The organism is Candidatus Nitrosopumilus sp. bin_68KS (assembly GCF_054095825.1).
Genome location: NZ_JBSWSP010000010.1, coordinates 1 through 98,192, shown reverse-complemented (window position 1 = coordinate 98,192; position 98,192 = coordinate 1). Strand labels below are relative to the sequence as shown.

Here is a 98,192-nt window from a genome sequence, read left to right as displayed (position 1 = left end):
ACTGAATGTACAGTTCCATTTGTTCCCAGAACTAACAAACCTGTTTACTGTAGTGATTGTTTCAGACAAAACAAACCACAAGATTCAGGAAATGATAGATATTCACGAGATGATAGAGGTTCACGATATTCACGAGATGATAGAGGTTCACGATATTCACGAGATGATAGAGGTTCACGAAATGACAGTAGAGATGAATCTACAACTGTAACTTGTTCTGATTGCGGCACTGAATGTACAGTTCCATTTGTTCCCAGAACTAACAAACCTGTTTACTGTAGTGATTGTTTCAGACAAAACAAACCACAAGATTCAGGAAATGATAGATATTCACGAGATGATAGAGGTTCACGATCTTCATCTAGACGAGAATCTAGTAGAGGAAATAATAGATCTAGAAAACCTCGAAATGATAAATTTTTGAGAAAGCAAGAGAGTTTCTTTTCAAATGGTTCCGACAAATTTTATGAAACTATCAAAGAGAAATTATATGAAATTTTAGGTGGAAAAATCTGTTCCAATTGTGGTTTTAAGGATGAGAGAGCTTTAGGAATCAGTCCAATTTCTGAAAATGTAACTTCTGATAATTCCGGTCGTGGTGGTGATGCTGCATCTTGGGGAAAATATATTTCAGCACCAGATCTTGCTAGAGAAGAATTAAAGGTATTTTGTTTAAATTGTAATCAAATTAGAGAACCTGTACCAAAACGAACAGAAGACAGAACAAGACCAAAATCTAAAAAAAGTAAATACTTTCCTAGATAATCCTAGAATCATTTTTGAGAATTTATTAACACTTTAATTATAATTATTTTAGAATAATATTATGGATGGAGATCAAAAGGCATTGGGAATTGCAATGATCATAATGGTAGGAATAGCTGCTCTGTACACTGCATTTGGTTCCTAGATTATCCCTTTACTATTTCTACATTGACATCATTAACTGTCGTAGAAATAATCTTGTGCTCTTTATCCAGTACTGATTGAATAAAATCTGCAAATTCTTCGACATGCCCTTCTTCTTTAAACATAATGCTGTGGGCTGATTTATCTTTCAATGAAATAACTAACTCATTTTTTATTATGTTAATAATTGCTGTAATGTATGTCTCTTTTCCTTCTTTAATGAAAATTAAACTAGCAAATTTTTGAGCCTCGTAGTTGTCATCAAATGTGGTACTGAATTTCATTTATTCTCCATAAGAAATTCATGTATCTTGTTTTTTGCCTTTTCTCTTTTTTCTTGATGAATTAAAAGAAAATCATTAATTTTTTCAATTAGTATTGCTTTTAATTCACCTGATAGCAATTTCCCTGATTTATAATCTTCGTAAATTGTTTTTAGTTTATTATCATCTGGTTCAAAAAATATTCTCAAATATTGAAATGAAACATCAATGTCTGGATTCCCGCCAATCTTTCTATGCTCCTCAATGTCTGGTTGACCTCCAGAAAATGCATGTTTGTTGATTTTCTTCTTTACAACATTTGGTGAATCAGTTGTGTAAATAGTTCCGTTTTCGTCTGATGCTGACATTTTTCCTCCAGGTCCTTTTAAGGCTGGAATCATAATGTTGTGAATCAATGCGGGTTTTGGTTTACCCATTTTTGGAGCTATGTCTCTTGTTAATCTAAAATGAGGATCTTGATCTACACCCAATGGAATCAAAACTGGTTTATCTTCAATGAAACATGGAGCTGATTGTAATGATGTATAAAAAATCATTCCAATGTTTGTTTCATTTGTAAAACCAAATGTTGCTTTTGTATTAGAAAAATTGATTTTCTTTGCTACTTGAGCTGCAATAGGATAAAGTGTTTGAATGTTTTTTGTGTTGATAATTATTTTTGTTTTATCTGGTTTGAAACCTAATGCAATGAAATCAAGAGCATTTTCAAAAGCAAATTTGTTTGTCTCCTCTAAAGTTAGATTAGGTTTTGAAAAAAATTTTTCATCATCTGTAAGCTGAAAATACATATTAACGTCAAATTTTTCTTGTAACCATTTTGCAAATACCCATGGTACCAAGTGACCAATATGGGTATGTCCTGATGGACCTCGTCCAGTATATAGAAAGAATTTATTCCCTTTTTCATATTCATCAAGAATTCTGCCCATTTCTCTATGAGAGAAGAAAATTCCTCTTCTAAGCATAAAATTGTCTTCTCCTGTAATTTTCTTGATCCTTTCTAGAAGTTCTGATGAGATCTTCTCTGTACCGAATTGCTTAATTAATTTGTCATAATCAATATCACCTTCAACATGCCAAGGAGTTACAATAAAGTCATCAGCTGACATTCATCTTGACTTAGGTTAAGGTTTAAAAAGTCTTTTTCGGATTCTTTGCTGTTGTCGCAAGTTTTTCATGAAATTGAAAAAAAAATTATCACATCTCTCAGAGATGATCCAAAACAATCTCCTGAATCCCTTGAAAAATCTACACAACTTTCACCTGATCAAATCCGAAGAGGGATTGAATGGCTCAGATTAAAAGATCTAGCAATTGTCACTGAATCAAAATCAAGTATTATTAGCTTAGGTAAAAATGGGATTGAATCATTTCAAAAAGGATTACCTGAAAGAAGACTGTTAAATTTACTTAAAACTGGTCCTAAAAAATTATCTGATTTACAAAAAGAATTAGGATTTATTTTTGGACCTTCAATGGGTTTAGCAAGAAAAAATAATTGGGTTGAAGCCTCATCAGATCAAATCTCAATCAAAAACATTCCTTCAGAACTTCCAGGAGAAAAAACCATCAAACTTGTTGGAGAAAATAAAATATCTAAAGATAAAGTTGACATTGAAGATTTATCTACTCTATTAAAAAGACCTGATTTTATAATTGAGGATGTTATAATATCTAAAGAGATTAGTTTATCTGATTCTTCAAAATCTATTACACTTACAGATTCTAGTGGTGAAATTGATGTTGAAGCAAAAGTTCCAGAAACATTTGTTGCTCGAACTCACCCTCTAAAAGATACTATAGATGAAATTCGTGAAATTTTTGTAACATTAGGATTTTCTGAAATTCTTGGTAATATGACTCAGTCCAGCTTTTGGAATTTTGATGCTTTGTTTACTCCACAAGATCATCCAGCAAGAGAATTACAAGATACATTTTATCTGGATAAAATAAATGCTAAAAAAATTGGAACGCCAGATCAAATCAGAAAAGTTTCTGAATCACACAAAAAAAATTGGCGATATCAATGGGATATTAATGAAGCAAGAAAAATGGTTCTGAGAACTCACACTACTTGTGTAACAATCAAGCATCTTGCTGAAAATAAACCTGATGAGGCACGTTTTTTCTCTTTAGGACGTGTGTTCCGAAATGAAAAGGTCAGTTACAAACATCTTGTCGAATTTAATCAAATAGAAGGGGTTGTTATTGGAAAAGACGCATCTTTAAGAAATTTAATGGGAATACAACGAGAGTTTTACAAACGAATTGGTATTACTAAAATAAAATTTTGGCCAACCTTTTTCCCATACACTGAACCCTCTCTTCAAACAATGGTATACAATGAAAAATTAGGTAAATGGATTGAATTATTTGGAATGGGAATTTTTAGACCTGAAGTAACTAAACCATTAGGAATTACTAAACCTGTTTTAGCTTGGGGTGGTGGTATTGAAAGAATTGCTATGTTAAAATATGATTTAGATGATGTTAGAGAATTTTACAATAATAATCTTGGTTGGTTAAGGAGTACGACAAAATGCCAGTAGTAGAATTATCTTATTCACGACTTCAAAAATTAGTTGGTAAAGTTTCAAAAAAACAAATTGCTGATTCTCTACCTTTTCTTGGATTAGATATAGAATCAGAAAATAAAGATCTAGTTAGAATTGAATATAGTCCAAATAGACCTGATTATTCAACAGATTTTGGAATTGCACTAGGACTGCAAGGATTACTTGGAATCAAAACTGGTATGGTGAAACTAAATGTAAAAAAATCTACAAAATATCCAATCCGTGTAAAATCTAGTGTATCTAAAATTAGACCCTTTGTTACTGGTATTGTTGCAAAAAATGGAAAAATTGATGATACAACAATTAAACAACTAATGACCATGCAAGAAGATCTTCATTTTGGAATAGGTAGAAAAAGAAAAAAATCCTCAATTGGCATACATGATTTAGACAAAATTTTATTTCCTTTAGTTTACACAACTACTGACAGAAATTATAAGTTCATTCCACTAAATTCTGATAAGGAAATCACAATAACTGAAATACTTTCTAATACATCTGTTGGAAAAGATTATGGATCATTACTTGGACAATCCTCTCAAGTCCCTCTAATTTTAGATAAAAATCAAAAAACTGTATCTTTTCCTCCAATTATCAATGCTGCAGTCACAACGGTTACTACAAAAACAAAGAATCTCTTTGTTGAGGTAACTGGAATCAATAAAGAGGATGCAGAAGATATGCTTTCAGTAGTGGCAACCATTTTACAAAGTGCAGGATTTTCCTTGGAATCTGTAAAAATATCTGGTCCCAAAAATTCTACTCCGAAATTAGAACAAAAGAAAATCAAAGTCACTTCTTTATTGATTAATCAGATTCTTGGTTTGAATTTAACAACATCAAAAATTATTTCGTCATTGAAAAAATCTCGATTAGATGCATCATCAAAAGGAGTTAACATTACTTGTACTATTCCTGCATACCGCTTTGACATTTTTGGTCCTATGGATTTGGTAGAAGAAGTAGCTTTGGGGTATGGCATTCAAAATCTAGAACCTACAATCTCTCCATCACAAACTATGGGAAAAATAAATCCAGTATCAATCCAACTTAAATCGTTAGATCAAACTATGATTGGACTAGGATTTCTTGAAGCCTTGAATTCCAGTTTGAGTAGTAAACGTGTGTTATATGAAATGACAAATAGAGATTATTCAAAAATTATTTCTGTACTTGATTCAAAAAGTCAGGAGCATACTATACTCCGGGACTCTATTCTTCCTGGATTATTAGAAAATCTTTCAAGAAACATACATGAAACTTATCCTCAAAAAATGTTTGAAACTGGTACTATTTTTACTATTGATAATCCTATAACTGAGAAAATCAATTTTTCAGGAATTAGTGCTCATAAAGATGCAAACTTTACTGAAATTAAATCCATATTACAATCTGCATTAAAAATTGGATTTGGAATTGAAATTGAAACTAAAACTATTACAAACCCTACTTTTGAAGACGGTCATTGTGCATCAGTCGTTATTGATAATACACAAATTGGAATTATTGGAAAAATTAATTCAAAAATTATTGAAAATTATAAGATTCGTGTACCTGTTGTAGGATTTGAAATATCTTTATCTGATTCAATCCTAAAAAATCAAAATTAATTTATTCATATTCCTATTATTCATAAATAATTCCTCAATGGTTTTTAGTAGGAGTAGTTCTATGATTATCGCCCAAGAGCAGGCATGCAGACGGATTAGGATGAGTCGATCGTAATGATACCAGTGATTTCTAATTCACCCAGGTGTGCTACATTATGGGCAACCCCGGTTTCAGAACGCGAGGAGGCGTATGGCTATGTACCAATGATTTTGTGCGAGTCAGAACCGGGGAACATTATTTTTTAAAAAGATAAAACAACCATTGACTCAAACAAATTACATGGTAAACTATTGGTTGGCGAAACAAGAACCTAGCGGTCCTAGAGGATATAATTTTGAACAATTAAAGAAAGAAAAAACTACTATGTGGGATGGAGTTCATAACAATCTTGCATTAAAACATATGAGAGAAATGAAATCTGGTGATCTAGTTTTATTTTACCATACAGGTGATGAGAGACAAGCTGTTGGAATTATGCAAATTACATCAAAACCTTACCCTAACCCAAAAGAGGATAATGAACGTTTTATTGTAGTTGATGTAAAATATAAAAAAACATTGAAACGTCCTGTTACTCTTGATGAAATGAAAAAAGATAAAAAATTCAAAGACTGGGAATTAATTAGAATTTCTAGATTGTCAGTAATGCCTGTTCCAAAGCCACATTGGGATGCTATCTTAAATATTTCTGAAAAGTAACTGTAATCGGTTTATTGATATAGTCGATTTGTTTAATGAAAATATGGCAACAGCTTATGTTTTAATAAACTGTGAACTAGGCTCTGAGGAAGCTATTATTCAGCAACTCAAAGGCTTAGAAGGTGTAAAAGAAGTTCATGGAACTTTTGGTGCATATGATATTTTGGCCAAAATTGAATCTGATACTGTAGAAAAACTAAGAGAAACAATTACTTGGAAGATCAGAAAAATTGAAAAGATTCGTTCAACTCTTACCCTCATGGGTATTGAAGGCCAAACATAAACACCTTTTTTTCTTATTATGATTTTACATTTTATTTTTGTAATAAAAGAAGAAGATCGTGAAAAACGAAAATTCGAATTTGAGTATATTAAAAAAATGGGACAATTTTACAAATTATGGATTAAAGAAAAATTTGGTATTGAGTATGAAATTCAATGCGATGAATTGATTACAAAACCAACAAGTATTCTTCAAAGATTAGATACTCATACATTTGTTAGAGATCATGATCAAAGGGGAAAAGACATCTATCACTTTTATCTCACTCATTTTAAACCACTGTGGACTGATTGCACTTGTGATGGATATCATGCCGAAAATTTTGGATTAGTGTTTTGGCAACCGCCAAAACAAGCTAATGATACTTTGTTTCTTGCAGAAAAAAACTGTACAACTGTATCTCATATTTTATTACATGAGTTTTTACGAAAACGTGGACACAAAAAGTTCATACAAGTTGTTCATGATATTTGGACAAAACACCTCTTTGAACAGTTAGAATTTGAACAATATGGGGAGGATTTTAAAAAAACAAATGCAAAACCTATGTTTTTAACAATTGATACTTCACAAGTAAATTTGTAAAAATTAACACTTTGTAACTGAATATATGTTGTTTTCAAAGTTTGCTGTTTTAAAGTCTAATTTATTTTCAGGATCATTTGTTCTTGATTTACTCAAATTCTCAAGTTCAACTAATGCATCTCCTCTAAATCCTACTGAAGAACCATAAATTGCATCAGCTAGCATTGTTCCATGATCTCCTTTTTTAATATCATCTACCATTTCATAAAACCTAATTGTCTCTTTTTTGTTTACTGGGTTTCCAGTTGCTTTGTTGTATGCTACTGAAATATACATTCCATTATTTTTTACTGCAACAGGAATTTTGTGATTTTTACCAGATTCGCCTGGAATTGTTTCGTTAACTAGAACTTCACATTTGTGATACATACTTGACACATATGCATAGAATCTATATTGTGCATATTTTCCTGCATCATCTTCTTCACAACCTACAAAGACTTTGTGTAGTAATTCTAATGCATCATCATTCATGCTTTGTAATCTATCATCTATTCTACCTCTTTCAAGAAGATCTGATTTACACTCTTTAGCAATTAAAACTAGAATGAAATCTGGTAAATTATAATTCTTCAAAGCTGCAACAAAGGCTCCAGCTTGCGACATTCCAAATTTTGGAAAACCTTTATTGACCATTTTTGAAAATCACCTCAAAAAACATACTACTCCCCAACAATGTAATAAAACATGCTTTTGGCTTATAATTGTTAAGGATTTTGTATGCCTATTTTGCTATTTTTTCTAAATTTTAAATTGTAAATAATAAATTCAGGAGAAATTCAGTGTTCTCTATGGAGATTGATACTACCCCTGAATTAGTTTCAAATGTTTATTCAAAAATTAAAGAGAATATTATAAAATATAGAAACGTAGTTGAAAGACCACTAACTCTTACTGAGAAAATTTTGTCTGGTCATCTTTATGAAATTCCTGATAAAACTCTTAATGGCGGAAAAGATTATGTTTTTCTTAAACCTGATAGAGTTGCACTACAAGATGTAACCGGTCAAATGGTAATGCTTCAATTTATGCAAGCTGGATTAAAACAATCTGCATTGCCAACAACTGTACATTGTGATCATCTGATTAGAGCTGAAGTTCAAGGTGATGTTGACATGAAAGTTTCTCTTGATGAAAACAGTGAGGTTTTCAAATTTTTACAATCTGCATCTGCAAAACATGGATGTGGTTTTTGGAAACCTGGTGCTGGAATCATTCATCAGGTAGTTCTTGAAAATTATGCATTTCCAGGAGGTTTGATGATTGGTACTGATTCTCATACTCCAAATGCTGGTGGTTTAGGAATGATTGCAGTTGGTGTAGGTGGATTAGATGCAGCTGAAACTATGGCTGGACTTCCTTGGGAATTACTTTATCCCAAAAAAATTGGTGTTAAATTAACTGGAGAACTTAATGGATGGACAGCACCTAAAGATATCATACTAAAAGTTGCAGAAGAATTAACAGTCTCTGGTGGAACCAATTCTATTGTTGAATATTTTGGTCCTGGTACAAAATCTATCAGTTGTACTGGTAAAGCAACTATTACCAATATGGGCGCAGAAATTGGTGCAACTTGTTCTATATTTCCATATGATGAGAGAATGGAGACTTATCTAAAATATACAAACAGAGAAAAAATTGCTGAATTAGCAAATCAAAATAAAGAATTACTTGTAGCAGATTCTGAAGTTGAATCAAATCCGGAAATCTTTTTTGATAAAGTTATTGAAATCAATCTCTCTACTTTAGAGCCACATATTGTTGGACCTCATACTCCTGATTTAGCTAGAGCAATTTCCAAATTAGGTGAAGATGTAAAATCAAATGATTATGTTGATCCAATATCTGTTGCATTGATTGGAAGTTGTACAAATTCATCTTATGAAGACATGTCTAGAGTTGCAAGTATTGCTCAACAAGCAAAAGAAAAAGGAATCAAATCTAAAATTCCTTTGTTAATTACTCCAGGTTCTGAACAAATTCGTGGAACAATAGAAAGAGATGGTCAAATGGACTCTCTAAAAGACATTGGTGCAACTGTTCTCGCAAATGCATGTGGACCTTGTATAGGTCAATGGAATAGACCTGAATTACAAAATGACGAGAAAAATACAATCGTTACCACATTTAATAGAAATTTCCCAGGAAGAAATGATGGTCATCGATCTACATTGAATTTTATTGGTAGTCCTGAAATGATTATCGCATTAGCATTAGGAGGCAGATTGTCCTTTAATCCATTAAAAGATGAACTTATTGCTTCGGATGGTACAAAATTTAAACTACAACCACCAAAACCTGCACCTGAAGTTCCTGAGAATGGATTTATGATTCCTGAAGGAATTTACATTGCACCTCCAGAAAATTCAAGCGATGTTGAAGTGATAGTTGATCCTAATAGTAAAAGGCTACAACTTTTAGAACCATTTTCAAAATGGGATGGAAATGATTTTGTTGATTTACCAATTCTAGTTAAAGCTAAAGGAAAATGTACCACTGATCATATCTCTCCTGCTGGAGCATGGTTGTCACTTAGAGGTCACTTAGATAATTTGAGTGATAACATGCTTTTAGGAGCAGTTAATTCATTTAATGATGAAGTAGGAAAAGGAAAGAACATACTCAATAATCAAGTTGAAGGATTATCCCATATTGCCAGACAGTATAAAGAAAAACAGATGAGATGGATTATTGTAGGCGATAATAATTATGGTGAAGGTAGCAGCAGAGAACACGCTGCAATGTCTCCTCGATATTTAGGATGTGCAGCAGTAATAACTAAAAGTCTTGCTAGAATTCACGAAACTAATTTGAAAAAACAAGGAATTCTGGCACTTACTTTTAACAATCCAGATGATTATGAAAAAATTTTAGAAGATGATAAAATGAGTCTTTTGGAATTAAATGAGTTGGAGCCCAATAAACAAGTAAAATGTGTAATAACCCATAAGGATGGAAGTCAAGATGATATTTTACTTAATCACTCATACAATAAAGCTCAGATTGAGTGGTTTAAAGCTGGTTCTGCGCTTAATGTTTTAAGAAATAGATAGTCAAATTTTCGTTGTCAAATTAATCTAATTAGTAAGTGGGCTCGGACGGATTTGAACCGACGACCGATGGTTTTGGAGACCATCGTCCTACCTGGCTAGACTACGAACCCACAAGATTCGAAATATTCTGCTTAAATTTTAAGTTACTTTTAATCAAGATTTATTTGAGATTGATACGAATTTGTATTTGTTCATAAATCATGGTAAAACCAATCTACTTGGCGTTAGGCGCAATTCCTGTAATTGTAGCACTTTTAATTTCGGTTCCACTATTAACAAGAAATGAAATTCCAATGTCTGCAGCAAATTCTGTTGATAAAATTGAAATTGAATATACAAAACACCAGTTAAAGAAAATTTCTTATGGTGTTACAGAAAGAACTGGATCTCAAAAAACTGAAATTCTTTTCATAAAAAATGATGGCGATATTAAATATTCTGTAACTGAACAAGGCTATCTTCAACCTGATATTCGCTCAAAACTAGATCACAAAAAACTAGAAAAATTAAAGGCTTTAATTAAAGAAACTGGTTTTATTGCTATTCCTTCTGAGTCTTTCTCCATTCTAGAAAATGCAACTGATTATCAGAAATCAAATGTAAAAATTACTCTTAATGGTAGAGTAAATCAAATTCACTGGCCTGCACAAAATGCTACTTCAGATTTTATTCCTCCAATTATTACAATGGTAGAAACTGAACTTGATAAGATTATTTCTGAAATAAGTGAATAGGTACAAATAGTCATTAGTGAAAATTAGAATATGCTTCCATTATCTGGTGAACGATTAGATGCTAAAGGAATCATTTCTGATTCGATAAACTCTATTGATACTTTACGTGGTTCATCTACTGTTAAACGAGGCTTTGCCCATATGCTAAAAAATGGAGTTGTTATGGATGTAACAACTGTAGAACAAGCTCAAATTGCTGAAGAGGCTGGTGCAGTCTCTGTAATGGTTTTAGATAAACTTCCATCTGAAGTACGAAAAGCTGGTGGAGTTGCCCGTACTGCTAGTATTAGAATTATTGAAGATATAATGGATAATGTTACTATCCCCGTGATGGCTAAATGTAGAATTGGACATGTCAATGAAGCCCTTGTTCTTCAAGAAACTGATGTTGACATGATAGATGAATCTGAAGTTCTTACACCAGCTGATGAATTTCATCATATTTGGAAATGGGATTTTACAACACCTGTTGTAAATGGTGCTAGATCTCTTGCTGAAGCTTTAAGAAGAATTGAAGAAGGTGCATCGATGATCCGAACAAAAGGTGAACCAGGAACAGGAAATGTTGCAGAAGCAGTAACTCACATAAAAAAACTAAATGATGAATTAAGAACAATAAAAGCAATTTATGATTCTGGTGATAATCAAGATTTAGTTAGAATTGCACGCGAATTCAAAGTATCTTATGATATTGTTAACCAAACTGCAAAACTTGGAAGACTACCTGTTGTAAATTTTGCAGCTGGTGGAATTGCAACACCTGCAGATGCTGCATATCTAATGTCTCTTGGATGTGATGGAATTTTTGTAGGTTCTGGAATCTTTAATGCAGATGATGCAAAAGAAAGAGCAAGAGCAATAGTTTTAGCTACAACTTTTTGGGATGAAATTGACAAAGTAAAAGAAGCACAAAAAATGATTGATGAAAGACAATCGATGATAGGTTTGGATGTGAAAACACTAGAATTACGTATGCAAGATCGTGGAGGCTCATCATGAGCCTCAATGTTGGTGTTTTATCAATTCAAGGAGATGTTCAAGAAAATCTTCTATCTGCTAAAACTGCACTAAATGAATTAGGTTTAGATGGTAAAGTTAGTGATGTTAAAACTCCTGAGGAGATATCTCAGTTAGATGGTTTGATAATTCCCGGCGGTGAAAGTACTACTATAGGACAACTTTCCTTTGTAAATGGATCACTTAAAGTTCTAAAGGAAAAAATTGAAAATGGAATGCCAGTACTAGGAATTTGTGCTGGGATGATTATGCTATCTAATACTGCAAGTGATCGAGTTATGGGTAAAACTGATCAACCTCTTTTGAACATTCTTGATATTAAACTAGAGAGAAATTCATTTGGCAGACAAAAAGAATCCTTTGAATCTGATATTTCTTTAGATCCTATTGATATTCCAAAATTCAATGGAGTGTTTATCCGAGCACCATCTGTATCTGATGTCGGTTCTGATGTTGAAGTATTATCAAAATTCAATGATCGTATTGTTGCAATAAAAAAGGGCAATGTGATTGGAACTGCATTTCATCCTGAATTGACTACCGACACATCAGTTCACAAATATTTCATCAATCTTGTAAAATCTTTTAAAAATTAACTCAAAATGATGATTCGTAAGCAATTCTTTTTAATCATTATCTAATCGAGCTAATAAAATGGACAAAAAATTTGTGTTATTTGGAATTTTGACCGCAATATTGTTAGGTGGTATTTCTGGTCAGTTTTCAATTGACGAATCATTTGCCGATGATAATCTTTCTGTAAGTAGAGAAGATTCTGATGCATATCAAAAACAAATTGCATCCGAAGAAGAAAAACAAAAAGCTGAAGAACGACAACAAAAGCTAGATGCAAAAGAACAAGATAGAAAACAAAAAGCTGAAGAACGACAACAAAAGCTAGATTCTGATAGGAAAAAACTTGAGGAAAGATTATCTAAAAAAATAAACAAATATGAAGAGAAATTAAAAGAGATTAAAGAAAAATATCAAAATAGGATTGAATCTGAATTTTCAGGAGATGTAGAAAATCTTTCAAATGATGTTTCAAAATTAAAAGATAAATTTGCTAAAAAATCAGAAGATATTCGTAAAAAACTAGAGACAAAACAACAAACATTAGATTCTCGAACTCAAAAAATTCTTGAAAAAATTAACAATGGTAATTATTTAGGTGATAAAATTGGAACTTCTACCATAATTGAAACTTATAGTTTAGTGTTTGATTCTGTTAATGCTACTGGAATTCATGATAAAACGCAATTATCTTCTCTTGAAGGTTTTATGAATTTCAATACGTTTGACAAGAGTAAATCAAATCTAAAATTGGAATTACAAGATTGTAAAATTTCTGTGGATGGTATTCCTTACAATTGTGGATTTGGAAAAGCTCGAACAACCTCTTCGGGAAATTCTGAAACAAAAGATTCACTTGTAATTCTTGCATTCCTTGAAGATGATGTTCTTGAAGAGGTTCACTCTACGCTTAAAATTTCATTAAATGCCGATTTTCCTATAGGTGATATTGATGGCACAAGCCAAGTTTCAATTTTAGGACCTCAAAGTAAAATCTCCGGTATGTGGCTTTTAGAAGGAACTGGAACTTTGACTAGAACAGCATCATTAACCGATGATTCAACGGATGCTACCAATAATAATGAAATTACTGTTGAGTTGGAAGAAGACATTGGTGTAAGTGGGAATTAATATTGCTCATGAAAAATTTATTTTTCTCATTAGGATTTATTTTTTCCATTTTTTTAATTTCTTCATCCCCGTTATCTTTTGGTGATGTAGGTTCTGTTTCTGTTGAATCATTTGATGTTGATTATAATATTGAAAATGGGATTCTTGATTCGATTTTCTTAGATCCTGATTTTATTGAATTAATCATTACAATGGATACTGCATCTGATGGAACTATTGAACTCACAATACCGAGAAATTTGTTAGATGCAAAATTTGATACATTCGATGATGTTTTCTTTATCTTAGTTGATGGTTTTGAAACAGATTATGTAGAAATTAATTCCAATTCTGAGTCTAGAACACTTGTAATTCCTTTCTTTTCTGGCGATTCAGTAATTGATATTATAGGAACTGATGCATTAATTCCATTTTCAACAGAATCTGAGATTCCCTCATGGATTAAGAATAATGCTGGTTGGTGGGCTGATGGACAAATAGATGATGTTGCATTCATTCAAGGAATACAATATTTGATTACTGAGAATATTATGTCTATTCCTCAAACAGAACCTGGAGAATCCTCTGGAAGTGGAATTCCCTCATGGATTAAGAATAATGCTGGTTGGTGGGCTGATGGACAAATAGATGATGTTGCATTCATTCAAGGAATACAATATTTGATTACTAATGGGATTTTAGAGGTCTAATAGGCTCAATCTAACAAATTATGCATAGATTTCAAATCTTTTTTGTATGGTTCAAGAATGGAAGGAATTTTAATTTTAATTGGATCTTTTAATGATAATCCTTGATCTTTTTTTTCATTCCAAACTTTAGAATTAAATTCAGTAATCTCTTTAGTGATATTACTTTGGTCTTCAAGATTTTCAGAATCAACTTGTTTTTCTTTATGGATGCTTTCTTCTGAATACAAAATCTTCCAAAGATGTTCAGTAATAAAAGGTGTAATTGGAGCTAAAAGTTTTAAAACTGTTGACAATGTTTTGTGAAGCGTAAATATTGCACCATTCCTTTCTTCATCAGTAAAATTAATTCCATAAGCTCTAGCTTTTACCATTTCAATATAATGTGCTGCAAACAAATTCCAAGTAAATTCCCTAATTGCAATTGCAGGAATAAAAAAGTTGTATTCGTCATATCCTTTTTTGCATTCTTTTACTAAATTATCTAATTCCGATAAAATCCATTTATCTGATACTGTGAGATTTCCTGACTCAATTACGGGAAAACTCGACAAAAATCTTGAAACATTCCATAATTTACTAAGAAATTTTTTACTTGATTCAATTTTTTGCTCACTACATCTAAAATCATAACCGTGATTAATTTCACTTGCACTCCAGAATCTAAAAGTATCAGCTCCTAATTTTTCAATAACTGGTAATGGATCTATTGCGTTTCCTTTACTCTTACTCATCTTCATTCCTTTTTCATCTAAACCATATCCCATAATCCATGCTTCAGACCATGGTTTTTCTCCAGTTAATTGCTCACATCTTAGTAGAGTGTAGTATAACCATGTTCTAACAATATCTTTTGCTTGAGGTCTAATCGAAGCTGGATATACTTTTTTAAAAAATTCTTCATCTCTGTTAAATTTGCTAATGAAGAGTGGGGATACACTTGAATCCATCCATGTATCAAAGGTTCGTTCCTCACCAACAAATTCAGTAGAATTACATTTTGAACAATTACTGATTGGACATTTTTCATTCCAAGGTCTATAGTATTTTCCAGGCTCAGGAACATGAGGTTCTGAGCAGTTTTTACAGTACCAAATTGGGATTTCAGTACCATAATATCTTCTTCTTGAAATTGGCCAATCGATATTGATAGATTCTAACCAATTCATCAAAATCTGTTTATGCATTGATGGATGAAATGTAATTTCTTGTCCTAATTTTTTGATTTTTTCAATTGCATCTTTTTGTTTTAGATAATATTCTTCCATTGGAATAATTTCAATAGGGATTTTACTTCTCTCTGAAATCGGTGTTCTGTGATTAATATCTTCAATTTTTTCTAAAAATCCATTTGTTTCTAAATCTTCAATGACTTTTGTTCTTGCTTGTTTTGGTTTTAATCCAGCATATTCTCCTGCAACCTCAGTCATTCTTCCATCTAATCCAATTGCAACAATCTCTTCTAGTTCTAATTCTCTAAATAATGCTACATCGTTTTGATCACCGTAACTACATACCATAACAGCTCCTGAACCAAATTCTTCTTTTGCAGAATGATGCGTTCTTAATTCTACTTCAACATTAGTTATTGGAACAATTATTTTTTTTCCAATATATTTTGTATATCTCTCATCTTCGGGATTGACAATAATGGTTCTACATGCACAAAGTAATTCTGGTCTTGTACTTGCAATAATTATTTCTTGATCTGTATCTTTGATTTTAAATTTCATGTAAACTAATTTTGTGGGCAAGTCTTCGTATGTAATCTCTGCATCAGCAATAGTTGTACCTGAAACCCAATCATAGTTGTTTGGTCTATTTGCCAGATAGACTTGTCCTTTTTTCCATAACTCGATGAATGTGGATTGTGTAAGACTTCTGTATTCTTCTGAGTCTGTTCTATAGTAATTTGCAAAATCACCACTAATTCCCAAACTTTTCATTATGAGAATCATCTCAGCTTCCAAATCATCTAGGGCATCTCTGCAGAGATTTAGAAATTCACCTCTTTCTGTTTCTCTCATTCTGATATTGTGTTTTTTTTCAGTGTACAGTTCAACTGGTAATCCATTCCTGTCTATCCCTATTGGAAAATACACATTTTTCCCACTCATTCTTGCAGTTCGTGCAATCATGTCTATTTGTGAATAATGAGCAGCTGCTCCAATATGCCATGGCCTACCAGATGGATATGGAGGTGGGGTGTCTATTGTATAATTATCCTCTTGTGGAGTAAAATCATAAATCTTTTCGTCATCCCATTGTTTTAGAATTTCTTTCTCTAATTCTGGATTCCATGCTTTTTCTGAAATTTTAGGTTCCATTTCTTAACTATCTTGAAATATTTGAAATAATATGTGAACCCTTGTTGTAGCCTTCATAGATGTATACTCCAACTGCTTCTACATTTGATGGCATTTTTGGTGCTAATAATTTTATAATTTCACTTGAAAGATTCTCTACTGTCGCTTCCCCTTCTAAAAGATAAGTTGTATTTTTTGGAACTTGTAATTCAAACATACCTTTAGGACCTTCAAAGTTAATTTGAAAATGTGAATTATCTTCTTGTTTAAGATATTTTCTATTAATGAAAAATTTATGATCAAATACGTTTACAACTTCTTTGATAATTTTTTTAGCTTCTCCAAAATCCAATAGCAAATTATCTTTCATTTGTCCTACAAGCTCTACCATTACAGAAGATGTATGTCCATGTAATATGGAGCATTTTTCAACCAAAGGTAGTATATGTGCATAATCAAATGAGAATGATGCATCTTCTAAAAATATTGAACCTGTTTGTGGTGTTTTATCATAAAATACAATATCTTGTAATTCTTTAATTTGTGCAACATATTTTGCATGCCCTATTGCCATTACTTTGTCTTGAGGAAAATCTTCTTTGATTTGTTTATATTTTTCAATATCTTCATCATTATCGATAACTTCGATTAACCCTTTTGATGTTTTAAAATCAACACTTACTTCACTTCCGTTTTTCAATGTGATTTTGTGATTGTATTGATATTCTTGTTCAAGAAATGTCAGCATTTGTGCTACAGTCAATTCTGTTCTTGTTTTGAGTAAATTCCCCTTTTTGTCAATATATCTAAAATCTGAATCTAGAATTGTTGGACTTGTTGCCATTTGAAGTCATCTCACTTTGGATATAATATAAATTCTGTAATGAATATGCCTAATTTTTTATTTACAATTATACTAGAGAATTTAGAATTTTGGCAAGATTAACATCATTTTTTGTAATACCTCCAGCGTCATGAGTTGTCAGTTCTACTGTGATTCTATTGTATACGTTAAACCACTCTGGATGATGATTCATTTTTTCAATCTCCATAGCGGCTCTAGTCATAAAGCCAAAAGCCTGGTTAAAACTTTCAAATTGAAATTCTTTGTGTAGTTTTTCATTCACAACACTCCATCCTGCTAAATTCTTTAGTTCTTCGTCTATATCTGCATCAGATAATCTCATCATATTCATTAAGAATTAATGTTAAATTAAAAGATTGATTAATTACATTTCTATGGGATTTCTGTCGTGAATAATTATGGATGAGTCAAACAAAAAACTACTTGAAAATATTAAAAATTCTATTTCAGATACTGTTCAGGAAAAGAAAATTGGTATTGCTTTTTCTGGAGGTGTAGATAGTACGTTAATTTCAAAAATTTGCTCAGACATGAATTTTGATATTACTTTGCTTACTATTGGATTTCCTGATTCACATGATATTTTATTTGCAAAACAAGTCAATGAATATCTAAAGTATCCTCACCATGTATTGGAGATTGATTCGAAGACTTTTCCTACAATTTCCTCAAAAATTAATCACAAAATCCAAACTGAAAATTTATCATGGAATGAAAACTGTATTGCATTTTATTATGTTTCTAGACTTGCAAGCAACTTAGAACTTGATACAGTAATTACGGCAAATGGGATTGATGAATTATTTTGTGGTTATAATGCCTACAGAGAAGCATTTTCTGGAGGTGAGTCTCAAATTATTGAAGTTATGAAATCTAAATTAGATAATGAATTGAAAATGATGAATGCAGTTAATCTTATTGCATCAGAATTTGGAGTCAAAATTCTACAACCGCTTTTATCTGAAAAATTCATTGAATATGCAAAAACTATTCCAATATCTGAAAAAATTCATGATTCTGAAGATTTGTATCGTAAACACATTATACGTAAATTAGCTAGTGATATTGCTGTCCCAGAACTTTCATGTACAAAAAGAAAAAAAGCATTACAATATGGTTCTAAAATTCACAAGGCTTTACTAAAAACTAGATAAATTTTTTTACTGTATCTTGAACAGATTTTTGTACATTTTTTATTATTGCAGGTGATGCACCAAGGTGTTTTTCTGGTGAAAATATGGAATCAATTTCTTTATCTGTTAATTTTGAAGTAAATGCTGTGTCCTTTTTGATTGCATCTATGTAGAACATTCCTTTATCATTTGCCTCAAATGCTACTCTTTGAACATCTTTGTATGCTACAAATCTTGGTATGCCTTTTTTGATTAGTGCCTCCAACACAAACTCTGCAAAGATTTGTCCTTTTGTAATGTATAGGTTGTCTACAATTCTTTTCTCATTTACCATCAAGTTTGAAACAATTCTAGTCATAGTTTCAAGCATTTCATCTACCAAAATTGATACTGTTGGAATCACAAATCTCTCATTGGCTGAATTTGAAAGATCTCGTTCATGCCATAATGGAATATTCTCAAATGCAACTGCTACTTGACTTCTTACTAATTTAGATAATGATGATACTCGTTCGCTTTTAATTGGATTTCTTTTTACTGGAACTGCACTACTGCCCATCTGTCCTTTTTTGAACTGCTCAGCAACTTCTCCAATTTCTGTTCGTTGCAGATTTCTAATTTCTATCGCTATTTTCTCTAATGTGGATCCAATTAATGCTAATTCAAATACATATTCCGCATATCTCTCTCTTGGAACAATTTGAGTTGTAACTTCTGCTGGGAATAATTTTAATCTCTTAGCAGTTCTTTTTTGAACTTCAAGGGATTTTGCACCCATTAAAGAACCTGTACCTACAACTCCTAATGTTTTACAAATCAAAATTCTTTTCTTAATCTCTTCAATTCTTTCTACATGTTTTGCCATTTCAGCAGCCCAATTTGCAAACTTTAATCCAAATGAAATGATACTTGCATGTTGTCCATGAGTTCTTCCAACCGCTGGAATTTTCCCATATTTTACAGCTTTTTTTGCAAGTATTGATGCCATCTTTGCAACCTTTGGTTCAATAATTTGTAATGTGTCTCGCATTTGCATTGAATTACTTGTATCAACTAAATCATTACTTGTTAATCCATAATGTATCCACGGTCTTGCATTTTTAGAACATTTTTCACTTAGTGATTCTACTAAAGCTGCCGTATCGTGATCACTTTTAGCTTCCAACTGCTTGATTCTTTTTGCAGTAATTTTCCCAGACATTGCTGCTCTGTGAATTTCTTTACCTACACTTTTTGAGATTATTCCTATCTCGCTTTGGGATATTGCCGCAGCTCCTTCGATCTCTAATTGATAATCAACTTTCCTTTGCTCGCTAAAAATATCCATCATTTCTTTGGTACCATAACGACCACTATCAATAGGTAAAATTGCCAACATTCCTACTCTTTTTACACGGAAAATAAATCTACTTGTGAAATTTTAATTCACCCTATCTCGTAATTCATGACAATCACACAGACATCCTTTCTGACAATTCATTCTCTTGCAGTCAGAACAGACTTTTTTGTTCCAATATGGGGCAGTGTTCATGCTAATATCTCTGGGTTACCTTGAATGTACCTTTCTTTATCTGGAGAAGAATTTTGATCAAATACAATGTCCAAAAACCCATCAAGATATAGTATAAAATACTCACGTCAAGTTCTTCTGGAATTCCTTTTGGTTCTACAACTTCGGGTAGTTCAAATGGTGGCATGTAAGCAATTCCGAGAAAAATTGGTATTGCAATTAGAACAATAATTGGAATTACCATGACTTTTTAATTATATGGACTATAATTTGTGTAAATTCTTGCTACAGAATGAAAGTACATATCTCTCATATCCTCTTCTACACTAACTGCCAACAAGTTAACAATGTCTGTTGCAGTAATCATTCCAACTATTTTGTCATCATTTAGAACTGGAAGCTTCCTTACCCCACGTTCAAACATTAAATCAGCTGCATTTCTTATTGATTCATCTGAATTTATTGATAATAATGGAGATGACATTATTTGCTTAATTGGTGATGAAATTTCATATGCATGTGCTGCTACCTTAACAGCAAAATCTCTGTCTGTCACAATTCCTATCGCTGTATTGTTTTCCATGATGATCACTGCTCCAACTTTGGCATCTTCCATCATTTTTGCAGTTTCATTAATTGTCATTGATGCATCTACAGAAATAATTGATTTTGTCATTACATCTTCAATTGTAATAGATTTGGCATTTTTCAATTTACTTTACTATGTTAATTGTATATTTTACAGTCTGTTAGAATATCAAACTTGAAAATCATGCTAGATAATCTAAATCGGCTTTAAATTGAAATTTGATGAATTTTTAATATGGCTCTTAAAATAAAGAAAATCCTTGTTCCACTAGATGGTTCACCTAATTCATTTCGAGGTTTTGATATTGCCATCCAGTTGGCACGAGAATCACATTCAACAATTACTGGTCTATATGTTGTAGGAATTGTTAAACCTAGAACTAGTGATCCTATTACTCCTTTAGAGAAAATTTTATTGGAATATGCCCAAAAAATTATGAAAAAAGCAAAATTACTTGCAGCTAAAAAAGGAATTTTATTTTTTGATAAAATATCTTACGGTGATGATGGAAAAAGAATCGTTGAAGTGGCAGAAAAACAAAATTTTGATCTTATTGTAATTGGTTCTAGGGGAATGGGTGCTGCAAAAGAGCTATTTCTTGGTAGTACCTCTAACTATGTACTCCATAAATCAAAGAAACCTGTATTGATTGTCAAATAAAGAAAAAACATACGATTTCCTTGGATTCTAAACATCTATTCCTGTTGTTACCCATTCTAGTGCCCTGAGGACACCTTGATAATACTTCATTGCATCCATTGATTCAGTTTCTACTAGTCTTGTTTCTATTTCTTTTCTGTAATCTTCTATTTCTTTTTCAGTCTTCATGAATAACTAATCACAAATTAGTATATTCATTAATCTTTAGATAGCATATGTGGAATTCTATCCGATATTGAAATATTTTTTAACTTCTTGTTCTTTTTCGTACAGCTGCTATCTTTTTTGATGATCTGGCTTCTTTTGTTTTTGCATTTGATTTTGCTACTTTGCCTTCAGTTTTCATACTTTTTCCACTTCTTCTAGCAGCTCTAGATGCATCTGCTCTAATTTTCTGCTCTTCTTTTTGTTTTTCTATTTCCTTATCTGTTAACTTTTTTCTTACCATGTTTGATAAAACTATTTTATCATAGATAAATTAGATGATTAATTTCTTGTTTGGTAATATTCTACAAATTTATTTTTCTATTCTTCTGATGATTTAAATTGGATTGAAAGGAATTTTTACTATTACCAATGTCGTCTTCTAACCCAAAAAAAATCGGAGAAAATCAATATCAAATTGATGCAGATTCTAATCTTGGAATGAAAGTACCTGTGAGAATTTACGCTGATGAGCCATTATTACAAAAAATGCTATCTGATAGAACAATTATGCAAGCACGAAATGTTGCATCAATTCCGGGAATAGTTAGTCATAGTGTTGTTTTGCCTGATGGGCATGAGGGTTATGGTTTTCCAGTAGGTGGTGTTGCAGCAATGGATGCTGAAGAAGGAATGATTAGTCCAGGGGGTGTCGGATACGATATCAATTGTGGTGTGAGATTACTTCGTTCAAATTTAGATGAACAAACAGTTCGTTCCAAACTCAAAGAACTCGTCAATGATTTATTTAGCTCAATTCCTTCGGGAGTTGGTTCAAAGGGTGCTGTAAAACTTAGTCATTCAGAACTTGATGAGGTTTTAGTTAACGGTGTAAACTGGGCAATTGATCATGGATATGGTTCATCAAATGATTCCGATGTTTGTGAAGAAAACGGGCAAATTCAAAATGCTGATCCAAACAAAGTTTCTGATAAAGCAAGAAAGAGAGGCGCACCTCAACTTGGAAGTTTGGGTTCCGGAAATCATTTTCTAGAAGTACAAAAGGTTTCAGAAATTCATGATGAAGAAGCTGCAAACAGAATGGGGATTAAAGAAGGAACTATCACTGTTTTAATTCACTGTGGTTCCAGAGGTTTTGGTCATCAAGTATGTAGTGATTATCTTAGAGTTTCTGAACAAGCAATGCAAAAATATGATATTGATTTACCTGATAGAGAACTTGCATGTGTACCAAATAATTCTGAAGAAGGTGAATCTTATAGAAAAGCAATGTTTGCTGCATTAAATTTTGCATGGAGTAATAGACAAATGCTAACTCATTGGACTAGGAATTCTTTTGAACGTGTTTTTAATCAATCAGAATCTGATCTTGATATGAAATTAGTTTATGATGTTGCTCATAATATCGCTAAAGTAGAAAAACACAAAGTTGATGGTGTAGAAAGAAAACTGGTCGTTCATAGAAAAGGAGCTACTAGGGCATTTCCTGCAAATCGTGATGAAATTCCATTAAAATATCGTGATTTAGGTCAACCTGTTTTGGTTCCTGGTTCCATGGGAACTGCAAGCTGGATCTTACTTGGTAAGCCAAATTCAATGAATTTGAGTTTTGGCTCAACTGCTCATGGTGCGGGAAGGACAATGTCTAGATCTAAAGCTAGAAGAAATTATACTGAAAATGATGTAAAACAATCTCTTAATGATAAGGGGATCTTTATCAAGGCATTAACTCGGGATGGTGTTGTTGAAGAAACTCCTCAAGCATACAAAGATGTAGATGCTGTTGTTAATGTGTCTCATAATTTGGGAATAGCCACAAAAGTAGCAAAATTAGTGCCTATTGGTGTGATTAAAGGTTGAGCGAAGAAGATTCTGAACTTCAAAGATTAAAGGCAAAGCGACTAGCTGAAATGCAAAAAAACATTTCCACACGAAAAGAAATCAAAGAATCTACTGAATCACAAAAAGAGAAAATTCCTGAAAACCCCCGTGCTTCCGTTCTAAAGATTCTTGGATTTAGAGGATTAGAAGTTTTAGAAAATGCAGAATCACAGTTTCCAAATGAAACCAAAATGATCATATACAAATTATTTGAATTAATCAAAACTGGTGAAATTAATGAAACTCTTGATGGGGGAAAATTATTGTCTCTGTTTAGATCAGTTGGGATCAATGTTCGAATGAAAACTAAAATTAATGTTGAACAAGATGGAAAATTTGTATCATTAAGTGATAAACTTAGTATGGGTTCATCTGAAAATAGTGATGAAGAATGAGTATTGTGTTGGAAGTTGGAACAAAAAATTATGTTGATGATCTACTATCTATTAAAAAATCACTTTCACATATGGAAAGTCTTCTAGGATGTTATAGTGGATATAGTATCAGTGAACCATCGACAAAATTTGGATGGACTTTTTTTAAGTTATCCTTTAAACCTGAATTACAGGCTGGTATTGAAGAAAAGTTTTCAGACATGATAGAAAAATATCGTTGGAGTGATCAAACACAAAAATTTGTTAAATTTATCACAGATTATTTTCTTTCTAGAGGATGTAATGTTAAAATAAAATTGTCTGATTAGACTCTTCTTCCTCTTTTTCCACCTTTCTTTCTAGTGGTATCATGAGGAATAGGTGTAACATCATCAATTCTTCCAATCTTAAATCCACCTCTTGCCAAAGCTCTGATTGCAGCTTGTGCTCCAGGACCTGGAACTCTAGAACCAACTCCTCCTACTGCACGAACTCTGATGTGAAATCCTGTGAATCCTTTTGTTCTTGCAGATTCTACAACTGCATTTGCAGCTTTCATTGCAGCAAATGGTGATGATTCATATCTGTCAGCATTAACGTGGATTCCACCTGAACTGATTGATACAGTTTCTGCACCAGTAAGATCAGTCATATGGATAATTGTATTATTGTAACTGCTGTAAATGTGGGCAATTCCCCATTTGTCAGGCCCTTCTTTCTTTGCCTCAGGTTGAGCCTTGGTTTCTACTTTAGCCTCAGTTTCTACTTCTTCAACTGGTGTTTCTACCACTTCTTCTGAAACTTCTTCAACTTGGGCTTCAATTTCTGACAATGTCTACTCACACCTTAAAGGGTTTAAAAAACATTGATTTTCTAATTTTGCCTAAATTTGGTCACTTGAGTTCAAAATGCTGATTATTCATATACTATTTTAGACTAGATTCTTTTAATGACCTCCATTCTTTTGTTGGCAATTGGAATTGCAGTAGTTGTTGCTTTAGTGGGATCTGTTGCATTTCAATCTCTATCCTCTACCAACGCTGATGTTTTATCTCCGCTTGAAAAAAAATGTCAAGAAATTGCTAATGAAGGATATAGAATTCATTCACTTTATCCTGATTCAAATCCTGAAGATCTTCTAGAAGATGATATGAATAGACTGCTGTATCTTGATAATTTATGGATCAAAGACTGTGTTTCTGTACTTCCTGCAGATTCTGTTTTTAGTATTGTAAATAATGTGGAACGTAATTTTTCTTATGGTGAATAATCATCTAAAATGTTTCCATCCTGAGTCTCTTATTTTGATATAGTTTTCCTCCTCTTTAACGAACACGCCATTACCTGATTCTACTTGCCCTATTTCAATAATAGGCGTTTTAAGACGACTTGCATTTTTTTTAATTATTTCTTTATATTTTGGCGGTACTGTAAAAACAAATTCATACTCTTCCCCTCCATGAAAAACCATAGAAATCAAATCTAGTTTATGAGATTTTACATATTTCTCTACATCATTTCTAACAGGTATGTTGTTTATGACGAATTTCTTCTTACTTTGTTTAGACATTTCATTTAGAGTAGTAGATAATCCGTCACTAGAATCCATTGATGATGAAAAATATTTTTTATTTTTTAATCCAAAACTAACCTTTGGTTTAGGATTTGTAACTGATTTGATTGATTTTTCAACAAATTTCCCTTTCTCTTTTCGTTTCCCAAGAAGTAAATCTAATCCGATTTTTGTATAGCCAAATGGACCTGTTACAAATATGATGTCTCCTATTTTAGAATCTTTTCTTGTTACTATCTTCTTTGAATTGCCGAAAATACTTACGTTAAACACTATCTCTTTACCTGCATTAGTATCTCCACCTAAAATTGTAATTCCATACTCAGTAGCAGCTTTTTTGAATCCTTTTGCAATGGATATGATTTTTGAGTATGAAATATTTTTTGGTAGATTTACTGATATGATTCCAAATTCGGGTCTTATCCCTTTTGCAGCAAAGTCACTTACACAAGCAACAACACTTTTTCTTGCAGCATCTTCTAATCCCATTTTCTTCGGAATATCTGTACTTTCTACTAGTGTATCTGTTTTAACAATAATTTTGATCTTTCCTAAATCGAATGTCTCCACATCTTCAGAAACAAATTTTTTATTTCCAAATTCCTTTTGAAAAATTTTGATTATGGTAGATTCATCTAACTTTGTCATAACTTTGTTTCACTACTTCTAATGTATCCTTTGTAATTTTTTTACATTTTTCTATATTGTTTGATTCTGCTGAAACCCTTATGATGTCTTCAGTGTTTGACTTCCTAATCAAAACCCAGCTATTATCATCAATGATTCCTTTAATTCCGTCTTGTGAATCAACCTCTGAATATTCTTTTGAAAATTTATTTTTTACCTCTTCTATTACTTTGTCATGAAAATTAGAATCAACTTTAGTTTTCTCTCTTATTTGGAAAAAACTTTTCATATAATTTAAAATCTCATCAAATTTTGATGTTCCTAACATGGATGCAATTAACCCACTACTAAGAATACCTTCTCTACAATAATTAAACTCAGGCAAAATAAAACCCCCACTACTTCCTTCTCCACCTGCTTGAGCATTTGTTTGAAGCATAAGTTCTATTACGTTTGCTTCTCCTACCTTTGATCTTTTAATAGTGCCTCCTTTTTCTTTGATGTATTTTTCAATTGATATGCTTGTATCTGTGCTTAAGACAAATTTTTTGTAACCTAATTCCAAAGATTTTGCAACCCCTAATCCCAATGTTACATCTGGAGTTTGTTTTTCTCCTTTTCTTACCACTACTAAGCGATCTCCATCTAAATCAAATGCAAATCCAATTTCTTTTTTAATTGATGCCGTTTTTAATTCAGATAATTCATCCGATGTAGGATCTGGGCCTCTAGAACATTGTGAAAGATCTTCATTTAATACTTCTACCTGACATCCTGATTCCCTCAACAATTCTGGTGCAAATCCCTTTGCAGCTCCTCCACCAATATCTACTATTATGTTTGGATTATTTTGAATATCTCCTATGATTTTTTTTGCATCTTCGATGTATGTTGATGTAATATTGCTTTCAGAACCAATTTTTGATTTTATATTTTCTTGATGTTCAGTAATTTTAGGTAATTCTTGTTCATTAATTCCTCTACCTTCAATTATGAATTTCATCCCATTCCACTCTATTGGGTTATGTGATGAAGAAATTACTAATCCTGCCCCATATTTTCTAGCTTCTCTAAAAACTATAGGGGTTGGTACTGTTCCTAAATCAAATACATCTATACCATTTTTCATCAATTCTGCAATTGCGACATTTTTTATCATGTCTCCTGATGGTCTAGTGTCTTTACCGATTACACATTTTTTTGATTTGATTAAACTTGAAAAATTATTACAAAACTCTAATACGTCTTTTAGGTTGAGATCTTCTCCAAATACTCCTCTAACTCCTGAAATAGTTTTCTTCAATTAATCCAACTCGGAAAGGCTTTTTATTAACTCTGATGGATTTATCCAAAAGTGCCTTGGTAGCTCAGCCTGGTAGAGCGAACGCCTCGTAAGCGTTAGGTCGTGGGTTCGTACCCCATCCAGGGCTTTGATTTGTAAAAATTTTAAAATTATTTAGATTTTTTATTCATTGAAGGTTTCGATATCCATCTCTAATTCTTTTCCTAAACCTTCCCACCACTCTTTTGTTTGATCTGCCATACTCCCCTCACAAATTACCTTGAATAGTCCTTTATAGATCTGTCGGTTGAATGATGATTGATCATTTCATAACAATTTCTAAAATATCTTTACTCTTCTTTTTCCTCTTGCTTTCTTTTCATTTTTCTGTAAATAACTATCAGCAATGTACCTCCTGCACAACCCCAAAATAATTCTGATGTGCCATTTCTTATCCCATATGGTTCGAATAGACCAACAAATCCTAGAGTCATAATTGCTACAAGAACTAAACCTATCATCTCAAGTATTTTTGCCATGATTCTCTATTGTCATCATGTGATTTCAAAAAGATATATGGTTTTGTAAATAAGTCCATTTGTGGATAAATATCTTTTAATAATTTTGATCTTTATGGTTGTGACAATACCTATAGCATTTGTTGAACCCTCATCAGGTGAATTTAGAGATCCTCCACTAATTCCATTATTTTATGCTGCAATTGCAGGAATAATCATCATTTTAGTTTACAGCTCATACAAAGAAAAGAAAGAACGACAAAAAGCTAATGCTAAAAGAAGATCTAGAAAATAGATTTTAAAGTTCTAATCCAAATGATTCTGCAATACTAGAAAAGTTTGCATAAGATTCCAAATATTGTCTTCCTTTTGGTGTAATTACAAAAGTGTTCTTTCCATCAAATTCAATTTTGTTGATTAGTCCTGCACCTGTTAAATTCTGCAAGAATTTTGATAGTCTTGAATGTGATAAATTAGCCTTTGTTAGAAGTGAAGTTGTTTTGATACCTTCCTGTCCAGACTGTTCAGTAGCAGTAAGCAAGTCTGCAACTATCTGCATACTAGTTCTATAGGAAACCATATGTATGATAATTTCAAACTCAGATATAAGGGTATTACCATTCATTCAGATCAGATAAATATGCTCTAGGCTGATCTGTCTGCATTGCCTACTCCATCTTCAATTCCTTGGTTTGATGACTTTGTAGGCGTTGCCTATAGATATTACGATCTCAGAATGAATGTAGTTCCATTGTTTACTGATCAAAAAGAATCAGCTGGTATTTGGCATGATACTATTCATTGGTGGGTAGATCCGTCTATCAAAATAAGATTTGTAGAGATTGATGATAGTTATTGGTTCATCATGGGTTCGGACTCGCAAAAACCTGACACCAACTTGTCATTTTTCAAAGTATTGCCAAAATCTGAAAATTATGAACGATTTAAGAAAGGACATGGTGGAGAAGCATATGTAAGATTGGGAGTATATACCAAAAAATCACTTAATGATGTAAAAAAAGATGCTTTGTGTGATTGCACTCATGAAGCACAAGATCATGATGAGAATGATAATGATGTATGTCTCTTTAATAGTTGTAGTTGCAAACGATTCTCTAGTTTTCAAATAAATTTATTGAAAAGAAAAAAAACTACTACTGACATAAAATTTTTACAAGAAAAAGACGTAAAAGATGATCCGTTTACATGGAATTGTCTCAATGCTAACAAGTATTCAAAATCAGAAAAAATCTAGTCCAAATGTTTGTTTACTCTTACATGTTCTCCTGGATAATGTTCATTGATTTTTTTTGAATAGCAATCTCCACAAATTGAACCTTCTATTCCCCATTCATCCATTGGATTGTAATGAAGTTGGATTTTTTCACTACAAATAGCACATTTTTCTTTTGAAACCAAACTGCTTTTGGTCTTTTTAATCAATATAAAAAACATTCTCGTAGAAAATCAAAATCATAATAATTATGTTAAATATCACTGGGTTTTACTAAATTTAGGCAAGATAGTCTGACCAATGTAAACCTCCTGCAAGATTTTTACTTGGTTGGACTTCTGCCTTTAAAATTAAAATAAACTACTTGCCAGTTTTTTTAAGGATACAATTTCCTCATCTTCCTGTCTGATTTTTTTATCGATTACACGTAGCATTGTATCATTCCAAACATGCTGAGAGAAGAAATTGTGCTTGGTATTTGCCAACTCAATTTCATCATCTACTACGGTGTCTTCAAGAAATTTTGTTACAATGATGTCTGTTATCTTTAAAATTCTGGAATTTAATTTAAAACTACGGAAAATAGGCTCTAGTTTTCTAATATCTCCTTTGTAGTCTCCTTTTGATTCAAGAATTTTCTTATGGAGTATTCTAAAGTATACTGCAACAAAAAATAATGTTGCATATCTTTTTGTTTTATGACCTCCTTGTTTTCCATACTTCAATGATTTTTTGGCAAATTCTTTGACAAGATAAGGATATAGTAAAAGTCGGTAATCGTCTTTTAGATTGTCATTGAAAATATCGTCATATTTACTTCCTCTTGGAAGAAACTGAGCTGGTGAACTATAGGCTTCTGTTGGTCTTTGTTCAATTCCCGCAACTAGTGATTGAATTGCATCTTTGGCAACAATAACTTTTTTATGATTATCTGGAAGATAATTATTATAAATTAAATCACCTTCATATTCACATTGTTTGGATTTTGATTTACTATCGAAAGAACCTGCTTGAATTTCATAAAAATAACCGCAATTCCTCAATTGTGATTTAATTGATTTATGAAAATCCATTAAAGAAACAAGATCTTTTCCTCTAACTGAATTTTGAGAATTTCTATATTTTGTAATGTTATTTTGTTCTTGCTCATCATCTGCTTTGATAATGGTGACTGTCATGGATCCGTCCATATTTTTTGTTCTCTTTGAATGATCAAGAATTGAATTTGATGTCTGAGCTCCATTAACTATTTGAGGCGCATGAAGTTCAATCAGATTATCTCCTAATTCTGTAAAATCACTGACGACAATCGTAATTCCATTATTATAAAAAAAGAATTTGTTTGGATTACTTTGTAATGTTTCTCTTAATCCTTTGTTAACTGTAGTCTTAAATTGCATCCATTGTCTAATGTTTGATTCAAAAACATAATCTCTGCTTTTACTTACAAATTCCGTTAATTCTCGTAATTTTAGAATTCCTAGAATGGTATTTTCATGCCTAAGCATTCTTTCTAGTTTTATTGATGATTTTTTTCCTGCTGCTGGTTTTTTGATTCGATCCCATAATTTTTGAATAATTTTTTCTTCATCAATAATTTCAATTATTTCATCTTTATAGTCTACTTTCTGATCAGTTACATAGCAGCACTTTATCTTTAGATTTTTTTCTTTAATTTTTGTAACAAGCTGAGCTAATTCTGGCCGCATTTTTGTAACGTCTTTTGCTAGTAATCTTTTTGCATCTTCTTTGAATTTTGCAATTGCTTCTAATGAGTGAGATGTTCCATATTTTGATTGAAATAATCTAATTGTGTTATCTGAAAAATCTACTGGTAGGTATGCATCTATTCCTAGATCGTTTGCTCCATCCACAATTGCATCAGCTGCATCATCTTCTGTAGCCTCAAAAACTCTTGTTAAAACCCATTGAAGAAAATTATTTCCTTTTTCAACATCGCTTTTAGAATTTTCAGCATACTCGTGAATACTACCTCTGATATTTTCAGAAAATCCTTCTAGGGGAGGACTAGAATTCTTTTGTACTAATAGTGTGTGAGAGCCTGGAATATATTCCAACAATCCATTTTCGTTTTGAGCCAATCGAAATATCTGGAATGTTATATATTTAGAGAATTAGGTAATTATGTAATAACTCTGTTTTGGATGTGATGTGTTTTGATAAAAAAAATTATTACTTTGAGCACAATTGGTACGGCATTGTTTATTATTCTGGCGCTATCCTTAACAAATAATTCTGAAAATAAAACAACAGAAACAGATGATTTGATTATTCAAGGTGATATTATAATGCCTACAAAAGTTTCCCGTCCAGGATGTGAAGTACAAGATATCTGTTACATTCCATCTTCAATTGTTACTCAAAAAGGGAAACCAGTTACATGGGTAAATCAAGATTCTGCATTTCATAGTGTAACTTCTGGCTTTTATGAAGAGCCTACAGATCTTTTTGATAGTGGTCATTTAGATCCATTTGAATCCTATTCTGTCACATTTGATGAATCAGGAACATATGATTATTTTTGCACTCTTCATCCTTGGATGAAGGGTCAAGTGATTGTAGAATAAGGTACCCGAGGGAGTCGAACCCCCTTGTATAAGCTTTGCAGGCTCACGCATAACCGTTCTGCCAGAGTACCGTTTTAAAAAACACAAAATGAATAATTAAACTCTTTAGATTAGAATTTGTTAAATGGTTTAGACGCCAACTTTACATCTTCACCTTTTACTGTTTTTCTACCTGCATGAGAAGCCATATCTACTGCACTTTTTGCAATACTGTCTGCAACCTCTTCAATCACTCTTCTCAATTCATCAGCTGATTCATCACTAACTCTTTCAGCACCAGCTTTTTTCAAAATTCTATACATTGCAGATAATCCAAGTTCTGATGATCTCATGAAATCTGTTTTAATTTTTTCCGAAAAAAGATAATGAGTGAAAAAATATCACCAAGGAATCGATTTATACAGACTATTTTAAGAATTGATAAAGAAATGACATGGTATATTGATTCCCACATACATTTGTCTGATCCTGCATATGCCTCTGATATGGAATTTATTTTAAAGGAAATGGAGTATTTACAAATTAAAGCATGTTGTGTATCTATGGATGGTAAAAATTCATTACAAACTCTCAAATTAGCAAAAGAAAGTGATCTTGTTTTACCTTTTATTGGAATTCATCCAGAATGTGCCAATGACAATCTTGAAAATATGGTTGCTTTGATAGAAGATAACCATACGCATCTTTCAGGAATTGGAGAAATTGGATTAGATCCAACATATGTACAAAATCCTGATGATTCTAAAAGACAACAACATGTTTTTGAAACATTATTGTCTTATGGGGAAAAATTTAACAAACCAGTTTCGATCCATTCAAGAAAAAGCCTTGATGATATTTTTGAAATTATGACATCATACAGTACTAAACATGCATTACTTCACTGGTTTGATGGTAGTAAAAAACAGCTACAAAAAGCAATGGATATGGGATTTTTTGTATCTTATGGTCCAGTGATGGTTTACGCAAATGATAAACAAACTTTAGTTTCCGTTACAGATGAATCAAAAATTCTTGTTGAAACTGATGGGCCTGTAAAATTTTCTAGATGTTTTGAAATGAAATCTGGACAAATCACCTTTATCCCTAGTGTGATCTTTTGTGCCTCAAAAATTCTAGGAAAAACGTTTGACGAAATGGCTTTTTCACTAGAAAAAAATACAAATTCATTCCTTGGAATATAGGTATAAAATACCCCCATTCATAAATTGAATATTGGATAGAATCAAGCGTCTTTCATACGAGGTTTTAGTAGATCATAAATCCAAATTTGGTGAAGACTTTGCTAATAACAAAAAAGCCCTTGATCAAATTTCTATTATTCGTTCTAAAGGGTTGAAAAACGAAATTGCTGGATATATTACAAAATTCATTAAAAAAGAAATTCGCGAAGAAAAATTCAAACAGTCTAGAATCGAATCTTCACGAATTGAAGAACAACGAAATGAAGAAAATCAAGTAAATATACCTGAAACTGTTACCGAAGCAACCCCTGAAACTGTTACCGAAGCAACCCCTGAAACTGTTACCGAAGCAACCCCTGAAACTGTTACCGAAGCAACCCCTGAAACTGTTACCGAAGCAACACCTGTTGAAGAGAAAACAGAATAGAAAATTAAATATTATTTTTATATTTTCAATTAGATTAGAATGATTACTGTAAAACTAGTAGGTGGTGCAAAAAAATCTTTTTTGACAGAAAACTTACAAATTGATAAATCTGATATTTCTATTAAAGAATTATTGAAACTATTGTTAGAACTCAAACCTGTTGATTCTCCAAAATTGGATATTGAAAATATCTTAATTGCGATAAATGGTGTGGATTCATCTGCCATGGATGGTGCATCTACAATAATAAAAAATAATGATCTAGTAAGTATAATCCCAGTTATTCACGGAGGTGCATCGAAAAAAATAACTTTTAAAATATCTTCAAAACAAATTCAAATAATTGAAATAAAAGGTCAATCATCAATAGATGTAAAATTTATTGATGATTTAAGAAAAAAGTATCCAAAAATTCAGCTTCAAGCTGTTTCAAGTATTTTTATTATGAATTTATATCATTTGAAAAAAATCCTATCATTATCTTTTGAATCTAAAAAAAATAATATTTTGCTTTCAAATAAACTTGAAATAGATATTTTGATGCGTTTTGCATTGACAAAACAAATATCTGATGCAATATTATCCGTTGGAATAAAACCTAAATCAAATTTTATCCTGATAGCTATTGGAAATAAAAAATTTCTGAATTCTTTGTATGGTGATTTGATGCCTATATCTGTAAATTTATTTGTTAAGAAAAATGATTCTTTTCTCAAAAAATATTTTAAAATTTCTCAAAAACAATTAGATATTGTTTATTCTAAAAATCCTTTAGAAGATATTTTAATAGAAAAAGCTGCAATTCTAGTCTGACATACTACGCTTAGTTTTTTCAACACTTAGTATATCTGATTTTTTTAATATAGACACTCCTGTCTTATTTCCTAGTATCTCAATTAAAATAATTTTATCTGGAAATTCAAGTGATACTTTATTTTTTATTTTATCTGCAATTTTTGAAATAATTTCTTGACTGGATATGTCTGAATTTCTTTTTTCTATTGAAATTCTATATGTTTCATTATCCAAAATCTGATTTGAATTTTCAGAGACTATTTTTTCAATTTCCTCAATTTTAGTGTCAACAATATTCTGAATAGGGATAATTCTTAAGCAATATCTAATACTCCAAGGCTCATCTAGAAGCATTTCTTTCATTTTTTTTACTACATCAACAGGATCTAGCTTTGTTTCGGCAGTCAAAATCCCTGACATATTAGTAATTATGATATCTGCCTCTGAGTCTCCAAATTCGTCTAAAATATCTCTTAATTCATCTTCAGTTTCTGGTTCGAGATGTCTAGCACATGTAATTATCAAATTCATACTTCTAAAATTTCCTCTCTAGTCAAAGAACCTTCTCTAAGAATTTTGAATTCTTCATTTTCTATTTCAATTATAGTTGATTCTGCTTTACTTGTAATTGTTCCTCCATCAACAAAAATATCATAATTTTTTATATTTCTAAAACATTCATCAGGATTTGTAAATGATGTATGCCCTGAAATATTTGCACTTGTACCTATTAGAAAATTACATTCTCTTAATATTTCTAAAGTACATTTATGATTTGGTACTCTGATAGCAATTTTTTCATTTAAGAATAATGATTTTTTTAAATCATCATCGATTAATTTTAAAATTACTGTAAGTGGTCCTGGCCAAAATTTTTTAACAATTTTTTTTGTATATTCATCAATAGATACAATTTTTTCTGCAATCTCTGTTGAGTAGGTTAAAACAGGTAATGGTTTAGAAATATCTCTAGATTTTATGTCATAAATTTTTTTTACTCCTTCATTACTGTATGGATTACATCCTATTCCATAAACAGTATCGGTTGGATAAACTACAATTCCTCCATTATTGATAATTTCTAAAGCTTTTTGAATTCCTTCTTTATCACATGTTACTTTCATATTTGATTCTATTTTTTTTGTTTAATTATCATTACTTTTGCATATATTTTTAATAGTATGGTGATTTTTTTTGAGATATGTCTACTCCTTCTGATTACGAAGACACAGAATTTGAAGATGACTTTGATGATGAATTTGATGAAGTATAAGACTAGATATTTAACCCAAAATTATCTGCAAAATTTGTAAATGTGTTATATGCTTGGAGAAATTCTCTACCTGTTGGACTAATCCTGTATTTGTTTGAACCTTGTGTATCTACTTGTTCTAAAAGTCCTTGCGATACTAGGGTTTTTAGAATTCTTGAAATTCTTGAATGTGAAATATTTGCTTTTCTAATAAGATATGTTACTGTTGCTCCATCCTCATCTTGTAAATCATCTCTAGTTGTTGATAAAATATCGCCAATAATTTTCATATGTGTTCTATACTCTGCCATTTCCTCAATAGAATATTTTTCTAATTTCTATGAGAGTGCGTTGATATTTTCCAGTATACTAAAAAGACAAAAGAATTTGACAATTTTTTAATTCGTGATTTTTTGAGCCTATATTCAAATTATTCAAAATCATCATCAAATTTTATCTTAGTTAATGGCACTTTACTCACTGGAATGAATAGTGCTATTAATCCTCCAATTTTGATTGTCATCGACGCTGTGTATAATATTGATTCTGGAAATACAAAAGAATACCATCCTAAAAATTCCCCCAATGCTAAAAGCCCCAAACCGACAGCAACAGAAATAGCTCCCTTATTCTTATTTTCAAAATATGATAGCATTGTTTCAATCGCACCATATGCTAACAAAATAAATGAAACAGATCTGAAAATATGTTCTAATTGAACTGAGGATACTAAGAATAATGGTAAAATTCCAACTGATCTAAAATAACTTGATTTTGGAAAAAATGATTTTATGCTATGGGAAAATGCAATGAAAAAATAACCTACTGTTTGAATTGCAATTCCTAATGTTTGCACCCATCTTTCTATGCTTCCAGATTGTATCACAAAGTCTTCTATTATGTATCCCATCCATATGACAAAAAATCCTAAACTAATTGATAAAAATGCAATTGATAATCTAAATAGAGTTGGACTTCCAGTATTTCTAAATCCTATAATGGACATTACTCCGATTGCTAATCCTACCAAAAATCCTACAAGATTAAGTATATTTTCTAATAAAAATTCCAATGATGTTTAGAAACTCTTAGAACTAATTATTTTAATCTGATGAATGATTTCACCATGTTGTTAATCCCATTCATCCAATGAACCTGCAGTGTGACCTTCTGTACTTCCTGTATAATCTCCAAGAATATCTGAATATTTTGATTCGTTATGTGCCACAAATTTAACATATTCTCCATAACTCATATCAAAATCACATGAACCACATTTTACCTCAGAAAAATCCATTGCCAATTCTGCATCTTCTTTACATTTAGGGCATTTTATCTTCATAATGCCATATCGTCTTTGTTAACTATTATTACTTTAGATTCGAAAAAAGATAAAAGGAGTTCAATATTGATAATTTCTATGAGTCGTATCTGTACTAAATGTAAAAATTCCATTCCTGATACTGAACAACTAGGTGTTGTAGCTGAGAAATATCCCACATGTAACAAATGTTGGGCTGAATGGAAAGAATATCAAATTATGGTAATGAATGAAATGAAATTAGATATGTCCATGCTTGATCATAGGAAATTATTGAAAAAACATGAGAAGATCTTTGTAGGTGTATTATCTCCTGAAGGGGAAGTTATAGATTACACAAATGAAGATAATAGAAAACCTGATGAGCCTGCAGGCATCTAAAATTTCAAGTGTTTTTTAGCATTATCTGGTATAATTAACAAAACCCTTCTTTTTGAATCCTCATCCAAATCGTTAATTATTTTTTTTATGGTATTTGCAAGAATTATTTTTTCGTTTTCTTCTAATGTTAAAAATACTTCTAAAATACCATCTAAATTAAACTCAATTAATTTTTGAGGCGATTTTGAAACTTCTATGATATAAGCTGAAAATAACCCTTCTCTTTGTTCTTCTGAAAGTGTGGTTAAAATTTTAAGCCATGTTCGAAAAAGCTTTGAAAAATTAGGAAATGGAATTGTTGGACCTGCTTCTAATGCATTGTTTATCACTTCTTTTTGCTCTGATTCTGGTAAAGTAAAAAATTCCATCATTCTTTTTTTAAGAATTGGATTTCTTAGAAAATCTGGAAGATTAGCTAAATTGATTATGATGTTTCCCGCAAAATTTTCTCCAACCATCGATCTAAACCATCTATTGCGGAATATAAAATCATGTGATAATACTTTAGCTTAAATAAACGAAATAGAAATTGCATAATATGACATCAACTGTAGTTGTTGGAGGATTTTTTGGTGATGAAGGTAAGGGGAAAATTATTTCATATTTGGCAATAAAAGATAATCCTACAATAATAGTTCGTGGTGGAGCTGGTCCAAATGCTGGTCATACAATTCGAGATGGTGATAAAGTGTATAAAGTAAGAATGCTTCCAAGTGGTTTTTTGAATAAAAATGCAAGAGTGATGATTGGGCCTGGAGTTGTAATTAACCCTGAAGTTCTCAAAAAAGAAATTAATGATTTTGAAGTTTCCGGACGTGCATTTATTGATAAACATTGTGGAATTATTGAGGAAACTCATCTGTTAAGGGATTCTAAAGGAGAATTAAAAGAAAAAATTGGTAGTACTGGTTCTGGTACAGGCCCTGCTAATGCTGATAGAGCAATGAGAATTTTAAAACTTGCAAAAGATTTTGATTCACTATCTTCTCTCATCACTGATGTACCTCTAGAAATTAACAATGCATTATCTAAAAATGAACATGTTTTAGTAGAGGGCACTCAGGGAACTTTCCTTTCTTTATGGCATGGAACTTATCCATTTGTAACATCAAAGGATGTAACTGCTTCTGGAATTTGTGCTGATATTGGCCTTGGACCTACAAAGGTAGATGAAGTAATTGTTGTTTTCAAATCATATGTTACTCGTGTAGGTACAGGTCCTCTTGAAAAAGAATTATCTCTTGAAGAAGCAGAAAAAAAAGGATGGTCTGAGTTTGGTACTGTTACAGGTCGACAAAGACGAGCTGCAGATTTTGATTTTGATTTAGCTAGGCGTGCAATCATGCTTAATGGTGCAACACAAATTTCTATCACAAAATTAGATGTTCTCTTTTCAGATTGTGCAGGAAAAACTTCCTATGATGAATTGTCTGATGATGCAAAATTATTCATAAAAAATATTGAGACTGAATTAAACACGCCTGTTACAATTATTGGTACAGGTCCGGCTGTTAATGATGTGATTGATAGAAGAAGCTAGGCTCCAAAATTTAGGATAAGTTTAATTTGATAATCTACAACAAACATCTGTGGATAAATTACAAACAACTACAATTGATAAATTACCACGTTACATTCAAGTATATTCCACTTTAGAATTTACCAGGCTCGTTTGTGCACTTGAGCGTGCACCACGTGTATCATTTTTACATGATCATTTTGGAAAAAAAATACTATCTGTACAAATGGATATTCTAAAAGATAAACCAATTGTATATTATACTCCATTAGAACATAATGGACATTATCTTTGTTATGGGCTTAAAGGTGGGAAGGAAGAATCTGAAATTGTAGATACAACTTCTGATGCAAGTAAACTTTATTCTCCAATTGTGAGAATTAAATCACTTCCAAAATCTTTACAGCCTGGAAATGGTACTCTTGATAGATATCAGCCCATTGAATTAGAAGATATGTCTAGTCTTGCAAAACTTACTTGGGGTTTTGAAGAGACACCGTTTCCTCTATTCTTATTTCCATGTAATGATAAGTGGCTGATTGGAGTTTTTATGAATTTCAATGATGAAGGCACCTCTTATTTCTGTCATGTGGTGTTGGATTCTGATCCTCAAAAACCATTTCTAAAATTTTCAACTAGTAATGGAATATTGCCTACCTTTGTAGAAAATCCTTCTGAACACGGTTACTCATATATCAAAATTATAAAATTAAAAGACACACATCCGTTAGTTGATTATGGCCACCTTCAAAACTAGACTTTCCAAGATCGCAAAAACCAATGGAAAAGTAATTCTTGCAAATGATTATGATTATTCTATAAAAAATTTAGAATCTAAAACCATTCAAAATATACAAAAACTACACCCATATCTATGTGGAATCAAGTTGAATTTTCATTTGCTTTTACCTCTTGGTTCTAAAGAGATTCTCAAAATCAATAAAACAGCTCATAGATATGGTTTACAAACAATTGCTGATATCAAACTAAACGATATTGGCAATACAAACCGTGTTACAACCGAACATCTTTGGAATCTGGGATTTGATGCTGTAATTGCCAACCCCATAATGGGTCTTGATAGCTTAAAAAATCTAGTAAAATCATCACACAAAAATGAAAAAGGTGTTATTACTTTATGTCATATGAGTGCCCCTGAAGCAAAATTATCTTATGATATGGAGATCAAAATGGGAAAGAAACAACAACTTTACCAATTATTTTTGAATTGGGCTTTAACTGCAAAGGTTGATGGAATTGTTGTTGGTGCTACTTTTCCAAAAATTATACAATATTGCTCTAAAAAAGCTGGAAAAAATTTAAACATATTTTCTCCTGGAGTGGGTACTCAAGGAGGTAGTGCAAGTCAAGTAATTTCTTCTGGAACTGATTATTTGATTGTAGGTAGAACTATCCTGAATTCTAAAAACCCTGTAAATGTTGCAAAAGAATTACAACTACAAAGTTTTGGAAAGTAACATTTGAGCTCTTGTTAAAACTGTTTTAGCGTTTTCAAATGTTGTTTTTTCCATGGCTGTGTTATAATCCATCCATGTAAAGTTTTGATGTTCGTGAGAAATTTCAACCTCTTTAGTTTTTGTTTCACCCAAGAAAAATACAACTTTTTTATGAATTAATTCTCCTTGATATTGAAAATTATATTCAATCCATTCTTCAAAGTTTTCTACAAATGAAATATCTGTTATTCCTGTTTCTTCTTTTGTTTCTCTAATTGCAGTTTGATGCGTTGTTTCATCTTTTTCCATTTTGCCTTTGACAAAATCCCAATGCCCTGATGGATAATGTAATAATAAAAATAAATTTTTTGAATCTTCTTTTCTAAATATTACAATTCCTGCTGATGTTTCTTCAATCATTTTCCTAATCTCCTTTTTCTTTCTTGATAAGTTCTAATGGCCCTCATCAAATCAATTTTTCTAAACTCTGGCCAAAAAATATCCATAAACACTAATTCACTATATGCACTTTGCCACATAAGAAACCCACTTAATCTTTGTTCTCCTGATGTTCTTAATATCATGTCTGGAGATGATTGTGGTAAATGTGATGTATATAGATTTGATTCAATTTCTTTTTTATTAATGTCCTGTACTTTCAATGATCCATCTTTAATTTTTTCTCCTATTTTTTTAACTGCATCTAATAATTCGTATTGTCCTCCATAAGCTAATGCAATATTTAGAAAATGTTTATCATAGTTTTTTGTAGCATCATCTAATTTTTTTAGAATTTCTTTAATAGATTCTGGAAGTAGTTCAATTCTACCAATTCCCTTAACTCTCATTTTACATCTATGAATTCTAGGATCATTGTATAATTTTTCTAGTCTCATACGAATTAATTCATAAAGGTATTCTAATTCATCGTCCTTTCTATTCAAATTCTCTGCTGATAATGCATATAGTGTTACAATCTTAATGTTAAATTCTTCACACCAGTCAAGAAGATTTTCAACTGCATCTGCTCCTTTCCAATGACCTTTTTTTGGCATTGTTAGATGCCTTTTAGCCCACCTTCGATTACCATCTAAAATTAATGCAACGTGATTTGGAATATCTCCATTCTGGATTTCTTTTTCCAATCTTTTACCATAAATCTTGTATAGTCCCGATAATTGAAAAACCACTTCTTTTATTTTACTAATGTCTGACCACCTCCATTTTTCAAGCGATTGAAGATATCAGTGTTATTCAGAAATTTGACTTTAAAGATACTAGATATGTAAATTTAGTCTGAAATCATCTCTTGATCTTTATGTTTTCTATATTTTTTAAAGAGAATAGTGGCTGATACCAAAGTAGCTGCCAATCCACCCAACAAAGGTGGAATCAAGGTAAATGAATTTTCATCATAAATCATTATGTTGGTAAATTGTGCTACTGTGGGATACAGTGCAATTAGAACAATTATTCTCAAACTATCACTAATTTGTCTTGGAATTCCACCAATCCAATTACTAAGTAAAGTTCCAGCAAAAATTGCTCCAAGGCCAATCCATAAAATTGGAAGTGCCCCTGCAACAAATTGTCCAATAATCATTTTGTCTGTAATCTTTGAAATTATTTGTGTATCTGCTTCAATTAACTCTAAATCAACTGCACTTATCCCTGCAGGAATTGATGAAAGTATCAGTAGTATTCCAGCAACCATTGTAAACATTCTGATAAAACCCATTGGAGTTGGTTTAGACCAATTTGATAATGCTCTATCAATATCAAATGCTCTGATTAAAAATGCTCCTCCCAAAATACTTACAAGAACTGCAAATATCTCTGCAGTATATCCAAACGCAGTTGCAATCCCGCCAATTAACAAAAGAATTCCAGGAACTCCTAAAAAGAATTTTGAATATTTTGAATCATATGCCAGCATTTTTAGATATTTTCCAAAAACTGCATAAGAATACTCTACACTTCTACTTACTTTCATAACAACACGTTGGACAGATACAACCGGTAGAACATTTTGAATTACAGGAATTACACTCTCATCATCTTCACCATCAGAAACAATTACTGCGCCATTAGCAGCAAAATTTTCTAAAACCTTTCTTGTCTCAGATAGAATTTTTTCATCTGCTTGAACTCCTCTATCTTTTACTCCTGCAACAGTAATTACTTCAACTTGATATCCTTTACTGATTAAATCTTCATATGTTTTGATAGCTGCGAAAATTGAATTTGAATCTGCATCTTCAGGATCTTCCAATGCTAATCTTTGGGCTGCTTCTATGCATGCATCTCTACCTATAACTGGCGTAGAAATCCCTGCTTTTTCTCCTACATCGTTATCTCTGTCAATACAAATTACTAGTAATCTATTTGCTGAAGATGCATTAACATCTTTTTCAACTTTATCTGACTGCTGAGACATTCATTTTCTATTACAGAATTACTTTTTAACGATTTCCAACTACTATGAATAGTAAAACTGGGTTTTGAGCCTAGTTGGGTCTTTGCATTTCAGAATTTTTTACATGTTCTAAAGATTCATTTTTCATTAAATCGATTTTTTCTATGACTTTATCCAATTCTGCATCTGTATTTCCTTTTTCAATTAAATTTGCTAATACCTTTGTTTCGCCAATATACGAATTAAATTTCTTCAATGCCTCCATATAGCTAATGTAGCTATTTTGCCATGCTTCTGGAGGTTTTGATGTAACAAATTCACTTATTTGAGAAGTTACCTGTGATGATGTTACATCAGCTATTACAATATAGTCTTGTGGGGAGATCTCACCATTGCGAAGATTTTGATACTCTATTTCCATTGATTCTTGTAATATTTCATGGATATTTTTTACCCCATCAAGATAGTTTTTGTAATCTGACACTATGAAAGTTGTTTCGTCTTCTTGTGGAACCAACCAAAACAAAAAACTTGCACCTGTAATTGCCGCTAAAATTATGGCAGTTGTAACAATTCCTTTTTTTGATGCCATTTCGTACTTTTATCTTCAAGGTGTTTATAATTGGTAATATTTTAAATAATTCTGATTTACATCCAAACGTTTGAAAAAAAATGATATTTCGATAAATTTAACATAATTTTTTTATAAATTTGTTACATTCTATCAATTTTTCAATAATTTTCTCTTTTTGATGCCTAAAAAAATTTACGCGTATCTAGTCTATAGTTAAATAAATTTCACAGCCTCTTCCTAAATACCCGGAAGATTGACAAATTTTAGAATGGTTCAAGCATATTGCGTAAAATGCAGAGCAAAAAGGGATATCAAAGATCCCAAAGAAACTAAACTAAAGAATGGACGTCCTGCTGTAAAAGGTACATGTCCTACTTGTGGAACTAATGTATTCCGTATTGGTGCAATGCCAAAAGAATAACTTCTAACAAAAGTCCACACGATTTCTCTTTTTCAAAACCCATATAGGGTCCAGCATTCATAATTTTTTAGTGACTAAAGCAGAATATGAGGGTCTACTGAAACGTATTCAGGATAAACTGGGAGATAACAATGAAGATTCCTCAACTAGATTTGAACTTCCTATTGTTGATGTTATGTGGGAAGGACAAAAAACTTTTCTGCGTAATTTTTCAGAATTCCCAAAAGTTCTTCGAAGAGATCCTGATAAAGTTCTTCAATATCTATCCAAAGAATTTGCTGTTCCTGCAGAAAGGTTAGGTGATAAAGCAATGTTTGTAGGAAGACGAGCTCCTGATGATTTCACAAGATTATTTCAAATTTATGTAAAAGATTATCTTGAATGTCCAACATGTAAAAGTCCTGATACTAAAATCCTTAAAGAAAATCGTATCTCATTTTTAATTTGTGAAGCATGTGGTGCAAAATCTACTTTGAAGGGTAAATATGCGTAATGCAGTTTTCAGTACGTGTAACTGAATATCAAAAAAATATGATGCTAAATATCTGTGATGCTGAATTATTAGGTAAAAAAATCACTCAAGATGAATTAAACATCAACATAAGTGAGAGCTATTATGGTGAAAGATTTGTTGAGAAAGAAGAAGCAACAGATTTGCTGAAACAAGCATCCATCATTAACATGGTGGGAACAGAAACTATTTCTCTATCTATTAAACTTGGAGTAGGTTCTGAAAATGGAGTTAAAACAATTTCTGGAATTCCATTTCTAATTGTTTTTAACATGTAATATCTTGATTAATTTGATTTTTAATTCTAATGTTGTTTATGATAAAAGAAATCCATTTTATCTAGTATCTTCCACAAAACATATTGCCAAATGATATAAATTCTGATGATATAATGTCTGATGATTTACTTTTTGATGATTTGAGTCGAAAGATAGAATCTAAAATTGATAATAAATTAATTTTCAAATCAAAACGGGGAGGTTTGAAGGATGGTTTTAAAAAAGGTAAAGTCATCAATGAGGTTTTGGATAAACCTACTGTGATGACTTTATACAAAATGATCACAGATCATATCATTTCATATGTTAATGGCGCAATCAGTGCTGGAAAAGAATCTGTAGTCTTTTGGGGAGTTGAAAACGATGATGTTGATGTTGCTCTAAAAATTTACCTAGTTAGTACTTCGAATTTCAAAAAGCGGGAACCATACATTTTAGGTGATCCTAGATTCTCTCATATCAAAAAAGGTACAAAAAACCTGGTTCATCTATGGGCTAGAAAGGAATTTCGTAACTTAACTCAATGCTATGAGGCTGGAATTCCAGTTCCTAGACCTCTTCATCTTACAAAAAATGTTCTTGTTATGGAGTTTATTGGTCAAGGTGGGGCTCCTGCAAAATCATTATTGACATCAGAAGTAGATGAAGGTGATTATATTCAAGCAATTTCTATCATAAAGGATCTTTACAATAAAGCAAAATTAGTACATGGAGATTTTTCTGAATATAATATTTTTAAAACAGACAAAGGATTAGTTGTTTTTGATCTAGGATCTGGAGTTGATCTACGACATCCTAATTCTCAAGAATTTCTTAAAAGAGATATTAATAACATTACAAAATTCTTTCATAAAAGAGGAATTTCTGTTGAAGATCCAGATGAATTGTTTGAGGAAATAACAAAATGAGTTTTGAAAAATTAATTCGTATTCCAAATGATCGAATCGCGGTTCTTATTGGAAAATCAGGTAGTGTAAAAACAAAAATTGAAACGATTTGTCATGTGTCTTTAGACATTGATGGTGAAACTGGTGAGGTTTTCATAAAAACTCAAGGCGATGTTGAAAAAATTCAACCTTTCAAAGCAATGGAAATTGTTACAGCTATTGGTAGGGGATTCTCACCTGAAAATGCATTGACTTTACTACAAGGTGAAAATGCATTACATGTAATTGATCTAAGAGAATTTGCAGGAAAGTCTAACGCAAATGTTGAAAGGATAAAAGGGAGGATCATTGGAGAAGGTGGTAGAGCTAGACGAAATATGGAAAATCTTAGTGGTACTCATATCTCAGTTTATGGAAAAACTGTTTCAATTATTGGTGATTCAAGTAAATTACGGTTAGCAGTTGATGCAATATCTTCTATTTCAAGTGGAAGTATGCATGGAGCTGTATATACTAAATTAGAAGCTGCAAATCGTAGAGACAAACAAGAAAAAATGAAATTATGGGAAGATCAAGATGTCTTTGATTAAGGAAAAATTCAATCAAATATCACCTAGTGAATTCTTTTATAGCAATCGTGACTTGGCAGGATTCAGTAATCCTACACGTTCACTCTATACAGCTGTTAGAGAATTTGTTGAAAATGCATTGGATGCCTGTGATCAAAAAGGAATTCTTCCTGATGTTCATTTAACAATAAAGGCTGTTGATCCTGAGAAGTCAGATCCTAAACCCTATATCTTAACTGTAAAAGATAACGGACCTGGAATAGATCCTGAGCATATCCCACTTGCGTTTGGAACTGTTTTGTATGGCTCTAAATTTGGATTAAAACAAGCTAGAGGTATGTTTGGACTAGGGGCAACCATGGCAATTTTGTATGGACAAATAACAACTAACAAACCTGTTACAGTGAAGAGTTCTGTAGATGGACAAACTCAAGATGAATTTGAATTATTACTTGACATTCAAAAAAATAAACCCGTAATTGTAAAACACAATACTAAACAAGTTTCCAAAAAAGGTCTTTCAGTAAGTATCTGTTTGGAAGGTGATTATTCAAAAGCAGGAAATAAAATTAGAGATTATGTTTATGAGACTTCTTTGATTACTCCATATGCTTCCATAACTTTCGATGATCCTAAAGGGGAAAAGTTCTCGCATCCGCGCTTTGTAAAAGACATTCCTCCACCCCCAACCATAATTCGACCTCATCCTCATGGAATTGATGTAGAACGAATTCGAAGAATGATAGTTGAATCACAATTTGAAATTCCCAATATTGATGATGCAATGATTGAAAAAGTTAGAAAAGATTTGGGTTTATCCGTAAAAAATCTAAGTTTTACTGCAATAATGGATAAAGCAAAGAAAAAATGGAAAACTCTTTCACGCCAAGTTAGAGTGGTGATTGCTTTGATGTCGTTTTTAAAAATGGATTTTGAAAAACTAAACAAAATAAAAATTGAAGATATTGATATGCCTAACAAAAAATTATTTTATTGGGATTTTGGAGATTCTCAATCAAAATCTGTAGATATGGATCCTGAAAGTCAGTATTTCAAACAATTAACTAATACTGTTCAAGGTGAACCTCTTACAACATTTTTGACTAAACGATTTCAAAGAATAGGACCAACTACTGCACTCAAATTTGCAGAATTTTCAGGATTTAAACCTGAAAAACGAATGGGAACAATGACCAATCAGGAGTTAGTAAATCTTAGTGATTCACTTCAAAAATTTGAAGATTTCCTTGCACCTGATCCTAGTTGTCTTGCACCTTTAGGTGAAGGGCCTCTAGAGAAAGGAATTCAAAAATTCTTTAATCCTGATTTTGCTGCTGTTGTTCAGCGCCCTGCATCTGCATATTCTGGATTTCCTTTCATTATTGAGATGGGAATTGCATATGGTGGTGATATTAAGACTGGCGGACCACATGTATACCGATATGCAAATAGAATTCCTTTACTTTATGATGAAGGAAGTGATGTAGTTCTAAAAGTTGTAAATGATACTGATTGGGGTAGATACAAGATTAAAGGTGATCCTCCTTTCATTATTGTATCACATATTTGTTCCACTAGAATTCCGTATAAAACTGCTGGAAAAGAAAATGTTGCAGATAGACCTGAAATAGAAAGAGAATTAAGATTGGGATTGCAATACTTGTCTAGAAAATTAGCAGCCTACATGTCTAAAAGAGGTCAAGCCGATATGGCAAAAAAGAGAGCAAACCTATATGCAAAATACATCCCATTGATTGCAGAGTTTTGTACAGAACTGGCTGGTAAGAAAAAAGAACCTGATTATAAGAAAGTATTAGAAATTGAAAGTATGGATGAAATTAAAAAACCAGTAGAGGAGGAAAATAATGTCGAAAACAAATAAAGAAAAAACAAAGATCAAAGAGCGAAGCAAGAAAGCTGATGCAAAACAAAAGAATATTCTTGAGATGCTCAAAAGCCATGGTGCAAAAATATATGATGAATTAGATAATGGTCAATTTCCAAAATTCTCTATTCCAAGTAGGTCTGTGAGTAATATTGTATATGACAAAAAATTAAGACAATACATTCTAGGAAGCAACGCAGCTATTAGGAGTTCTAGGAACTCTTCTCAATTAAGATCTTTCACACAATTGATGTGGCTTGCATTCTTTGCAAATAGACTTACCCAAGAAAAAAAATCATCTACATTAAGAGATGTCTATTATTCATCTCAAGCTTTCGCCATTGAATTTGAAGATCAATCCGAATCTGATAACATTATTGTTGATTTAGAAGCAGTTACTTCAAAACCACGAGAAGATTTTCACATATTCCCTGAGGAAAGAAGCTCCATCTTTGGTGATTTGAATATTGAATATACTATTCCTGGGTATGAAGGAAAAACTATGAATTTATCAAATCATCCAGATGGGTATTCTATTGGTCCTAGTTTGACTACTGCAGAATTAGTGGATACTAGTGCCGAAATTGTGATTGCTATTGAAAAAGGTGGTCTTTTTACTAGATTTGTTGAAGAACAGGTTGATAAAAAATTCAAATCAATTATAATCAATACTGGTGGTCAAGCCCCTCGTTCAACTAGAACTTTACTAAAAAGACTTCATGAAGAAATGAAGTTACCTGTAATTGTACTTACAGATGGTGATGTGTACGGAGAACATATTGCAATGGTCATAAAATCTGGTTCTGCAAATGCCGCACATCTCAGAGAACTAACTGTTCCTGATGCCAAATGGGTTGGTGTTTGGGCTACTGATATTGAAAAATACAAACTACCAACCATTCCAATGACTGAATCTGACATTAAGCGATGTTATGATTTACAAAAAGATCCTAGGTATGAAGATGGAATTTGGAAAAAAGAACTTGATGTCTTTTTAAGACTAAAAAGAAAAGCAGAATTGGAAGCTTTCTCAAAATATGGTCTTACAAATATTACTGAAAAATATCTACCACAAAAATTAGAATTAGCAAAAAGTCTTTAATTATTTTATTCTAAGTGTTAACACGCCATTTCTATATTTGAAATCAAATATTTGCATGTCATTTGCCCCTTCAATTGGAACTTCTTTAGAAAATCCTGCAGTTCCACGAATGTATAAAATTCCATCTACTAATCTCACTGCAATTTTATCTTCAGGACCTGGTACTTCTGCAACAAAAACAAATTCTCCCTCTCCTTTTATCAAATCATAAACCCAATTCTTTGTTTCTTGTTCTCTAGCTTGAGTGTATAGTGGTTTTTGATCCTTTGTCATTTTCTTCAAAACTTTAACCCAATAGAACATGGTTAATGCAGCAGCTCCAATTAAGATAAAACTCACAAAACCTGAATCAGCTCTTTGTGTCATAATATAGATAATTCCTAAAAACAGAATTACGATAATTGGAATAACAAAATTCAATGATTGTTCATTTGAATATGCTCCCTTATAACTAGCCAAACAGTAAAAATTTCACTTTACCAAATATAAAGTATCTTTGGTATTTGCGACAATACCTTCTAAAGAATTAACATATGTTAGAGCATGAATTAAAACAGCAAAACCCTTTTGACGATCTAATTATACTCCAAAATAGGTTCAAATTCTTCATGGAATTGAATTCTTTAGAATCAAGTTACATGCTTATTCTATAAAGTATTGGAGTTTAGAATTAATCATTCATCATGTTTTTATCCTCGAATATTAACTCACATTTGCTATGAGTTACTCTCAAAGAGTTCAAGAAGATGGTGTTAAAAACATCATTTCCAAGTCAGACTATAATTTTGAGGATTAAACATGAAGTGTAATTGTAACATCGATAAATCATGTTTGTTTCATTATATTGTAAACAATCCTAATTCCATAAAGCCAAAAAATTGAATGTGATAAAACTATGACAAATAACAGTTCTGAGTATAATGAAGATTCGATTGAGCAAAGATTTGAGAATCTGTATCCTAATTATGATTATTCATTAGAATCATCACATAATGAAAAAGATACAAGAAAAAGAAAACGAATGAAAACGATGTATTGATTTTATCAATTCAAGAGTTGTGAACAAAACCCTGGATTTTTGTTATAATGTTTGTAGATAAAATCCAATTGAGACATTATTACGGAAAGAAAACTATCATTTTTCTTATTCATTATGTTAAAATATGTGTGAAAACAATTGTCTTTGGAAATTCAAGAGGGAATTTATACGCTGAAAAAACAATTAATTTTTAAGAATATTAAAAACACACGTCATGTTTTTGATCAAGTTCTTTTAAATGACTATAAATGAAGATATGATTAACATTCCAACTCACACACGTCATAGTCATGTAATTATACGTACAATGACTAAAGATGATATTCCGAAAATTGTTGAATTACAAAAGATTGCTTTTCCATTAATGGCTGCAGAAGGTGTGTATTGGAAACCTGAACAACTAATATCTCATCTCAAAGTTTTTCCTCAAGGTCAGATTGTTGCAGAATATCATGGAAAAATAGTTGGTTCTTGCAGCAGTTTGATTATAAAACTAAAACATGACTATGAAGAACACACTTGGAAAGATGCATGTGGTGATAGTTTTTTTAAAAACCACGATCCAAATGGAGATTCATTGTATGGAGCTGATGTTTCATCACATCCAGATCATAGGAAATTAGGAGTTGGCACAAAACTTTATGATGCAAGAAAAGAATTAGCGATAAAACTGAATTTACGTAGAATAATTGCAGGAGCTAGATTGATCAATTACTGTGAACATGCAAAAGGTTTGACTCCATTAGAATATGTTCGTAAAGCAAAGCGTCATGAAATCAAAGAACCAGTACTGTCATTTCAACTACGCAATGGTTTCAAATTTATCAAAATTTTACCAAATTACATGAAGGATCCTAGATCATTAAACAATGCCACTTTTATTGAATGGAAAAATCCCCATTTCATAGAAAAATCATGATTATTGATTGCCATGTTCATGTGAACCAATATGAATTGACCAAAAATATCCCATTGTTGGAAGATAGGTTGGAATTACTTCAAACCGAAATGACTAGTAACAATGTTGACTATGCAATTATTTTATCCTCGTACAAAATAAACTCCGAAAGACCTTCAACTGAACAAATCATTGATGCAATTCAAAAATATGATAATCTAGGGGTTGCTGCTGGATTTACAATTGATTATCATACAGATGAAGATCTTAGAAATTATAGACAATGGATTAAAGATGGAAAAATTAAAGCCATGAAAATTTACTCTGGCTATGAGCACTATTACCCTTATGACCAAAGATATCAAAAAGTCTATGATACTTGTATCGAATTTGGTATTCCTGTAATGTTTCATACTGGTGATACATATTCTGAGAAGGGAAAACTGCGATATGCAAGACCTCTTAATCTTGATGATGTTGCAGTTGACAATCCGGAATTAAAAATTGTGATGTGTCATTTAGGAAATCCTTGGATTCAGGATGCTCAAGAAGTAATTTATAAAAACAAAAATGTCTATGCTGATGTATCTGGACTTGTTGTTGGTTCATTTGATCATTTCTTTGAAAAGATGATGAAAGAAAAAATGGCAGAGCTAATCAGCTATGCTGGTGAGCCAAGATATCTTTTGTATGGAACCGATTGGCCAATTAGTAGTATGGATTCATATCTTAATTTTGTGGCAAAACTAAACATCAAAAAAGAGTTTAGAGATAATTTTATGTATAAAAATGCCAAAGAATTATTTAAAATCTGATTTTATTTTATAACTTTTCTTTCTTTGTGGATAATGCATTTTTTGACTACCTCGCCATTATGATTCTTTATTTTACATCCACAGGAGATGATTATGTGCATTCTGATTCAACTAATTAAAAATATGATAAAATATTCATTGATCTAACTTATAATGATGTATCAGAATTCGTTTAATTTCTATTTGCTATATGGGAAAACACAAGATCATAGAACTTTGTAGTAAATAAAAATAGAACAATATTTTACAAATAATATTAAAGTTCTTAGGTGTAGGATTGAATAGAATTGGAATTTAAGACCGACAACGATAGCTGTATGGTGACAATTCCAATTGAACTGTATTTTCTAGAATAGTATTTAGGGTCTACTGATGATTTGTATGGATGATTTGTTCATTAGTGTTTTAAGTAAATTCTGTTATTACATATCATGTCAATAATAATTCAATACAAATATGACAAAAATCTCGATCAATCATTTTCTCAGGAAGAACATGAGGTCAAAAATTCAGTTTCAACTGATGTTTCTGCAATGGATATGATAGGCTTAACTTGGATCTTTCAAGATGATGATTGGTCATAGATTTTTGTAAATTCTTACATAGTCATATTTGATAGTCAAAAACCAATTCCTGATGATCAATTTCTATTGGATTGAAAAAATTTACCACTAGATTTTTTTGAAATTAAGTAAAAAACATGAAATTCATTTAGATTAATAATGGATCTTAAAATATGATAAATAGAAAGTAGTGAGTATTTTGTTTGAAAATTATTATCTAGTATTGATATCCTTTGTTATTTCCACAGTATTGTTTTTCATAACAAGAAATGTGATTAATAAAAAAATAAACAACCAAAGTGGTGCTCAAAAACTCTTGGGTATAGCTTCACTTCTTATCATAATATCTGAAATTATCTATTTGGGAGCATCTCTAGGATTGTTTGAATATGCATTAGAAATAATCACTTCAGTAGGTGTGGGTATGGTGATCTTTGGAATTGCATTACAACATCAGCTAAAGAATATTGCCGCAGGAATTGGGGTTTTTTTCAATTCTGATATTAACATAGGAGATTCAATAACAATTAAAGACCTTCATGGAGTCATCATAGAAATTCACCTCACAAAAATTGTCGCATTATCTGAAGATGGTGGCAGAATGATTATTCCAACTCAACAACTTGCTGAAGAAGTGGTAAAAGTATACAATAAACAAAGAAAATCCTCTTAAAACTATGTTTTGTTCAAAGCAATTATGAAATTACTTTGTCTAGAATGCGCCTCTTACCTAAGAAAAATAAATTCAAGTGAAAGGTAGATTTGTACTGTTAATTGTAGTGTGCATATATTTTATCACTAATTTACTATGTGACTTTAGTTATTCCAAATATTAAGGCGTAAATGAGTTGATTTAATTCGAAACCAAATCATCTATCTCTTGTCTTAATAATCTTATATTGTATACACTGTATATGAGTCAAATTATACAAATTACAAAGGAAACAATTCTGAATAACCCAATTGCATTGAGAACTGGTTATATTAAAAATCCTTTTTCAACTATTACAGCAATGGATGTGATTGGTCTTGCATGGATCTTCAAAGATGAAGACATACTTGAGGATCTAAAGTAATCATACTTAATCAAATAGGAGGAGGTGCAAAAATATGAGTAAAATAGAAAATTCAAGTAATCACAAAGATATCTATTCTGTATGGAAAGATGGTATGGATACGTTCTATTCTAATATAGAAAAGTCAATTCCACAGTTCCATCAAGCAACTACTAATCTATTTCAGGAATATGTAAAATCAATGAGTAATGTAGCATCATCTACACTTGATATTCAGAGAGAATTTGTAACTAAAGTAGGAATCAAATCAAATCTCCCAGAATCATCAATTAACATAATACATGATTCAGCAGAAAAGATAAACCATTCATTGAGTGTTCAAAATAAAATGTCTGTTGCTTCAATAGATGCAACAAAACAAAATATCAAAACATGGAATGAAAATTCAAGTGCTTTTGTAAATATTCACAAAAGCATGATTGATTCATTGATTTCACCATTTAATCCAAAAATATAGTGGAGATAATCTCCTTTTTTATTTTTTTTATGATGTGATTTTTCCTCAAAAGCCATAAAAATAATCTGGAAAGTTAAATTGATAATCACTATCTAATCTTTGGTTTTTATTACCATTTTTCAAATTTTCATCATTGACTGGTAACGAGTCTACAAAACTATCAATTCGTGAGATTGCATTAAAAGGAACAATAATTGCATTGATTGTTACTGTTCCATCACTTTTTACATTTGTAATTGTGTGGATAATTCTTGATGATTTGTTTTTAGGAGTGATATTGGGTGCTTTTGTTCATTTTTTTGCTATGGGATTCTCTTTAAAAATTTCTAAGAAATTATTAGTCAAAAAATAGATCATTTATTTCACTGGTACTTATTTTCAAAATAATGGATCTTTCAAAAATTGAAAATGATTTGATCTCTGAAATAAAATTGCAACCTATTCAAGCCAAAGTCTATTTGCTAATCACATGTCATGGAAAAATGTCTTCAAAAGCAATCGCTGAAAAATTAAAAATATCTGAAGAAGATGCTAAAAAAGCATCTAGGGATTTGATGACTTTGGGTGCTTTTATTGATATTTCTGAAACTGAATTTGAAGCAATGCATCCTAGGTTTACTGCTGTAAACATGTATAGAAGATTATGTGAGCGAGAAAATCGATCTTTTGGACGAAATAAAATTGTTGATAATATGGGAGTAATTTTAGAAAAGCCTTATGATGATGCAAGAACTAAATAACGCTAAAGATGGATGACCCTCATTGAGTGTTGATACTGAAACCTGTAAGCATCAGCCAGTTTACTTTGGAGTAGTAAACATCAACGTAGATGAACGAACTATAGGTTCTGTTGATGTCTGGAGATGTGGTGTTTGCAAGAAAAGATTCTGTGAAGAAAAACAATTAGGCATTGAAGAAATTGCAGATCTAGTTGGAATGCCGAAAATTGACGCTGATGCAAAATGGGCAGTATCTATATGCAAATTACAACAAGGGAAATACAAATGGAAATTAGTCCGACTCAAAGAAAATGGGGAAATTAAGCATGAATGCATAGATGAGCAAATTATTCCACTCAAAATTAATAATTTTAAAATTGAAGATGAAAAGCATTGGAGCTTTTTAATTGATGATAATATTAACAAGGCAGTAGAAATTTAATTCCTATAATGGATCTCAAAGTTCACATTAACAATATTCATGGAAGCCAGATGGCTGCAAAAATTACTGGAAATTTTACTATAGATAATAATGAATTTCGTTTTACTGCTATTGCATTTGGCCGGATTGGGGGACAAAATGTTGGTGCAAAACTTTCTGACGCTACTGAAAAAGAATTAAAAAAATTAGGATATGATGTTGATGAAGTTATAGATTTACTTCAAAGGAATTTACTTCAAGGGGATCTTACTCTTCCTGAAGGTCTTAAAAAAGAATCATTTGTTGATGACTAAAATTCTGCTTCTTCTAAAGCCTTAGCACAAGAACAACTTCTTGTTTTAGGAATTTGATCAATTAACTCTGTTAGGATTTTTTTTGTTTTTTCTACATTTTTTGATAGGGTCTCTAAAACTTCTTTGGCAGTAACAGGTTTTTCAGCCCATACATCATAATCTGTTACAGTGGAAATTGATGCATAACACATCTGTGCTTCTCGTGCTAGCTGGCATTCTGGCACTAGTGTCATTCCAATAATATCTGCACCTGTGGTTCTGTAAAATTTTGATTCTGATTTAGTGGAAAATCTTGGACCTTCAATACAGACATAGGTGCAATCTTTATGCATTTTCAAATCTTGTTTTTCTGTTACTTTGATAATGGATGACTGTAATTCCGGACAAAATGGATCTGCAACTGAAATGTGAATTACTCTTCCTTCTTCTGAAAATGATCCTTTTCTTGATTTTGTAAAATCTATAAACTGTGATGGTAATACAAAATGACCTGGCTCTAATTCTTCTTTAAGACTTCCAACTGCAGATGGTGCTATGATTCTTGTAACTCCTAATTCCTTAAATGCCCAAATATTTGCCCTGAAATTTATCATATGGGGAGGAATTGTATGTTTTTTTCCATGTCTTGGAAGAAAAGCAATTTTTCGTCCATTAAAAATTCCTACAGTTATAGTGTCTGATGGCTTTCCATATGGTGTATCTATATCAATTTCTTGTGCATTTTCAAGTAACCCTGAATCATAAATTCCGGTTCCTCCAAAAATTCCAATCTCTACATCTTTCTCCATCAATATTTCACCAGTGATTTACAATTATAATTGCTAATTCCTTTCATTCCATTAAGCTCTGTTAACTCTATGATGAATGCAAAACCTGTAATTTCACCACCTACTTTTTCAATTAATTTTGCAGCAGCTTTTGCTGTTCCTCCTGTGGCAAGTAGATCATCACAAATCAATACCTTTTGTCCTTTCTCAATAATGTCTTTTTGAATTTCAATTGTGTCTTTTCCATATTCAATTGTATATGACAATTTTACAGTCTTTCCGGGTAATTTCCCTGCTTTTCTAATCATCATCATTCCTTTTTTGTATCTTGAAGCTAATATGCAAGCAAGAATGAATCCACGTGATTCAATTCCTGCAAATACATCTATATCTTTAGTATGAAAATACTTTGAAAACTCATCTGCAATTTCAGATAATGCTGATGGATCCTTCAAAATTGGACTAAAATCTCTAAATAAAATTCCTTTTTTAGGGAAATTTGGATATTCTGCTATTTTGTCTTTTAAGTTCATGACTATTTTCTTTCTTAGGTGGAATAAAATTGTTTGATACTAGTTTATTTCAAAAGTAGTTTCAGCAGCATTGAATGCATCAGAAGCTTTGATTGTGTATGTTCCAGGTTCTGTATCTTTAGGAACAAACCATGGAAGATTTATTTCACCTGCTTTTGATGCAGGGATTGACAATTTATCAATAACTACCCCTTCAGATGAAACAATTTCTATTGCAACAGTTTGTGCTGCTCCAAAAATCTGAATATTTTTTGATTTACCTAAATAAGTATCTGGGTTATCCACCACTGATACTATCATTCCTTCTTGTAATACTGCAATGACATCAAGTTCTACAATATCAAAGTTTGACCCACTTTTTGCATGGATCTTCCATGTCCCTGTTTTGGCATCAGATGGAATTCTAAATGATTCTTCAGAAATTTTACCATTCTTATCGGAGAATGATTCTCTTTCTTTGATCTGTTTTTCATCTGGATTCCACATACTGATGGTAAGGATAACATTTGGACTGGTGTTGCCTAAAATCAAAATTGAATCTCCTGGATGATATTCTGTTTTTGTAGTATTGATATCAACCTCACCTGATCCAACTTGTAACCCCACTGCAAAGATCTCTGTACTTTTAGCACTTCCTTTACTAACAACTGCTGAGTATACCCCTGATGCGTATCCCTTTAGATCCAAGGTATGAGAACCTCTTCCGTCTGGTTGCAGCTGAATAGATACCGTGTCTCCTTTTGGTTTATCTGCAGGATCAATAATTAACAATGAAACAATTTCGGATGCTTTGCCTGTAACTGTAATTATTGCAGTTTCAGTAGATTTGTAACTTAATTTATCAAATTCAATATTTACTGGAATTGTAGGTAATTGCCCTAGTCCTACAAAAATAAATTCTTTAGTCTTTTCTTGAGTAGCAATTAATGTGTATGTTCCTTCTGCTGTACTTTGAAGAGTTGGATATTCAAATTCTACTAAACCTGACTCATCAATTTCAAAAATATCTGAAAATACTTCTTTTCCAAGAGGATCTTCTAATGTTAACTCGATTGCTTTGTTTGGTAATGCTGTCCCATTAAATGTTATAGTTTCTCCTGGTTCAAATTTCAAACTAGTAGGAGTGATGATGATTACTTTGTCTGACTCTACCGTCCAGCTAATTGATTTGTTTGTTTTACCATCTGTTAGAACTCCGGTGTATTTGCCAAATGGTCTATCTAATGGAACAATAAGTGGTTCTATCTCCCAGTTCCCTTTATTGTCAATCTCTGCAGTTCTTGTCCTGATAACTTCTCCATCGGGTGAATTAATAGTCAATGAAACTCCTTTACCTGGAGTCCCAGTTCCAAAAATTTCTAGCAAATCTCCTCTATGTACAATATTTGGAATTCCTTGAATTGTTAGTTTGATATTTTCATCAGGAATTCTATTGTCTATCTCTCCTATTCTGATGCTGATTTTTTTCTCTTCACCTTCTTTATCCTTTATAATAAAATCTGCTCTATCTGATTTTTGATCTTCTGGAATTTTCATTGAAGTCATAAAGTGACCATCTTTATCTGTCACAAAACTTCCAATCTTTTTTGTATTGATATAGAAATCAAATTCTTGTGATGCGCCAAATTTATCTCCTGTGACTCTAATTGATGATCCTACGTTTGGCTTTTCTGGAACTATTCTAAATATTGATTCTGTAGAAATGCTGAGACCTGTATTATCTACAGCTTGAACATTTTCTGGGTTTTTAACCACTTTTGATAATTCTTTTGGTAATACTTTGCCTGTATCGATCTGTTCGTCTTTATCATCTAATGCTTTCCAATTAATTCCGGAGATTACTTTATCTGTTTTAACACCAAATTTGACAGATTCTCCTTTTTTGATTGGTTCAGATGATGTGAAAACAATTACTCCTTGAGGTGTTTTCTCTCCTACCCATCCTTTTTCAGTTTTAAAAGATTTGAAACTAAAATCACTACCAACCCAAATCCTAAACGTATTGACGTCCTGATTTTGCTCGTTTGTTAATTCAATTATTGTAGTCTCTTCCAGAGCTATGCTTGAAACATCAATTTCTTCAGCATAAGATGGAATCACTGTAAATGTAATTGAAAGTAAAATTGTAATTGAAAGGATGATTCCTCTCATTGAGGATTTGTTCATTATCTCCAAATTATCCATCTCTCTCTTAAACCTTAAACCCTTTTTCCTACATTGCTATTTTTTGATTCAGAATCTTTCATAAGCAAACTTCTTAAATCTTAAGCCTTGGCCTTTTGAAATTTAGTTGGGTCTGGCTTGGCAGCAATATTTTGGTATTGTCTAATTCTTTCAGCAATTAGTCTATACAATGATCTAAACTGATCCTTTGTTTTGTCTGTAAGAAAACCAGTATCTTCAAGGGCAATTTTTTCACAAATGTATCTAGTAATCTCTTCGTTATCAAATTCTCCCCAATCATCTTCTCTGTGGTCTTGCCAAATTTTTTTCAACTTTTCTAAAGCCCCTTTACCTTCTTTAGATATGACTTCTTCAGGAGTTAGATTGGAAAATCCTTCTCGTCTTAACTTTATCTCATAAGTCTGATTAACTGGATGCAAATAATCTTCAAGCGCAATATAGTCTTCGATTGATTCTAGTTTCTTTCCTTCTCTTTCAAAGAAAATGGTCTGAATAGATGAAAATTCATTTGATACTAGTTGGGCAGAAATCTGTTTGGATTCTTCAGAATTATCTAATAGAACAAATGTTCTGTATCCGTGATTTCTGTAAAAAATTGCTAATGGTAAAACGGAATTTTTGTTATAAGCTGCTACAACATTTAGAGGATTCATTGAAATATTTGGATCCTGTAAGAATTTATCAAAAGCATTTAGATACATGGCATCTGACATTGTCTCCACAATAATTATTGGCCTGGAATTTGTTCCTATTTCTCTATCTACGATAGATTCCACTTGACCTCTGGACAGTCCGTACAAAATTGGTGTTAATGTTTTATCATCAGCATTCCAATAATCGTAAAATATTCTACTCAGATGTTTTCTTTTATCTAATTCTACTACTAACAAATTGCCTGGCGTATAATCAAATATCATAAATGGAGAATGTGTTGCATACAAAACTTGGTTTGATCCAGCTAAGTTTTTCAACAAGTCAGAAATTCCCATTTGCTGAGTTGGATGAAGGTTTCTAGCAGGTTCATCCAAAAGTAACAATGCTTCTTTTAATTCTGCTCTCTGAGTTTCAGCTGCAAAGTTTACAATAAATGAAAATGTCCATTTGAATCCTTCTGCCCTTCTATTTAGTAATCCTGTGTTTGTGATTGTCCCATCTTTATGGACATCTGAAATTACCACACTCATGATATTCCCTGGATTATATCTCAAATCTACATGGATTGGATCCCCCTTCCATGCTGGATTTAGTTTTTTGGTCAATCTATTACTTGCAGCATTCAAAAGTTTGATGCATTTTGAAGGACTTTCTTTTACCTCGTCTAGTTCTTTCATATCAAGTTCAGCAAGATAAAATAGATTTCTTACTGTCTCTGCTTTGTCAAATTCTTCGATATATTCAATTGAATCTGCTCTTTCTCCTCTCTCTTCTCTGAGAAATTCATTAAGGTTGATGTTGCCGTAGATTTTTTTATAATCTGAAAAATAAACAAATCTTGGATGCAAATCCGATGCAATGAAATTTTCCAAGGCTGTTTTTATGCTTTCACCACTAAGTAAATTTGAAAATTGGTTTTCTGGATTTTCATAGATTTTTTCCCATTCTTCAATAACTTTTGGTTCTTGAATGGCAATTACATGAAATTGATTACTAAATTCTGCCATTCCACTATCAAAAGTTTCTTGGTTCTTTGGAACTGGTCCTTCAAAGAATTTTGTATCGATTTGTATTCTTAGATGGTTTGGAATTGTATCAAAAAATCCTAGTATTTGTCTAGAGAAATTTTCCCATGAGTTGATTCCTTGACTTTCATCCTCACTTAGTTCAATGTCTTCGAATTCATACTGGACATTTGGTCTTCTGTTTGTTCTGACTAGTTTAATTTTTTTAATTTCAGGTAGACTTGGAAATTTCTCCTTTATCAAATCTTTTTCATGTTGATTTAGAACAAATTCTCCTTCTGCAAGTCTTATCTCATTTTTTAATTCTTCATCCATTTCATCACAAAGATCTAACTCTGAGACTAATTCGTCTCTATTTAACAAGGTTAATGCCTGAAGAATTGTGGTTTTCCCACTTTCATTTCTACCTACAAAGGCAGCCAAGTCCCCAACTGTGATCTCACCAGAATCATGAATACAACGATATGCTCTAACTCTGAATTTTCTAAGCCGCATCTAGCGATATTTAGTTGTCTACGATTTAACTCATTCGTCAAATTGATCTCAAGTTTCAAATTTTGCTAAATAGATATAAGGGATTTACAGATCTTAAAACAAAATGGTGTCTAAAAGAATTTTTCTAGTATTTGTCTTACCTACAATATTCTCAATAGTATTTGGATCTGCTGTCATGAATGATATTTTAGAAAAACCTGGCAGGGAATTAAACATGTGGCCAATGTCTTATTCTGAAGGATTCTCATCCCATACATCTCCAATTGAAATTATTGGTCTTGCAAAACAATATTCTACAACAGCACCTGTAGAGATTCAAATTAAAATCGGTGATGTTTCTTTTGATTGTGGGGATCTCTATGTCACAATTTACTCTTCAACAAATGATGTGATTACACAGGGTGGTTATTTTGAGCAATGCTTTGGTATGGGAAATGGAATAATTCCAATTAATGATGAATTCTCTAAAACCATTGATTCTCCAGGCTCATATGAGATTGTAGCCGAAATGGTTTCAAAACAGTTACAGAGTATTTCAACTAGGGGAACATTTACTGTTAAATAGGCATGAATTTTTCTATGATAAATAAGAACTTGAATATGGTGATTTAATGGCAAAGAAAAAAGATACTTTAACTGATGAGGCTGCAAAAATTAAAGCAGAACTAGATGAATTAAAAAAGAAAAAGAAAGTTCTAGATTCATCACCTAAGAAAAAAGCTGAAGCAAAACCTGCAAAGAAAAAAGCTGAAGCAAAACCTGCAAAGAAAAAAGCTGAAGCAAAACCTGCAAAGAAAAAAGCTGAAGCAAAACCTGCAAAGAAAAAAGCTGAAGCAAAGCCACCAAAAGTGAAAAAATTAACTAAAAAAGAATTAGAAGAAGCTAAAAGAGAAGCAGAAAAAACTATAGAAGAAGAATTAGAAGAACAACTCACTGATGAAGAAATTGAAAATTTTCAAATTGAAAAAGTTGACATGGAAAGACTCACAAACAAAGTCTGCGATATTCTTGCAGAACGTGAATCTGAAGGAATGTTTCAAAGTGAACTCTGGAAAAAACTCAAACTCACAAGTCGTGATGGTTCTCGTTTATCCTTAAAGCTTGAAAGAATGGGGACAATTTATAGAGAAAAACTTTTAGAGAAAGGGCGTTGGACATACAAATTAATTTTAAAGAAAACTCCAATCAGTACTCAATCAATTGAAAACGCTCCATGTTTAGTTTGTCCTGTTGAACAGAAATGCTCACTTGAAGGTGAAATCAGTCCTAGAAACTGTCAATTCATTGAAGATTGGGTAATTGCTGAGATGAAAAAACCTGCGAAGGCCAAATGAAATTAATTGATGCTCGAAAAGATCATTATCGAAGATTAGCTCATGAACAAGGTTACCGAAGTAGAGCTGCATTCAAACTCCAAGAACTAAACAAATCTTATCGTCTTATTGGTCCTGGATTCTACGTACTTGATCTTGGTTGTGCTCCTGGAGGTTGGACTCAGATGGCTGTAAAATTGGCTGGAAACCAAGGTAAAGTAATGGGTGTTGATTTATCTTATGTCGAAGAAATTCCCGGAGCTCATATTATTCGAGAAAATATTGAAGATGAACATGTAATTGATGAGGTGATGACTTATTTTGGGCGTAAAGTCAATGCGGTAATTTGTGATCTTTCTCCTCAAGTTAGTGGAAATTGGACAGTTGATCATGCAAAGCAAATTTCATTAAATTATGATTGTACCAAAATAATGGACAAGGTTTTAGCTAACAAAGGTAATGCTGTTTTCAAAGTTTTTGACGGTGAGTATTCTATGGAATTCAGAGATTATGTAAAGAAAAAATTTTCTAGAATAAATCTTACAAAACCTAGTGCGAGTAGAAAACAAAGTAGTGAATTATATCTTGTTTGTTTAGGATTTATTGGATAGTCTGAAATATATTAATTATTTCATTAATGTTAGCATTTGTTCTAAACCCTGTTGGGCTAAATGATGTAATACTTGCTTGAAAGTTATTTTTTTGTAAATTTAAAATTGCATTTTCAAGTTTAGGTGGTGATGATTTCATTTTTGATGCAATCTCATCTAGTGTAAAATAAGTTGCTGGCAATTCTGATTCTGCAAGACATTTTCCAAGCATCTTCTCACAATTTTTATCTATTTGCAAATTTGGAATTTCAAGAATCATGTTTTGAATAAATTCTTTGTCAAAAATTTCTCCTATCCATAAAGGACCTGCAATACTAATTTTCTGATTACACAAATTACATTCTTTTTCTTGCTCTAATGATATTTTTCTATGACCACAATTTTTACAGTGCAAAATATATCCTAAATTTTCTTTTTGATCTGGTCTGTTTAGGACTTTGACATAAGTTCGATAGTAGTGCATTTCACTTTCCACAAATAATGGGATGATTTCTACTCCTAATCTCCCTGCAACTACTCTGAGACAACCTAAAATCAGCCTAATTGCTATTTCATTTCCATATTCTGTTCTTACTGGAATTCCACCATATTTTCTCTTACAGGCACTTTGAAAAAGCCCGTTGAGAACTTGAAGATCCGTAGCTGCAGTTGATAAAATTCCCCCATGCATGGTTGCTCTAATCCCACAGTCAAAAAATGCTGCAGGAGAGCCAAAGGGATCAATATCTACAATTGAGCCTCTTTTGCCCTTTTTTGAATATTTACTCAAAAATCTACAAACTTCTTTTTCAGAAAATTCAATATTTTTTAAATCATTTAGATTGGCAGAATATTCTGCCATTTCTAGGGCACTGGGGTTTAGATCATTTATTACAATTTTTTCTACTTGTAACTCTTTTCCAACTCTTAATCCTCTTGCACCAATTCCAGATAGTCCTTCTAAGAAAATTTTTGGTCCTTGAAATTTTTTTAGAAAAGCTGCATACGCAATAATTGAAAAATCTCTATTCACTTTAGCTTTTGGATTAAAGAATGCAGGTTTTTTTGGTGGAACTTTATCTGTTAGTGATTTTTTTGGTACAAGTAACTTTGTCTTACCTTCAATAATTTCTTGAAAAGAATCATTTGGAATTTCCAATTAACTTTCAGTTTTTTCTAAACGTATAACGGTTTAATACTTGTGCTTTACGACAAAATTCATGCAAATTTGTGGTATTGATGATGCTGGACGCGGTCCTATGTTAGGTCCATTAGTAATAGCCGGGGTATCAATAGATAAAAAAAATATGAAAAAATTAAGTGCATTAGGTGTAAAAGATTCAAAAAAACTTACTCCTAAATTACGTGAACATCTATACAAAAAAATTATTGAAATTGTAGATGATTATTACATTGCAAAAATTTCTCCTAGGTTGATTGATGCTAGTGTAAAGAAACATTGTCTAAATGGTTTAGAGGCAAAATATATGGCAAAAGTAGTTTCAAAATTAAATCCAGATATTTCATATGTGGATTCATGTGATGTAAATCCTACTAGATTTGGTAAAGAAATTTCTAAACTATCTGAAAATCATAAAATTAAATCATATCATAGGGCTGATAGTAGATTTGTAGTAGTCTCTGCTGCATCTATTCTTGCCAAAGTTTCACGGGATAAAGCAATTGCAAAGTTAAGAAAAACTCATGATTTGGGTAGTGGCTACCCTTCAGACTCTGTTACCGTAAAATTTGTGACTAAATATTATAAAAATAATCAAACTATGCCTAATTTTGTGCGTAAAAGTTGGAAACCTGTTCTAAAAATAATTGAAAATAATTAGTTTTTATATTTTGCAATTACCATTGCATGATCTTTGTCGTATGGATGCAAATCAATAGATTGTAAAATATCAAAATTCTTTTTTAACTTCTCTGTTTCCTCTTCAATAATCCTTCTAGGTGATTTTGTAACATCAATACTACGTGTTTTAATTACTAAAAAGAAATAACCTCCTTTTTTTAGATACATCTCACAATTATCTAATGCAATTTGCGTTTGATCTGGTTGTGCTATGTCTACATATACAATGTCAACTTTTCCAAATACTGAAAAGTATTCTTTTGGTTTTCTTGCATCTTGTAATATTGGAATGATGTTTTTTCTATATGATGCAACTCTATCCAGAAAATCTCTTGCAACTCTACTGGCATGTTCAACTCCAAAAACTATTCCGCTTGGGCCAACAATATCTGAGATGTGACTTACCGTCGTTCCAGTTGATGCTCCTAAATACAGAACTATGCTTTTATTTTCAAATGGAAAATATTCAAGATCATTCATTAAAGCTGCTGCTAATTTACTCCTAAACGCATCCCATAATCTGTATTCAACTCCTTTTTTGATAATTAATTTTTCTTTATACACTTGATTTCCAGGAACTAAATTTTCAGTAGCTAGTTTTCTTTCGCCTTCTGATTTTATCCAAAAATATGATTGGTTATCTTCTTCCAAACTTCTTTCTCTTTTTATTTGAACCTGGTCTTTCATTTCTTGAACTGCCTTCTTCTCTTCTTCTATCTCCACCTTCTCTTCTTCTATCTCCACCTTCTCTTCTTCTATCTCCACCTTCTCTTCTTCTATCTCCACCTTCTCTTCTTCTATCTCCACCTTCTCTTCTTCTATCTCCACCTTCTCTTCTTCTATCTCCACCTTCTCTTCTTCTATCTCTAAAGTTTCCTCCATCACGCCTAAACTCTTGAGGTTTTCTCAAATCTTTTTCAGTTGGATTTTCATATTTTTTACCAATCTCATCTACTCTGATGTTGAGTTTCTCAAGGAGTGTTTGGTTTAGTCCTTCTCCATAGACATCTACTCTTGCAGCAATTACTGCCTTGGCAGCAACTGCTCTGGCAATTTTCCCTCTTTGCCATCTAGGAGCTGCGTGAACCATGGCATGTTGGAATAACAATCCATGCTTTGGTGGTTGAGAACCTGTCTTCAATGATCTAAACAATGCTTTTTCAGCTCCTAACACTTGGATTGTACTAGCAGGTAGAGATGCTAACCTCTTGAGACTTCCAGCTCTTCCTAAAATTCTTGCACCTACTGCACTTCCAAGAATTGCTGTAAGGTTTGGTGCAATTTCTTGCATAGCAGTCTCAACATGCTCTTCCAGTTTTTTTCGTAATTCGTGAAAGTCTAAAATTTGTTTTGCAATTGATTGAACTATTGCTAAATTGACATCAGAAATATCTCCACCTCTACTTTTTGAAGAGATTAATGATAGCATCTCTACTTTTGATTCTGGAAAACCTGCTTCTTCAAAAACTTGTTTTGTTAATGATTCTCGCTTTCCAGCAAGTACAATTTGTGCATATCCGTTAATACTGTCAATAATATTATCTAGTTCTGGAAAGTGTAATCCATACCATTCTCGAAGTCTTGAACTTAGACCGTTTGCAATCTTGTCAATCTCATCTAACGAATTAATTGCTTGAATGATGTGAAGATCTGGACTTTCAGAAACCTCTGTAACTTTAGATGAAGATATTCCTAGGGCAAATTCTCTTAGTTTTCCTAATGTGTCCTGTAAATTAGAAGCATAGCCAGAATCTACAATTATCTGTGGTTTTGTTGCTTGAACATTATCTAATTGTGCAGCATCCATCAAGTAACAATCAATAGAATATTTTTTTAAAATCGCAAGCAATGATTCATCACTTACAGAAACTCCTCTTTGTATTGAAGCTAAATAATTGATTAATTCATTTAATTTTGATTCTTTATTTTTTACTAAAAGATACTCTTTAACTGGATTTGAGAAAGGAAATGCTTTTTCAATCTTATCATCATTGAAAACTGAGATTCCCAATTCTGTTAATATCACAGAATACATGACTAGTTGATTCTAAATCACCTTTAAAAAAGGTACCAGAATCGTGAATCAACTATTATATTCGAAACTAAGTTCATTATTCAAAGTGGAACCCAGTCTTGCAACTTCCATAGGCCAAATTCAATTAGATAGGCCTCTGATACTGGCATCTGGAATCTTGGGTATATCCTTGGATGTTTTTAATCGATTATATCGTTCTGGTGCAGGTGCAGTTGTAACAAAATCTCTTAGTACAGAGCCATGGGAGGGCTATCCAAATCCAACAATCTTTAGCGTAAAAGGTGGCGGTTGGATAAATGCCGTAGGTCTTTCAAATCCTGGAGCTCCGAATTTTGCTAAAATGATTGAGCCAAACCAAGATGTTCCGATAGTAGTTAGTTTAGTTGGTTCAATTCCTGAAGATTTTGAGTTTATGATAAAACAATTTGAAAATTGTAAAGTTACAGCATATGAACTAAATTTATCCTGTCCTCATGTTGCTAAAGTTGGTTTAGAAGTTGGCGATGATCCAGAACTAGTCAGAAAAATTGTGTCTACATCTAAAAAGTCAACTGATATCCCTATAATTGCTAAAGTAGGTTTAGGCACTACTCATTATCTTAACACTGTACGTACTGCAATAGATTCTGGAATTGATGCCATTACTGCAATTAACACCGTTCGAGCTATGGCCATAGATGTTGAAACACAGCGACCTATTCTTAGTAATAAATTTGGAGGATTGTCTGGCACTCCAATCAAACCAATTGCATTAAGATGTGTATATGAGATTTCTTCAAAACATGATATTCCAATAATTGGTTGTGGTGGTGTTTCTACATGGGAAGATGCAGTAGAGTTTTTCTTGGCAGGCGCATCTGCAATCCAACTTGGTAGTGCAGTTGGCGATAATTGGATTGATGTATTTGGTGAAATCAATAATGGAATTTTAGAATACATGAAAAGAAAAAATTACTCTTCAATAAAGGATATGGTGGGTCTTGCAAAGAAATCATAATCATACAACAATTGTTACAATTGAAAAAGTAATTGATGAAACTCCTACTGTTAGAACTCTGGTTTTTTCAGATGACGTAATGTCAAATGTCCTTCCAGGGCAATTTGCAATGGTTTGGATTCCGGGAATTAACGAATTACCAATGAGTGTAATGATCTCAAAAGAACCTGGTAAAGCAGCATTTACTGTAAGAAAACACGGCCCAGCTTCTACTGGATTATTTAATATCAAAGAAGGACAACAAATTGGAATTCGTGGCCCTTATGGAAATTCATTTGATCTAAAAGAAGGAAAACTTTTGTTAGTTGGCGGTGGAACTGGTCTTGTTCCAATGATGCGATTACTTTCTTTTGTAAAATCTACAGATAACGTTACTGTTCTGATAGGTGCAAAATCCAAAGATGAAGTTTTCTTTGAAGACCTAGCAAATAATATGTTGGAGAATAATTCTCACAAAGTACTAGTTTCAACTGATGATGGAAGTTATGGTGAAAAAGGCTTTGTCACTGATTTAGTTGAAAAATTAGTAAATGAATCTCATTTTGATGGCGTCTATGTATGCGGACCTGAAATAATGATGTACAAAACTGTTCAATCTGCACATTCTAGGAATATGTTTGTTCAAGCAAGTCTTGAGAGAATGATGAAATGTGGTGTTGGGATTTGTGGTAGCTGTTGTGTTGGAGAAGACCTCGTATGCAGGGATGGAACTGTCTTTGACGGTGAGCATCTTTCTTCAAACAAGGAATTTGGTCATTTTTACAGGAATAAGGCTGGAATTTTAGAAAAATATTGAGTTTCACTAGCAAGGTTTAAAATAAATCACAAAATTATTTTCATGAAGGAAATGGGAACTCCAAAAATTGTTTTAACTGCAGACAGAACTTTGATGTCGCCATATCGAGGACTTTCATTGGCAACCTTTTTTGGATGTGCACCTGCACTTGACCCTAATCGAGATAAAAGCAGTTTTTGGTACAAAATACTTGGAAATCAAGTAACTCCAAAAATTCTATTTGATTTTATTTGCAATTATATTCCTCACACAAATGGTGTTGCAAACTATGCACCATACGGCTTGAGAAAATTAGAAGCCGGTTTACTCCGAGATGGATTTAGCAGACAAGATGTAGTTGTAGCTCATCCTGATCATATAGAACAATTCATTGGTCCTCAAACTGAAGTTATTGGAACATATGAGATGGATCCTCTTGGCATGGGTCCTGTTACTATGACATTTACTTATGGTAGAAAACAAACATCTTATGATGAATTTTATAATGCTGAATTACATCATAGAATCAAAGCTGCTAAATTAAAAACTGGTAGTAAGGCAAAAGTAATTTCTGGTGCATCAGGAACTTGGCAATACAATTATGATCCAGAAAAAATTGAAGAGTTTGGCATCTATGCAATTTTAGAAGGAGAATTAGGTGGAATTGCACCTGAAATTGATGGACATGCTGGAAGATTTTTCAACTATTTGATTAATGGTGACTTTGAAAATATGGATCCTTTCAGAAAGAGAAGTGACTTTAAAGTTAACATTAAAGAGTTTGAAAGAAATGGTAAAAAAATTCATGGGCGATTTGTTAATTTCTGGGATAGACCTGAACTTGAAGAAATTCCTGACATTGTAGAACCAAGTATGCATGGAATGGTAGAAGTAATGCGTGGTTGTGGAAGAGGTTGTAAATTCTGTGACGTTACATTAAGATCATTGAGATACTATTCTCCTGAAAAAGTCAAAAGAGAAATTGAAGTTAACATAAAGAAAGGTGGTTCCAAGTCTGCATGGATTCACAGTGATGATATTTTTGTTTATGGAATGGATCCTAGAACTGCAAAAGGTATGGAGCCAAACAGAGAAGCACTAGAAGAATTATTCACCGCAATCATGTCAACTGGTGTTGAGCATACCAATCCAACACATGGTACATTGGCAGGTGCAATCGCTGACGAGAAATTAATTCCTAACCTTTCTAAAATTATTAAATCCAGCCCTGATAACATGATTGGTATTCAAGCTGGATTTGAAACTGGAAGTCTTAGATTAATTGGTAAATATGCTGATAGAAAACTTGCACCTTATGATCCATCTGAATGGCATTGGGTTGTTAAAGAAGGTGTCAAGACATTAAATCAAGACTATTGGATCCCTGCATTCACATTAATCATGGGTCTTGATAATGATGAAACTCCTGAAGACTCTTGGGAAACAATTCGTTTGCTCAGTGAATTAGAACACGAACAACCTGATTCTATGTTTACAGCTACTGCACTAACCTTTGTTCCAATCGGATTGCTTGAAAAATCTGATTTCTTTAACATTGGAAATGAAATGACTCCTGCTCAACTAGGTGTTCTTTACAAGACTTGGCAGCACAATTTCAAATATGGTATTCAAAAATTCATGACTAAGACCGGTTCTAAAGGACCTCAAAGATACTTCTTTAACGCTATTGCAAGATCTCTTGGTGGTGTTCCACTTGGTGCAATGGAAAGATATGCCCGTAGAAAGAGTAAGGAACACGAAAAAGTAATTGAGACTGTAAAGGCAAAATACTGGTAGTTATACAAATACATAAATTCACTAATTCCTATTCACAATTATGGCAACACACGGTTCACTTACCAAAGCAGGTAAAGTAAGAGGACAAACTCCTAAAGTAGAAGGAAGAAAGATCGTAGGCGATAGTTCTAGCGTTGCAAACAAAGGCAATTTCAAAAAACGATTTGTCCTCGGTAGATTCCCTGGTCAGAACAAACCAGGACAAAGAAGAAAGAGACGTTAGTCAATTTTTCTTAAAAATTATTATTTTACGATCAATTCTTAAAACAGGTTCTGTCAAGCCTACGGTTGGTATTTTAGGCGTAAAAAGTCGGTTGATGAGAATTTAGGCGGTACCGCACTAGGCGTGAGTGCGATCAAGAGATAAAACCTAGATGCTGTTCATTTGGACAAACATTTTCTGAAACGCTTCCGTTTCAAATTACGTGCTTTTTACATACTATACGTCGGCGGCGGGGATAGACTGTAGCGGCATGGATAACGGCGGTATTTGTACCGTACGAATTACCGTACAGATTTCCACTCCACGTACGATTTTTAGAATGTTAAACGTTTAACATTTGAATTCTTTTTAAAAATTAATGATTGACTTCATTCTGAATATTGATAATTATTATGTCATTTTTATACAAAAAATGCGTAGTGATCACATGAAACAAACGAAATCTTTAAACAATTATAAGATATCAAAAAGTCGAGCTAATATGAAACAAGATAGTAAAACAGAATGGTCAGAAAAACACAATGCTTTATTGAAAAAAGTAATGATGACCTCCGGTAAACCAATGGGTTTTAAATCCCCCGACAGTATCTTAAAACATCTTGAATCACTGGGAAATAGATCTTAAAGACGACGAACACCCATTTTATACCGATTTTTCTAATTTATCTGATGAATCTCAAGAATATGTAAAAGATTCCATACAAGAAATTGTCAAATACAAAAATCTTGCAGATTATGAATATACAATAACTTGTCCATCTATTCCAGTTGGTATTGTTTTATTACGATTCCCAAATAACTGTGAAGTAATAATACAAACTAGTCATGGTGTTTTGTATTATTTACGTGCATATGATAACATTGATGATGCTTTAAAATCTTAACCAGTTTTCAATTTTGCATTTTGAATTAACGTAATCCATTTGTTATCTCCATTGATTGTAATTCCGCATTTCTCACTTGGTGTCATGTTACCTAATGCTGAATGTGGACGAAAATAATTATGGAAGATTTCAAAACCTTTCAAAATTGGTGTATCTTTTTTCTTAACTCCTCTCATTACTTTTTCTCTGTCTCTAAATTCTCCATTCCATCTTTCCATCTTGTTGTTATTCATGTCGCCTTGTAAGTGAATGTGTTTGATATGTAATGTTCTATGCTGTCTTTTCAATGTCCAAAATTCTTTTTTGTATGCTTGATGATATGATTCTAAACCATCTGTAATGAACACTTTGGGTTTTGTCTGTGTAACCTGTTTTGATTTTTGTAATAATGAACTAGCATCGTGACCTTCTTTTCTGTCTGCTACTTCATGTGCAATAAGGTATCGAGTCTCATCATCTAACATTGCAAAAACATATTTCAAATCTCCACGAATTTTGACATATACCTCATCTGCACGCCATGCATCACCTACTTGCGGAGTGATTTTATCAATGTAAGATTCCATTAGTTTTGTGTATTTTTGAATCCAGTTGTAAATTGTCTGATGAGTTACATCCATTCCTAAGAATCTAAGTGATTTAGCCACGTTTCTTAATGACTCGCCTGAAAAGTATAGTTGCATGGCAGTAGTGATTCCCTTTGGGTTGTGCTTCATCTTCTCAAAGCCTAGATTCATTGAGAATGTTCTATGGCAGTCTGAACATGAGAATCTCTGGATTGCTGTATGCTTGTTTCGTCTGATACCGTATTTCTTGATGTTCTTGCCCTTGCAGAATCTACATGAATCCACACTAACAGGTTGGATAGTTACCTTGTTTCTCTCTCGTACCTCTTCTCTGATTTTAAGGGAAAATTCAATGGCGTGAATGTGCTTGCAACATACCTTTCTGAATCTGTGGTCTGGGCAGTCACAATGCCAAATTCCATCTGATTTGATAACATCATAATCTCTGTTAGTGGTTTGTGAATGAACATGATAATGATAGTCTGACACTCTGATTAAATCTGATTTTAGTGCTATCTGTTTTCCTTTTTCTTGACGGGGGTTTGTTTCTATCATGTTATACACATATGTGTATAACTATACTCTATTTAACATTTGTGTATATGTGTAAATCCTTATATCTGATTACTTTTTATTTGTTGTATTGGGAAGATTAGACTTTAATTTAGAAGATAAATTTGAAGAAAAATTTCGAAAAGAAGTTTACAGAAGAAAAGGTATGAAAAAAGGAAACATCACAGAAGCTTTACAAGAAGCGATTGAGTATTGGATTAAAGAGGGCGACAAATGAGTGAATCAGGGGATCAAGAATTCCCAACTGATGTTTATGGATACTATATCGTTCGTTCGAATCTGTTAATCAGTATGAATCAACTACGTGATGAAATACGACTATTGTGGAAAGATGGGAAAAAATGGAATGATAAAAAATTTGATGCAAATATGCAAACATTAGCAACTAGAAAACAAGAGTTGTTAGATATTGCACATGGGATCATGACTTCAGAAGATTATGAACAATATCTGGATATCGTTGAACTCACATTACCATTAAAATATCATAAATTTGATTTTAGAAAATTAAAGAAAGTAAACAAAGACTTTTCTCCCAAAAAATTAACTTAATATTTTTAATTTTTTATTCTTGTTTTTTCTGTATTTTCCTATAATGATTCCATACTTATCAACAAAAACCGTCATAAAACCACCTCCTTGAATATGCGATCAACCGATTTTTTACAGGTCAAAGTTTCCACCGTAGATTTGACAGAACCTTAAAACAATACTCTTATAAAGTACTGGTACCGTACCATACGGTATGGTAGAAGATTTAAGATTAGATAGTTTAGAGGGCGTAGGTCCTGTAACTACAAGAAAATTATCCGATGCAGGTGTCCACAACGTCATGGACCTCATCGTCAGAGGTCCTGTTGAAATTGCAGACATAACTGGAATGGAAAAGGATACTGCTGAAAAAATTGTCAATAAAGCCCGACAACATCTAGTTGACGGTGGAATAATTGCCAGTCACTTTACAAGTGCAACTGAAATTTACAAACATCGACAAAGTATTGGTAAAATTACAACTGGTACTAATTGTCTAGATACATTATTTGATGGCGGTATTGAAACTCAGGCTTTAACGGAAGTTTATGGTGAGTTTGGTTGTGGTAAAACACAATTTGCACATACAATGTCTGTAATGGTTCAAAAAAGCAAAGAAGAAGGTGGCCTTGAAGGAAGTGTTTTGTATATTGATACTGAAAACACTTTCAGACCTGAAAGAATTGTATCTATTGCCAAAGCTCATGATATGGATCCAGAAAAAGTTCTGGATAACATCATAGTAGCTCGTGCATATAACAGCTCACACCAAATACTGATTTTAGAAGAAGCCGGACCTATAATTGAAGAAAACAATGTTAAACTAATTGTTGCAGATTCTGCAGTTGGACTATTCCGTGCAGAATATCTTGGAAGAGGAACATTGTCAGTTAGACAACAAAAACTAAATCACTTTGTTCATTTACTATCAAGAATTGCAGAAACATACAACTGTGCTGCAATTGCAACCAACCAAGTTATGGCATCACCTGATGTCTTCTTTGGAGATCCAACACGACCTATTGGTGGAAATGTAGTTGCACATACAAGTACCTACAGAATCTACTTTAAGAAATCAGGTAAGAAACGAATCGCCAGAATGGTGGATAGTCCTCACCACCCTGAAGAGGAAGTAATCTTTGCTCTAGGTGAAGCAGGAGTAATCGATCCTGAAGAAGCTGAGAAAAAGACGAAAAAGACTACCAAAAAAGCAAAAGCAGCAAAAGAGCCTGAAGTGGAAACTACAGTGGAAACACCTGAAGTAGAAACTACAGTGGAAACACCTGAAGTAGAAACTACAGTGGAAACACCTGAAGTAGAAACTACAGTGGAAACACCTGAAACCGATGCTGTTGTGAAGTCTACAGTAGACCCTGAATTAGATGATTCAGAACCAATTGAAGAGTAATTCTTCTCCTTTCTCTTCAATTCTTTTTGAATTTTCTTTTATTTTCAATACTATTGATTAAATTATAATATCATTTGAGACAGTCAATACATAATGACTGATCTATATCGATTACTTCCAGAAGAGATGGAGCAATTAGTAATTGATATGGGTTATCCTAGATATCGTGCAGATCAAATTTTACTTCCATTATATTACAAATTTCCTAAAGACATCAACGACATCCCACAACTCCCAAAAAAATTAAGAGACGAACTTGTTGAAGCTGGATATACTATTGGTTCTGCCAAAGAAACTCATAGAGTTGTAAGTGAAGATGGTGAGACAACAAAACTTTTGCTTGATCTAAATAATGATAATGCAGTAGAAACTGTTCTAATGCAATACCCTTCATCAAAACTTGGAGGACATCCAAGATCAACTATTTGTGTTTCTACTCAAATTGGTTGCGCAATGGGATGTGTATTTTGTGCAACAGGACAGATGGGTTTCAAAACAAATCTTGCTGCAGAACATATTGTATCTCAAGTAATTCATTTTGCAGAAATTCTGGAACAACGAGGAGAACATGTGACAAACCTGGTGTTTATGGGAATGGGAGAACCGATGGCAAACTATGATGAGATGATCAGAGCAATACGAATTCTAACTCATGATAGAGGCTTTGGACTTGGGCAACGACACATAACAATTTCTACAATAGGTATTGTATCTGGAATCGATAAACTAGCAGAAGAAAATTTACAAATTGGTCTTGCAATATCCCTGCATTCCCCAAACAACAAATTAAGAAAAGAACTTGTTCCAACTGCGGGGCCAAATTCTGTTGAGGAAATTATTGAAGCAGGAAGACGTTATTTCAAAAAAACTGGAAGACGTGTGACATTTGAATATGCCCTAATGGATGGAATCAATGATTCCCCTGAAATAGCAGAAGAATTATCTAGACTTTTGAAAGGAAACGGCTCCCATGTCAATCTGATTCCGATTAATCCTACTGCAGGTGATTTTAGACGCCCATCAAAAAATAGAGTCCATGAATTTGAACGAATTTTATCTAATGCAGGAGTAAACTGTACAATAAGGGTGGAAAAAGGAACTGAGATCTCAGCTGCATGTGGGCAACTCAGAACTGACATTATAGGGTAATTTTTCCCAAATCCTGTTCTAAGTCTTAAAATAGGGCTTTCGGAGATTTGACACTTAATGGCAACTAAGAAATCTCATGGTCGTTCACATGGATTTAAACACAAATCAAGATCTGTTATGAAAAAAGACTCTCCAAGAGGAGTTTCATTCTTGTTACGTGAATACCAAGAAGGTCAGCAAGCACTTGTCATTATTGATCCTAGACAGCACAAAGGACTGCCACACAGAAGATATCACGGCAAAGTGGGCCGTATTACTAATGTTGGTAGACGAGCAATCACACTTGATGTAAAATTAGGTGATAAAACGAAAACCTTAATCACTAGATTGGATCACATTAAACCATTCGGTGTATGATATGGAAGAAGTACAAAAGAAACAAGCCATTTCTCTTTCAGAAGTTAAAGAAATTTTAGGTAAAGTTGATCCTGAAGAAATGGATCAAATTCAGCGATGGACCTATGATTATGTTTCAAAATTTGCATCAATTGAATCAAAAGATGCAAAGGAAATGAAAAAACAACTTATCAAAGAATGTGAACTAACAGAAGATGAAGCTGTTGAAATAGTTAACATTAGACCAACAAGTTTAGCTGAACTACGTTCATTTACATTCGGCTGGAAAAAACTAATTCTTGCTGAAACTCTAGAAAAAATGCTCAATATAATCAAGGGGCACTCCTAAGTTTTTCGGAGAATTTTATTTTGTATAGGGCACAATCCCCACCTAGAAAATATGAGGAACATGCATATGTTTTAGATTTTAATTCTAGAGGGAAATCATCAACTGTAAGAGGACGGGAAGGAATCATTGTTACTGCAATAGGAGAAGACCGTCTTACTCTTTTAGAAGTTCTAGGAATTCCAAATTCTACTTTTGAAATAGGTGAGAAAATCTATATCGGAAAAGATGGGAGAACCAAAGTTCTATCCGTATTGGGAAAAATGGAATACGAGAAAATCTCGTCATCTGCACAAAGCGAACTACCAACAGTTGTAGAAAACATTGTAACAAATAATGAATCTAAATTTGTAGAATACCTAAACAAAGCACAACCATTAACACCAAGAATTCATGCTTTGGAATTAATTCCTGGAATTGGAAAGACCTACATGAAAACAATGCTTGAAGAACGAGAAAAGAAAAAATTTGAAAGCTATGCTGATTTACAAGAAAGAGTCGGATTCAAAGAACCAGTTAAACATATTTCAGAACGAATCTTGGATGAAATTACTGGTGAAAGCCGAATGAATCTCTTTGTCAAGAGATGATAAAACGAAAACGATTTGGACAACACTTTCTCAACTCAAATTCAATAGCACAATCCATTGTTTCTGAGGCTAAAATCACAAAAAATGATGTTGTTTTTGAACTAGGAACTGGATTGGGCATCCTAACTCCATTACTTTGTAAAAACGCAAACAAGGTAATTTCAGTAGATGTGGATGTACGTCTAACTCAAGATGCAAAATCAAAGTTTTCAAACATTGATAATTTAGTTTTAAAATCTGGTGATGGCTTTAAGACAAAAGATAATTTTACAATTTTTGTCTCAAATCTTCCATATTCAAAAAGTAAAGAAGCAGTAGAATGGCTTGCAGAATCTTCTTTTTCTCATGGAGTTATAATGGTTCAAAAAGAATTTGCCGAGAAACTACTTGCAAAATCATCAAAAAAACGCAAGGCCGTAAGCGTTATAGCTAATTATTCTTTTGAAATAAAAATTCTCTCAAATGTGGGCAAAAACAATTTCTCACCGCCACCAAAAGTTGATTCTGTGATTTTAAAAATAATTAAAAAAAATGATATTAGCAAGGATCTAATCCAAACAATAAACAAAATTTTTTCATATAGGAGGAAGACTGTAAAAAATATTCTAAAACAATTCAATAAAGAGAGTGAAATAGATAAAAGAGTCGATGATCTTTCTGGAGATGAAATAATTAATCTTGCAAACCAAATTCTTAAAAAATGAAGAATACCCCCCTTCTGAGGATACTTTCTTCATTGTCAAAAATATTGAAGATGAAAAAGGAAATTATGCCTTGGATATTGGTAGTGGTTCTGGATATCTGACCAAACTACTGTCTGAGAATTTTTCTTTTGTAGTTGGAACTGACATTAATTATCCAGTACTACAGGGTCAAACCTACAAAACACAAAATCTTGTTTGCTGTAGTGGCTCTGATGCACTAAAAATAAAATTTGATTTTATTGTATGTAATTTACCTTATCTTGCAACTGATGAAATATTAGATATTGCAACAGATGGTGGTGCAGAAGGATTTGAGATTCCAAAAAAAATCTTTGATTCTGTGATTAACAATATTGCAGATAATGGAAAATTTGTATTTGTGACCTCATCATTATCTAACTATCAAAAATTAATTGATTATGCTCAAAAATTAGGCTTGAAAACACGAATCATGGCAAAAAAGAAACTGTTCTTTGAAGAATTAATTTTGGTAGAGGCTACTAACTAACTATTTTCTTAGATTTTCTTTTGCATATGTGATAATTGCATCAGTCATTTGTGTAGTTGATGCATTACCTCCAATATCCCATGTGACTGTTTTGCCTTCATTAATCACTTGGTATGTTGCATCAAATATTGCATCTCTGATATGTTTTTCACCTAGATATTCTGCCATCCAAGCTCCTGATAGAACAGTAGCAGTAGGATTTACTTTATTTTGCCCTGCAAATTGTGGTGCACTCCCATGTGCTGCTTCAAACATTGCAAAATTATCTCCCATGTTTGCAGAATAAATTAATCCAATAGATCCTACCAAACCTGAAGCTAACTCTGAAATAATATCCATAAACAAATTGGTACTTACAAGAACTGCTCCATTAAACTGCTCAGGAGCTACTACCATTTGTTGTGCCATATTGTCAATGTAAATCTCTGATAATTCTACATCCGATCCTTCAACTGCTTTTTGGGCACAATTCCAAAAAATTCCATCTGTCTCTTTTAGAATATTTCTTTTTGTAATTGCAACCATTTTTTTCATATTGTTTTCTTTTGCCCATTTCATTGCAGAATTTAGGAATCTGTCACAGCTTTGCCTTGTAATTTTTCTAATTGCAATTGCTGCATCATCATTAATTTTTACCTCAACACCAGTGTACAATCCTTCAGTTGCCTCTCTAAAACATACACAATCTAGTTTTCTGTTTGGTGTCAATCTATCATAAGTTTTAGTTGGTCTGATGTTGGAATATAATTCAAATTTTTGACGCAAAGTAACGGCTACACTTCTTGGGGCTCCTGGAACTGGTATAGTTGTTGTTGGTCCCTTAAAACAGGCATCAGATTCTTCTAAAATTCTGATTGTCTCATCAGGAATGTATGATTTGTCTTTTCTTCCATTTTTATCCCATTGCTCAGAGCCTGCTTCACACAGAATAATCTCTGATTGTGAATTGCATTCTTTTAGAACTTTGAGCATTGCCTCTACCACTTCAGGACCGATACCGTCTCCTTTCATTACTGCTGCTTTTTTACTCAAAACTGAATATTTTTGAAAAGTTTATTATTTAATTCTACCTTGCAACTTAATTCACATCTACATATTTTCTATAGTGATGATTTAATACCCAATTTATCAAAGTAATTTCAAATGCAGATAGTTCAAATCTCTGATCTACATGTTGGCTCTCAATTTTTACAAGATAAATTTGACACTCTAGTTACTGAGGTAAATGAACTAAATCCTGAAGTGATTGTACTTACTGGAGATTTGACAAATGAAGGTTTGATGAAGGAATATGAAGAGTGTAAATCAATGCTGAAAAAATTTAACACAAAAAAAATTATTGCAATTAGTGGAAATCATGATTATCGAAATACTGGTTATCTGTTATTCAAAAAATTTTTTCCATTTGAAGCTGTAAATGAACTCAGTGATGATGTTGTTTTAGTTACAGTTGGAACTGCTAGACCTGATAGAAATGAAGGTGAAGTAGGTTACAGACAGAATTTGTGGTTGGAGAGAACTATGAAAAAATACAAAGACAAAGTAAAGATTGTCGCAATGCATCATCATTTAATTGCGATTCCTGATACTGGCTCTGATCAACTAACTGTTGTTGATGCAGGAGATGTTCTAAGAACAGTTTTGGATACCAAAGTTGACATTGTTTTATGTGGACATAAGCATCGACCTTGGGCTTGGAATTTTAGAACTCTTACAGTAGTAAATGCTGGAACTGCTACTTCAGAGCGCGTTCGTGGTTTCTTTGAAAACACCTACAACATTCTCACAATAAATGACAAAAAAGTTCATGTAGATCTCAAAATAGTTGGCGGAAAAAGACTGCCAATTGATGAAATCGTTAATAATTACAGCCAATTTACCGACGAGTGAATTTATTTACAGATTAATTCTAGGCATATTTGTGCGGGGGTCGCCTAGCCTGGTAGGGCGTAGGATTGCTAATCCTATGTTCGCAAGAACTCGTGGGTTCAAATCCCTCTCCCCGCGCCATTAAAACTTAATAGACCGATTTGGCAAGTTTTGGTCATGGGACGAAGAAAAACACAAAAAATTATTCGCACTGGTCCAAAAAACGCAACTACTGGAATGTGTCCTGTTTGTAAAACAATTGGCAAAGTATTCCTTCTAGGTCCTCCTGGTCAAGAGAGAGGAAAATGTGAAAAATGTCGCCAAGAATTTGAATTATAGTTATTAAATATTATTTTAGGCGTCTGTAAATTTCTTTAAACTCTACTGAAAGATTGTATGAAATATTCAATATGTGAGTTAGATGATTCATCGATGTCATATTATTTCCTACTTGTCTTAGGATGGTTAGAGCTTTCTGTGGTGAAGTTGTTGATGGTTCCTCTTTACCACTCCAGGTTTTAAAAGAATCCTCTACATCTAAACAGAAATTCAAAACAAACTCTCTCCAGTTTGGCATTTCACTTAGTTTCTTTTTTCCTAGAAATACTTGTGACAATTCACGAAATTCATTTTTTCTATCAATGTATAGTAATTCTAAAGATTCATGAATTTTTTCTTCAGTGTATTGAGATGTATTGAGCATATACATTCCTTGGATACTCATAACTCTACAACCTCTAAATCTTTGAGTAACTTGTTCTCTAAACTAGACATTTTCTTGTGATAAATTCTGTTTTTTGCCCTCACTCGTAGTTTAGTATTACAACAAGAACATCGAATAAGATTTGTTTGAATAAATCTGGAACATGTGGTACACCATTTCAACCCATTTTGATATTTCAAACCCCCTTCGTATCTTTTTGTTATAAAACCAATACAATGTCCTTTACATCTTGGTGCCAATGAAATACAGGAAAATCCCTGTTAGATAAGATCACAGTATACTGTTGTTTGCAACTGTTTGCAAAATAAACTCCCTAGTTAATAGTAAAATTGTTTCATTCGTTTCGTGGACAGAACTATTGTCATGTTAATAGGGGTTATCTCCCTTGGAGTAACGCTTGGTATTTTCTTTTTAGATGCCGAATTACCTTTACAGTCATTTGCAGAAAACAACTCTGTCCACAATTCCCCCACAACACGTACCTACACTGTAATTGCTGAGGACACAACACTTGAGATTGCACCTGGAACTAGAGTTGAATCTTGGACTTACAATGGAACCATACCTGGTCCAACATTGAGGGCAACTGAGGGTGATCGAGTGATTATTAATTTTATCAATAATGGAAAACTTCCACATACAATGCATTTTCACGGGGATCATAATGAGAAAAATGATGGAGTATTCCAAGAAGTTCTTCCAGGTGAATCATACACCTATGATTTCACTGCAGAGCCTGCAGGATTATTCATGTATCATTGTCATGTGATGCCTGTATCTGAGCATATTCGAAATGGATTGTATGGTGCTTTCATTGTAGATCCAAAGGAAGGATTAGAGCCTGCCAGAGAATACGTTCTTGTAAAAGGCGAATATGATTTAGAAGACCAAGAGACTTGGACTCCAGATTATGTTTTCTTTAATGGATATGCTGATCAATACTGGAATAATCCATTACCTGTAAAGACTGGAGAAAAAGTAAGATTATACTATGTTGACATGGGTGCAATTGCTGCATTTGGATTTCATATTCATGGAACAATATTTGATACAATAATATCTGGAATTTGGGAAAACGAACCAATCAAAACACAAACTTGGGAAGTAAGTCCAGGAAATGCAGCTATCTTCGAGGCAACATGGAAAGAACCAGGAAGGTATCTTTTCCACTTGCATGGTATACCTGAAGAGAAAGGCACCATGGCTTACTTTGATGTAAGGGATGTTTCTTCTGATGTAGTCGACGGAGTAGATATTGCAAGAACCCAGTCTATTGACATGTGGGAGTGGCAAAAGCAGATTGCGATTAATTTACAACAACCAGATACGAATGGCAAAATTACAAAAATATCTGCTAGTTCGTCAGGACATGAGCAACATGGTGTTCCAGTATCTGCTGAAATTGATGAATCTCACATAGTTGAAACTAATCTTTGTGATGTAGAAACAGGTTCTGCTGTACCATCATCAAACAAATCATTCTATCCAAAATTCAATCAGGCAAATGTTGGAGATACCGTAACATGGACTAACAAAGATGTTTCTGTACATACTATAACTAGCAATGATGATCTATTTGACTCTGGAATGATGATGCCTGGTGATACATTTGAGCAAACCTTTGAAGATGTAGGTTTGTATGAATACTATTGCATGCTTCATCCTTGGATGACTGGAACAGTGAAAATAAAATAATTATTTTTCAAATGACAATTCCATCATTCTATCTTTAATGATGACATCAATTTTTTTTTCAAATACATCATTGAAAATTAATTCTAATACTGTTTTGTGATATAATGACCAATTATATCCTAAATCATGTTTAATTATGTAATTGTTAGTTGAGTTTTTTACTGTGTGATTCATTTCAAAATCTGATATTTTCATTCTTGTGACAAACCATGATACAAAAGAATCAACATCCGTAGAACCTTTCATGAATGTGGATATGTCTGATACAATACTTTGACCAATCTGTTTTGCAAGATCAATTGTTTCTTGCTCTGATAGCTTTCCAAATAATGCACTAACTATTGGCTTTGCTACTGGAATCATGCCTACTTTGGGCTCAAACATGTCCCAGTCAACATATCTTGTAAATATTTTATTTGCCAATACGTTCAAGCTGACCCCCTCGGATTCTGATTCTGATCTTAGCTTATCTAAAACGTGACTATCTAGTCTAAATGACATTGTTTCTGTTTTCTTTTTTTGTTCTTCTGACAAGTATTATGCCGTATTTGTTGTATGTTAATAATGTATTTTGTTTTTCAATTATTCTTTATGTTTTTGATTATTTCTTCTACAATGGCTATCTTACTCTTTATCATTTTAGAAATATTTTCTCTTTCTTCGAAATTCATGTCTCTTCCTAATTTACATTGAGCTGTAGCAAAGGCAATCCCTTGAAGATCTCCCATAAAATACCCATACATAAAATCATACGGATTTTCAACATTTCCAAACTGTTTGACAAATTTTTTTAATACTTTTTCTGATGGCTTTATTTCATTATATGCTTCAATTGATGCGTTAAGACTATCTTCTATAGATTGTTTGAATTCTGAATCATTCATTTTTATCTTTTTGAACAACATTCGCCCATTGGAATTTCATGACCATGAGGGCATTTTCTCGGATGTTTTAGCATTATACATAAAGCATCTGTAAATTGTTTTTTCATATGATGCTCAATTCCACAAACCATTTCCTCGTCAATTTCTACTTTTAATGCACTATCCATGAGAACTTCAAGTAATCGACTATTTCTCATCATGCTTGCTCCTATTTTTTCACCCTCGTCAGTTAGTTTCACTCCTGACTTGTTATAATTTACAAGATTTTTACTGTTTAATTTTTTGAGCATTTGAACAACACTTGGCTGTCTGATGTTGAGCATTTTTGCAATTGTGTTAATTTTTACCGCTTCATCCCTTTCTTTAAGATGCCAAACTGCTTTGAGATACATCTCTATGTGTTCTGCTTCTGCTGTTCCAACAAATAATGCTTCATCAGTCATTTTACACTCTCAAAAATTATATTTTTCATTTTTTCTACTCACACTATTTTCAATGCTCCAATTCATTTGAGCATTCTGTAGAACAAACATCATCGCACCAATGCTCAAATTTTCTTCCACACACAATACAAGTTTTCATGATCTACAAAATACCTCTTTTAGATTTATAATGTTTTTAGAATTATCTTTCATGATTTCTATCTCATCCTTATTTTATGTACTCCACTAATGATAAAGTAGATTCCACCCCTTCCATCTTTCTGAGTTTCCATTGGATGGCATCACGTAAATGGTCCAAACCAGTAGATTGTAATTTTACAACGATCCTCCATGGGCCATCTACTAATGTGGATTCTTTCACAACATCGATCTCATTTAATTGATTTATTATAAAATTCATTGATTCATGTTTACACATTATAAAAACAAATACAACACTAGAAGTATCCTTCATTTATCAAATCTCCAAAATTGATCTAATTTATTATGGAAAAAAGAAATGATAATATTTTCCTCCTTTTTAATTTTAGTTTTTTTCCTAATTTCGTGATTAGAATTTCTCAAAATTTGTATTTCTAATGAGGGTGTTTTGTAATTATAATGTGGATGAATTTGTTCACAATATGTTCTAATCATAATCTAGGTACATTTTCAATGAATATAATGACTGAGTATACATTGTGGTAAAATGTCATACAATCGTTAAACAAGTGTAAAAAGATATTTTCATATCTAGATTAAAATCAGTGGGTTTTTGAATATAATTGTGAAAAATGAGAATAAAAAGCCAGAAACTGAACATGCAAGTTTTAGAATTAACAAAAAGATTCTTGAATCATTAAAGACTATTTCGAGAGAAGATCATCTGAGCCTCAATACGTATGTTAATCGTATTTTTGACTCTCACATAAACTGGAATCTGTTGGCACCTGAAGTTGGATGGGTTGTCATGTTAAAATCTGCAATGAAGGAAATTATTAAAACTCTAGATAATGAAACTATAATTCAAATTGCAAGAAATTCTGCAGAAGGTGGAGCCAAAGAAATTGCATTATCTATGCGTGGAAAATATGGTATTGATGAATGGATTTCCATATTGAAAAATAGGGCAAAATCATCTGATTTTACTTTGAAAGAATATCGAGAAAAGGATACAATCCGATTGGTATTATATCATGATATGGGAGAGCGATGGTCTTTATTTTTTGAAACTTATTACAACACTATCTTCTTTGAGTTGGGTGCTAACATCCAATCCGAATATACTGAAAATTCAATCATGTTAGAAATAAAATCAAAATCTCTAAAATAAACTGATTTCAAATTTGCCAAATTAGTTCAAAGTCTGATTGACGATTTGGCTATATGCTTTTTATTCTCTCTTGGGAGTTGAATTTAAAAAAATAATATTGCTAGCCTAAGATACCGCTAGCAACAAGATAGGCACCTGCACCAATTCCAATTACTACACCTATTCCAATGCAGATGAGATCGAATTTTACAACCTTTTTGAAAGGGGCATGAACCATTTTGTCCCAGTTTGAGATTTGTTGTGATTTCATGATTATAGTTGACAATAGTTGAAGATAGACTATGGTAAGCTCTTTAGCTTACCCTTGTTAATCATCAAGAGTATTGTATCTATTTCATGCGCGAACAATATTTCCCTAGACAAGAAAATAACCGCATATTTTTTACACAATGTTCTCGATTTACACTAATGGAGATTATGTGATGACATTTACACTAAAACAAAAAGTAAAACGTGTAATACCTCGCCACAAAAAGGCATTTTATGGATTCTACGTTATTGCAATTGTTTCTATAGTGGTACTATCATTAGTGTTATAGGAGAATAATCTGATGAAACAAAATACAACAATGTTTGTTATAGTGGGAGTTATAATCGGATTCAGTGTTGCATTTGTTGCATTTATTCAATCTCCAGAAATTCAAACAACTACTGCTGAATCATCTGATGTATGTCCTAAATTTACAAATCCCAACCCTAAGACATTATCTTATACGTTAATTGCTCAAGATGCTGAAATTGAAGTGTCACCTGGCGTCAAAGCCAAAGTCTGGACGTACAATGGAACAGTTCCTGCACCAACCTTAAGTTTCAAATAATAATTTCAATATCACTATGCAATCCATCTATGAAAAAAAACAAAAATTTGTTCTCAAATGTTAGTCTTCTCTAGGAAATTTTCCATTCTCATCAAACATATCTTGGACATCTAATGTAGAATTTCCATATTTCACGCTCAGATTCTTATTGACATCCATGATTTCTTTTTGCGTTACAGCAGCTTCTTGCTGAAAGATTTTCATGGCTTCAAATGATGATTTTCCATCTTTGAGTGCTTCTTCTTTGGCATCCTGTGCATGTTGAGAAATTTTTTCTGTAAACAAAAATTGTTGCCAGAATATTGCTCTAACAGAACTATCTACCTCCTGTATGAATCTGTAGAAAACATTTCTGGGACTATTGGATTCATTTCTCTTTTCAGATTCTTTCAAGTCGTTCTGCAGATCCTCTTTGGCAAGTTGCCTCTTCTTATCAATTTCTTGTTTCTCTTTGATGCTTGTTTCTCTTTTTACTTCATCATTTTTTTGTTTTTCAATCTCTTGTATCATTTTTGAAAAAGGATCCAACTCAATTTTTTTATCAGTTATTATTGGAGTTTTTATCACTGGTTCTTGAATTTTTTTTGTTTTACTTTCAATTACTTGGTATGTGATTTCTGCACTTGTGTATCTGTTATCTTTTTTTGCATAGACTGTGATGTTATCTTCTCCAATTTCTACAGGAACAGGAGATGTCACTGAAAACTGACCTGTTGAATTAGTTGAGGTTTTGATGATTCCAGAAGGAAAGTACACGCTAATCAAAACTTTGGAAACAGGTTCGTCATCCAAAGTAATTGTTTCCCCATATATCGTTGAATGCTGACCTTTTTCATACTCTGACAAACTACTGACAGTAAGCATGAAATCTTCTACTGCCCATGCAGGGTTTGCAAGAAAAAGCCCCATCATGCATGATAGTAGTACTATAGAAGTTATTTTGTACATGCGTTTGATTTGAAAAAATAAAGTTAATCCACAGTATTCAAAAAAATGATCAATGGATTTGAAATTTCTAGAGTCGGATCGAGGATTGTATTAGGAAAAAAAGAGATTAGTTAATCATACCTTGGAAGTTTTCCATACTTGTCAAAAGTAGATTGAACTGAACCATCTGCCAATCCATGCTTGATGTTGAGGTCTTTGGTAATGTCAATTAGTTGCACTCTTTTGATGGCACCTGCATTGTGATATGCCTCTCTTGCTTCTTGAAGTGAACCACCATCATCTAGAACTAATTTCATTGCTTTTCGTGCCTCCGATACCTTTTGCTGCTGAAAATTGAACATATCCCAGTACACTAACTGAGTTTCAGCAGGTTTTGAAGACACAAAACTGGTAAAGGATGCCTTTGGCGTATGATCTTTGTATTTTTCAGTCATTCTGTCAAGTTCTTTGTTCAATTCTTGTTTTGCAACGGCTCTTTGTTGATCAATGAATTTTTGGTGTTCTTGTTGTTTTTTCTTTTCATCTTTGATTTGGGCCATTTGCTTTTTCATCATCTCTATCTTTTCCAGTATTGACTTTGCAACAGGATCTTTGTTAATTTGTTCGTCATTTCTTACTGTAAAATCATTGTCTTGCATTGTTTGTGCAAATGCTTGAACCGATTCATTTACTGAAACAGTTGATAATAACAAGATTCCAAATATCGTGCTATAGATTACATGTTTTGAATTATTTCTAGTCATTGAATATTATTTTTCATTTTTTCTTTTAGTGATTATTAACAATAAAATAGCAATCTTAATCTACAATAAAATTAATTACGTACAGTTCAAATTCAATCTTGTATCATAAAGTTCTAAATGCAAACTATAATAAAAAAAACATTGCAAACTAGAACTGATAAGTTTGGATTATTAGCTATTGTGATTGGTATTGTTTCTAGTGTGTGGATTTTTGGATTTGCAGATAATGTTTTTAGTGCGTTACAAGCTGGGTCTGATGAAATTTCTGATGTATTGTTTAATGAAAACTCTCTTGAACAAAGAGAACTCTCTATTATTGAAGAAATTCTTCAAGAAAATATTGCGCCTCCACCTTCTCAACCTGTCTTAAGTGAACCTACACTATCAAATTCTAAAAAGAAATCTGAATCAATTCAATCAATACCTGAAGAACCAATAATTCAACATGTTGAGAATGAGATAAAACACGTTGAACCCAAAGTATCTCTTGAGAAAAAAATAATACAATTAGAAAAGCAAACTTTCATTCTTTCTGGTGATGGTAGTGGCTATGAGGGTGCAGCACATTTGTCTGAGCATGCACGACTGAATTTTGAATTAAATCCAGTTTCAGGTACAAAACTAGATGAATTTAAAATTAAAAGTGGAACTCTCAATGTTGGTGGTCATACTTTTGTAATTGGAGGCGGCTCTGTAATTTTGGATAAAGGCATAATTTCAATTAGTATCAAACATGATGATCATAGAGATCCATATCTTGATATGACTGGAACTGTACAGGGTTCAATCATAAATAATGAAGATCCTGTCATTTCTTTTGAGAATCAATTACTTGGATTGACAAAAGAAGACAAAACCCCAATACATCTATCTCTTGAGTTAACGATGAAAATTAAGGATTAGATGGATATTCACAGTGTAAAGATTGGTGTTTCTGTGTAATAACAAATGTGACAATTTCAAACTTGATGGGATTTCCAATAAACTAAGTTATGGAAATGGTTTCAAATGGTATTCGTGCTGTCGTAGATTTTTAAGAATTAATAAATTTCGATGTCCTTGCTGTAATGTTATTCTCAGATCTAGTCCTAACAATAAGATTAATGGACGATTAGGGTTTCTCTAGATGGTTTTTCTTTTTCCTCATTATTCCAAAAAAGAAACTGATTAGAATACTCAGCATAATTACGGATAAAACCAAATCAAATGAATCATCATCAAATGGTAATAGTTCTTGGAGTGCTTCAATTCCTAGATATATTGTAAATAATGAAAAAGCAGCTGCAACAAATTTTAGTTGAGGAATTCGTGTCTTTTTGTAGGCTGATATTGCCATTATTGTTAAAAGTATGGAAAAACATGCAATAGCAACAGAAACAGAACCTGCAATCAAATCATCTTGAGTGACAACATCTATTGGATCATCAAACGGATTCAAGTAATCAAATTGTAATGACATTTTTGATAGAAACGATAACTGAGAGTTAAACATTCTATCTAGTACCTATAATTATTTTTCATCAAATGCTGAAAATAAATCTGTCATGTTACCTACCATAGTGTTCCATACAGTTGATTTACATTTGTTAATGTTGCTTAGTACATTATTTCTGTCTATAAGACGGTATACTGTATATTTTCCAGAATATTCTGTTTGAACAACTTGTAATTCTATCAGTCTTTTCATGTGCCAACTTATTGTGGAAGATGATAATCCAACACCATTAGCTATTTCTTGATGCGTGGATGGCTCATGCTGAATCAAAAATATTACAATATTTCGTGGAGAATCCAAATTTAATACTGAAAGTATTTTATCGTCAGACTCATTGATATGGTAATAGTTTTTGTAAAATTTTGTTTTAGTTGATTTGATTTTCCCTTCCCTTTCAAGCATATTAAGATAGTATTGTACAGTCCCCATGGAAAACCCTAGATTGTTTTTGATCTTTCTGAGATGAGAGCTAGGATTATTCATAATAAAGTCTAAAATCTTACCTTTGGGGGATTCTAAAATTTCATCCATGCATTTTATTCATTAAATCACAGATTTAACCTATTCTACAAATAATTACAGTTTTTTGATAAATTTTGTTTTCTCAGATCTAGACTTGTATCATATAATGTTTAAACTATATTTGCTAGTTGAGATTGGTAGGAAATACGCATATTTTTAGAACGACCTCTTATGACTTCATCATTCCTACCTTAAATTCAATCTTGTATCATAAAGAAAGTATATCAAAATTTGTCAAGAAATTATAATTGCTAGAAAATTTTCATAAATTTGTCATTTTTGCTGTGATGGTAATTTTCATCCTAGTGGGTTTGATGGCTTTGGGGGTATTTTCAGATGTTATGTTGTTTGATATTGATAATGATGATGATCAAATTGCAGATAAATTAGATAACTGTATAGAGATTAGCAACAATGACCAGTCAGATTTTGACAATGACTCTATAGGAGATCCTTGTGATATAGACGATGACAATGACGGTATTGTTGATGAATTAGATGTTTTTGATGATGATCCCACAGAATGGGCCGATTTTGATTTTGATGGAATAGGCTCAACAGCAGATGAAGACGACGATAATGATGGTATATTGGATATAATGGATGATGTTCCTACTTTATCTTCAGAGGTTTTAGCAACAAAATATCTCCAAAACATAAAAGATTGTGCTGAAATGGATGATGGTTCTTCACGTCTGTTATGTTATTCTAATTTCTTTGGGGTTTTAGCTGAACATGAGGACAATAATTCAGATGCTTTGGAGTTATCCATTGCATTATCTAAACTGGGTGCAATAGATGATTGCCACTTTGTTTCTCATGAAGTAGGACATGTTGCATTTAATAAAAAACCAAATGTCGCTGAAAATCTAATTGGAATGGATGGAACTATGTGTAGAGGCGGCTATTTTCATGGTGTGCTGTCTGCTTATTTTCATGATGAGCAAGAAAAAAACAAATCACTTCCATCTGATTATAACGTAATTTGTAATGAATTGATAGGAACTTCAAACTATCAAGACTGTGTTCACGGATTGGGACATGGATTAGTACATTATTTTGGTGAATATTTGAACTCTTCATTAGAAAAATGTCATGAAATGTCATTTTATCAAAATAGATTATGTATGAAAGGAGTGATGATGCAATACACTGACAATGTTCTCACTAGACAAGGGATAACTTCTGATACTGTTTCTAATCTTTGCAATGAATCTGAACTAGATAGTATTGATTTTGTTGAATGCAGTATGTCTATTGGAACTACATTGGCATTTTTCACCAATCATGATGTTGAGGAAGGCTCAAAGTCATGTAAACTAATTGAACATCAACAAGGACAAAATTATTGTCTTGAAGGTTTGCGATTAGAAATTCAAGATTCTGAAAAATATGATATCGAACCACTTACTGAAGATGTGAGGAAAAAATTTCAACCGCAATTTATTGAAGGAACATCAAAAATTATCGATATAGATACTTCTGCAATAGTTTCTGATTTCCAGTTTATTCCAGAAGCTGGCATGATCTCATTTTCTATTGACAGCCCACACCATGTTGTAATGTACATTCCAAACGAATTTGTCACATCCAAAATGACAGTAACTGTAAATGGTCAGATTCCAAATGAGTTGAGTGCAAAAAATAATGTCTTAGGAGAAGACATAGCCGTGATAAGATTTACTCCAAATGATGCTGGTTTGGTATTGATTACTCCGTTTTCCTAAGTATTTATTCAGAATAACCAACTCATTAAATGAACTAGTCAGTACTTCCTAGTCTAAATTATAGTCCAAAAAGCTAACCTGTCCATCAAAATAATTACCCATAACTTTTTAAGACATTTTTTTCATAATAATAAAATATGAATTCAGAAGCCGAAACAATCTATGAGCGTGTAGCAAAACTAGAAGATGAAAATGCATTGCTTAGAACAGAAATTGATATTCTCAAAAAAGCATTTAGAAATAAAATTGCTCGTTATGAAATATGTATGATTAAGAAAGGCAATGATATAGATTCAATCATTGATTAATTTTTTGATTTTATACTTCTAATTAATTCTAAAATAAAATCCACATCTTCTGCGTTTGGGTTGATCTCCAAATATTTATTCAAATATTTCAACGCAACTTCATAATTTAACATTCGATCTTCCAAAATTCCTTTATCTCTAATGTCTTCAGGGGATTCTGGTTCTATTGCTAAAACCATGTTGACACATCTTAATGCCTTGTCATATACAAATGATTGAACATAAGAATTTTTTAGATTGCGAGTCATTCTAACTAGAATTTGTTCTGGTTTTACTTCATCTAAATATTCTGGCTGAAATTCTAGTTCTCCTCCAAAATTAACATCTAAAATTTCTTGCAAGTCATCAATATCTACTAGTCTGCCATCATAGAACGGATCTAAAATCATCTCTTCGTTGTATTTTACCAGTATGTGGCCAGGAAATCCTGCAATCTTTAGTTCCAACCCAATAAACTTTGCAACTTCTACATAAAGAATTGATAAAGTAATTGGAATCCCTGATTTTTTATCAATAACTTCGTTTAGGAAATTGTTTTTTGGATTGTAATAATCATCATCATCTCCGCTGAATCCTAGATTTTCAAAGAGATGCTCATTTAACATTGAAATAAGATATGTTGGATTTTTTACATCATTAATTGACTCTTTGAGTGACATTCCTATCTTACTAATTTTCTTGATGTAATCATCTACATTTAGATCCGGATATTCAAGAATTTGTGCAAACTTGAGACATTTTTCTACCAAATTAAAATTTGGATTTTTTACAAATGCAAACCATTCTGCTACAAGTGGATCAAATTTTTCTTCCAATTGATTAACTCAGTTTTTTTAGGTATAATTGAGGATCTTTTAGTTCTCTTGTGTTTGGTGGAATTTCGATCATTTTTTTGAATGTATCCTTGCCTAATTTCTCATATACTGCTTTAGTGAAATCCTTACCCATACTCTTTCTTACCTGGTATGATGAAAAGTCAGTTCCCATAAATGTCATAAGATAATTCTGAAAGTCCTTGTCTTCTTTTAGAATATTTTCAATTGCAAATCCTGCCATTCCCTCCATTGCAGTAAATGCTGCATGGTGCTGCTGAATCGGAACTAGCCATCTTTTGTAAATGTCTAGTAACTGTGGAATTGATTCACCAATCTTTGGATCAATTTCCACATGTGTGAAAGTCATCACATCTGGCCCTATCTGTTCAATTAAGAAATGATCTGGGTTCAAAAAGAAAAACAGATTTGCTTTTTTTGCAAACGGAAAATCATCAGGTACTGCCTGCAACTGACAATACTCTGAGAGCCTGTTTACTGTCTCATTATCTAGTGATAGGATAATTCCTGCAAGTTCTTCGTTTATTCTGTTTACCTCCATTGCAGCATTTTTGTTAATTTGGTGAAGATTTCCTTGAGTAGAGTGAATCAATTCTTCTAGAACTGTCATCTTTACTGCCCCAAGATAACCTGAATTGACATTTTCAAATCTCGACTCATATGGTTCTCCCTGCTTGTGGAGAATAATTTGTGGATATCTTGACAAAATGAATTTGTTCAGATAAATCACTGAATCAAGATAATCTCCATATGTTGTTGTAATTTTAGAAATGTATTGAATTGCATATGTAGAATATACCAAGTATTTTGCAGTATTTTCTTTCATTAGTTCTGCAATACTTTTCAAGTCTTCTTTTGCAACTGCGTTGAATAGTTTCTTTACAAATTCTTTTGATTCAGAATCTGCAAATACCTTATCCCCTTTGAGTCTCTTCAAATCTTCTAGTTCTGGAAATTTTAATTGCAAATCATCTGCAACTTTAATCCCTAGAAAATCTTGAACCTTTTCTTTGAAATCCGGAAATATCTCTTTTGCAATCTCTTCTAATCCTTTGAATTCCACCTTTCTTGCAATGTCTTCTCGGGCATTGATTGCAAGCTGCATAATCTCCTTTTCTTCATCAATTTCAACTGATAATTGGCCAAATAGGGCTTCGGCAAACTCTTCAAATTCTCCCAATTTGCATAAAATCGAAAAATACTACATTTAACATTATCTTGATCATTTCATCAAAGAAATTATTAGTTAATTCATCTCTGAGCAAACAGAAATGCTAGAATCTACTATTGAATTCTTGAGATGTGTTAGATGTGGCTCTAAACTTGAACTGGAATCCTTTGAAATTAAAAAAGAAATCGAAGAAGGGATTTTGGAATGTAAAAAATGCAAACTTGAATTTCCAATTATTGCAAAAATTCCGATTCTTTGGGATGACTTTGTAAATTATCTGTCATCTCGTAAGCTTCTGAGTGGTAAACTCTACCAACTGGCAATTAATCAAAAAATGAAAAATTTCTTGAAAACATCAATGTCGAAAATTGTTTTTGAAGATGATAGAACTGCACTGGAGGAGAGGTGGTCAAAAATATACCAAAATAGCAAGCATTCGAAATTTTACTCTGTTATAAAAAATCAACTTGATTCATTACCCAAATCTGATTTTGTATTGGAGCATGGCTGCTCTATTGGAATTACTAGTCTATCTATGGCAGATACTCACAAAATGGTTTTTGGAATTGATAGATCATTTAGTGCTTTACTAATTGCCAAAAAGACTTACAAAGATAATCTTGACTATGTTGTATCTGATTCCCTATCTTCTGTATTTACAAAATTACAATTTAATCTCGTAATTGCATTAAATATTTTAGAACTAGTCGAACCTACTGATTTACTAAAACACATCTCAAAACAAATTACTTCGGGATATATTGTAATTTCTGACCCCTATGACTTTGATAGGGGAATTAATTCTGTCAAAAAACCACTTGATGGATCTCAATTACGCATACAATTGGAGAAATTTGGGTTCAAAATAACTCCCAAAACAAAAAGTCCCTCCCACATTCCATGGAATCTAAAACTAAATTCGCGTGCAACACTAAACTATAAAGTAGATTTGATTATTTGCAAAAAATAAAATTTCTAAATCAAATCTCTCCATATTCCCTGAAACTCGTCACTTGCTACTACTGAAACAATTTTTATTTTTCCTAATGGGATTAGATTCTGTCTTTTGTCATAGTATGCATATTCCCCTTCCTTATCTGGATAAATCGTGAGAATATCTTGTTGTCCTGGTTCAAGAAGATCTGTTTGAACATTAAATCCATCGATGTAAAGTCTGTGATTTGTTGTTCCACTATTAATTACAGTTAGTACGTATGCAAAAGATGTACGTGAAAGTAATGTGGGGTTGACTTCACCTGCAACTCCTTTTATTCCTCTAATCTGAGTTTTTCCATCAATATCTTCAAAGATTACAGTATGTTCTACTTTCTCTTGCCAGAAAATTTGTACATGTCTTACATTTCCTTGTCCGATAAATCCTACAATGATTGCTAATGCAATCATTCCACCTATCACTGCTGCAATTACCAAAATTTTATCATTTGACTGCATTACTTTACTTTGTTTTTTCTCCTTAAAGAAACCACATGCTAATTCTCAAAAAATCGTACTTATTTGTTCTAACTTAACTAAGTGTAATTGTAACTGTATCTGATTTTGTCTTTGGTATAGTGTCTGAAACTGAAAGTTCAAAAACAACCACGTCTGCCAAACAATTTCCTAAAAATGTAGTAGTCTCTGCAGAATCGTCAGCAATAGATAATACAGTTCCAGATAAAACATTCCAAGAATATGTTAATGAATCCCCTTCAGGATCATAACTTCCAGAACCATCTAATGGGTGATTACAGGCTGAAGATAATGCACTTTCTGTATAGTCGTCTCCTGCATCAGCTATTGGATATTGATTTGGCTTGTAAAATGAATGAATTGCAACTCCGTTATCTGTAACAAAGTTTACAATCAATGTACCACTTGACATGTTCTTTGACAATCCTGCCCGAACATATCCTGTTTCCCCTTCATTGATTATTTTGGGATCTCGTGTGTCATTTAGAATACTAATATCCCAATCCCCAATTGGTGGGCAGCAAGCCACATCACCAGTATCGGTGAAATTCATTTTGTCTGTAACTAGTGTTTCTGCATCATTAATGGTTGCATTATAAATTACAAACAAATCAAACTTTTCGAAATCCCAAAATTTGTTTGTACCCGTACTGTTGAATTTGAATGAAATTGTATCATTTCCAGTATCTGCAGTTAGATTTGAAATTTTCAGTGACGTGTATTTTATAATATTCTCATTGTTCATTGCTTTGTCTATGTTTTCCATAAATTCAATATGCACATCCATTATAGAAACCAGATAAAATATGAGCAACATAGTTCCAAACATGATAATTCCCCAACTAACATTATTACTTAGAGCCATGTCTGTTTTACCTTGATAATTGCTGGATTGTAATCATTAATTGAAGTTTGATATTCTATGATAAAGCCATTTTTGAAGATGAATAACAATTACTTTAAGAATTACTATAGAGTAAATTTTCTAGATTGGTTCATTATTTCATAAATAAAATTAAACGAGTATCATCTATGCCTTCAAAATGTGTCCAATGCAATGGTCTGGATATGAAAAATGATGCAGTATTGGCTACAATTGGACCCTCTGAATTAAATGCTGACTATGTTCCATCAGTTCTTTGCCTTTCTTGTGAAACTTTGATGGTAATAACTACACATTCAGAATTAGTTGTTGGTATACACCATACTGTTGGAAATCAAGTTTCCATGCGTGGATCTTGAATTATTTATTTGAATAAACTTTTAGATAAAAAAATGAGGTCTCAAATGACTATTTCTTTTTTGAAACCTTTGTTTTTGTTGTTTTAGCTGCTGCTTTTTTCTTGGCTGCCATGTGATACTTGTAACTTTAGTAGAATTTCTACCGGATAAATTAAAAAAATTATACAAAAAGAGTATTCTTTGGAATACAATTTCCTAGTGAAATTTTCTATAAAAGAACAAACAATGAAATAGTAAAATCAACTATCCATAGTATGGCATCAATTATTATCATTCCAATCATTATTGTTGCAATTGTCGGGTTATCCGGATATCTTGCTTATCGATTTTTAATTTATGACTTGTATTGTAAAAGATCTGTTAATCAGTCTCTTCAAAAGTACAATATCAAGAAAACCCCTTCGCAAATCATTAAAGAATATTATGATAACAAGGGTGAAAAAATAACTCACAAGGAAATTCAAAACCTAGAAAAAAATTATAGGCAAAATGAACCTGAACAATTTCTTGCAATGTATGATGCAATCCGAGATGCTCAAAAAAGCAAAGAATAGCTTTGTCTAACTAACTTAAGGTTTTACTGGAATTTGAATAAATGGAGTTCCGCCTTCACCAACTACAAGTGGTAATTTCCCATCCCATGCTTGTGTCTTTAACCAATCCAAATAGTTTGGATTCTCAGCTAAGGCTCTATTGATAATTGCAATGGCTTCAGCCTCACCTTTGGCTTCGGCAATGTTTGCATTGGCTAAACCTACGGCATTTGCCTCTGCTTGTCTAGCTTCGACTTCGATTCTTTTCAAGTCATTTTCTGCTCTAAGTGCATTTTGCTCTGCCTCCACTTTGGATTCAATTGCAGATGCAAATAATGCAGAGAATTCAAAATCTGTAATTGAGATTACTTCTGTTACAACATTGAATTGATTTAATCTCTCTCTAATGGAGAATTCGATATCTTGTTTGACCAGTGGTCTTTTTGTAATTAATTCTTCAGCATTGTAATTTGCAGTTACCTGTTTTACTGTCTCTTCAATTGCTGGTTGAATTACTCTATTTTCATAATCAAGTCCTAAATTTTTGTATAGTGTATGAACTTGTTCTTTATCAGGATAATAATTGACAGTGACAGTTGTTTCTACTGTTTGCAAATCTCTTGATGCGCTTCTAGCTTCACTTGCATATTTGAGAGTACGAACTTCAATATTTACAACTTCATCTTGGAATGGAACTACAAAATGTATTCCTTCTTCAAGTGGTGGTTTTGTAAGATCAACTGCATTCCAGTGTAATAGAACTCCCCTGTGTCCTGCATCTACTATTTTTACAGAAGCTGATACTACTACTCCGATAATTATTAAAAGAAGAATTGCTACTGCAACACCTTTTGCTGCACTCATATTCACATTAACTTTAGGTGATTGATACTTTGACAATGAATCTAGTATGCCCTAGCCTCTATTATATCAATCATATTTACATAAAGTCTTAGCACTAGAGTTCTCAACAGATTTAAGACATCTAATCATATTGTAATTTATGGCAGATCCTAATTTTTCATGGATTTATTTGGTAATTTTCTTAGCAATTCCCCTATCAAGAATTATTCCTAGATTATTGGCAAAAAGAGGAATTGGATTCAAGCCATCTCAAACAATCAAAGAAAATCAATTTTCTCCAGGTTTTGATGATAATACTCAAAAATCTTCAATGGGGTCTGCAAAACCTGAAATTAATACCTCAAAACCTCAAACAAAATCGATGTTGGTATTGGGTGAATTGAACCGAGGCACAAAATTCTTTGAAAATATCCAAAAAAATACTGGAATTGATAATCAAGAACTCGAATCTATCTTGGAATCTTTGGAAAAGGATGGCATGCTAAAAGTACATCAAAAACAAGGATTGTTTGGCCTCAAAACCGAATTACTCCCTACTGATAAGGGATTTAAGGAATATTATTCATAAAATGCGCATCATACTCGGTTTAAATTAGCGTGCGGTGGTAACTCTACATGATTCACATGGGTGGAAAAACAGGTGAGTTTGTTTGGTAAGTTCAAATCAAAATGCTAGTTGCATGCGATGTGGAAAAAATTCTATGTTAACTGATGATACTACCGGTGAACAATTTTGCTCTAAATGTGGTTATGTTGTTTCTGAAAAAACTCAAGAGTCAGGTCCTGAATGGAGATCGTTTCAAAAAGATGGCGGTGCAGATCCCGCAAGAACTGGTGCTCCATCATCACTTTTAATGCATGATATGGGATTGTCTACTGTAATTAATCCCTTAAACAAAGACGCATCTGGAAAACCACTTTCAACATCAATGAAAAGTACAATTGAGAGATTAAGAACTTGGGATAATAGAAGTCAAGTCCATGAACCAGTTGATAGAAACTTGAGACAAGCTCTTG

Annotated in this window: 130 protein-coding genes, 3 tRNA genes and 2 pseudogenes; 80 read left to right on the top strand and 55 right to left on the bottom strand. The window is 32.4% G+C overall.

The window, feature by feature from the left end; translation table 11 throughout:
* Positions 1 to 765: CxxC-x17-CxxC domain-containing protein (locus ACW9W3_RS05445; protein WP_457765136.1), on the top strand; the 765-nt coding region annotated here is incomplete at its 5' end.
* A gap of 146 nt (positions 766 to 911) precedes the next feature.
* On the opposite strand, the gene ACW9W3_RS05440 is transcribed toward ACW9W3_RS05445, so the two are convergent.
* Complete coding sequence (locus tag ACW9W3_RS05440) at positions 912 to 1,193, bottom strand: hypothetical protein (protein ID WP_457765135.1); 282 nt, start codon at positions 1,191 to 1,193, stop codon at positions 912 to 914.
* A complete protein-coding gene (locus tag ACW9W3_RS05435) occupies positions 1,190 to 2,302 on the bottom strand; it encodes a tryptophan--tRNA ligase (protein WP_457765134.1) in 1,113 nt (370 codons plus the stop codon). Before ACW9W3_RS05435 ends, ACW9W3_RS05440 begins: the two co-directional genes overlap by 4 nt.
* Positions 2,303 to 2,353: 51 nt before the next feature.
* Between ACW9W3_RS05435 and pheS the strand changes: the two genes are divergently transcribed.
* The 5 genes from pheS (at position 2,354) to ACW9W3_RS05410 (ending at position 6,947) form a co-directional block, all read left to right on the top strand.
* A complete protein-coding gene (gene pheS, locus ACW9W3_RS05430) occupies positions 2,354 to 3,742 on the top strand; it encodes a phenylalanine--tRNA ligase subunit alpha (RefSeq protein WP_457765133.1) in 1,389 nt (462 codons plus the stop codon).
* Positions 3,733 to 5,379, top strand: a complete 1,647-nt coding sequence (gene pheT / locus ACW9W3_RS05425) for a phenylalanine--tRNA ligase subunit beta (RefSeq protein WP_457765132.1) — start codon at positions 3,733 to 3,735, stop codon at positions 5,377 to 5,379. The genes pheS and pheT overlap by 10 nt, the downstream gene beginning before the upstream one ends.
* A gap of 280 nt (positions 5,380 to 5,659) precedes the next feature.
* Positions 5,660 to 6,079, top strand: a complete 420-nt coding sequence (locus ACW9W3_RS05420) for an EVE domain-containing protein (protein WP_457765142.1) — start codon at positions 5,660 to 5,662, stop codon at positions 6,077 to 6,079.
* 43 nt (positions 6,080 to 6,122) lie between these two features.
* Positions 6,123 to 6,362 carry an Lrp/AsnC ligand binding domain-containing protein gene (locus tag ACW9W3_RS05415; RefSeq protein ID WP_014963852.1) on the top strand — a complete coding sequence of 80 codons (240 nt, stop codon included), beginning with the start codon at positions 6,123 to 6,125 and terminating at the stop codon, positions 6,360 to 6,362.
* Between the two features lie 18 nt (positions 6,363 to 6,380).
* Positions 6,381 to 6,947 carry a hypothetical protein gene (locus ACW9W3_RS05410; protein WP_457765131.1) on the top strand — a complete coding sequence of 189 codons (567 nt, stop codon included), beginning with the start codon at positions 6,381 to 6,383 and terminating at the stop codon, positions 6,945 to 6,947.
* 3 nt (positions 6,948 to 6,950) lie between these two features.
* On the opposite strand, the gene ACW9W3_RS05405 is transcribed toward ACW9W3_RS05410, so the two are convergent.
* A complete protein-coding gene (locus tag ACW9W3_RS05405) occupies positions 6,951 to 7,583 on the bottom strand; it encodes a hypothetical protein (RefSeq protein WP_457765130.1) in 633 nt (210 codons plus the stop codon).
* 155 nt (positions 7,584 to 7,738) lie between these two features.
* Between ACW9W3_RS05405 and ACW9W3_RS05400 the strand changes: the two genes are divergently transcribed.
* A complete protein-coding gene (locus ACW9W3_RS05400) occupies positions 7,739 to 10,003 on the top strand; it encodes an aconitate hydratase (protein WP_457765129.1) in 2,265 nt (754 codons plus the stop codon).
* A gap of 36 nt (positions 10,004 to 10,039) precedes the next feature.
* Here the strand turns inward: ACW9W3_RS05400 and ACW9W3_RS05395 are convergent.
* A tRNA-Trp gene (locus ACW9W3_RS05395) sits at positions 10,040 to 10,113 on the bottom strand.
* Positions 10,114 to 10,203: 90 nt separating this feature from the next.
* Between ACW9W3_RS05395 and ACW9W3_RS05390 the strand changes: the two genes are divergently transcribed.
* The 5 genes and pseudogenes from ACW9W3_RS05390 to ACW9W3_RS05370 all read left to right on the top strand — a co-directional run.
* Positions 10,204 to 10,737, top strand: coding sequence for a hypothetical protein (locus tag ACW9W3_RS05390; protein ID WP_457765128.1), 534 nt, complete (start codon positions 10,204 to 10,206; stop codon positions 10,735 to 10,737).
* 30 nt (positions 10,738 to 10,767) lie between these two features.
* Positions 10,768 to 11,736, top strand: coding sequence for a pyridoxal 5'-phosphate synthase lyase subunit PdxS (gene pdxS / locus ACW9W3_RS05385; protein ID WP_457765127.1), 969 nt, complete (start codon positions 10,768 to 10,770; stop codon positions 11,734 to 11,736).
* Positions 11,733 to 12,350, top strand: coding sequence for a pyridoxal 5'-phosphate synthase glutaminase subunit PdxT (gene pdxT / locus ACW9W3_RS05380; protein WP_457765126.1), 618 nt, complete (start codon positions 11,733 to 11,735; stop codon positions 12,348 to 12,350). The genes pdxS and pdxT overlap by 4 nt, the downstream gene beginning before the upstream one ends.
* Before the next feature lie 58 nt (positions 12,351 to 12,408).
* Entirely contained in the window at positions 12,409 to 13,458 is a 1,050-nt protein-coding gene (locus ACW9W3_RS05375; RefSeq protein ID WP_457765125.1) for a hypothetical protein, read from the top strand.
* Between the two features lie 422 nt (positions 13,459 to 13,880).
* A pseudogene (locus ACW9W3_RS05370) lies at positions 13,881 to 14,147 on the top strand (peptidase); the annotation flags it as partial.
* Positions 14,148 to 14,152: 5 nt separating this feature from the next.
* Here ACW9W3_RS05370 and ACW9W3_RS05365 read toward each other — a convergent pair.
* From ACW9W3_RS05365 to ACW9W3_RS05355, 3 genes are all read right to left on the bottom strand, one after another.
* Positions 14,153 to 16,471, bottom strand: coding sequence for a valine--tRNA ligase (locus ACW9W3_RS05365; protein WP_457765124.1), 2,319 nt, complete (start codon positions 16,469 to 16,471; stop codon positions 14,153 to 14,155).
* Positions 16,472 to 16,478: 7 nt separating this feature from the next.
* Positions 16,479 to 17,294: a 6-pyruvoyl trahydropterin synthase family protein gene (locus tag ACW9W3_RS05360; RefSeq protein WP_457765123.1), complete on the bottom strand. Its 816-nt coding sequence runs from the start codon at positions 17,292 to 17,294 to the stop codon at positions 16,479 to 16,481.
* A 67-nt stretch (positions 17,295 to 17,361) separates the two neighbouring features.
* Positions 17,362 to 17,640 carry a 4a-hydroxytetrahydrobiopterin dehydratase gene (locus tag ACW9W3_RS05355; RefSeq protein WP_457765122.1) on the bottom strand — a complete coding sequence of 93 codons (279 nt, stop codon included), beginning with the start codon at positions 17,638 to 17,640 and terminating at the stop codon, positions 17,362 to 17,364.
* 73 nt (positions 17,641 to 17,713) lie between these two features.
* On the opposite strand from ACW9W3_RS05355, the gene ACW9W3_RS05350 reads away from it, so the two are divergent.
* Positions 17,714 to 18,469, top strand: a complete 756-nt coding sequence (locus ACW9W3_RS05350; RefSeq protein ID WP_457765121.1) for an asparagine synthase C-terminal domain-containing protein — start codon at positions 17,714 to 17,716, stop codon at positions 18,467 to 18,469.
* Here ACW9W3_RS05350 and purB read toward each other — a convergent pair.
* From purB to ACW9W3_RS05335, 3 genes are all read right to left on the bottom strand, one after another.
* Positions 18,462 to 19,823, bottom strand: a complete 1,362-nt coding sequence (gene purB, locus ACW9W3_RS05345; protein WP_457765141.1) for an adenylosuccinate lyase — start codon at positions 19,821 to 19,823, stop codon at positions 18,462 to 18,464. The two genes, ACW9W3_RS05350 and purB, sit on opposite strands and share 8 nt — an antisense overlap.
* A gap of 157 nt (positions 19,824 to 19,980) precedes the next feature.
* Positions 19,981 to 20,202, bottom strand: a complete 222-nt coding sequence (locus ACW9W3_RS05340; RefSeq protein ID WP_457765120.1) for a hypothetical protein — start codon at positions 20,200 to 20,202, stop codon at positions 19,981 to 19,983.
* 6 nt (positions 20,203 to 20,208) lie between these two features.
* Positions 20,209 to 20,670 (bottom strand): CBS domain-containing protein, encoded by a 462-nt coding sequence (locus ACW9W3_RS05335; protein ID WP_457765119.1) that lies wholly within the window; start codon positions 20,668 to 20,670, stop codon positions 20,209 to 20,211.
* Positions 20,671 to 20,781: 111 nt separating this feature from the next.
* Here ACW9W3_RS05335 and ACW9W3_RS05330 point away from each other — a divergent pair, with 111 nt between their 5' ends.
* Positions 20,782 to 21,207, top strand: a complete 426-nt coding sequence (locus ACW9W3_RS05330) for a universal stress protein (protein WP_457765118.1) — start codon at positions 20,782 to 20,784, stop codon at positions 21,205 to 21,207.
* A 27-nt stretch (positions 21,208 to 21,234) separates the two neighbouring features.
* Here the strand turns inward: ACW9W3_RS05330 and ACW9W3_RS05325 are convergent, their stop codons facing one another.
* The gene (locus tag ACW9W3_RS05325) at positions 21,235 to 21,375 is read right to left on the bottom strand and encodes a hypothetical protein (protein WP_457765117.1); all 141 of its coding nucleotides are present in this window, start codon (positions 21,373 to 21,375) and stop codon (positions 21,235 to 21,237) included.
* Between the two features lie 79 nt (positions 21,376 to 21,454).
* The gene (locus ACW9W3_RS05320; protein ID WP_457765116.1) at positions 21,455 to 21,655 is read right to left on the bottom strand and encodes a hypothetical protein; all 201 of its coding nucleotides are present in this window, start codon (positions 21,653 to 21,655) and stop codon (positions 21,455 to 21,457) included.
* Positions 21,656 to 21,783: 128 nt separating this feature from the next.
* Here ACW9W3_RS05320 and ACW9W3_RS05315 point away from each other — a divergent pair, with 128 nt between their 5' ends.
* Genes ACW9W3_RS05315 through ACW9W3_RS05305 form a run of 3 tightly spaced genes read left to right on the top strand, consistent with a single transcriptional unit; the run spans position 21,784 to position 23,956 of the window.
* Complete coding sequence (locus ACW9W3_RS05315) at positions 21,784 to 23,232, top strand: RtcB family protein (protein ID WP_457765115.1); 1,449 nt, start codon at positions 21,784 to 21,786, stop codon at positions 23,230 to 23,232.
* Positions 23,229 to 23,648 (top strand): DNA-binding protein, encoded by a 420-nt coding sequence (locus ACW9W3_RS05310; RefSeq protein ID WP_457765114.1) that lies wholly within the window; start codon positions 23,229 to 23,231, stop codon positions 23,646 to 23,648. Before ACW9W3_RS05315 ends, ACW9W3_RS05310 begins: the two co-directional genes overlap by 4 nt.
* Positions 23,645 to 23,956 carry a hypothetical protein gene (locus ACW9W3_RS05305; protein WP_457765113.1) on the top strand — a complete coding sequence of 104 codons (312 nt, stop codon included), beginning with the start codon at positions 23,645 to 23,647 and terminating at the stop codon, positions 23,954 to 23,956. The genes ACW9W3_RS05310 and ACW9W3_RS05305 overlap by 4 nt, the downstream gene beginning before the upstream one ends.
* On the opposite strand, the gene ACW9W3_RS05300 is transcribed toward ACW9W3_RS05305, so the two are convergent.
* On the bottom strand, positions 23,953 to 24,459 hold the full coding sequence (locus ACW9W3_RS05300) for a 30S ribosomal protein S11 (RefSeq protein ID WP_457765112.1): 507 nt from the start codon (positions 24,457 to 24,459) through the stop codon (positions 23,953 to 23,955). The two genes, ACW9W3_RS05305 and ACW9W3_RS05300, sit on opposite strands and share 4 nt — an antisense overlap.
* A gap of 117 nt (positions 24,460 to 24,576) precedes the next feature.
* On the opposite strand from ACW9W3_RS05300, the gene ACW9W3_RS05295 reads away from it, so the two are divergent.
* On the top strand, positions 24,577 to 24,897 hold the full coding sequence (locus ACW9W3_RS05295; protein WP_457765111.1) for a hypothetical protein: 321 nt from the start codon (positions 24,577 to 24,579) through the stop codon (positions 24,895 to 24,897).
* On the opposite strand, the gene thiL is transcribed toward ACW9W3_RS05295, so the two are convergent.
* Both thiL and ACW9W3_RS05285 read right to left on the bottom strand, forming a co-directional pair.
* Positions 24,898 to 25,848, bottom strand: coding sequence for a thiamine-phosphate kinase (gene thiL / locus ACW9W3_RS05290; RefSeq protein WP_457765110.1), 951 nt, complete (start codon positions 25,846 to 25,848; stop codon positions 24,898 to 24,900).
* A complete protein-coding gene (locus ACW9W3_RS05285) occupies positions 25,832 to 27,130 on the bottom strand; it encodes a phosphomannomutase (protein WP_457765109.1) in 1,299 nt (432 codons plus the stop codon). The genes thiL and ACW9W3_RS05285 overlap by 17 nt, the downstream gene beginning before the upstream one ends.
* 53 nt (positions 27,131 to 27,183) lie before the next feature.
* Here ACW9W3_RS05285 and ACW9W3_RS05280 point away from each other — a divergent pair.
* Positions 27,184 to 27,257 (top strand) — tRNA-Thr (locus ACW9W3_RS05280).
* A gap of 202 nt (positions 27,258 to 27,459) precedes the next feature.
* Here the strand turns inward: ACW9W3_RS05280 and ACW9W3_RS05275 are convergent.
* Positions 27,460 to 27,648 (bottom strand): hypothetical protein, encoded by a 189-nt coding sequence (locus ACW9W3_RS05275; protein ID WP_457765108.1) that lies wholly within the window; start codon positions 27,646 to 27,648, stop codon positions 27,460 to 27,462.
* A 61-nt stretch (positions 27,649 to 27,709) separates the two neighbouring features.
* Here ACW9W3_RS05275 and ACW9W3_RS05270 point away from each other — a divergent pair, with 61 nt between their 5' ends.
* A complete protein-coding gene (locus ACW9W3_RS05270; protein WP_048115211.1) occupies positions 27,710 to 27,922 on the top strand; it encodes a hypothetical protein in 213 nt (70 codons plus the stop codon).
* 3 nt (positions 27,923 to 27,925) lie between these two features.
* On the opposite strand, the gene ACW9W3_RS05265 is transcribed toward ACW9W3_RS05270, so the two are convergent.
* Positions 27,926 to 28,186, bottom strand: a complete 261-nt coding sequence (locus tag ACW9W3_RS05265; RefSeq protein ID WP_048115213.1) for a winged helix-turn-helix domain-containing protein — start codon at positions 28,184 to 28,186, stop codon at positions 27,926 to 27,928.
* 105 nt (positions 28,187 to 28,291) lie between these two features.
* Between ACW9W3_RS05265 and ACW9W3_RS05260 the strand changes: the two genes are divergently transcribed.
* Positions 28,292 to 28,882 carry a hypothetical protein gene (locus ACW9W3_RS05260; RefSeq protein WP_457765107.1) on the top strand — a complete coding sequence of 197 codons (591 nt, stop codon included), beginning with the start codon at positions 28,292 to 28,294 and terminating at the stop codon, positions 28,880 to 28,882.
* Here the strand turns inward: ACW9W3_RS05260 and ACW9W3_RS05255 are convergent.
* Together ACW9W3_RS05255 and ACW9W3_RS05250 are read right to left on the bottom strand one after the other, a co-directional pair.
* Complete coding sequence (locus ACW9W3_RS05255) at positions 28,879 to 29,046, bottom strand: hypothetical protein (RefSeq protein WP_457765106.1); 168 nt, start codon at positions 29,044 to 29,046, stop codon at positions 28,879 to 28,881. The genes ACW9W3_RS05260 and ACW9W3_RS05255 overlap by 4 nt on opposite strands.
* 165 nt (positions 29,047 to 29,211) lie before the next feature.
* Positions 29,212 to 30,963, bottom strand: a complete 1,752-nt coding sequence (locus ACW9W3_RS05250) for an AIPR family protein (RefSeq protein WP_457765105.1) — start codon at positions 30,961 to 30,963, stop codon at positions 29,212 to 29,214.
* Positions 30,964 to 31,038: 75 nt separating this feature from the next.
* Here ACW9W3_RS05250 and ACW9W3_RS05245 point away from each other — a divergent pair, with 75 nt between their 5' ends.
* A complete protein-coding gene (locus ACW9W3_RS05245) occupies positions 31,039 to 31,449 on the top strand; it encodes a cupredoxin domain-containing protein (protein WP_457765104.1) in 411 nt (136 codons plus the stop codon).
* A gap of 110 nt (positions 31,450 to 31,559) precedes the next feature.
* Here ACW9W3_RS05245 and ACW9W3_RS05240 read toward each other — a convergent pair whose 3' ends face one another.
* The gene (locus ACW9W3_RS05240; protein ID WP_048115227.1) at positions 31,560 to 31,781 is read right to left on the bottom strand and encodes a histone family protein; all 222 of its coding nucleotides are present in this window, start codon (positions 31,779 to 31,781) and stop codon (positions 31,560 to 31,562) included.
* A gap of 96 nt (positions 31,782 to 31,877) precedes the next feature.
* Between ACW9W3_RS05240 and ACW9W3_RS05235 the strand changes: the two genes are divergently transcribed.
* Genes ACW9W3_RS05235 through cgi121 form a run of 3 tightly spaced genes read left to right on the top strand, consistent with a single transcriptional unit; the run spans position 31,878 to position 33,873 of the window.
* A complete protein-coding gene (locus ACW9W3_RS05235; RefSeq protein ID WP_457765140.1) occupies positions 31,878 to 32,633 on the top strand; it encodes a TatD family hydrolase in 756 nt (251 codons plus the stop codon).
* A 31-nt stretch (positions 32,634 to 32,664) separates the two neighbouring features.
* Positions 32,665 to 33,060, top strand: coding sequence for a hypothetical protein (locus tag ACW9W3_RS05230; protein ID WP_457765103.1), 396 nt, complete (start codon positions 32,665 to 32,667; stop codon positions 33,058 to 33,060).
* 39 nt (positions 33,061 to 33,099) lie between these two features.
* Positions 33,100 to 33,873: a KEOPS complex subunit Cgi121 gene (gene cgi121 / locus ACW9W3_RS05225; RefSeq protein ID WP_457765102.1), complete on the top strand. Its 774-nt coding sequence runs from the start codon at positions 33,100 to 33,102 to the stop codon at positions 33,871 to 33,873.
* On the opposite strand, the gene ACW9W3_RS05220 is transcribed toward cgi121, so the two are convergent.
* The 5 genes from ACW9W3_RS05220 to ACW9W3_RS05200 all read right to left on the bottom strand — a co-directional run bounded on the left by ACW9W3_RS05220 (position 33,865) and on the right by ACW9W3_RS05200 (position 36,449).
* Positions 33,865 to 34,386 (bottom strand): THUMP domain-containing protein, encoded by a 522-nt coding sequence (locus tag ACW9W3_RS05220; protein WP_457765101.1) that lies wholly within the window; start codon positions 34,384 to 34,386, stop codon positions 33,865 to 33,867. The two genes, cgi121 and ACW9W3_RS05220, sit on opposite strands and share 9 nt — an antisense overlap.
* Positions 34,383 to 34,979, bottom strand: a complete 597-nt coding sequence (locus tag ACW9W3_RS05215; protein ID WP_457765100.1) for an L-threonylcarbamoyladenylate synthase — start codon at positions 34,977 to 34,979, stop codon at positions 34,383 to 34,385. The genes ACW9W3_RS05220 and ACW9W3_RS05215 overlap by 4 nt, the downstream gene beginning before the upstream one ends.
* 151 nt (positions 34,980 to 35,130) lie before the next feature.
* Positions 35,131 to 35,418: a winged helix-turn-helix domain-containing protein gene (locus ACW9W3_RS05210; RefSeq protein WP_048115240.1), complete on the bottom strand. Its 288-nt coding sequence runs from the start codon at positions 35,416 to 35,418 to the stop codon at positions 35,131 to 35,133.
* Positions 35,419 to 35,537: 119 nt separating this feature from the next.
* Entirely contained in the window at positions 35,538 to 36,179 is a 642-nt protein-coding gene (locus ACW9W3_RS05205) for a hypothetical protein (protein ID WP_457765099.1), read from the bottom strand.
* Between the two features lie 60 nt (positions 36,180 to 36,239).
* Complete coding sequence (locus tag ACW9W3_RS05200; RefSeq protein ID WP_457765098.1) at positions 36,240 to 36,449, bottom strand: hypothetical protein; 210 nt, start codon at positions 36,447 to 36,449, stop codon at positions 36,240 to 36,242.
* Between the two features lie 78 nt (positions 36,450 to 36,527).
* Here ACW9W3_RS05200 and ACW9W3_RS05195 point away from each other — a divergent pair, with 78 nt between their 5' ends.
* On the top strand, positions 36,528 to 36,809 hold the full coding sequence (locus tag ACW9W3_RS05195) for a Fe(2+)-trafficking protein (protein ID WP_457765097.1): 282 nt from the start codon (positions 36,528 to 36,530) through the stop codon (positions 36,807 to 36,809).
* Here ACW9W3_RS05195 and ACW9W3_RS05190 read toward each other — a convergent pair.
* The gene (locus ACW9W3_RS05190; protein ID WP_457765096.1) at positions 36,806 to 37,267 is read right to left on the bottom strand and encodes a hypothetical protein; all 462 of its coding nucleotides are present in this window, start codon (positions 37,265 to 37,267) and stop codon (positions 36,806 to 36,808) included. The two genes, ACW9W3_RS05195 and ACW9W3_RS05190, sit on opposite strands and share 4 nt — an antisense overlap.
* A gap of 80 nt (positions 37,268 to 37,347) precedes the next feature.
* Between ACW9W3_RS05190 and ACW9W3_RS05185 the strand changes: the two genes are divergently transcribed.
* Genes ACW9W3_RS05185 through pyrF form a run of 3 tightly spaced genes read left to right on the top strand, consistent with a single transcriptional unit; the run spans position 37,348 to position 39,806 of the window.
* Complete coding sequence (locus tag ACW9W3_RS05185; RefSeq protein ID WP_457765095.1) at positions 37,348 to 38,349, top strand: adenylosuccinate synthetase; 1,002 nt, start codon at positions 37,348 to 37,350, stop codon at positions 38,347 to 38,349.
* A 49-nt stretch (positions 38,350 to 38,398) separates the two neighbouring features.
* Entirely contained in the window at positions 38,399 to 39,085 is a 687-nt protein-coding gene (locus ACW9W3_RS05180; RefSeq protein WP_457765094.1) for a hypothetical protein, read from the top strand.
* On the top strand, positions 39,066 to 39,806 hold the full coding sequence (pyrF, locus tag ACW9W3_RS05175) for an orotidine-5'-phosphate decarboxylase (RefSeq protein WP_457765093.1): 741 nt from the start codon (positions 39,066 to 39,068) through the stop codon (positions 39,804 to 39,806). Before ACW9W3_RS05180 ends, pyrF begins: the two co-directional genes overlap by 20 nt.
* Here the strand turns inward: pyrF and ACW9W3_RS05170 are convergent.
* The 4 genes from ACW9W3_RS05170 to ACW9W3_RS05155 form a co-directional block, all read right to left on the bottom strand.
* Positions 39,786 to 40,205, bottom strand: a complete 420-nt coding sequence (locus ACW9W3_RS05170; protein ID WP_457765092.1) for a bis(5'-nucleosyl)-tetraphosphatase — start codon at positions 40,203 to 40,205, stop codon at positions 39,786 to 39,788. The two genes, pyrF and ACW9W3_RS05170, sit on opposite strands and share 21 nt — an antisense overlap.
* Positions 40,202 to 40,930: a polyprenyl diphosphate synthase gene (uppS, locus tag ACW9W3_RS05165; RefSeq protein ID WP_457765091.1), complete on the bottom strand. Its 729-nt coding sequence runs from the start codon at positions 40,928 to 40,930 to the stop codon at positions 40,202 to 40,204. The genes ACW9W3_RS05170 and uppS overlap by 4 nt, the downstream gene beginning before the upstream one ends.
* Positions 40,931 to 41,076: 146 nt before the next feature.
* A complete protein-coding gene (locus ACW9W3_RS05160; protein ID WP_457765090.1) occupies positions 41,077 to 42,222 on the bottom strand; it encodes a DUF373 family protein in 1,146 nt (381 codons plus the stop codon).
* A gap of 70 nt (positions 42,223 to 42,292) precedes the next feature.
* Entirely contained in the window at positions 42,293 to 42,793 is a 501-nt protein-coding gene (locus tag ACW9W3_RS05155; protein WP_457765089.1) for a hypothetical protein, read from the bottom strand.
* 250 nt (positions 42,794 to 43,043) lie between these two features.
* Between ACW9W3_RS05155 and ACW9W3_RS05150 the strand changes: the two genes are divergently transcribed.
* The 7 genes from ACW9W3_RS05150 to ACW9W3_RS05120 all read left to right on the top strand — a co-directional run bounded on the left by ACW9W3_RS05150 (position 43,044) and on the right by ACW9W3_RS05120 (position 48,428).
* Positions 43,044 to 43,196, top strand: coding sequence for a DUF5679 domain-containing protein (locus tag ACW9W3_RS05150; protein WP_048115260.1), 153 nt, complete (start codon positions 43,044 to 43,046; stop codon positions 43,194 to 43,196).
* A gap of 70 nt (positions 43,197 to 43,266) precedes the next feature.
* On the top strand, positions 43,267 to 43,689 hold the full coding sequence (locus tag ACW9W3_RS05145; RefSeq protein WP_457765088.1) for a translation initiation factor IF-2: 423 nt from the start codon (positions 43,267 to 43,269) through the stop codon (positions 43,687 to 43,689).
* Positions 43,689 to 43,985, top strand: a complete 297-nt coding sequence (locus ACW9W3_RS05140; protein WP_457765087.1) for a DUF424 domain-containing protein — start codon at positions 43,689 to 43,691, stop codon at positions 43,983 to 43,985. The genes ACW9W3_RS05145 and ACW9W3_RS05140 overlap by 1 nt, the downstream gene beginning before the upstream one ends.
* Positions 43,986 to 44,098: 113 nt before the next feature.
* The gene (locus ACW9W3_RS05135; RefSeq protein WP_457765139.1) at positions 44,099 to 44,893 is read left to right on the top strand and encodes a serine protein kinase RIO; all 795 of its coding nucleotides are present in this window, start codon (positions 44,099 to 44,101) and stop codon (positions 44,891 to 44,893) included.
* Positions 44,890 to 45,462 (top strand): KH domain-containing protein, encoded by a 573-nt coding sequence (locus tag ACW9W3_RS05130; protein ID WP_457765086.1) that lies wholly within the window; start codon positions 44,890 to 44,892, stop codon positions 45,460 to 45,462. The genes ACW9W3_RS05135 and ACW9W3_RS05130 overlap by 4 nt, the downstream gene beginning before the upstream one ends.
* Positions 45,449 to 47,323: a DNA topoisomerase VI subunit B gene (locus tag ACW9W3_RS05125; RefSeq protein ID WP_457765085.1), complete on the top strand. Its 1,875-nt coding sequence runs from the start codon at positions 45,449 to 45,451 to the stop codon at positions 47,321 to 47,323. Before ACW9W3_RS05130 ends, ACW9W3_RS05125 begins: the two co-directional genes overlap by 14 nt.
* Entirely contained in the window at positions 47,307 to 48,428 is a 1,122-nt protein-coding gene (locus ACW9W3_RS05120; RefSeq protein ID WP_457765084.1) for a DNA topoisomerase IV subunit A, read from the top strand. The genes ACW9W3_RS05125 and ACW9W3_RS05120 overlap by 17 nt, the downstream gene beginning before the upstream one ends.
* Here the strand turns inward: ACW9W3_RS05120 and ACW9W3_RS05115 are convergent, their stop codons facing one another.
* Positions 48,429 to 48,887, bottom strand: a complete 459-nt coding sequence (locus ACW9W3_RS05115) for an Hsp20/alpha crystallin family protein (RefSeq protein WP_179371360.1) — start codon at positions 48,885 to 48,887, stop codon at positions 48,429 to 48,431.
* Between the two features lie 436 nt (positions 48,888 to 49,323).
* Here ACW9W3_RS05115 and ACW9W3_RS05110 point away from each other — a divergent pair, with 436 nt between their 5' ends.
* From ACW9W3_RS05110 to ACW9W3_RS05060, 11 genes are all read left to right on the top strand, one after another.
* Positions 49,324 to 49,467: a hypothetical protein gene (locus ACW9W3_RS05110; RefSeq protein ID WP_457765083.1), complete on the top strand. Its 144-nt coding sequence runs from the start codon at positions 49,324 to 49,326 to the stop codon at positions 49,465 to 49,467.
* A 307-nt stretch (positions 49,468 to 49,774) separates the two neighbouring features.
* Positions 49,775 to 50,386: a GNAT family N-acetyltransferase gene (locus ACW9W3_RS05105; RefSeq protein WP_457765138.1), complete on the top strand. Its 612-nt coding sequence runs from the start codon at positions 49,775 to 49,777 to the stop codon at positions 50,384 to 50,386.
* Positions 50,383 to 51,180, top strand: coding sequence for an amidohydrolase family protein (locus tag ACW9W3_RS05100; protein ID WP_457765082.1), 798 nt, complete (start codon positions 50,383 to 50,385; stop codon positions 51,178 to 51,180). The genes ACW9W3_RS05105 and ACW9W3_RS05100 overlap by 4 nt, the downstream gene beginning before the upstream one ends.
* A gap of 431 nt (positions 51,181 to 51,611) precedes the next feature.
* A complete protein-coding gene (locus ACW9W3_RS05095; protein WP_457765081.1) occupies positions 51,612 to 51,764 on the top strand; it encodes a hypothetical protein in 153 nt (50 codons plus the stop codon).
* Positions 51,765 to 52,059: 295 nt separating this feature from the next.
* Positions 52,060 to 52,416 (top strand): mechanosensitive ion channel domain-containing protein, encoded by a 357-nt coding sequence (locus ACW9W3_RS05090; protein ID WP_457765080.1) that lies wholly within the window; start codon positions 52,060 to 52,062, stop codon positions 52,414 to 52,416.
* A 241-nt stretch (positions 52,417 to 52,657) separates the two neighbouring features.
* Entirely contained in the window at positions 52,658 to 52,819 is a 162-nt protein-coding gene (locus ACW9W3_RS05085) for a hypothetical protein (RefSeq protein ID WP_457765079.1), read from the top strand.
* 34 nt (positions 52,820 to 52,853) lie between these two features.
* Positions 52,854 to 53,276 carry a hypothetical protein gene (locus ACW9W3_RS05080; RefSeq protein WP_457765078.1) on the top strand — a complete coding sequence of 141 codons (423 nt, stop codon included), beginning with the start codon at positions 52,854 to 52,856 and terminating at the stop codon, positions 53,274 to 53,276.
* A gap of 133 nt (positions 53,277 to 53,409) precedes the next feature.
* Complete coding sequence (locus tag ACW9W3_RS05075) at positions 53,410 to 53,628, top strand: hypothetical protein (protein ID WP_457765077.1); 219 nt, start codon at positions 53,410 to 53,412, stop codon at positions 53,626 to 53,628.
* 34 nt (positions 53,629 to 53,662) lie between these two features.
* Positions 53,663 to 54,016 (top strand): hypothetical protein, encoded by a 354-nt coding sequence (locus ACW9W3_RS05070; protein ID WP_457765076.1) that lies wholly within the window; start codon positions 53,663 to 53,665, stop codon positions 54,014 to 54,016.
* Positions 54,017 to 54,038: 22 nt separating this feature from the next.
* Positions 54,039 to 54,437 (top strand): hypothetical protein, encoded by a 399-nt coding sequence (locus tag ACW9W3_RS05065; RefSeq protein ID WP_457765075.1) that lies wholly within the window; start codon positions 54,039 to 54,041, stop codon positions 54,435 to 54,437.
* A gap of 8 nt (positions 54,438 to 54,445) precedes the next feature.
* Positions 54,446 to 54,730 carry a hypothetical protein gene (locus ACW9W3_RS05060; protein WP_457765074.1) on the top strand — a complete coding sequence of 95 codons (285 nt, stop codon included), beginning with the start codon at positions 54,446 to 54,448 and terminating at the stop codon, positions 54,728 to 54,730.
* On the opposite strand, the gene ACW9W3_RS05055 is transcribed toward ACW9W3_RS05060, so the two are convergent.
* From ACW9W3_RS05055 to ACW9W3_RS05040, 4 genes are all read right to left on the bottom strand, one after another.
* A complete protein-coding gene (locus ACW9W3_RS05055) occupies positions 54,727 to 55,518 on the bottom strand; it encodes an S-methyl-5'-thioadenosine phosphorylase (RefSeq protein ID WP_457765073.1) in 792 nt (263 codons plus the stop codon). The two genes, ACW9W3_RS05060 and ACW9W3_RS05055, sit on opposite strands and share 4 nt — an antisense overlap.
* The gene (locus ACW9W3_RS05050; RefSeq protein ID WP_457765072.1) at positions 55,518 to 56,030 is read right to left on the bottom strand and encodes an adenine phosphoribosyltransferase; all 513 of its coding nucleotides are present in this window, start codon (positions 56,028 to 56,030) and stop codon (positions 55,518 to 55,520) included. The genes ACW9W3_RS05055 and ACW9W3_RS05050 overlap by 1 nt, the downstream gene beginning before the upstream one ends.
* Positions 56,031 to 56,069: 39 nt before the next feature.
* Positions 56,070 to 58,196 (bottom strand): biofilm-associated protein, encoded by a 2,127-nt coding sequence (locus ACW9W3_RS05045; protein ID WP_457765071.1) that lies wholly within the window; start codon positions 58,194 to 58,196, stop codon positions 56,070 to 56,072.
* 98 nt (positions 58,197 to 58,294) lie between these two features.
* Positions 58,295 to 60,388: an AAA family ATPase gene (locus tag ACW9W3_RS05040; protein ID WP_457765070.1), complete on the bottom strand. Its 2,094-nt coding sequence runs from the start codon at positions 60,386 to 60,388 to the stop codon at positions 58,295 to 58,297.
* Positions 60,389 to 60,491: 103 nt separating this feature from the next.
* Here ACW9W3_RS05040 and ACW9W3_RS05035 point away from each other — a divergent pair, with 103 nt between their 5' ends.
* From ACW9W3_RS05035 to ACW9W3_RS05025, 3 genes are read left to right on the top strand one after another with little or no spacing between them, the layout of a single operon-like run.
* The gene (locus ACW9W3_RS05035) at positions 60,492 to 60,953 is read left to right on the top strand and encodes a hypothetical protein (RefSeq protein ID WP_457765069.1); all 462 of its coding nucleotides are present in this window, start codon (positions 60,492 to 60,494) and stop codon (positions 60,951 to 60,953) included.
* 46 nt (positions 60,954 to 60,999) lie between these two features.
* Complete coding sequence (locus tag ACW9W3_RS05030) at positions 61,000 to 61,722, top strand: transcriptional regulator (RefSeq protein ID WP_457765068.1); 723 nt, start codon at positions 61,000 to 61,002, stop codon at positions 61,720 to 61,722.
* Positions 61,719 to 62,312 (top strand): RlmE family RNA methyltransferase, encoded by a 594-nt coding sequence (locus ACW9W3_RS05025; protein WP_457765067.1) that lies wholly within the window; start codon positions 61,719 to 61,721, stop codon positions 62,310 to 62,312. Before ACW9W3_RS05030 ends, ACW9W3_RS05025 begins: the two co-directional genes overlap by 4 nt.
* On the opposite strand, the gene ACW9W3_RS05020 is transcribed toward ACW9W3_RS05025, so the two are convergent.
* Positions 62,302 to 63,450, bottom strand: coding sequence for a tRNA (guanine-N1)-methyltransferase (locus tag ACW9W3_RS05020; RefSeq protein WP_457765066.1), 1,149 nt, complete (start codon positions 63,448 to 63,450; stop codon positions 62,302 to 62,304). The genes ACW9W3_RS05025 and ACW9W3_RS05020 overlap by 11 nt on opposite strands.
* Positions 63,451 to 63,511: 61 nt before the next feature.
* Between ACW9W3_RS05020 and rnhB the strand changes: the two genes are divergently transcribed.
* The gene (rnhB, locus tag ACW9W3_RS05015) at positions 63,512 to 64,132 is read left to right on the top strand and encodes a ribonuclease HII (RefSeq protein ID WP_457765065.1); all 621 of its coding nucleotides are present in this window, start codon (positions 63,512 to 63,514) and stop codon (positions 64,130 to 64,132) included.
* On the opposite strand, the gene ACW9W3_RS05010 is transcribed toward rnhB, so the two are convergent.
* Both ACW9W3_RS05010 and ACW9W3_RS05005 read right to left on the bottom strand, forming a co-directional pair.
* Positions 64,129 to 64,803 (bottom strand): fibrillarin-like rRNA/tRNA 2'-O-methyltransferase, encoded by a 675-nt coding sequence (locus ACW9W3_RS05010; RefSeq protein ID WP_457765064.1) that lies wholly within the window; start codon positions 64,801 to 64,803, stop codon positions 64,129 to 64,131. The genes rnhB and ACW9W3_RS05010 overlap by 4 nt on opposite strands.
* On the bottom strand, positions 64,790 to 66,187 hold the full coding sequence (locus tag ACW9W3_RS05005) for an NOP5/NOP56 family protein (protein WP_457765063.1): 1,398 nt from the start codon (positions 66,185 to 66,187) through the stop codon (positions 64,790 to 64,792). The genes ACW9W3_RS05010 and ACW9W3_RS05005 overlap by 14 nt, the downstream gene beginning before the upstream one ends.
* A 43-nt stretch (positions 66,188 to 66,230) precedes the next feature.
* Here ACW9W3_RS05005 and ACW9W3_RS05000 point away from each other — a divergent pair, with 43 nt between their 5' ends.
* The 6 genes from ACW9W3_RS05000 to ACW9W3_RS04975 all read left to right on the top strand — a co-directional run bounded on the left by ACW9W3_RS05000 (position 66,231) and on the right by ACW9W3_RS04975 (position 70,863).
* The gene (locus tag ACW9W3_RS05000) at positions 66,231 to 67,184 is read left to right on the top strand and encodes a dihydroorotate dehydrogenase (protein ID WP_457765062.1); all 954 of its coding nucleotides are present in this window, start codon (positions 66,231 to 66,233) and stop codon (positions 67,182 to 67,184) included.
* Positions 67,168 to 67,980: a dihydroorotate dehydrogenase electron transfer subunit gene (locus ACW9W3_RS04995; RefSeq protein ID WP_457765061.1), complete on the top strand. Its 813-nt coding sequence runs from the start codon at positions 67,168 to 67,170 to the stop codon at positions 67,978 to 67,980. Before ACW9W3_RS05000 ends, ACW9W3_RS04995 begins: the two co-directional genes overlap by 17 nt.
* Before the next feature lie 51 nt (positions 67,981 to 68,031).
* Positions 68,032 to 69,756 (top strand): B12-binding domain-containing radical SAM protein, encoded by a 1,725-nt coding sequence (locus ACW9W3_RS04990; RefSeq protein WP_457765060.1) that lies wholly within the window; start codon positions 68,032 to 68,034, stop codon positions 69,754 to 69,756.
* 40 nt (positions 69,757 to 69,796) lie between these two features.
* The gene (locus tag ACW9W3_RS04985) at positions 69,797 to 69,979 is read left to right on the top strand and encodes a 30S ribosomal protein S30e (RefSeq protein WP_457765059.1); all 183 of its coding nucleotides are present in this window, start codon (positions 69,797 to 69,799) and stop codon (positions 69,977 to 69,979) included.
* A 481-nt stretch (positions 69,980 to 70,460) separates the two neighbouring features.
* Complete coding sequence (locus ACW9W3_RS04980; protein WP_457765058.1) at positions 70,461 to 70,604, top strand: hypothetical protein; 144 nt, start codon at positions 70,461 to 70,463, stop codon at positions 70,602 to 70,604.
* On the top strand, positions 70,579 to 70,863 hold the full coding sequence (locus tag ACW9W3_RS04975; RefSeq protein WP_457765057.1) for a hypothetical protein: 285 nt from the start codon (positions 70,579 to 70,581) through the stop codon (positions 70,861 to 70,863). Before ACW9W3_RS04980 ends, ACW9W3_RS04975 begins: the two co-directional genes overlap by 26 nt.
* Here the strand turns inward: ACW9W3_RS04975 and ACW9W3_RS04970 are convergent.
* Entirely contained in the window at positions 70,860 to 71,984 is a 1,125-nt protein-coding gene (locus tag ACW9W3_RS04970; protein WP_457765056.1) for an IS6 family transposase, read from the bottom strand. The genes ACW9W3_RS04975 and ACW9W3_RS04970 overlap by 4 nt on opposite strands.
* An 88-nt stretch (positions 71,985 to 72,072) precedes the next feature.
* Here ACW9W3_RS04970 and ACW9W3_RS04965 point away from each other — a divergent pair, with 88 nt between their 5' ends.
* From ACW9W3_RS04965 to ACW9W3_RS04925, 9 genes are all read left to right on the top strand, one after another.
* On the top strand, positions 72,073 to 72,219 hold the full coding sequence (locus ACW9W3_RS04965; RefSeq protein WP_457765055.1) for a hypothetical protein: 147 nt from the start codon (positions 72,073 to 72,075) through the stop codon (positions 72,217 to 72,219).
* Entirely contained in the window at positions 72,216 to 72,554 is a 339-nt protein-coding gene (locus ACW9W3_RS04960; protein WP_457765054.1) for a hypothetical protein, read from the top strand. The genes ACW9W3_RS04965 and ACW9W3_RS04960 overlap by 4 nt, the downstream gene beginning before the upstream one ends.
* Positions 72,555 to 72,747: 193 nt before the next feature.
* Positions 72,748 to 73,941, top strand: coding sequence for a DNA repair and recombination protein RadA (gene radA, locus ACW9W3_RS04955; protein ID WP_457765053.1), 1,194 nt, complete (start codon positions 72,748 to 72,750; stop codon positions 73,939 to 73,941).
* 93 nt (positions 73,942 to 74,034) lie between these two features.
* Positions 74,035 to 75,090, top strand: coding sequence for a 23S rRNA (adenine(2503)-C(2))-methyltransferase RlmN (gene rlmN / locus ACW9W3_RS04950; RefSeq protein WP_457765052.1), 1,056 nt, complete (start codon positions 74,035 to 74,037; stop codon positions 75,088 to 75,090).
* Positions 75,091 to 75,147: 57 nt separating this feature from the next.
* A complete protein-coding gene (locus ACW9W3_RS04945; protein WP_048115331.1) occupies positions 75,148 to 75,447 on the top strand; it encodes a 50S ribosomal protein L21 in 300 nt (99 codons plus the stop codon).
* Between the two features lies 1 nt (position 75,448).
* Positions 75,449 to 75,775: an RNA polymerase Rpb4 gene (locus tag ACW9W3_RS04940; RefSeq protein WP_457765051.1), complete on the top strand. Its 327-nt coding sequence runs from the start codon at positions 75,449 to 75,451 to the stop codon at positions 75,773 to 75,775.
* Positions 75,776 to 75,795: 20 nt separating this feature from the next.
* Positions 75,796 to 76,362 (top strand): DUF655 domain-containing protein, encoded by a 567-nt coding sequence (locus ACW9W3_RS04935; RefSeq protein ID WP_457765050.1) that lies wholly within the window; start codon positions 75,796 to 75,798, stop codon positions 76,360 to 76,362.
* Positions 76,359 to 77,066, top strand: a complete 708-nt coding sequence (rsmA, locus tag ACW9W3_RS04930; RefSeq protein ID WP_457765049.1) for a 16S rRNA (adenine(1518)-N(6)/adenine(1519)-N(6))-dimethyltransferase RsmA — start codon at positions 76,359 to 76,361, stop codon at positions 77,064 to 77,066. Before ACW9W3_RS04935 ends, rsmA begins: the two co-directional genes overlap by 4 nt.
* The gene (locus ACW9W3_RS04925) at positions 77,041 to 77,574 is read left to right on the top strand and encodes a HemK2/MTQ2 family protein methyltransferase (protein WP_457765048.1); all 534 of its coding nucleotides are present in this window, start codon (positions 77,041 to 77,043) and stop codon (positions 77,572 to 77,574) included. Before rsmA ends, ACW9W3_RS04925 begins: the two co-directional genes overlap by 26 nt.
* Here the strand turns inward: ACW9W3_RS04925 and ACW9W3_RS04920 are convergent, their stop codons facing one another.
* Positions 77,575 to 78,606, bottom strand: coding sequence for an isocitrate/isopropylmalate dehydrogenase family protein (locus ACW9W3_RS04920; RefSeq protein ID WP_457765047.1), 1,032 nt, complete (start codon positions 78,604 to 78,606; stop codon positions 77,575 to 77,577).
* A gap of 111 nt (positions 78,607 to 78,717) precedes the next feature.
* Here ACW9W3_RS04920 and ACW9W3_RS04915 point away from each other — a divergent pair, with 111 nt between their 5' ends.
* The 3 genes from ACW9W3_RS04915 (at position 78,718) to ACW9W3_RS04905 (ending at position 79,782) form a co-directional block, all read left to right on the top strand.
* Positions 78,718 to 79,464 carry a metallophosphoesterase family protein gene (locus ACW9W3_RS04915; protein WP_457765046.1) on the top strand — a complete coding sequence of 249 codons (747 nt, stop codon included), beginning with the start codon at positions 78,718 to 78,720 and terminating at the stop codon, positions 79,462 to 79,464.
* Between the two features lie 33 nt (positions 79,465 to 79,497).
* Positions 79,498 to 79,584 (top strand) — tRNA-Ser (locus ACW9W3_RS04910).
* Positions 79,585 to 79,620: 36 nt separating this feature from the next.
* Positions 79,621 to 79,782, top strand: a complete 162-nt coding sequence (locus ACW9W3_RS04905; protein WP_179371275.1) for a hypothetical protein — start codon at positions 79,621 to 79,623, stop codon at positions 79,780 to 79,782.
* 10 nt (positions 79,783 to 79,792) lie between these two features.
* Here the strand turns inward: ACW9W3_RS04905 and ACW9W3_RS04900 are convergent, their stop codons facing one another.
* Positions 79,793 to 80,167, bottom strand: a complete 375-nt coding sequence (locus ACW9W3_RS04900; RefSeq protein WP_457765045.1) for a hypothetical protein — start codon at positions 80,165 to 80,167, stop codon at positions 79,793 to 79,795.
* Positions 80,168 to 80,512: 345 nt separating this feature from the next.
* Here ACW9W3_RS04900 and ACW9W3_RS04895 point away from each other — a divergent pair, with 345 nt between their 5' ends.
* Positions 80,513 to 81,862, top strand: coding sequence for a multicopper oxidase domain-containing protein (locus ACW9W3_RS04895; protein ID WP_457765044.1), 1,350 nt, complete (start codon positions 80,513 to 80,515; stop codon positions 81,860 to 81,862).
* Here ACW9W3_RS04895 and ACW9W3_RS04890 read toward each other — a convergent pair whose 3' ends face one another.
* The 4 genes from ACW9W3_RS04890 to ACW9W3_RS04875 all read right to left on the bottom strand — a co-directional run bounded on the left by ACW9W3_RS04890 (position 81,863) and on the right by ACW9W3_RS04875 (position 83,643).
* Complete coding sequence (locus ACW9W3_RS04890) at positions 81,863 to 82,396, bottom strand: hypothetical protein (protein WP_457765043.1); 534 nt, start codon at positions 82,394 to 82,396, stop codon at positions 81,863 to 81,865. It abuts the gene before it with no gap.
* A gap of 44 nt (positions 82,397 to 82,440) precedes the next feature.
* Positions 82,441 to 82,746, bottom strand: a complete 306-nt coding sequence (locus ACW9W3_RS04885; RefSeq protein WP_457765042.1) for a hypothetical protein — start codon at positions 82,744 to 82,746, stop codon at positions 82,441 to 82,443.
* Between the two features lie 2 nt (positions 82,747 to 82,748).
* The gene (locus ACW9W3_RS04880) at positions 82,749 to 83,189 is read right to left on the bottom strand and encodes a metal-dependent transcriptional regulator (RefSeq protein ID WP_457765041.1); all 441 of its coding nucleotides are present in this window, start codon (positions 83,187 to 83,189) and stop codon (positions 82,749 to 82,751) included.
* 208 nt (positions 83,190 to 83,397) lie between these two features.
* The gene (locus tag ACW9W3_RS04875) at positions 83,398 to 83,643 is read right to left on the bottom strand and encodes an Lrp/AsnC ligand binding domain-containing protein (protein ID WP_457765040.1); all 246 of its coding nucleotides are present in this window, start codon (positions 83,641 to 83,643) and stop codon (positions 83,398 to 83,400) included.
* 312 nt (positions 83,644 to 83,955) lie between these two features.
* Here ACW9W3_RS04875 and ACW9W3_RS04870 point away from each other — a divergent pair, with 312 nt between their 5' ends.
* Positions 83,956 to 84,501 (top strand): hypothetical protein, encoded by a 546-nt coding sequence (locus ACW9W3_RS04870; protein WP_457765039.1) that lies wholly within the window; start codon positions 83,956 to 83,958, stop codon positions 84,499 to 84,501.
* 100 nt (positions 84,502 to 84,601) lie between these two features.
* Here the strand turns inward: ACW9W3_RS04870 and ACW9W3_RS04865 are convergent, their stop codons facing one another.
* The gene (locus ACW9W3_RS04865) at positions 84,602 to 84,751 is read right to left on the bottom strand and encodes a hypothetical protein (protein ID WP_457765038.1); all 150 of its coding nucleotides are present in this window, start codon (positions 84,749 to 84,751) and stop codon (positions 84,602 to 84,604) included.
* 301 nt (positions 84,752 to 85,052) lie between these two features.
* On the opposite strand from ACW9W3_RS04865, the pseudogene ACW9W3_RS04860 reads away from it, so the two are divergent.
* Positions 85,053 to 85,313: pseudogene (locus ACW9W3_RS04860) on the top strand (multicopper oxidase domain-containing protein); the annotation flags it as partial.
* A 66-nt stretch (positions 85,314 to 85,379) separates the two neighbouring features.
* Here ACW9W3_RS04860 and ACW9W3_RS04855 read toward each other — a convergent pair.
* Both ACW9W3_RS04855 and ACW9W3_RS04850 read right to left on the bottom strand, forming a co-directional pair.
* Positions 85,380 to 86,267: a hypothetical protein gene (locus tag ACW9W3_RS04855; RefSeq protein ID WP_457765037.1), complete on the bottom strand. Its 888-nt coding sequence runs from the start codon at positions 86,265 to 86,267 to the stop codon at positions 85,380 to 85,382.
* Between the two features lie 110 nt (positions 86,268 to 86,377).
* Positions 86,378 to 87,010, bottom strand: a complete 633-nt coding sequence (locus ACW9W3_RS04850; protein WP_457765036.1) for a hypothetical protein — start codon at positions 87,008 to 87,010, stop codon at positions 86,378 to 86,380.
* A 141-nt stretch (positions 87,011 to 87,151) separates the two neighbouring features.
* Between ACW9W3_RS04850 and ACW9W3_RS04845 the strand changes: the two genes are divergently transcribed.
* Positions 87,152 to 87,913, top strand: a complete 762-nt coding sequence (locus ACW9W3_RS04845) for a hypothetical protein (RefSeq protein WP_457765035.1) — start codon at positions 87,152 to 87,154, stop codon at positions 87,911 to 87,913.
* A 208-nt stretch (positions 87,914 to 88,121) separates the two neighbouring features.
* On the opposite strand, the gene ACW9W3_RS04840 is transcribed toward ACW9W3_RS04845, so the two are convergent.
* A complete protein-coding gene (locus ACW9W3_RS04840; protein WP_457765034.1) occupies positions 88,122 to 88,469 on the bottom strand; it encodes a hypothetical protein in 348 nt (115 codons plus the stop codon).
* A 51-nt stretch (positions 88,470 to 88,520) separates the two neighbouring features.
* Positions 88,521 to 89,036, bottom strand: a complete 516-nt coding sequence (locus tag ACW9W3_RS04835) for a winged helix-turn-helix transcriptional regulator (protein WP_457765033.1) — start codon at positions 89,034 to 89,036, stop codon at positions 88,521 to 88,523.
* Between the two features lie 278 nt (positions 89,037 to 89,314).
* On the opposite strand from ACW9W3_RS04835, the gene ACW9W3_RS04830 reads away from it, so the two are divergent.
* Both ACW9W3_RS04830 and ACW9W3_RS04825 read left to right on the top strand, forming a co-directional pair.
* Complete coding sequence (locus ACW9W3_RS04830; protein WP_457765032.1) at positions 89,315 to 90,754, top strand: thrombospondin type 3 repeat-containing protein; 1,440 nt, start codon at positions 89,315 to 89,317, stop codon at positions 90,752 to 90,754.
* 137 nt (positions 90,755 to 90,891) lie between these two features.
* Positions 90,892 to 91,062, top strand: a complete 171-nt coding sequence (locus tag ACW9W3_RS04825) for a hypothetical protein (RefSeq protein ID WP_457765031.1) — start codon at positions 90,892 to 90,894, stop codon at positions 91,060 to 91,062.
* Here the strand turns inward: ACW9W3_RS04825 and ACW9W3_RS04820 are convergent.
* Both ACW9W3_RS04820 and ACW9W3_RS04815 read right to left on the bottom strand, forming a co-directional pair.
* Entirely contained in the window at positions 91,059 to 91,877 is an 819-nt protein-coding gene (locus tag ACW9W3_RS04820) for a SirB1 family protein (protein ID WP_457765030.1), read from the bottom strand. The two genes, ACW9W3_RS04825 and ACW9W3_RS04820, sit on opposite strands and share 4 nt — an antisense overlap.
* A 4-nt stretch (positions 91,878 to 91,881) precedes the next feature.
* A complete protein-coding gene (locus ACW9W3_RS04815; protein ID WP_457765029.1) occupies positions 91,882 to 93,075 on the bottom strand; it encodes a hypothetical protein in 1,194 nt (397 codons plus the stop codon).
* A gap of 91 nt (positions 93,076 to 93,166) precedes the next feature.
* On the opposite strand from ACW9W3_RS04815, the gene ACW9W3_RS04810 reads away from it, so the two are divergent.
* Positions 93,167 to 94,036, top strand: a complete 870-nt coding sequence (locus ACW9W3_RS04810; protein WP_457765028.1) for a methyltransferase domain-containing protein — start codon at positions 93,167 to 93,169, stop codon at positions 94,034 to 94,036.
* Between the two features lie 5 nt (positions 94,037 to 94,041).
* Here the strand turns inward: ACW9W3_RS04810 and ACW9W3_RS04805 are convergent, their stop codons facing one another.
* Both ACW9W3_RS04805 and ACW9W3_RS04800 read right to left on the bottom strand, forming a co-directional pair.
* Positions 94,042 to 94,518: a hypothetical protein gene (locus ACW9W3_RS04805; protein WP_457765027.1), complete on the bottom strand. Its 477-nt coding sequence runs from the start codon at positions 94,516 to 94,518 to the stop codon at positions 94,042 to 94,044.
* A gap of 73 nt (positions 94,519 to 94,591) precedes the next feature.
* Positions 94,592 to 95,401 (bottom strand): PKD domain-containing protein, encoded by an 810-nt coding sequence (locus ACW9W3_RS04800; RefSeq protein ID WP_457765026.1) that lies wholly within the window; start codon positions 95,399 to 95,401, stop codon positions 94,592 to 94,594.
* Positions 95,402 to 95,568: 167 nt separating this feature from the next.
* Between ACW9W3_RS04800 and ACW9W3_RS04795 the strand changes: the two genes are divergently transcribed.
* Positions 95,569 to 95,778, top strand: a complete 210-nt coding sequence (locus tag ACW9W3_RS04795; protein WP_457765025.1) for a hypothetical protein — start codon at positions 95,569 to 95,571, stop codon at positions 95,776 to 95,778.
* 254 nt (positions 95,779 to 96,032) lie between these two features.
* Positions 96,033 to 96,332, top strand: a complete 300-nt coding sequence (locus ACW9W3_RS04790; protein ID WP_457765024.1) for a hypothetical protein — start codon at positions 96,033 to 96,035, stop codon at positions 96,330 to 96,332.
* Positions 96,333 to 96,347: 15 nt separating this feature from the next.
* On the opposite strand, the gene ACW9W3_RS04785 is transcribed toward ACW9W3_RS04790, so the two are convergent.
* Positions 96,348 to 97,211, bottom strand: a complete 864-nt coding sequence (locus tag ACW9W3_RS04785; protein WP_457765023.1) for a prohibitin family protein — start codon at positions 97,209 to 97,211, stop codon at positions 96,348 to 96,350.
* Positions 97,212 to 97,314: 103 nt separating this feature from the next.
* On the opposite strand from ACW9W3_RS04785, the gene ACW9W3_RS04780 reads away from it, so the two are divergent.
* Positions 97,315 to 97,743, top strand: coding sequence for a hypothetical protein (locus ACW9W3_RS04780; RefSeq protein WP_457765022.1), 429 nt, complete (start codon positions 97,315 to 97,317; stop codon positions 97,741 to 97,743).
* Between the two features lie 133 nt (positions 97,744 to 97,876).
* A partial coding sequence (locus ACW9W3_RS04775; protein ID WP_457765137.1) for a TFIIB-type zinc ribbon-containing protein occupies positions 97,877 to 98,192 on the top strand: 316 nt, incomplete at its 3' end.

Coding starts and splice junctions, on each gene's coding strand:
- ACW9W3_RS05160 (WP_457765090.1), bottom strand. CDS start 42,222: ATGTCTCAGCAGTCAGATAAAGTTGAAAAAGATGTTAATGCATCTTCA.
- ACW9W3_RS04810 (WP_457765028.1), top strand. CDS start 93,167: ATGCTAGAATCTACTATTGAATTCTTGAGATGTGTTAGATGTGGCTCT.
- ACW9W3_RS05140 (WP_457765087.1), top strand. CDS start 43,689: ATGCAGTTTTCAGTACGTGTAACTGAATATCAAAAAAATATGATGCTA.
- ACW9W3_RS05405 (WP_457765130.1), bottom strand. CDS start 7,583: ATGGTCAATAAAGGTTTTCCAAAATTTGGAATGTCGCAAGCTGGAGCC.
- rlmN (WP_457765052.1), top strand. CDS start 74,035: ATGACTGATCTATATCGATTACTTCCAGAAGAGATGGAGCAATTAGTA.
- ACW9W3_RS05080 (WP_457765078.1), top strand. CDS start 52,854: ATGAGTAAAATAGAAAATTCAAGTAATCACAAAGATATCTATTCTGTA.
- ACW9W3_RS05135 (WP_457765139.1), top strand. CDS start 44,099: ATGTCTGATGATTTACTTTTTGATGATTTGAGTCGAAAGATAGAATCT.
- ACW9W3_RS04985 (WP_457765059.1), top strand. CDS start 69,797: ATGGCAACACACGGTTCACTTACCAAAGCAGGTAAAGTAAGAGGACAA.
- ACW9W3_RS04885 (WP_457765042.1), bottom strand. CDS start 82,746: ATGAATGATTCAGAATTCAAACAATCTATAGAAGATAGTCTTAACGCA.
- ACW9W3_RS04880 (WP_457765041.1), bottom strand. CDS start 83,189: ATGACTGATGAAGCATTATTTGTTGGAACAGCAGAAGCAGAACACATA.
- ACW9W3_RS05330 (WP_457765118.1), top strand. CDS start 20,782: ATGGCTCTTAAAATAAAGAAAATCCTTGTTCCACTAGATGGTTCACCT.
- ACW9W3_RS05045 (WP_457765071.1), bottom strand. CDS start 58,196: ATGAACAAATCCTCAATGAGAGGAATCATCCTTTCAATTACAATTTTA.
- ACW9W3_RS05030 (WP_457765068.1), top strand. CDS start 61,000: ATGGCAAAGAAAAAAGATACTTTAACTGATGAGGCTGCAAAAATTAAA.
- ACW9W3_RS05435 (WP_457765134.1), bottom strand. CDS start 2,302: ATGTCAGCTGATGACTTTATTGTAACTCCTTGGCATGTTGAAGGTGAT.
- radA (WP_457765053.1), top strand. CDS start 72,748: ATGGTAGAAGATTTAAGATTAGATAGTTTAGAGGGCGTAGGTCCTGTA.
- rsmA (WP_457765049.1), top strand. CDS start 76,359: ATGATAAAACGAAAACGATTTGGACAACACTTTCTCAACTCAAATTCA.
- ACW9W3_RS04840 (WP_457765034.1), bottom strand. CDS start 88,469: ATGTCATTACAATTTGATTACTTGAATCCGTTTGATGATCCAATAGAT.
- ACW9W3_RS05035 (WP_457765069.1), top strand. CDS start 60,492: ATGGTGTCTAAAAGAATTTTTCTAGTATTTGTCTTACCTACAATATTC.
- ACW9W3_RS05130 (WP_457765086.1), top strand. CDS start 44,890: ATGAGTTTTGAAAAATTAATTCGTATTCCAAATGATCGAATCGCGGTT.
- ACW9W3_RS05195 (WP_457765097.1), top strand. CDS start 36,528: ATGAGTCGTATCTGTACTAAATGTAAAAATTCCATTCCTGATACTGAA.
- ACW9W3_RS05120 (WP_457765084.1), top strand. CDS start 47,307: ATGTCGAAAACAAATAAAGAAAAAACAAAGATCAAAGAGCGAAGCAAG.
- ACW9W3_RS05070 (WP_457765076.1), top strand. CDS start 53,663: ATGGATCTTTCAAAAATTGAAAATGATTTGATCTCTGAAATAAAATTG.
- ACW9W3_RS05210 (WP_048115240.1), bottom strand. CDS start 35,418: ATGGCAGAGTATAGAACACATATGAAAATTATTGGCGATATTTTATCA.
- ACW9W3_RS05025 (WP_457765067.1), top strand. CDS start 61,719: ATGAAATTAATTGATGCTCGAAAAGATCATTATCGAAGATTAGCTCAT.
- ACW9W3_RS05315 (WP_457765115.1), top strand. CDS start 21,784: ATGTCGTCTTCTAACCCAAAAAAAATCGGAGAAAATCAATATCAAATT.
- ACW9W3_RS05215 (WP_457765100.1), bottom strand. CDS start 34,979: ATGAAAGTAACATGTGATAAAGAAGGAATTCAAAAAGCTTTAGAAATT.
- ACW9W3_RS05200 (WP_457765098.1), bottom strand. CDS start 36,449: ATGAAGATAAAATGCCCTAAATGTAAAGAAGATGCAGAATTGGCAATG.
- ACW9W3_RS04865 (WP_457765038.1), bottom strand. CDS start 84,751: ATGAAATCACAACAAATCTCAAACTGGGACAAAATGGTTCATGCCCCT.
- ACW9W3_RS05155 (WP_457765089.1), bottom strand. CDS start 42,793: ATGGCATCAAAAAAAGGAATTGTTACAACTGCCATAATTTTAGCGGCA.
- ACW9W3_RS05055 (WP_457765073.1), bottom strand. CDS start 55,518: ATGGAGAAAGATGTAGAGATTGGAATTTTTGGAGGAACCGGAATTTAT.
- ACW9W3_RS05105 (WP_457765138.1), top strand. CDS start 49,775: ATGACTAAAGATGATATTCCGAAAATTGTTGAATTACAAAAGATTGCT.
- ACW9W3_RS04805 (WP_457765027.1), bottom strand. CDS start 94,518: ATGCAGTCAAATGATAAAATTTTGGTAATTGCAGCAGTGATAGGTGGA.
- ACW9W3_RS04790 (WP_457765024.1), top strand. CDS start 96,033: ATGGCATCAATTATTATCATTCCAATCATTATTGTTGCAATTGTCGGG.
- ACW9W3_RS05375 (WP_457765125.1), top strand. CDS start 12,409: ATGGACAAAAAATTTGTGTTATTTGGAATTTTGACCGCAATATTGTTA.
- ACW9W3_RS05150 (WP_048115260.1), top strand. CDS start 43,044: ATGGTTCAAGCATATTGCGTAAAATGCAGAGCAAAAAGGGATATCAAA.
- ACW9W3_RS04980 (WP_457765058.1), top strand. CDS start 70,461: ATGAAACAAGATAGTAAAACAGAATGGTCAGAAAAACACAATGCTTTA.
- ACW9W3_RS05350 (WP_457765121.1), top strand. CDS start 17,714: ATGGATGAGTCAAACAAAAAACTACTTGAAAATATTAAAAATTCTATT.
- rnhB (WP_457765065.1), top strand. CDS start 63,512: ATGCAAATTTGTGGTATTGATGATGCTGGACGCGGTCCTATGTTAGGT.
- ACW9W3_RS04940 (WP_457765051.1), top strand. CDS start 75,449: ATGGAAGAAGTACAAAAGAAACAAGCCATTTCTCTTTCAGAAGTTAAA.
- ACW9W3_RS05085 (WP_457765079.1), top strand. CDS start 52,658: ATGAGTCAAATTATACAAATTACAAAGGAAACAATTCTGAATAACCCA.
- ACW9W3_RS05100 (WP_457765082.1), top strand. CDS start 50,383: ATGATTATTGATTGCCATGTTCATGTGAACCAATATGAATTGACCAAA.
- ACW9W3_RS04960 (WP_457765054.1), top strand. CDS start 72,216: ATGAGTGAATCAGGGGATCAAGAATTCCCAACTGATGTTTATGGATAC.
- ACW9W3_RS04875 (WP_457765040.1), bottom strand. CDS start 83,643: ATGAAGGATACTTCTAGTGTTGTATTTGTTTTTATAATGTGTAAACAT.
- ACW9W3_RS05185 (WP_457765095.1), top strand. CDS start 37,348: ATGACATCAACTGTAGTTGTTGGAGGATTTTTTGGTGATGAAGGTAAG.
- ACW9W3_RS05265 (WP_048115213.1), bottom strand. CDS start 28,186: ATGCAGATAGTTGCAGACTTGCTTACTGCTACTGAACAGTCTGGACAG.
- ACW9W3_RS04825 (WP_457765031.1), top strand. CDS start 90,892: ATGAATTCAGAAGCCGAAACAATCTATGAGCGTGTAGCAAAACTAGAA.
- ACW9W3_RS04800 (WP_457765026.1), bottom strand. CDS start 95,401: ATGGCTCTAAGTAATAATGTTAGTTGGGGAATTATCATGTTTGGAACT.
- ACW9W3_RS04905 (WP_179371275.1), top strand. CDS start 79,621: ATGGGACGAAGAAAAACACAAAAAATTATTCGCACTGGTCCAAAAAAC.
- pdxS (WP_457765127.1), top strand. CDS start 10,768: ATGCTTCCATTATCTGGTGAACGATTAGATGCTAAAGGAATCATTTCT.
- pheT (WP_457765132.1), top strand. CDS start 3,733: ATGCCAGTAGTAGAATTATCTTATTCACGACTTCAAAAATTAGTTGGT.
- ACW9W3_RS04830 (WP_457765032.1), top strand. CDS start 89,315: ATGGTAATTTTCATCCTAGTGGGTTTGATGGCTTTGGGGGTATTTTCA.
- ACW9W3_RS04915 (WP_457765046.1), top strand. CDS start 78,718: ATGCAGATAGTTCAAATCTCTGATCTACATGTTGGCTCTCAATTTTTA.
- ACW9W3_RS04900 (WP_457765045.1), bottom strand. CDS start 80,167: ATGAGTATCCAAGGAATGTATATGCTCAATACATCTCAATACACTGAA.
- ACW9W3_RS05235 (WP_457765140.1), top strand. CDS start 31,878: ATGACATGGTATATTGATTCCCACATACATTTGTCTGATCCTGCATAT.
- ACW9W3_RS05240 (WP_048115227.1), bottom strand. CDS start 31,781: ATGAGATCATCAGAACTTGGATTATCTGCAATGTATAGAATTTTGAAA.
- ACW9W3_RS05325 (WP_457765117.1), bottom strand. CDS start 21,375: ATGAAGACTGAAAAAGAAATAGAAGATTACAGAAAAGAAATAGAAACA.
- cgi121 (WP_457765102.1), top strand. CDS start 33,100: ATGATTACTGTAAAACTAGTAGGTGGTGCAAAAAAATCTTTTTTGACA.
- thiL (WP_457765110.1), bottom strand. CDS start 25,848: ATGACAAAGTTAGATGAATCTACCATAATCAAAATTTTTCAAAAGGAA.
- ACW9W3_RS04945 (WP_048115331.1), top strand. CDS start 75,148: ATGGCAACTAAGAAATCTCATGGTCGTTCACATGGATTTAAACACAAA.
- ACW9W3_RS05095 (WP_457765081.1), top strand. CDS start 51,612: ATGTCAATAATAATTCAATACAAATATGACAAAAATCTCGATCAATCA.
- ACW9W3_RS05220 (WP_457765101.1), bottom strand. CDS start 34,386: ATGAATTTGATAATTACATGTGCTAGACATCTCGAACCAGAAACTGAA.
- ACW9W3_RS04970 (WP_457765056.1), bottom strand. CDS start 71,984: ATGATAGAAACAAACCCCCGTCAAGAAAAAGGAAAACAGATAGCACTA.
- ACW9W3_RS04855 (WP_457765037.1), bottom strand. CDS start 86,267: ATGTACAAAATAACTTCTATAGTACTACTATCATGCATGATGGGGCTT.
- ACW9W3_RS05355 (WP_457765122.1), bottom strand. CDS start 17,640: ATGATGAGATTATCTGATGCAGATATAGACGAAGAACTAAAGAATTTA.
- pyrF (WP_457765093.1), top strand. CDS start 39,066: ATGGCCACCTTCAAAACTAGACTTTCCAAGATCGCAAAAACCAATGGA.
- ACW9W3_RS04795 (WP_457765025.1), top strand. CDS start 95,569: ATGCCTTCAAAATGTGTCCAATGCAATGGTCTGGATATGAAAAATGAT.
- ACW9W3_RS04990 (WP_457765060.1), top strand. CDS start 68,032: ATGGGAACTCCAAAAATTGTTTTAACTGCAGACAGAACTTTGATGTCG.
- ACW9W3_RS05005 (WP_457765063.1), bottom strand. CDS start 66,187: ATGTATTCTGTGATATTAACAGAATTGGGAATCTCAGTTTTCAATGAT.
- ACW9W3_RS05050 (WP_457765072.1), bottom strand. CDS start 56,030: ATGAACTTAAAAGACAAAATAGCAGAATATCCAAATTTCCCTAAAAAA.
- ACW9W3_RS05440 (WP_457765135.1), bottom strand. CDS start 1,193: ATGAAATTCAGTACCACATTTGATGACAACTACGAGGCTCAAAAATTT.
- ACW9W3_RS05170 (WP_457765092.1), bottom strand. CDS start 40,205: ATGATTGAAGAAACATCAGCAGGAATTGTAATATTTAGAAAAGAAGAT.
- ACW9W3_RS05275 (WP_457765108.1), bottom strand. CDS start 27,648: ATGGCAAAAATACTTGAGATGATAGGTTTAGTTCTTGTAGCAATTATG.
- ACW9W3_RS05125 (WP_457765085.1), top strand. CDS start 45,449: ATGTCTTTGATTAAGGAAAAATTCAATCAAATATCACCTAGTGAATTC.
- ACW9W3_RS05320 (WP_457765116.1), bottom strand. CDS start 21,655: ATGGTAAGAAAAAAGTTAACAGATAAGGAAATAGAAAAACAAAAAGAA.
- ACW9W3_RS05190 (WP_457765096.1), bottom strand. CDS start 37,267: ATGGTTGGAGAAAATTTTGCGGGAAACATCATAATCAATTTAGCTAAT.
- ACW9W3_RS04850 (WP_457765036.1), bottom strand. CDS start 87,010: ATGACTAGAAATAATTCAAAACATGTAATCTATAGCACGATATTTGGA.
- ACW9W3_RS05110 (WP_457765083.1), top strand. CDS start 49,324: ATGACAAATAACAGTTCTGAGTATAATGAAGATTCGATTGAGCAAAGA.
- ACW9W3_RS05295 (WP_457765111.1), top strand. CDS start 24,577: ATGACCTCCATTCTTTTGTTGGCAATTGGAATTGCAGTAGTTGTTGCT.
- pdxT (WP_457765126.1), top strand. CDS start 11,733: ATGAGCCTCAATGTTGGTGTTTTATCAATTCAAGGAGATGTTCAAGAA.
- ACW9W3_RS05365 (WP_457765124.1), bottom strand. CDS start 16,471: ATGGAACCTAAAATTTCAGAAAAAGCATGGAATCCAGAATTAGAGAAA.
- ACW9W3_RS05400 (WP_457765129.1), top strand. CDS start 7,739: ATGGAGATTGATACTACCCCTGAATTAGTTTCAAATGTTTATTCAAAA.
- ACW9W3_RS05060 (WP_457765074.1), top strand. CDS start 54,446: ATGGATCTCAAAGTTCACATTAACAATATTCATGGAAGCCAGATGGCT.
- ACW9W3_RS05340 (WP_457765120.1), bottom strand. CDS start 20,202: ATGGTAATTCCAATTATTGTTCTAATTGCAATACCAATTTTTCTCGGA.
- ACW9W3_RS05410 (WP_457765131.1), top strand. CDS start 6,381: ATGATTTTACATTTTATTTTTGTAATAAAAGAAGAAGATCGTGAAAAA.
- ACW9W3_RS05040 (WP_457765070.1), bottom strand. CDS start 60,388: ATGCGGCTTAGAAAATTCAGAGTTAGAGCATATCGTTGTATTCATGAT.
- ACW9W3_RS05415 (WP_014963852.1), top strand. CDS start 6,123: ATGGCAACAGCTTATGTTTTAATAAACTGTGAACTAGGCTCTGAGGAA.
- ACW9W3_RS04780 (WP_457765022.1), top strand. CDS start 97,315: ATGGCAGATCCTAATTTTTCATGGATTTATTTGGTAATTTTCTTAGCA.
- ACW9W3_RS05390 (WP_457765128.1), top strand. CDS start 10,204: ATGGTAAAACCAATCTACTTGGCGTTAGGCGCAATTCCTGTAATTGTA.
- ACW9W3_RS05305 (WP_457765113.1), top strand. CDS start 23,645: ATGAGTATTGTGTTGGAAGTTGGAACAAAAAATTATGTTGATGATCTA.
- ACW9W3_RS05420 (WP_457765142.1), top strand. CDS start 5,660: ATGGTAAACTATTGGTTGGCGAAACAAGAACCTAGCGGTCCTAGAGGA.
- ACW9W3_RS04835 (WP_457765033.1), bottom strand. CDS start 89,036: ATGGATGAAATTTTAGAATCCCCCAAAGGTAAGATTTTAGACTTTATT.
- ACW9W3_RS05360 (WP_457765123.1), bottom strand. CDS start 17,294: ATGGCAACAAGTCCAACAATTCTAGATTCAGATTTTAGATATATTGAC.